Origin of the sequence: Rhodospira trueperi (assembly GCF_900101965.1) — a bacterium.
In the GTDB taxonomy this organism is placed as follows: Bacteria; Pseudomonadota; Alphaproteobacteria; order Rhodospirillales; family Rhodospirillaceae; genus Rhodospira; species Rhodospira trueperi.
The window spans coordinates 169,028-267,682 of sequence record NZ_FNAP01000005.1 but is presented as its reverse complement, the minus strand read 5'-3'; the positions used below and the strand labels follow the sequence as shown (position 1 = coordinate 267,682).

The 98,655-nt window shown below is 66.8% G+C and carries 101 protein-coding genes, 1 tRNA gene and 1 riboswitch (1 of these 103 running past the window's edge); of the genes, 48 read left to right on the top strand and 54 right to left on the bottom strand.

Annotated elements, in window-relative coordinates; translation table 11 throughout:
- The 7 genes from BLS85_RS09015 to BLS85_RS08985 all read left to right on the top strand — a co-directional run.
- Positions 1 to 331: transposase (locus BLS85_RS09015; protein WP_143027142.1), on the top strand; the 331-nt coding region annotated here is incomplete at its 5' end.
- 299 nt (positions 332 to 630) lie between these two features.
- Positions 631 to 849 (top strand): translation initiation factor IF-1, encoded by a 219-nt coding sequence (infA, locus tag BLS85_RS09010; RefSeq protein ID WP_092785396.1) that lies wholly within the window; start codon positions 631 to 633, stop codon positions 847 to 849.
- 11 nt (positions 850 to 860) lie between these two features.
- Complete coding sequence (locus BLS85_RS09005; protein WP_092785394.1) at positions 861 to 1,460, top strand: Maf family protein; 600 nt, start codon at positions 861 to 863, stop codon at positions 1,458 to 1,460.
- The gene (locus BLS85_RS09000; protein WP_092785392.1) at positions 1,457 to 2,812 is read left to right on the top strand and encodes a ribonuclease E/G; all 1,356 of its coding nucleotides are present in this window, start codon (positions 1,457 to 1,459) and stop codon (positions 2,810 to 2,812) included. Before BLS85_RS09005 ends, BLS85_RS09000 begins: the two co-directional genes overlap by 4 nt.
- Before the next feature lie 29 nt (positions 2,813 to 2,841).
- Positions 2,842 to 3,093 carry a DNA gyrase inhibitor YacG gene (locus BLS85_RS08995; protein WP_092785390.1) on the top strand — a complete coding sequence of 84 codons (252 nt, stop codon included), beginning with the start codon at positions 2,842 to 2,844 and terminating at the stop codon, positions 3,091 to 3,093.
- Positions 3,090 to 3,551: a hypothetical protein gene (locus BLS85_RS08990; RefSeq protein ID WP_176793532.1), complete on the top strand. Its 462-nt coding sequence runs from the start codon at positions 3,090 to 3,092 to the stop codon at positions 3,549 to 3,551. The genes BLS85_RS08995 and BLS85_RS08990 overlap by 4 nt, the downstream gene beginning before the upstream one ends.
- Before the next feature lie 7 nt (positions 3,552 to 3,558).
- Positions 3,559 to 4,749: a DnaJ domain-containing protein gene (locus BLS85_RS08985; protein WP_092785388.1), complete on the top strand. Its 1,191-nt coding sequence runs from the start codon at positions 3,559 to 3,561 to the stop codon at positions 4,747 to 4,749.
- A 9-nt stretch (positions 4,750 to 4,758) separates the two neighbouring features.
- Here BLS85_RS08985 and BLS85_RS08980 read toward each other — a convergent pair whose 3' ends face one another.
- On the bottom strand, positions 4,759 to 5,169 hold the full coding sequence (locus tag BLS85_RS08980; RefSeq protein ID WP_092785386.1) for a carboxymuconolactone decarboxylase family protein: 411 nt from the start codon (positions 5,167 to 5,169) through the stop codon (positions 4,759 to 4,761).
- Positions 5,170 to 5,335: 166 nt separating this feature from the next.
- On the opposite strand from BLS85_RS08980, the gene BLS85_RS08975 reads away from it, so the two are divergent.
- Positions 5,336 to 6,697, top strand: coding sequence for a TrpB-like pyridoxal phosphate-dependent enzyme (locus tag BLS85_RS08975; RefSeq protein ID WP_092785384.1), 1,362 nt, complete (start codon positions 5,336 to 5,338; stop codon positions 6,695 to 6,697).
- A 248-nt stretch (positions 6,698 to 6,945) separates the two neighbouring features.
- Positions 6,946 to 8,250, top strand: a complete 1,305-nt coding sequence (locus BLS85_RS08970; protein ID WP_092785382.1) for an NAD(P)/FAD-dependent oxidoreductase — start codon at positions 6,946 to 6,948, stop codon at positions 8,248 to 8,250.
- Between the two features lie 10 nt (positions 8,251 to 8,260).
- Here the strand turns inward: BLS85_RS08970 and BLS85_RS08965 are convergent, their stop codons facing one another.
- Positions 8,261 to 9,607, bottom strand: a complete 1,347-nt coding sequence (locus tag BLS85_RS08965; RefSeq protein ID WP_092785380.1) for a pyridoxal-phosphate dependent enzyme — start codon at positions 9,605 to 9,607, stop codon at positions 8,261 to 8,263.
- 19 nt (positions 9,608 to 9,626) lie between these two features.
- On the bottom strand, positions 9,627 to 10,817 hold the full coding sequence (argE, locus tag BLS85_RS08960) for an acetylornithine deacetylase (protein ID WP_092785378.1): 1,191 nt from the start codon (positions 10,815 to 10,817) through the stop codon (positions 9,627 to 9,629).
- 185 nt (positions 10,818 to 11,002) lie between these two features.
- Here argE and BLS85_RS08955 point away from each other — a divergent pair, with 185 nt between their 5' ends.
- Both BLS85_RS08955 and gmk read left to right on the top strand, forming a co-directional pair.
- A complete protein-coding gene (locus BLS85_RS08955) occupies positions 11,003 to 11,926 on the top strand; it encodes a YicC/YloC family endoribonuclease (RefSeq protein WP_245699154.1) in 924 nt (307 codons plus the stop codon).
- Positions 11,927 to 11,931: 5 nt separating this feature from the next.
- Positions 11,932 to 12,609 carry a guanylate kinase gene (gene gmk, locus BLS85_RS08950; protein ID WP_092785376.1) on the top strand — a complete coding sequence of 226 codons (678 nt, stop codon included), beginning with the start codon at positions 11,932 to 11,934 and terminating at the stop codon, positions 12,607 to 12,609.
- Between the two features lie 8 nt (positions 12,610 to 12,617).
- On the opposite strand, the gene rsmA is transcribed toward gmk, so the two are convergent.
- The 8 genes from rsmA to purU form a co-directional block, all read right to left on the bottom strand.
- Positions 12,618 to 13,451, bottom strand: coding sequence for a 16S rRNA (adenine(1518)-N(6)/adenine(1519)-N(6))-dimethyltransferase RsmA (gene rsmA / locus BLS85_RS08945; protein ID WP_092785374.1), 834 nt, complete (start codon positions 13,449 to 13,451; stop codon positions 12,618 to 12,620).
- Positions 13,448 to 14,491 (bottom strand): 4-hydroxythreonine-4-phosphate dehydrogenase PdxA, encoded by a 1,044-nt coding sequence (pdxA, locus tag BLS85_RS08940; RefSeq protein ID WP_092785372.1) that lies wholly within the window; start codon positions 14,489 to 14,491, stop codon positions 13,448 to 13,450. Before pdxA ends, rsmA begins: the two co-directional genes overlap by 4 nt.
- Positions 14,492 to 14,503: 12 nt before the next feature.
- A complete protein-coding gene (locus BLS85_RS08935) occupies positions 14,504 to 15,775 on the bottom strand; it encodes a peptidylprolyl isomerase (protein WP_176793530.1) in 1,272 nt (423 codons plus the stop codon).
- Positions 15,776 to 15,846: 71 nt separating this feature from the next.
- On the bottom strand, positions 15,847 to 18,441 hold the full coding sequence (lptD, locus tag BLS85_RS08930) for an LPS assembly protein LptD (RefSeq protein WP_092785368.1): 2,595 nt from the start codon (positions 18,439 to 18,441) through the stop codon (positions 15,847 to 15,849).
- A 159-nt stretch (positions 18,442 to 18,600) separates the two neighbouring features.
- The gene (locus BLS85_RS08925) at positions 18,601 to 18,933 is read right to left on the bottom strand and encodes a hypothetical protein (RefSeq protein ID WP_092785366.1); all 333 of its coding nucleotides are present in this window, start codon (positions 18,931 to 18,933) and stop codon (positions 18,601 to 18,603) included.
- A gap of 315 nt (positions 18,934 to 19,248) precedes the next feature.
- Positions 19,249 to 20,613 (bottom strand): ammonium transporter, encoded by a 1,365-nt coding sequence (locus BLS85_RS08920; protein ID WP_342729414.1) that lies wholly within the window; start codon positions 20,611 to 20,613, stop codon positions 19,249 to 19,251.
- 9 nt (positions 20,614 to 20,622) lie between these two features.
- Positions 20,623 to 20,961, bottom strand: a complete 339-nt coding sequence (locus BLS85_RS08915) for a P-II family nitrogen regulator (protein ID WP_092785364.1) — start codon at positions 20,959 to 20,961, stop codon at positions 20,623 to 20,625.
- Positions 20,962 to 21,264: 303 nt separating this feature from the next.
- Positions 21,265 to 22,134 carry a formyltetrahydrofolate deformylase gene (gene purU / locus BLS85_RS08910; RefSeq protein WP_092785362.1) on the bottom strand — a complete coding sequence of 290 codons (870 nt, stop codon included), beginning with the start codon at positions 22,132 to 22,134 and terminating at the stop codon, positions 21,265 to 21,267.
- A gap of 146 nt (positions 22,135 to 22,280) precedes the next feature.
- Between purU and folD the strand changes: the two genes are divergently transcribed.
- Positions 22,281 to 23,171: a bifunctional methylenetetrahydrofolate dehydrogenase/methenyltetrahydrofolate cyclohydrolase FolD gene (gene folD, locus BLS85_RS08905; RefSeq protein WP_092785360.1), complete on the top strand. Its 891-nt coding sequence runs from the start codon at positions 22,281 to 22,283 to the stop codon at positions 23,169 to 23,171.
- Between the two features lie 81 nt (positions 23,172 to 23,252).
- Here folD and BLS85_RS08900 read toward each other — a convergent pair whose 3' ends face one another.
- Genes BLS85_RS08900 through pgsA form a run of 4 tightly spaced genes read right to left on the bottom strand, consistent with a single transcriptional unit; the run spans position 23,253 to position 25,791 of the window.
- On the bottom strand, positions 23,253 to 23,729 hold the full coding sequence (locus tag BLS85_RS08900; RefSeq protein WP_092785358.1) for a molybdenum cofactor biosynthesis protein MoaE: 477 nt from the start codon (positions 23,727 to 23,729) through the stop codon (positions 23,253 to 23,255).
- Between the two features lie 3 nt (positions 23,730 to 23,732).
- Complete coding sequence (gene moaD / locus BLS85_RS08895; protein WP_092785356.1) at positions 23,733 to 23,984, bottom strand: molybdopterin converting factor subunit 1; 252 nt, start codon at positions 23,982 to 23,984, stop codon at positions 23,733 to 23,735.
- Positions 23,981 to 25,228 (bottom strand): molybdopterin molybdotransferase MoeA, encoded by a 1,248-nt coding sequence (locus tag BLS85_RS08890; protein ID WP_245699153.1) that lies wholly within the window; start codon positions 25,226 to 25,228, stop codon positions 23,981 to 23,983. Before BLS85_RS08890 ends, moaD begins: the two co-directional genes overlap by 4 nt.
- Positions 25,225 to 25,791, bottom strand: coding sequence for a CDP-diacylglycerol--glycerol-3-phosphate 3-phosphatidyltransferase (pgsA, locus tag BLS85_RS08885; protein ID WP_092785354.1), 567 nt, complete (start codon positions 25,789 to 25,791; stop codon positions 25,225 to 25,227). The genes BLS85_RS08890 and pgsA overlap by 4 nt, the downstream gene beginning before the upstream one ends.
- Before the next feature lie 223 nt (positions 25,792 to 26,014).
- Here pgsA and BLS85_RS19620 point away from each other — a divergent pair, with 223 nt between their 5' ends.
- The 13 genes from BLS85_RS19620 to BLS85_RS08825 all read left to right on the top strand — a co-directional run bounded on the left by BLS85_RS19620 (position 26,015) and on the right by BLS85_RS08825 (position 41,826).
- A complete protein-coding gene (locus BLS85_RS19620) occupies positions 26,015 to 26,137 on the top strand; it encodes a hypothetical protein (RefSeq protein ID WP_281242523.1) in 123 nt (40 codons plus the stop codon).
- Between the two features lie 512 nt (positions 26,138 to 26,649).
- Positions 26,650 to 27,807: a glycosyltransferase family 2 protein gene (locus BLS85_RS08880; protein ID WP_092785352.1), complete on the top strand. Its 1,158-nt coding sequence runs from the start codon at positions 26,650 to 26,652 to the stop codon at positions 27,805 to 27,807.
- A gap of 842 nt (positions 27,808 to 28,649) precedes the next feature.
- The gene (locus BLS85_RS08875; protein ID WP_281242522.1) at positions 28,650 to 29,678 is read left to right on the top strand and encodes a sugar transferase; all 1,029 of its coding nucleotides are present in this window, start codon (positions 28,650 to 28,652) and stop codon (positions 29,676 to 29,678) included.
- On the top strand, positions 29,675 to 30,676 hold the full coding sequence (locus BLS85_RS08870) for a polysaccharide biosynthesis/export family protein (RefSeq protein WP_092785348.1): 1,002 nt from the start codon (positions 29,675 to 29,677) through the stop codon (positions 30,674 to 30,676). Before BLS85_RS08875 ends, BLS85_RS08870 begins: the two co-directional genes overlap by 4 nt.
- 68 nt (positions 30,677 to 30,744) lie before the next feature.
- The gene (locus tag BLS85_RS08865) at positions 30,745 to 32,181 is read left to right on the top strand and encodes a GumC domain-containing protein (RefSeq protein ID WP_143027141.1); all 1,437 of its coding nucleotides are present in this window, start codon (positions 30,745 to 30,747) and stop codon (positions 32,179 to 32,181) included.
- Positions 32,182 to 32,195: 14 nt separating this feature from the next.
- Entirely contained in the window at positions 32,196 to 33,242 is a 1,047-nt protein-coding gene (locus BLS85_RS08860) for a GNAT family N-acetyltransferase (RefSeq protein WP_176793528.1), read from the top strand.
- A 139-nt stretch (positions 33,243 to 33,381) separates the two neighbouring features.
- Positions 33,382 to 34,773 carry an O-antigen ligase family protein gene (locus tag BLS85_RS08855; protein WP_092785342.1) on the top strand — a complete coding sequence of 464 codons (1,392 nt, stop codon included), beginning with the start codon at positions 33,382 to 33,384 and terminating at the stop codon, positions 34,771 to 34,773.
- The gene (locus BLS85_RS08850; RefSeq protein WP_281242521.1) at positions 34,688 to 35,878 is read left to right on the top strand and encodes a glycosyltransferase; all 1,191 of its coding nucleotides are present in this window, start codon (positions 34,688 to 34,690) and stop codon (positions 35,876 to 35,878) included. The genes BLS85_RS08855 and BLS85_RS08850 overlap by 86 nt, the downstream gene beginning before the upstream one ends.
- Positions 35,875 to 37,107, top strand: coding sequence for a glycosyltransferase (locus BLS85_RS08845; protein WP_092785338.1), 1,233 nt, complete (start codon positions 35,875 to 35,877; stop codon positions 37,105 to 37,107). The genes BLS85_RS08850 and BLS85_RS08845 overlap by 4 nt, the downstream gene beginning before the upstream one ends.
- Positions 37,107 to 37,775 carry a GNAT family N-acetyltransferase gene (locus tag BLS85_RS18690; RefSeq protein WP_143027140.1) on the top strand — a complete coding sequence of 223 codons (669 nt, stop codon included), beginning with the start codon at positions 37,107 to 37,109 and terminating at the stop codon, positions 37,773 to 37,775. The genes BLS85_RS08845 and BLS85_RS18690 overlap by 1 nt, the downstream gene beginning before the upstream one ends.
- 73 nt (positions 37,776 to 37,848) lie before the next feature.
- Positions 37,849 to 39,849, top strand: a complete 2,001-nt coding sequence (locus tag BLS85_RS08835) for a hypothetical protein (RefSeq protein WP_092785334.1) — start codon at positions 37,849 to 37,851, stop codon at positions 39,847 to 39,849.
- A gap of 1 nt (position 39,850) precedes the next feature.
- Positions 39,851 to 41,188, top strand: coding sequence for a lipid II flippase MurJ (locus tag BLS85_RS08830; RefSeq protein ID WP_176793524.1), 1,338 nt, complete (start codon positions 39,851 to 39,853; stop codon positions 41,186 to 41,188).
- Positions 41,179 to 41,826: a cellulose synthase operon protein YhjQ/BcsQ gene (locus tag BLS85_RS08825; RefSeq protein WP_092785330.1), complete on the top strand. Its 648-nt coding sequence runs from the start codon at positions 41,179 to 41,181 to the stop codon at positions 41,824 to 41,826. The genes BLS85_RS08830 and BLS85_RS08825 overlap by 10 nt, the downstream gene beginning before the upstream one ends.
- A 192-nt stretch (positions 41,827 to 42,018) precedes the next feature.
- On the opposite strand, the gene BLS85_RS08820 is transcribed toward BLS85_RS08825, so the two are convergent.
- Positions 42,019 to 42,092, bottom strand: a tRNA-Gln gene (locus BLS85_RS08820).
- Positions 42,093 to 42,234: 142 nt separating this feature from the next.
- Here BLS85_RS08820 and BLS85_RS08815 point away from each other — a divergent pair.
- On the top strand, positions 42,235 to 42,852 hold the full coding sequence (locus BLS85_RS08815; RefSeq protein ID WP_092785328.1) for a LysE family translocator: 618 nt from the start codon (positions 42,235 to 42,237) through the stop codon (positions 42,850 to 42,852).
- Between the two features lie 10 nt (positions 42,853 to 42,862).
- On the opposite strand, the gene BLS85_RS08810 is transcribed toward BLS85_RS08815, so the two are convergent.
- The gene (locus BLS85_RS08810) at positions 42,863 to 43,156 is read right to left on the bottom strand and encodes a 4a-hydroxytetrahydrobiopterin dehydratase (protein WP_092785326.1); all 294 of its coding nucleotides are present in this window, start codon (positions 43,154 to 43,156) and stop codon (positions 42,863 to 42,865) included.
- Between the two features lie 76 nt (positions 43,157 to 43,232).
- Here BLS85_RS08810 and BLS85_RS08805 point away from each other — a divergent pair, with 76 nt between their 5' ends.
- Positions 43,233 to 43,649, top strand: a complete 417-nt coding sequence (locus BLS85_RS08805) for a metallopeptidase family protein (protein ID WP_092785324.1) — start codon at positions 43,233 to 43,235, stop codon at positions 43,647 to 43,649.
- Complete coding sequence (locus BLS85_RS08800; protein ID WP_218128353.1) at positions 43,646 to 44,341, top strand: cyclase family protein; 696 nt, start codon at positions 43,646 to 43,648, stop codon at positions 44,339 to 44,341. The genes BLS85_RS08805 and BLS85_RS08800 overlap by 4 nt, the downstream gene beginning before the upstream one ends.
- Before the next feature lie 26 nt (positions 44,342 to 44,367).
- On the opposite strand, the gene BLS85_RS08795 is transcribed toward BLS85_RS08800, so the two are convergent.
- A complete protein-coding gene (locus BLS85_RS08795; protein ID WP_092785320.1) occupies positions 44,368 to 45,600 on the bottom strand; it encodes a multidrug effflux MFS transporter in 1,233 nt (410 codons plus the stop codon).
- A 233-nt stretch (positions 45,601 to 45,833) separates the two neighbouring features.
- Here BLS85_RS08795 and BLS85_RS08790 point away from each other — a divergent pair, with 233 nt between their 5' ends.
- Both BLS85_RS08790 and BLS85_RS08785 read left to right on the top strand, forming a co-directional pair.
- Complete coding sequence (locus BLS85_RS08790) at positions 45,834 to 46,502, top strand: glutathione S-transferase family protein (protein WP_092785318.1); 669 nt, start codon at positions 45,834 to 45,836, stop codon at positions 46,500 to 46,502.
- A gap of 3 nt (positions 46,503 to 46,505) precedes the next feature.
- Positions 46,506 to 47,327 (top strand): uracil-DNA glycosylase, encoded by an 822-nt coding sequence (locus BLS85_RS08785; protein ID WP_092785316.1) that lies wholly within the window; start codon positions 46,506 to 46,508, stop codon positions 47,325 to 47,327.
- Between the two features lie 9 nt (positions 47,328 to 47,336).
- On the opposite strand, the gene BLS85_RS08780 is transcribed toward BLS85_RS08785, so the two are convergent.
- Together BLS85_RS08780 and BLS85_RS08775 are read right to left on the bottom strand one after the other, a co-directional pair.
- Entirely contained in the window at positions 47,337 to 49,391 is a 2,055-nt protein-coding gene (locus BLS85_RS08780) for a sensor histidine kinase (protein WP_218128351.1), read from the bottom strand.
- A 227-nt stretch (positions 49,392 to 49,618) separates the two neighbouring features.
- Entirely contained in the window at positions 49,619 to 50,815 is a 1,197-nt protein-coding gene (locus BLS85_RS08775; protein ID WP_092785312.1) for a PQQ-dependent sugar dehydrogenase, read from the bottom strand.
- Between the two features lie 531 nt (positions 50,816 to 51,346).
- Between BLS85_RS08775 and BLS85_RS08770 the strand changes: the two genes are divergently transcribed.
- The 3 genes from BLS85_RS08770 to BLS85_RS08760 are packed head-to-tail and all read left to right on the top strand — an operon-like array spanning position 51,347 to position 52,730.
- On the top strand, positions 51,347 to 52,042 hold the full coding sequence (locus BLS85_RS08770) for a pyrimidine 5'-nucleotidase (RefSeq protein ID WP_092785310.1): 696 nt from the start codon (positions 51,347 to 51,349) through the stop codon (positions 52,040 to 52,042).
- Positions 52,043 to 52,075: 33 nt separating this feature from the next.
- Positions 52,076 to 52,357 (top strand): type II toxin-antitoxin system RelE/ParE family toxin, encoded by a 282-nt coding sequence (locus BLS85_RS08765; protein ID WP_092785308.1) that lies wholly within the window; start codon positions 52,076 to 52,078, stop codon positions 52,355 to 52,357.
- A 19-nt stretch (positions 52,358 to 52,376) separates the two neighbouring features.
- Positions 52,377 to 52,730, top strand: coding sequence for a HigA family addiction module antitoxin (locus BLS85_RS08760; protein ID WP_092785306.1), 354 nt, complete (start codon positions 52,377 to 52,379; stop codon positions 52,728 to 52,730).
- Between the two features lie 26 nt (positions 52,731 to 52,756).
- Here BLS85_RS08760 and BLS85_RS08755 read toward each other — a convergent pair whose 3' ends face one another.
- The 7 genes from BLS85_RS08755 to BLS85_RS08725 form a co-directional block, all read right to left on the bottom strand.
- Complete coding sequence (locus tag BLS85_RS08755) at positions 52,757 to 54,466, bottom strand: L,D-transpeptidase family protein (RefSeq protein WP_143027139.1); 1,710 nt, start codon at positions 54,464 to 54,466, stop codon at positions 52,757 to 52,759.
- Positions 54,467 to 54,566: 100 nt separating this feature from the next.
- On the bottom strand, positions 54,567 to 55,463 hold the full coding sequence (mepA, locus tag BLS85_RS08750; protein ID WP_092785302.1) for a penicillin-insensitive murein endopeptidase: 897 nt from the start codon (positions 55,461 to 55,463) through the stop codon (positions 54,567 to 54,569).
- 33 nt (positions 55,464 to 55,496) lie between these two features.
- Positions 55,497 to 56,087, bottom strand: coding sequence for a hypothetical protein (locus BLS85_RS08745; RefSeq protein ID WP_092785300.1), 591 nt, complete (start codon positions 56,085 to 56,087; stop codon positions 55,497 to 55,499).
- A 129-nt stretch (positions 56,088 to 56,216) separates the two neighbouring features.
- Positions 56,217 to 57,266 carry an ABC transporter ATP-binding protein gene (locus BLS85_RS08740; protein ID WP_245699152.1) on the bottom strand — a complete coding sequence of 350 codons (1,050 nt, stop codon included), beginning with the start codon at positions 57,264 to 57,266 and terminating at the stop codon, positions 56,217 to 56,219.
- Positions 57,263 to 58,261, bottom strand: coding sequence for an ABC transporter ATP-binding protein (locus BLS85_RS08735; RefSeq protein WP_092785298.1), 999 nt, complete (start codon positions 58,259 to 58,261; stop codon positions 57,263 to 57,265). Before BLS85_RS08735 ends, BLS85_RS08740 begins: the two co-directional genes overlap by 4 nt.
- A 169-nt stretch (positions 58,262 to 58,430) precedes the next feature.
- Entirely contained in the window at positions 58,431 to 59,381 is a 951-nt protein-coding gene (locus BLS85_RS08730; RefSeq protein ID WP_092785296.1) for an ABC transporter permease, read from the bottom strand.
- Complete coding sequence (locus tag BLS85_RS08725) at positions 59,378 to 60,364, bottom strand: ABC transporter permease (protein ID WP_092785294.1); 987 nt, start codon at positions 60,362 to 60,364, stop codon at positions 59,378 to 59,380. Before BLS85_RS08725 ends, BLS85_RS08730 begins: the two co-directional genes overlap by 4 nt.
- A 161-nt stretch (positions 60,365 to 60,525) precedes the next feature.
- Between BLS85_RS08725 and BLS85_RS08720 the strand changes: the two genes are divergently transcribed.
- Entirely contained in the window at positions 60,526 to 60,783 is a 258-nt protein-coding gene (locus BLS85_RS08720; protein ID WP_092785292.1) for an AbrB/MazE/SpoVT family DNA-binding domain-containing protein, read from the top strand.
- A gap of 65 nt (positions 60,784 to 60,848) precedes the next feature.
- Positions 60,849 to 60,925: riboswitch (SAM riboswitch) on the top strand.
- Positions 60,926 to 60,994: 69 nt separating this feature from the next.
- Positions 60,995 to 62,200: an O-succinylhomoserine sulfhydrylase gene (gene metZ, locus BLS85_RS08715; RefSeq protein WP_092785290.1), complete on the top strand. Its 1,206-nt coding sequence runs from the start codon at positions 60,995 to 60,997 to the stop codon at positions 62,198 to 62,200.
- A 104-nt stretch (positions 62,201 to 62,304) separates the two neighbouring features.
- On the opposite strand, the gene BLS85_RS08710 is transcribed toward metZ, so the two are convergent.
- From BLS85_RS08710 to BLS85_RS08695, 4 genes are all read right to left on the bottom strand, one after another.
- A complete protein-coding gene (locus BLS85_RS08710) occupies positions 62,305 to 62,754 on the bottom strand; it encodes a GFA family protein (RefSeq protein ID WP_092785288.1) in 450 nt (149 codons plus the stop codon).
- Positions 62,755 to 62,873: 119 nt separating this feature from the next.
- A complete protein-coding gene (locus BLS85_RS08705; protein ID WP_245699151.1) occupies positions 62,874 to 63,167 on the bottom strand; it encodes an FmdB family zinc ribbon protein in 294 nt (97 codons plus the stop codon).
- Positions 63,168 to 63,233: 66 nt separating this feature from the next.
- The gene (locus tag BLS85_RS08700; RefSeq protein ID WP_245699150.1) at positions 63,234 to 64,829 is read right to left on the bottom strand and encodes a DHA2 family efflux MFS transporter permease subunit; all 1,596 of its coding nucleotides are present in this window, start codon (positions 64,827 to 64,829) and stop codon (positions 63,234 to 63,236) included.
- On the bottom strand, positions 64,826 to 65,842 hold the full coding sequence (locus tag BLS85_RS08695) for an HlyD family secretion protein (protein ID WP_218128349.1): 1,017 nt from the start codon (positions 65,840 to 65,842) through the stop codon (positions 64,826 to 64,828). Before BLS85_RS08695 ends, BLS85_RS08700 begins: the two co-directional genes overlap by 4 nt.
- Positions 65,843 to 66,052: 210 nt before the next feature.
- Between BLS85_RS08695 and BLS85_RS08690 the strand changes: the two genes are divergently transcribed.
- Positions 66,053 to 66,685, top strand: a complete 633-nt coding sequence (locus BLS85_RS08690; protein ID WP_092785284.1) for a TetR/AcrR family transcriptional regulator — start codon at positions 66,053 to 66,055, stop codon at positions 66,683 to 66,685.
- 203 nt (positions 66,686 to 66,888) lie between these two features.
- Positions 66,889 to 67,092, top strand: coding sequence for a helix-turn-helix domain-containing protein (locus tag BLS85_RS08685; RefSeq protein WP_143027138.1), 204 nt, complete (start codon positions 66,889 to 66,891; stop codon positions 67,090 to 67,092).
- A gap of 3 nt (positions 67,093 to 67,095) precedes the next feature.
- Here the strand turns inward: BLS85_RS08685 and BLS85_RS08680 are convergent, their stop codons facing one another.
- From BLS85_RS08680 to sdhC, 4 genes are all read right to left on the bottom strand, one after another.
- Positions 67,096 to 67,890: a succinate dehydrogenase iron-sulfur subunit gene (locus BLS85_RS08680; RefSeq protein WP_092785280.1), complete on the bottom strand. Its 795-nt coding sequence runs from the start codon at positions 67,888 to 67,890 to the stop codon at positions 67,096 to 67,098.
- 126 nt (positions 67,891 to 68,016) lie between these two features.
- Positions 68,017 to 69,804, bottom strand: coding sequence for a succinate dehydrogenase flavoprotein subunit (gene sdhA, locus BLS85_RS08675; protein WP_092785278.1), 1,788 nt, complete (start codon positions 69,802 to 69,804; stop codon positions 68,017 to 68,019).
- Positions 69,805 to 69,812: 8 nt separating this feature from the next.
- Positions 69,813 to 70,214, bottom strand: coding sequence for a succinate dehydrogenase, hydrophobic membrane anchor protein (gene sdhD, locus BLS85_RS08670; protein ID WP_092785276.1), 402 nt, complete (start codon positions 70,212 to 70,214; stop codon positions 69,813 to 69,815).
- A 27-nt stretch (positions 70,215 to 70,241) separates the two neighbouring features.
- The gene (gene sdhC, locus BLS85_RS08665; protein WP_092785273.1) at positions 70,242 to 70,643 is read right to left on the bottom strand and encodes a succinate dehydrogenase, cytochrome b556 subunit; all 402 of its coding nucleotides are present in this window, start codon (positions 70,641 to 70,643) and stop codon (positions 70,242 to 70,244) included.
- Between the two features lie 410 nt (positions 70,644 to 71,053).
- On the opposite strand from sdhC, the gene BLS85_RS08660 reads away from it, so the two are divergent.
- The 7 genes from BLS85_RS08660 (at position 71,054) to BLS85_RS08630 (ending at position 75,251) form a co-directional block, all read left to right on the top strand.
- The gene (locus BLS85_RS08660) at positions 71,054 to 72,643 is read left to right on the top strand and encodes an ABC transporter substrate-binding protein (RefSeq protein WP_092785270.1); all 1,590 of its coding nucleotides are present in this window, start codon (positions 71,054 to 71,056) and stop codon (positions 72,641 to 72,643) included.
- Positions 72,644 to 72,782: 139 nt separating this feature from the next.
- The gene (locus BLS85_RS08655) at positions 72,783 to 73,022 is read left to right on the top strand and encodes a ribbon-helix-helix domain-containing protein (RefSeq protein ID WP_092785267.1); all 240 of its coding nucleotides are present in this window, start codon (positions 72,783 to 72,785) and stop codon (positions 73,020 to 73,022) included.
- Positions 73,019 to 73,366 carry a type II toxin-antitoxin system RelE/ParE family toxin gene (locus BLS85_RS08650; RefSeq protein ID WP_092785265.1) on the top strand — a complete coding sequence of 116 codons (348 nt, stop codon included), beginning with the start codon at positions 73,019 to 73,021 and terminating at the stop codon, positions 73,364 to 73,366. Before BLS85_RS08655 ends, BLS85_RS08650 begins: the two co-directional genes overlap by 4 nt.
- A 98-nt stretch (positions 73,367 to 73,464) precedes the next feature.
- Entirely contained in the window at positions 73,465 to 73,716 is a 252-nt protein-coding gene (locus BLS85_RS08645) for a Trm112 family protein (protein ID WP_092785263.1), read from the top strand.
- A complete protein-coding gene (locus tag BLS85_RS08640; protein WP_092785260.1) occupies positions 73,713 to 74,084 on the top strand; it encodes a gamma-butyrobetaine hydroxylase family protein in 372 nt (123 codons plus the stop codon). Before BLS85_RS08645 ends, BLS85_RS08640 begins: the two co-directional genes overlap by 4 nt.
- Before the next feature lie 115 nt (positions 74,085 to 74,199).
- Positions 74,200 to 74,748 carry a NifU family protein gene (locus BLS85_RS08635; RefSeq protein WP_092785257.1) on the top strand — a complete coding sequence of 183 codons (549 nt, stop codon included), beginning with the start codon at positions 74,200 to 74,202 and terminating at the stop codon, positions 74,746 to 74,748.
- 206 nt (positions 74,749 to 74,954) lie between these two features.
- Positions 74,955 to 75,251, top strand: a complete 297-nt coding sequence (locus BLS85_RS08630) for a hypothetical protein (RefSeq protein WP_092785254.1) — start codon at positions 74,955 to 74,957, stop codon at positions 75,249 to 75,251.
- Here the strand turns inward: BLS85_RS08630 and mobA are convergent.
- The 11 genes from mobA to BLS85_RS08575 form a co-directional block, all read right to left on the bottom strand.
- Positions 75,199 to 75,834 carry a molybdenum cofactor guanylyltransferase MobA gene (gene mobA, locus BLS85_RS08625; RefSeq protein WP_092785250.1) on the bottom strand — a complete coding sequence of 212 codons (636 nt, stop codon included), beginning with the start codon at positions 75,832 to 75,834 and terminating at the stop codon, positions 75,199 to 75,201. The genes BLS85_RS08630 and mobA overlap by 53 nt on opposite strands.
- Complete coding sequence (locus BLS85_RS08620; protein WP_092785247.1) at positions 75,831 to 76,634, bottom strand: HesA/MoeB/ThiF family protein; 804 nt, start codon at positions 76,632 to 76,634, stop codon at positions 75,831 to 75,833. The genes mobA and BLS85_RS08620 overlap by 4 nt, the downstream gene beginning before the upstream one ends.
- A gap of 27 nt (positions 76,635 to 76,661) precedes the next feature.
- Positions 76,662 to 78,212 carry a c-type cytochrome biogenesis protein CcmI gene (gene ccmI, locus BLS85_RS08615; RefSeq protein ID WP_092785244.1) on the bottom strand — a complete coding sequence of 517 codons (1,551 nt, stop codon included), beginning with the start codon at positions 78,210 to 78,212 and terminating at the stop codon, positions 76,662 to 76,664.
- On the bottom strand, positions 78,209 to 78,796 hold the full coding sequence (locus BLS85_RS08610) for a cytochrome c-type biogenesis protein (RefSeq protein WP_092785241.1): 588 nt from the start codon (positions 78,794 to 78,796) through the stop codon (positions 78,209 to 78,211). The genes ccmI and BLS85_RS08610 overlap by 4 nt, the downstream gene beginning before the upstream one ends.
- Positions 78,793 to 79,332 (bottom strand): DsbE family thiol:disulfide interchange protein, encoded by a 540-nt coding sequence (locus BLS85_RS08605; protein WP_245699149.1) that lies wholly within the window; start codon positions 79,330 to 79,332, stop codon positions 78,793 to 78,795. Before BLS85_RS08605 ends, BLS85_RS08610 begins: the two co-directional genes overlap by 4 nt.
- Positions 79,333 to 79,384: 52 nt before the next feature.
- Positions 79,385 to 81,409 carry a heme lyase CcmF/NrfE family subunit gene (locus tag BLS85_RS08600; protein ID WP_092785238.1) on the bottom strand — a complete coding sequence of 675 codons (2,025 nt, stop codon included), beginning with the start codon at positions 81,407 to 81,409 and terminating at the stop codon, positions 79,385 to 79,387.
- 25 nt (positions 81,410 to 81,434) lie between these two features.
- Positions 81,435 to 81,923 (bottom strand): cytochrome c maturation protein CcmE, encoded by a 489-nt coding sequence (ccmE, locus tag BLS85_RS08595; RefSeq protein ID WP_092785235.1) that lies wholly within the window; start codon positions 81,921 to 81,923, stop codon positions 81,435 to 81,437.
- Positions 81,920 to 82,231 carry a heme exporter protein CcmD gene (gene ccmD / locus BLS85_RS08590; protein WP_092785232.1) on the bottom strand — a complete coding sequence of 104 codons (312 nt, stop codon included), beginning with the start codon at positions 82,229 to 82,231 and terminating at the stop codon, positions 81,920 to 81,922. The genes ccmE and ccmD overlap by 4 nt, the downstream gene beginning before the upstream one ends.
- Positions 82,232 to 82,279: 48 nt before the next feature.
- Positions 82,280 to 83,005, bottom strand: coding sequence for a heme ABC transporter permease (locus BLS85_RS08585; RefSeq protein ID WP_092785229.1), 726 nt, complete (start codon positions 83,003 to 83,005; stop codon positions 82,280 to 82,282).
- 93 nt (positions 83,006 to 83,098) lie between these two features.
- A complete protein-coding gene (locus BLS85_RS08580; RefSeq protein WP_245699148.1) occupies positions 83,099 to 83,749 on the bottom strand; it encodes an SCO family protein in 651 nt (216 codons plus the stop codon).
- A gap of 15 nt (positions 83,750 to 83,764) precedes the next feature.
- Positions 83,765 to 84,193, bottom strand: a complete 429-nt coding sequence (locus tag BLS85_RS08575) for a MaoC family dehydratase (RefSeq protein WP_092785226.1) — start codon at positions 84,191 to 84,193, stop codon at positions 83,765 to 83,767.
- 270 nt (positions 84,194 to 84,463) lie between these two features.
- On the opposite strand from BLS85_RS08575, the gene BLS85_RS08570 reads away from it, so the two are divergent.
- Complete coding sequence (locus tag BLS85_RS08570; RefSeq protein WP_092785223.1) at positions 84,464 to 86,626, top strand: hypothetical protein; 2,163 nt, start codon at positions 84,464 to 84,466, stop codon at positions 86,624 to 86,626.
- Positions 86,627 to 86,647: 21 nt separating this feature from the next.
- Here the strand turns inward: BLS85_RS08570 and holA are convergent, their stop codons facing one another.
- Positions 86,648 to 87,685 carry a DNA polymerase III subunit delta gene (gene holA / locus BLS85_RS08565; RefSeq protein WP_092785220.1) on the bottom strand — a complete coding sequence of 346 codons (1,038 nt, stop codon included), beginning with the start codon at positions 87,683 to 87,685 and terminating at the stop codon, positions 86,648 to 86,650.
- A 222-nt stretch (positions 87,686 to 87,907) separates the two neighbouring features.
- On the opposite strand from holA, the gene BLS85_RS08560 reads away from it, so the two are divergent.
- Together BLS85_RS08560 and BLS85_RS08555 are read left to right on the top strand one after the other, a co-directional pair.
- Complete coding sequence (locus BLS85_RS08560; RefSeq protein WP_092785218.1) at positions 87,908 to 89,329, top strand: circularly permuted type 2 ATP-grasp protein; 1,422 nt, start codon at positions 87,908 to 87,910, stop codon at positions 89,327 to 89,329.
- Between the two features lie 5 nt (positions 89,330 to 89,334).
- On the top strand, positions 89,335 to 90,273 hold the full coding sequence (locus BLS85_RS08555; protein WP_092785215.1) for an alpha-E domain-containing protein: 939 nt from the start codon (positions 89,335 to 89,337) through the stop codon (positions 90,271 to 90,273).
- 7 nt (positions 90,274 to 90,280) lie between these two features.
- Here the strand turns inward: BLS85_RS08555 and BLS85_RS08550 are convergent, their stop codons facing one another.
- From BLS85_RS08550 to BLS85_RS08520, 7 genes are all read right to left on the bottom strand, one after another.
- Positions 90,281 to 90,910, bottom strand: coding sequence for a ParA family protein (locus BLS85_RS08550; protein ID WP_092785212.1), 630 nt, complete (start codon positions 90,908 to 90,910; stop codon positions 90,281 to 90,283).
- A 115-nt stretch (positions 90,911 to 91,025) separates the two neighbouring features.
- The gene (locus BLS85_RS08545) at positions 91,026 to 91,601 is read right to left on the bottom strand and encodes a pyridoxamine 5'-phosphate oxidase family protein (protein WP_092785209.1); all 576 of its coding nucleotides are present in this window, start codon (positions 91,599 to 91,601) and stop codon (positions 91,026 to 91,028) included.
- A gap of 8 nt (positions 91,602 to 91,609) precedes the next feature.
- Positions 91,610 to 92,047 carry a hypothetical protein gene (locus tag BLS85_RS08540; protein ID WP_092785206.1) on the bottom strand — a complete coding sequence of 146 codons (438 nt, stop codon included), beginning with the start codon at positions 92,045 to 92,047 and terminating at the stop codon, positions 91,610 to 91,612.
- A gap of 62 nt (positions 92,048 to 92,109) precedes the next feature.
- Positions 92,110 to 94,197, bottom strand: a complete 2,088-nt coding sequence (locus BLS85_RS08535; protein WP_245699147.1) for a protein kinase family protein — start codon at positions 94,195 to 94,197, stop codon at positions 92,110 to 92,112.
- A gap of 215 nt (positions 94,198 to 94,412) precedes the next feature.
- Positions 94,413 to 95,702, bottom strand: coding sequence for an adenylosuccinate synthase (locus tag BLS85_RS08530; protein WP_092785204.1), 1,290 nt, complete (start codon positions 95,700 to 95,702; stop codon positions 94,413 to 94,415).
- Positions 95,703 to 95,746: 44 nt separating this feature from the next.
- On the bottom strand, positions 95,747 to 96,703 hold the full coding sequence (locus BLS85_RS08525) for an exopolyphosphatase (protein ID WP_245699146.1): 957 nt from the start codon (positions 96,701 to 96,703) through the stop codon (positions 95,747 to 95,749).
- Positions 96,704 to 96,807: 104 nt separating this feature from the next.
- Positions 96,808 to 97,884, bottom strand: coding sequence for an MBL fold metallo-hydrolase (locus BLS85_RS08520; RefSeq protein ID WP_342729381.1), 1,077 nt, complete (start codon positions 97,882 to 97,884; stop codon positions 96,808 to 96,810).
- A gap of 85 nt (positions 97,885 to 97,969) precedes the next feature.
- On the opposite strand from BLS85_RS08520, the gene BLS85_RS08515 reads away from it, so the two are divergent.
- Positions 97,970 to 98,655: the 5' portion of an ROK family protein gene (locus tag BLS85_RS08515; protein WP_092785202.1), read on the top strand. 277 nt of this gene lie beyond the right edge of the window; 686 of the gene's 963 nt are visible here — the first part of the coding sequence; the start codon lies at positions 97,970 to 97,972; its stop codon lies beyond the right edge, outside the window.

Sequence of the window (98,655 nt, the reverse complement as noted above, 5' to 3'; positions counted from 1 at the left end):
TGATGGCGGCATTCTTGTCATGGCCACCTTGTTCGGGTTGTATCCGTTTCTGGTGAAACTCTTTGCCGATGGCGGCTACCAGGGTGAACAGTTCCAAACCGGTCTCAAGAAGGCCGTCTCCGCTGTCAACGTGGAGATCGTCAAACGCTCGGACCGGGCCAAGGGGTTCGTCGTCCTTCCGAAACGCTGGGTTGTCGAGCGCACATTCGCCTGGCTCGGACGATGCCGCCGGCTGGCGAAGGATTGGGAGTGTCGTAACGCCAAAGGCCTCGCCTTCCTCCGGCTCGCATCAATCCGGCTCATGATGCGTCGGCTTTGTAAAATATCGTAAAGTCTCCGGACAGACTCTAAGCCATCGGGAGCACGCCAACCCGCCCGGCACGATCACTTCATGAAACCAAAAGAAACCACCATCGACGCTACACCGGCAACATCGGACGTCGCAACGACGCACACGAATACCCGCCGAAGGATGGCGCCCGTCGTTCTTGTGGGGCAGGTGTGGGCACGATGTCCGGTTATGCCCGTGCCGCACGTGCCGATCCGGCCGACGCTTGGCCGGGCCTCTTGACCGATCCGCGAATCGGGTTCATGTCATGGCCGCCCCAATCAACGGATCAAGGACACGGCATGGCCAAGGAAGACGCCATCGAGTTCAACGGCACCGTCACCGAACTGCTGCCCAACGCGATGTTCCGCGTCAAGCTCGACAATGACCACGAGGTTCTCGCCCACACCAGCGGCAAGATGCGCAAGAACCGCATCCGCGTGCTGGCCGGTGACCGGGTCAACGTCGAGATGACTCCCTACGACCTGACCAAGGGTCGCATCACGTTCCGCTACAAGTAGGCGGCCCGTTCATGGGCGCCGCGCCCGAACACGACGACCCGCCCCTGGTGCTGGCCTCGGCCTCGCCGCGCCGCCTGGATCTGCTGGCGCAGATCGGCGTGACGCCGGCCCGGGTCGACCCCGCCGATCTCGACGAAACCCCGCTGCCCCGCGAACTGCCGCGCGACCACGCCCGCCGTCTGGCGCGCGCCAAGGCGGAGGCCGTGGCGGCGCGCCATCCGGGTGCCTTCGTGCTGGCGGCGGATACGGTGGTCGCGCGCGGCCGGCGCATCCTGCCCAAGCCGGAGGACGCCGCGACCGCTCGGCGCTGCCTGGATCTGCTGTCGGGCGAAGCGCATCACGTCTGGGGTGGCGTCGCTCTGATCGCGCCGGACGGCCGCGTCGCCGAGCGGCTGGTGGACACCCGCGTCATCTTCAAGCATCTGGATGCCGGCGAACGGGCCGGATATCTCGATTGCGGGGAGTGGCACGGCAAGGCCGGCGGCTATGCCATCCAGGGCCGCGCCGCCGGGTTCGCGCGCGCGCTGTCGGGATCGTATTCCAACGTCGTCGGCCTGCCCCTGTACGAGACCCGGGCGCTGTTGCGCGGCCTGGGCTACCCGGCGCCGTGACGGCGACGACCGCCCTGGTGGTCTCCGTCGGACCCGGCGAGACCCGCGCGGCGCGCCTGGATCACGGCCGCCTGACCGCCATCACCCACCACCGGGTCTGGGCCGCCGACCCCGGCGCCGTTTTGCTCGGCCGCATGGGACCGCGCGCGGGCGGCGGGGCGATGGTCGATCTGGGGCTGTGGGGCGAGGGATTCCTGGATGGCCGCGAGGTGAAGGGAGACGCGCCGACGGAGGGCGCTCCCCTCCTGCTCCAGGTGCGTCAGACGACCCGAACGGAGCCCCATGGCGGCGCCAAGGCAGCGCGGCTGACGCGGGCCGTGGCGCTGACCTCGCCCCGGCTGGCCCTGGGGGGGCGCCGCCCCGGGGTGGCGGTGTCGTCGCGCATCACCGACGCCGCAGAGAGATCGCGGCTGCTCGGCCTGCTCAAGAGCATGGCCGCCAAGGGTGACTCCCTGGTGGCCCGGACGGCGGCGGCCGGGGCGACGGCGGATGTCCTGGCGGCGGACCTGGAACGCCTGCGCACGCACTGGACGGAGATGACCGCGCGCGCCGACGCCGCGACCGCGCCGGCCCTGGTGTGGCCGGCGCCGGTGGATTGGGGGGGGCTGCTCGGCCCAGCGGATCCGGTGCCGGAGACGGTGATCCTGGACGACGCGGTGGCCCGTCCCGCCCTGGACCGGGACCTCGCGCAGTGGCTCGACCCGCCGCCACCGGTCCGGATGCACCCCGACCCCGACGACCTGTTCGAGGCGACCGGCGTCGCCGACGCGCTGGACGCCGCGCTGTCGCCGGTCGTGCCGCTGCCCTCCGGCGGGCGCTTGGTGATCGAGCCGACGGCGGCCCTGATCGCCGTGGATGTGGACGCCGGGTCCGGATCGGCCCGCGCGGCCAACCCCGAAGCCCTGGCCGCCCTGCCCCGCGAACTTCGCCTGCGCGGTCTGTCGGGCTCCATCCTGGTGGACCTGATCCCGGACGGCCCGCGTCTGCCCGGTCCCGCGCGCCGCGCGCTTGAGGACGCGCTGGCCGCCGATCCGGCGTCGACCCGTCTGGCTGGGGTGTCGCGTCTCGGCCTGCTGGAGATCACCCGCGAACGGCGCGCGCCCGCGCTGGCGGAGCGTCTGACCGGCCCGGCGGCCCAGGCGCTGGCGGCCCTGCGCATGGTCCGGCGCGAGGCACGGGCGGCCCCCACGAACGCGCTGGCCGTCACCGTGGCGCCTTCGGCGGCGGCCTTGATGCGCGGCCCGCTGGCGGAGAGCGTCGCCACCCTGACGCACCGGCACGGCCTGTGCTTGACCGTGCGAGACGATGTGACGCTGGCGGTTGACGCTCCGCCCCGCGTCGCTCCACCCTGACCGAGACCAAGGACCGCACGGCAGCCCCCATGACCGACCCCGACGAGACCCCCAGAACCGAAACGCCCGTGCCCGCCCGTCTGTCCGCCGCGCGCTGTCCGGTCTGCGGCAAGGAGACGGCGGCCCGCTACCGGCCCTTCTGCTCGCGCCGCTGCGCCGACGTCGATCTGTCGCGCTGGTTTGGCGGTGGGTACGTGGTCGCGGGGCACGAGCAGGTCGACCCCGAGGAGATCGCCGACGCCATCGCCGCCGGCGAAGCCACGGACCCGGAGCGCCCATGACCGCGCCGCCAATGCCGAACGCACAAGCGGACCCCGACTCGCGCCGCGCGGCGCTGGCCGTGCAGGCCAATCCCGCCGAGCGCCTGGATTACCGCATCACGCTGTCGCGGCCGGTGCGCGTTGTCGGCGCGGGGGCGTTGAGCGCCACGGTGGATTATGTCCCGGATCGCGTCGTTCTTGTGCCGGCCAGCCTGACGCGCTATCTGACCGGTCTGGAGGGGTTGCCCTGGCCGGGACCGGAGGCCCTGGGCGCGGCCATCCTGGACGACATCAACAACGAGGCGGTGCCGCGCTGGCTGCGGGTGACGGTCTCGACCCGATCCGGACCGGCGGACAGCGACGAGGCAGTGGCGCTCTGGCACGCCGTGGTCCTGGAGGACCGGCAACCGCACTGGCATCCGCCCGCCGGCTCCGCCATCGCCGCGCCGGCCGGCCCCGCGCCGGCGCCCTGGGGATAGTCCAGCCATGTCACACGTGGTCCGCGATCCCAAGGGCTACTACATCATGCTCGGGATCCCGCCGACGGCCGATCTGGCCAGCATCAAGCGGGCCTATCGGGCGCGGTCCAAGCTGCTGCACCCCGACCGCAACCCGTCGCCGCATGCCTCCGCCGAGTTCCACGCCCTGAACGAGGCCTACCGGGTCCTCGCCGACCCTGCCGCCCGTCACGCCTATGACACCGGACGGACGGGGCACGAGACCACGCGGCCGGCGCCCCGACCGGCGCCCGGCGCCGACGGCGCGGCCCTGACGCCCCGCACCTGCCGCGTCTGCGGGCGCGCCACGGCCGATCTGCGCTATCTGGTGCTGCACCGGGTGCGCGGCGCCGGGCTGCGGGTGCGGCGCCAGCCGATCACCGGCGTCTTCTGCCGTGCCCACGGCGACCGCATGGCGGTGGCGGCCAGTCTGTATTGCTGGGCGCTGGGCTGGTGGGCCCTGCCCTGGGGGCCCGTCGCCACACTGGCCGCGCTGTGGCGGAACCTTGGCGGCGGCGAGGCCCCGCCGCGCGAGAACTTCGAGCTGCTGGCCTTCCAGGCCCGGGCCTTCCTGGCCCGGGGCAACCTGCCCATGGCCCGGACGCTGACCGAGCAGGCGCGCCCGTTCGCCCGCACCGACGCCGAGCGCCACCATATCACCCAGTTGCTGGAGGTCCTGGCCGACCAGCCGGCCAAACGCGCGCGAGGACGTGGATTCCGGTTCGGTTCGGCCCAGATCGCTCAACTGGCGCCGCTCCTGCTGATCGCCGCCGTGGCGCTGTACATCGCCGGCCCGAGCAAGGTGATCGGCCAGCTTCTGTCCGCCGTGCCCGAGACGACGACGGGTGCGCCGCCCCCGCCCGCGCCGGAGCCCTCCCGGAAGGAGCCCGTTTCCGGCCCCTTTATCGGGCGCACGACCCCGGCCGATCCGGCACCGACACCGCCACCGCCGCCCGAGGCCGCGCCCATGGAAGGCCTTTACGTGATCGGCCCGGACAGCGTGGAGGTACGCCGCCTGCCCGCGCCGGACGCAGGCGTCGCCGGAACGCTGTCCCGGGGCACCGTGGTCATGGTCACCGAGGTCAGCCGCGACGGCGCCTGGAGCCGGGTTCTCTCCGCGCGCGGGATCAGCGGGTTCGTTCCGTCGGCGGCCCTGACCACGGACGATATGCTGCGCTAACCGAGGCGGCTACGGGGCCGCGTCCGCGTCGAACGCCGCGTCCACCGGAATGTGCAGGCCGTTCAGCAGGGCGTTCAAGCGTGACGCGGTGCCGATGACGCGCAGCAAGTCGGCGTGCTCGGCCTCCGTCATGCCCTTGGCCCGCGCGGCGGCGGTGTGCGAGTGCGTACAGTAGTCGCAGCCATTGGCGATGGAGACGGCGACGTACACCATCTCCTTGGTTTTCGGGTCGAGGGCGGAGGGCGTGGCCATCACCGCCTTAATGTCGGCCCATACGGACTCCAGCAGCGCCGGGTCGAACGCCAGATAACGCCAGACGTTGTTGATGAAATCCGTGCCCCGCGTGGCGCGGATGTCGTCGAACACGGCCTTCACGCGCGGGTCCTGTTCGGGGTCTTGAGGGGGGCGGACGGTGGCCATGGTGGCGGTCTCCTGAAAACAACGGACGGGACCGAACCGTAGCGCGGGGCTGTTCGGGCCGCCAGGGTCTCTCGACCCTTTGCATCTCCGGCGTGGACGGGTAAAACGGGCCGCCGGATCGGACTTTGCGATCCGTTGATTTTGCGCCCAGGGGGAGCCCGCCGCGATGAGCGACACGACCAAGTATTTCCTGACCGAAGACCGCATGCCCAAGGCTTGGTACAACCTCGCCGCCGACCTGCCCGGGCCGGTGGCGCCGCCGGTGCATCCGGGCACCGGCCAGCCGATGGGGCCGGAAGACCTTGCACCGCTGTTCCCCATGGGGGTGCTGGAGCAGGAGGTCAGTCAGGAACGCTGGATCGACATCCCCGAACCGGTGCGCGAGGTCTACCGCCTGTGGCGGCCGTCGCCGTTGATCCGCGCACGGCGGCTGGAAAAGGCGCTGGGGACCCCGGCGAAGATCTTCTTCAAGTACGAGGGCGTCAGCCCCGCCGGCAGCCACAAGCCCAACACGGCGGTGGCCCAGGCGTTCTATAACCAGCAGGAAGGCATCACCAAGCTGTCGACCGAGACCGGCGCCGGCCAGTGGGGCAGCTCGCTCGCCTTTGCCGGGGACATCTTCGGTCTGGAGGTCGAGGTCTACATGGTCCGCATCTCCTACAACCAGAAGCCCTACCGCCGGGCGTTGATGGAAACCTACGGCGCCACCTGCATCCCCAGCCCGTCGCCTAACACCGCCGCCGGCCGCGCCATCCTGGAGAAGGACCCTGACTCCAACGGCTCGCTGGGCATTGCCATCTCCGAGGCTGTCGAGATCGCCGCCAGCCGCGACGATACCAAGTACGCGCTCGGCAGCGTGCTCAATCACGTCTGCCTGCACCAGACGGTGATCGGCGAGGAGGCCATGCTGCAGATGGAGATGGCCGATTCCGAGCCGGACATCGTTATCGGCTGTTGCGGTGGTGGCTCCAACTTCGCCGGGCTGGCCTTCCCTTATATGCGCGAGAAACTGAAGGGCAAGGCGATCCGCTTCATCGGCGTCGAGCCGACCTCGTGCCCGACGCTGACCAAGGGACCGATGGCCTACGACTTCGGTGACACGGGCAAGCTCACCCCGCTGATGAAGATGTACACCCTGGGCTCCGGTTTTATGCCCCCGGGCACGCACGCCGGCGGCCTGCGCTATCACGGCATGGCGCCGATGGTCAGTTCCGCCCTGGAGTACGGCCTGATGGAGGCGCGGTCCTACCAGCAGACCGAATGCTTCACCGCCGCCGTCCAGTTCGCCCGCAACGAAGGCATCGTGCCGGCGCCCGAGTCCTCTCACGCCATCAAGGCGGTGATGGACGAGGCGTTGCGCTGCAAGGCCGAGGGCAAGGCGGAGACCATCCTGTTCAACCTGTCCGGCCACGGCCATTTCGACATGCAGGCCTACACCGACTACTTCGCCGGCAAGATGACCGACGTGCCGTTCGACGACGCGGCGTTGCAGGCCTCGCTGGCCGACCTGCCGAAGGTGGCGGTGTAGGCTCGGCCTCTGAGGGAGAATCGGTAGGTTGGGGTGAGGGCCAACGGCCCGACCCCCAACATCGCCTTCGGATGGGGGCGCTCCGCTCACCCCAACCGAAGGGCTGCGACCCTCCGCAAAGGCGGGCTTGGTGTCCTGGTGGCTCTCATCTCTGGGGGCTCGGAGGTGTCACGCGAAGTTCGTTTGATCCGCTCCGGTTCGGTCAGCGTTGGCCCTCTCCTTCTCCCCGTTGCCGAGACCAATGTCTCATGCGCTTGGTCACGCCGTTCCGCCGCGAAGCCGACACCCGATCCGGATCCTACTACGCTGACGGGGCGGCTTCGCGACCGCGTCGCCCCGCTCTGACCGGGGATGCCGCCACCGATGTCTGCGTGATCGGCGCCGGCATGACTGGCCTGACGGCTGCCCTGACCCTCGCCGAGCGCGGATACGCGGTTCGGGTTCTGGACGAACGGGAGGTGGGGTTCGGCGCCTCCGGACGCAATGGTGGGCAGCTCATCGCCGGCTTCGCGGCTGGGATGGACGCCGTCCGGGGCCAACTGTCCGGCGCCGAGGTCCAGGCCTACTGGGACATGGGAACGGAGGCCGTGAGCCTGACCAGCGGGCTGATCGAGCGGCACGGCATCGCCTGCGACTATGCTCCGGGGCACATCGACGCGGCGCTGAAACGGCGCCATGTGACGGAACTGGAGGCGACCGCGGAGGAGTGGGATCGTCTGGGCTATCGGGGGCTGGAACTTTGGGACGCGCCGACCATGCGGTCGCGGGTGGCGAGTGACTGCTATGTCGGGGGCCTGTACGATCCGTTCGGCGGTCATCTTCATCCGCTGAACTACACGCTAGGGCTAGCGGCGGCGGCGGAGCAAGCCGGCGCGGTGATCCATGAGCACACCCCCCTGGAGGCGTTCGAGGAACGGCCGGACGGCGTGGAGATCCGAACGCCGCAGGGCCGCGTGCGGACGCGGTGGCTGATCCTGGGCGGCAATGCCTACCTGTGGCGCGCGGTCCCCGCCATCGGCCGGCGCATCATGCCGGTGGGGACCTACATCATCGGCACCGCGCCTTTGGGTGAGTCGCGGGCGCGCGCCCTGATCCCGGGCAACGAGGCGGTCTCGGATCTCAATTTCGTGCTCAACTACTTCCGCCTGTCCGCCGATCACCGCCTCCTATTCGGCGGACGCGTCAGCTATTCGCGCGTTCAACCGCGCAGCGTCGCCGGGGCCATGCGACGGACGATGCTGCGGGTGTTTCCGGACCTGAACGATGTCGCGATCGACTACGCGTGGGGCGGGTACGCGGCCATCACGGCGAACCGGCTGCCGCACTTCGGCCGGCTGGGGACGAGGACGCTGTTTGCGCAGGGGTTCTCCGGCCATGGCGTCGGACTGGCCGGGCTGGCCGGGCGACTGATGGCGGAGGTCGTGGCCGGGCAGGAGGAACGCTTCGACCTGTTCGCCCGCATCCGCCACCTGCCGTTTCCCGGGGGCCACCTGTTGCGGACGCCGATGCTGGTGCTGGCCATGGCGGTACAGAGGATGCGCGACTGGCTGTGAGAGTCGGGCCTCATCCGATAACCAAGGCGACGCTGTCCTCGTAGTCGTCCTCAAGGGGGCGGCGATCCGGGATGCCCCGCAGGGCCTCCAGCGTGACCGAGAGCGCCAGCGACATGGACTCATCGTCCGCCAAGTCCTCGTCCGTGTCTTCCATCGCGTCGACGGAGACCATGGCCCCCCGGGTGCGGATCACGCCGTCGAGGCATCCCAGCCAGTCGGGCGGCGCCGCCCGCCACGGTGTCACGCCGGGGTCGGGCACCTCCGGCGGCAGGCCGAGAAACGCCTCGACGTTCTGGGCCGCCTCGCGCAGGGCGGGCACATAGACCTCGGGGCGGGGATCATCGACCGACCCCATTTCATCGTCCAGCCGGCGCATGGCCGCCGTCAGCGGGCTGGCGGACTCGCTGTCCATCACGACCAGACGGGGCAACCGCGTCAGGCCGCCGACCAGATAAGCCTCGGACAGTCCGGTGATGATGGCGGTCGGCAACGCGCCGCCGTGCGCGGGGACCATGACGAGGCCGATCTTTTCGTTGCGGGCGTCGGCCGCCTCGGCGATGTCGTACGCCAGCGTGGCCAGGCCGTCGCGGGCCGGCAGCGCATGGGCGCCGTAGGCGGTGAAGGGCAGCGAGCCCCCGCGCACCACCTGATGAAACCGGGCGCGGCAGGCCGCTCCGGACTCGCCGTCGGCCGGGATGATCTCGATGCGCGCGGCGGTCAGGAACGCCAGAAGTTCGCGGGGACACGGCTCCGGGACCACCACCTGAAGCGGCCTGTCCGCGAGCTGTGCGAGGACCACGGCGGTCCGGATCATGTCCGGCTCGCCGGCGGTGACCAGCGGGGCCTTGCGCGCCGCGGCGCTTGTCAGGGCGCGATGCCCAGCAGCCTCCAACACTGCCAGATGAATCAGGATCGACAGCAGGCCCCGCGTCGGCCAGGGCAGGACGGGACCGGTGGCCTCCAGACGGCGCACGGGCAGGGTCAGGTCCGCGCTGTCGACGGGAACATCGGCCATGTCCGCCATCAGGACGGGTTCGCCCAGGAGATCGGCCGCCGCCCGCGTCATCGCCGTCACCACGGGCACGTATTGATCATCGGTCAGGCCAAGGCGCCGGGCGACATGATAGGACGTCATCAGGGTCCGGTAGCGCAGGAACGGATTGCTGTCGGTGCTGTCGGGAAAGCCCAGGCGCGGACCGTCCAGGAACCGATGCAGGACATGATCGACATTGTCGTCGGCCATGGCGCCGGGACAGCGCAGGCCGAGCGAGCGTTCCGAATCGATGGGCGTTCCGCATCCCGCGCAGGCGATTTCGGCCACCACGCCGGTGGGGCCGTAGTCGGTGGGCAGGCTCATATCCGGTCGGTCTCCAAGGTCATTGGGTCAGGTGCTCGATCAGCCGGCGCATGAAGGCCGTTCCGGCCCGGACCTGATCCAGCGTGATGAACTCGTTGGGTTGATGGGCCTGGGCCATGGACCCGGGGCCGCACATGATGGTCGGGAAGCCGGCCTGCTGGAACTGGCCGGCCTCGGCGGCGAAGGCGACGGCGCCCAGGCCGTTGTCGCCGGTCAGCGTCCGCACCAGGCGCTCTGCCTCCGAGCCGGGCTCATGGCGGAAAGCGGGCACGGAGGCCAGAACGGTGGTGGTTACTCGGGCTTCCTCGGCGATCCGTTGCATGTCAGCCTCGATCCGCGCGGCTTCGGCCAGGAAGGCCGCTCGCAGCAAGGCGGGATCGTCGTCCGGCATGGCGCGGACGGTCCAGATGAAGGAACAGGTCTTGGCGATGATGTTGTGCGCCGTTCCGCCCTCAATGACATCGCACGTGATCGTGCTCCAGGGCGGATCAAAGGGCAGGCCGGCCACCGGCATGGCGGCGCGCTCGCCCGCTCGTTCGGACAGCCAGTGAACCAGTGCGGCCGCATTCATGACGGCGCTGGCGCCCAGGTGGGGCTGGCTGGAATGAACCTCGCGCCCGGTGATCGTGGTGCGGACGACGTCGATTCCCTTGGTCATGCCGACGATGCGCATTTCGGTGGGCTCGCCGACGATGACCGCGCTGGGCGGCGGAACATCCGCGCGGATATGGTCGATCAGCGCGGGTGCGCCGAAGCATCCCACCTCTTCGTCGTAGGACAGCGCCAGATGGATCGGTCGACGCAGCGCTGCGCCCAGCATCTCCGGCACCAGGGCCAGGGCGATGGCCGGAAAGCTCTTCATGTCGGCCGTGCCCCGGCCGAACAGGCGGTCGTCGCGTTCGGTGAGCGTGAAGGGATCGCTGTCCCAGTCCTGTCCGTCCACGGGCACGACATCCGTATGCCCGCTAAGCACCACGCCGCCGGGCACGTTCGGGCCGATGGTGGCGAACAGGTTGGCCTTGGTGCCGTCGGTGCTGGGAATCACGGTCGCCGGGACGCCGTGGGCGGCCAGGTGATCGCGCACGAAGTGGATCAGGCCCAGGTTGGACCCGCGCGACGTGGTGTCGAAGCCGACCAGATGGCCGATCATCTCGACGCAGGATTGGATGTCAGCGGAAGCGGTGCTTGGTGGCACAGGACCCTCGGTCATGCGGAGACTCTCCGAGAAAGGGACAACGCGCTGCAAACCTGGGACCTGGGCGGAGCGGGCGCAAGCCGTGTTTCGGATCGGATCGATCTCCGCCAAAGCTCTCAGGGCACGGTTGCTCCCCTCGGGGCCGGCTGGCTATAACACGCATCGGCCGTGCCGGCCGTGTCGGAAGCGAGGAGTCGCGCGTGAGCATCGCCAGCATGACCGGGTTCGCCCGGGCACAGGGATATATCGAGGGGCCGCTGGGGGGAACGTGGACGTGGGAACTGCGCGCCGTCAACGGGCGTGGGCTCGACCTGCGAGTCCGTCTGCCTCAAGGGTGCGACTCGCTGGACGGACCAGCGCGGGCGATGGCCGGCCGGGTGCTGACGCGCGGAAACGTGACGCTGGGGCTGGCGCTGGAGGCCTCGCGCGAGGCATCGGCGCCGACGGTCAATCGCGAATACCTCGACATGCTGGCCAGCATGGCCAGCGACATGACCGCGCACTGGCCCGGCCTCGCCCCGGCCAGGATCGATGGCCTGTTGGCATTGCGCGGTGTTCTCGAAACCGGGGATCGGGCGCCCGTCGGGCCGGACGCAGAGGCCCTGCGCGCCGAGCGGGACGCCGTTCTGTTGCGCGGCCTGGAGGAGGCGCTGGCGGGGTTGGTGGCGGCGCGGGCGGCGGAGGGCGCACGGCTCGATCCGGTGCTGCGCTCGCTTCTGACGCGCATCGATGACCTGCGGGGGCAGGCGGCGTCGCTGGCGTCGGCGCAGCCGGAGGCGCTGCGCGCGCGCCTGCGCGGTCAGGTCGAAGCGTTGCTGGAGGCATGGCCGAGCCAGCCCGGCGCGGCCTTCGAAGAGCGGTTGGTGCAGGAGGCCGCCGTTCTGGCCACCAAAGCCGACGTGCGCGAGGAACTGGACCGTCTGGCCGTCCACGTCCGGGCGGCTCACGATCTTCTGGACGGCGCCGGGGCGGCGGGCCGCCGACTGGACTTCCTGTGCCAGGAATTCAACCGCGAGGCCAACACCCTGTGTTCCAAGGCGGCCGATACCGACATGACCGCCATCGGCCTGGAGTTGAAGGCGACCATCGACCAGTTGCGCGAGCAGGTCCAGAACATCGAGTAGCCCCCATGACCGACGCCGTCACCCTTCATGCCCTGAATGTCGATCACACCGGCCGGCCGATCCATCGGCGCGGCGTGATGCTGGTCCTGTCCTCGCCGTCGGGCGCCGGCAAGTCCACCATCTGCCGGGCGCTGTTGGCCGAGGACCCGGCCTTGCGGTTGTCGGTGTCCGTGACCACGCGCCCACCCCGCGCCGGTGAGGTGGACGGGCGCGACTACCATTTCGTCTCCCTTGAGCGCTATCGGAAGATGGTGGAGGGCGACGAACTCTTGGAACATGCCCGCGTTTTCGACAACTTTTACGGAACGCCCCGCCAACAGGTCGAAGACGAACTGAGCGCCGGACGGGACGTGCTATTCGACATCGACTGGCAGGGCACGCAGCAACTGACGGACAAGGTGCCGCAGGATCTGGTGCGGGTGTTCATCCTGCCGCCCTCGACGGAGGAACTGGAGCGCCGGTTGCGCACCCGCGCCCAGGACCCGGACGACGTGGTGCAACGGCGCATGGCCAAGGCCGCCGACGAAATGAGCCACTGGGCCGAGTACGACTACATCGTCGTCAACACCGACTTGGACGTGGCCATTGCCAGGGTCCGTTCCATCCTGACCGCCGAGCGGCTACGGCGCCGACGGCAACTCGGCATGGTCGATTTCGTCAACGCCATGCGGGGGGAGGAGTAACCCGCCCCTCACCCGCTCACATGCCGAGCCACCCTCAGGATCGCCTCGACCGGCAACTGCTCGGCGCGGTGGGTCGGATCGATGCCGCAGGCAGCGCAGATCGTCTCGGGATCGCCCAGCGCCTTCAGGGGGGCGCGCACCATCTTTCGGCGCTGACCGAACAGGGTGGCGGTGACGCGCTCGACGGCGCCGATGGGTACGTCCAGCAACGGCTCGGGTCGGGGTGTGAGGCGCACGACGGCCGAGTTCACCTTCGGCGGCGGCGTGAAGGCGCGCGGGTTGACGTCAAACAGCGGTTTGACCTCGCACAGCCATTGGGTGATGACCGACAGGCGGCTGTATCCCCGCAGACCGGGGCGCGCCCACAGCCGATCCGCCACTTCCTTTTGGAACATCAGCACCAGGACATCGAACGCCTGAATGGTGTGCAGCCACTGGATCAGCAGGCCGGTGGAGACGTTGTAGGGCAGGTTGGCCACCACCCGGCGTGGCCGCTCGCCCAGGCTGGCCATGTCCTGCTTCAAGGCGTCGCCCTCAATGACGGACAACTGGCCGGGAAAGGCGGCGCCCAACTCTTCCAGCGCGGCGACGCAGCGGCTGTCCTTCTCGATGGCGATGACATGCGCGCCCTGTTCCAGCAGCGCCCGTGTCAGCCCGCCCGGGCCGGGGCCGACTTCGATCACCGTGCCTGTGGTGAGGTCGCCGGCGGCGCGGGCGATGCGCCGGGTCAGGTTCAGGTCGAACAGGAAGTGCTGCCCTAACGCCTTGCGGGCGTCGAGGCCGTGGCGGGCGATCACCTCGCGTAGCGGCGGCAGGTCCGGGAGGGACGTGGGTTCGGTCATGGCGGGGCGGTGGCGGCGCGGCGGGCGGCCATCTCGGCGGCCATGCGCAGGGCGGCGATCAGGCTGGTCGGGTCGGCCCTGCCCTGCCCGGCGATGTCGAACGCGGTGCCGTGGTCGGGCGACGTGCGCACGAAGGGCAGGCCCAGCGTGACGTTCACGCCGCCGGCGAAGTCGATGGTCTTCAGCGGGATCAGCGCCTGATCGTGGTACATGCACAAAACGGCGTCGTATCGGGCGCGGGCGCCGGCATGAAACAGCGTGTCCGCCGGGGCCGGGTCCGACACGGTGACGCCCTCGGCCCGGAGGACATCGACCGCCGGCTGAATGACGCGGCCTTCCTCGTCCCCCATGCGCCCGTGCTCCCCGGCGTGCGGGTTTAGGGCGGCCACCGCGAGACGCGGCGCCGCGATCCCGAAATCCCGGGCCAGCGCCCGCGCCGTGATCCGGCCGGCGGTAGCGATGGCCTCGGTGGTCAGCGCGGACGGCACCCGGGCCAGCGGAATGTGGATGGTGACCGGGACAACCCGCAGGGCATCGCAGGCCAGCATCATGACCGCCGGTAAGCCCTCTCCCGCCAGATCGGCCAGAAACTCGGTATGCCCCGGAAAGGGAAAGCCGGCGCCTTGCAGCACGCCCTTGTTGATCGGGTTGGTCACGACGGCGGCGCAATCCCCGCCCGTGACGAGTGCCACGGCCTCGGCGATGGCGTCGCGCACGGCTCCGGCGTTGACGGGGTCGGGATGTCCCGGGCGGACCCGCGAGGGCAGCGGTCGGTGCAGAACCGGCAGGGCGTCCGCAAATCGGTCGGGGGCCTGGGAGGATCGTTCAACGCGCGCGATAGGAACGGTCCAGCCCAGGTCGGCCGCCAACGCCTCGACCCGGTCGGCATCATCCAGCAATACGAACGGCGGCACCGCAGGCTCCAGCCGTCGACGCCACGCGGCGAGCGCGATCTCGGCGCCGATGCCGGCCGGTTCTCCCATGGTCAGGGCGAGGGGCGGAGCGCCGCCGGTCGGCGCGGGGGCGAAAGGCCGAGACATCAGGTGGGCGGCTCAAATACGGATATCGATCAGCGCCTGTTGGCGCAGAGTGCGTAGATGCCCGTTGGCAAGGGCTTCAAGGCGTTCCTGTCGGAGTTGCTCACGGATGTCCTCACGCGTCGGCATGCCGCCCGGCACTTCGCGTTTGCATACCATGAGGATCAACTCTCCGTTCGGCGTGCGCAGCGGTTCCGACACCTGATTTTCGCCAAGCCCGAGGAGGACATCGCGCATCGGTCCCCGCAGGCTCGACACTGGCACCGATCCGACGGCGCCAGAGTTGGGAACGTCCATTTCCTCGGCCAACGCGTTCAGGTCCTCACACGTCTGCACGTTCTGACGCACCACGGTCTTGACCTCCTCCCGCGTTGCGCTGGAAAGAGCCTTCGGCCCGGATGAAGGCAGGGCAAGCTGGCTGATGCTCAGGCGGGCCTTGTCGGGATCGGGCTCGGCCGTCAACCGGCGATCCACCAATTGGAGGATATGGAAGCCTCCCACGGTGCGGATCGGTTCGGAAATGGCGCCTTCCGGCATGGCCTGAAGGGCCTGCTCCAGGGTGGTCTCCAACTCCCCCTGACGCACCCATCCAAGCCGTCCGCCCTTGGCTGCCGATGGGCTTTGCGAGAACTGCCGGGCCAGGGGTGCGAAGGATGCGCCGGCCCGCAGTTCGGCGAGGAGGCGTTGTGCGTTTTCCAGGACCCGCCCCTCTTCGGACGGATTGTCCACGGGCAGGTAAATTTCGTTGACGAGGTGTTCGGGCTTGCCGCGTGCCGCCTGAAGGCGGTTCACGACGATGTCGACCTGTTCCTCGGTGATGTTCACCTCACCGGCAAACAGAACGCGGATACTCTTGATCCAGGCGACTTCGGCGCGGATCTGGCGCATGGTTGTCTCGCGGTCCACGCCGGTGGCTTGGATGAAATCTTCGAACCCACCCGGCGGGATGCGATTCTGCTGCTCGACCTGACGCACGGCCCGCGCCAGTTCCTCATCCGTCACGCCCAGTTCAAGCCGTTCGGCCTCCTGGAGTTTCAGGGTCTCATCGATCAGGGCACGCAGCACCTGATCACGGATGCGGCCGCGCATCTCGGGCGTGTTCGGCATGCCTGAGGAGGCCACCAGGAGATCGGTGCGGGCCTCAATGTCATAGACCGAGATGATGTCATCGTTCACCACGGCCGCGATACGCAGCACCATGTCGGCGGAAGGTTGGGCGCGCGCGCCATCAACCGATCCCGGGCCGACAAAAAACAGCGCCGCAGCCATGGCGGCAAGAAGAGGCACGCGGATTTTCCGGATTGGACCGGTCGTGGTAAACGCTTCAAGCAAACGCATCGGGGCGTTTCTCCTCGGTGCTAGTATCTGATCTCGCCCAGGGTCTTGAGGAGCACTTGTAGGACGAGACTGGTCTCATCGTCGTCGCTGCCTACCCCGTTGTACGATTCGGTGTATGCCAGCCCGACCGTAAGGCACTCGTCATTATACGACACTCCGCTTGATGTACTCACCATGCGGGTGGTCGCAATGTTATAGCGACCGCCGACATAGGCGTTCCAATACCGGCTGAAAGCCGTGCTTGCACGCAGGGTCAGTTCCTCGCGGTCGTCCAGGCCCTGGCCGGTTCCCGCTTCCGCATTCCCGACCGCGAGGTAGGTACCGGTCAGGCGTAAAATCGGTGGGCCCAGACTGAACCCGAGCATGGACCTGTTGGGCATCAGGTCCTTCGTGTCCAGACGGTAATTGTAGTAAAGGTCGATGTACGGGTTCGGCCGAAAGTTGATGTTGCCCACGATGTCCGACAGCCCCTCGCCATAACCGGCGCTGGAGGGGAAGAAGTCCGATCCGTAGGGTCGCCAAGCCTGCCCCACGCTGGCGCTGATCTTGCCTCCGTCGGGTTCGATATAGGTCCACTGCACGCCGTAGTTCACGGAAACGCCGTCGTCCACCCGATCACGACCCGCCGTGCGGTCGCCTGTCAGCAGGTTCGCGTGGTTCAACTGCGGGTCTTGACTGTCCTCATTGGGGATATGACGGCTGTTCAGGTGCGGCGGCGACAACGCCACGGTGACGAACGGCTCCAGAACCTGTCTATGGCTGGTCGCGACGCGGACCATCGGATAGCGCGCCCGGACCCGGGCCGAGGGATAGGCCCGGGACAGGGTTCCGTCAAAGCCGGACCCGGGAACGCCGGCGACGGTATTGGCGCCCTCAATCAGGTAAACGTCTGCATTGACGCGGGCATCCAGGTCATAAGCGAGGCCCCAGTCCAGGGTCCCGGGGCGTGTCCAACCCAGGGAACCGGACATGCGAGCACTTCTTGCGCCGGTCTCACGGTCGATGTGCTGAACGCCGCCGTTCAGAACGGCATGACCGCCCAAAAACACGGGCTCGCTGATGTAGTCGTAGGTGGCAAGCGGCAGCACGACCGGATTGGCGCGGTCGCTGAAGCCAACCGCAGTTCTATCATATGCAAACGCCTCCACGGACGCATAGCTTCGGTCCGAGAAGGCCTCCACCCAACCGTGGTTGGTCAGCCAATTGGGCTCGGAGTATCCGTACTTGTCCAGGTAGCCGTCATGGCTGGCGATCTCGCTGTCGAACCCCGCCCGCCAGACATCGTTGATATGCCAGCGCCCGCGGCTCTCCAGGTGGCCGGAGAGACCTTCCCGGCTGTCGTCGGTCAGGCTGCCGCGCACCGCCAACTCACCCTCGGCAAAGCGAAGCCGGTATTCGGGGTCGAGCAGCCACGCTTCCTCGGACATGCCGCGGACGCGGATGGTGGCATCCTGTTGATCGTCGATGACCATGTAGTACGGGATCTCAACCCAGTACCCCATGGTCGCGGTCTGATTCTGGTCTCCGGAGCCATTCATGCCCCATGTCGGCATGAGCACACCGCTGCGGCGATACACCGTGGGATCGGGTTGGGTCAGATAGGGGGTGTAAGCGACAGGAATGCCGAACAGTTCCAACGTGGCGTCACGGTAGATGAGATCCCGGGCCACCTCGTCATGCGTGACGTGGGCGGCCCGGATCTGCCAGGTCGGGCGTTGGCGCTCTCGGGTGCCGGCCCGGTTGCCGCTCAGGGTCGGCCAGGGCGATCCCTCCGCAGTCGGGCAGGTATCACACGCCGTGTAGACGCCTCTCCAGAAATCCTTACGTTCGCCGGCGGTTCGTGTCGCATGGACGGCCGCGATGCGCGAGCGATCCGCCAGCAGAACCGACATGTCGCGCACGAAGCCGTCCTTGAAATCAGCCGACAATTCGATATAGTTCGCGAAGTAAACGGTGCCGTCCGTTTCGACGACCCGCACGTTTCCATTCGCGGTCAGTATGTCGGTTTTTTCGTTGTAAGACACCGTATCAGCCATGACGACACGGCCATCACTGGTCAACTCCACGTTGCCGCGCGCCCGGTACAGATTGATGTCGCGATCGTAGCGCAGCTCATCAGCGCGGATCAGGGTCGGCTCGGGCTGATCCGCCGTGGTGGCCTCAGGGGGTGACGATGGCGTGGTCGACGGTGCGGACACGGGCGCAGGCCCGCTCAACGGAGACCCGGTTCCCGCAGGGACGGACGGTGGCGCGGCGGAGCGTGCGTTCAGGGCTGGCAGGGAGTCCGGGACCGGTCGCAGGCGGGGCGTTGGCACGGCGATGGGTGTCACCGGCTGCAGACGGGGTGTGTTGGGCAGGGTTCCGGTCACGCCGGGGGCCTCAGGGACCGGGTTGAGGCGGATGTCGGGAGCGTTGCCCGACGGCGGCGCCAGTCCACCCAAGATCCCGCCACTGGTGGGGCCTATCGCCGGTGCGCTGTCTCTGCCGAGATCGAAATCGCGAAAGCCGTCTCCGGTGCCCGCCAGATCCCGGGCACTGAGAACGTCGGCCGAACCGGGCGTCGGAGGGACGACCAGCAGGGTCGCCATCAGGGCCAACGCCAGCCGTCCCGGCAACTGGGGTCCGTCTCCTCCTCGCACCACGCCGACCACGCTCCCTGAGTCGTCACCTTGATGGCCGGGAGTATAGGCGCGAACCCCCCGCCCGGCCCAAGACTTTTCGCGGGGACATGGCGGGTCGGCCGGTGCGGATCGACAAGGGGCGCGATTGGCGGGCTATCCGGCCGGCCACACCAGAGACATCGGGGCCCACCGCCCCATGGCCGGAGGCATGCAGGGCTCCGTGGACCGGACCATGGTGGCCTGAAAAGACCGGTACCGGTCCACCAGATCCATCAGCGCGAGGTTCGTCTGGTCGCGGTAGAGTTCATCGCAGGCAACCCGGATGGTCTTCTGCAGCTTCCGTTTTGTTGCCATCCCGTCTGGAAGGCTCAGAATTGTGCCGAGGATGCGCTGATGAACATCGGGTTCCAGTCGGTAGCGATCTCTGCTCTCGAACAAAATCCACAACAACGCCGCGTGACCGGTGTCCTTGGTTGTTGGCCGCATTGACAAAACCTTGTTGAACAAGTGAAATGTTGAATCTTATGCGTATGCTCGATTACGTTTCAATATAGCACCAGAGACTGACGTCAGGAAGGCACTCGCAGGTATGTGCTTCCAAAGAGTGCCCTTATGACTTTTGGCGTGGTGCAATGTCGCGCACGCAACGCCTGTTCAAAAAAGACCCCGGGGCACACGGCCCCGGGGCAAGCGGAGGAAGGAACGCGCGCCTGGAGAGGGTCGCAACCCGCTCCAGGTGCGGGTGTGGCGGCCCGGCCGGCCCGGGTCGAGGGCAAGCCGGACCACCGGTCTCGGGTGCGCTTAGATGGACTGGGACCCGCGGCCGAACTCGGGATAGGCCTCCATGCCCAGTTCCGCCTTGTCCAGGCCGATGGCCTCTTCCTCTTCGGACACCCGGATGCCCATTGTCATCTTCAGGATGAACCAGATCACCATGCTGACGGCGAAGACGAAGATACCGATCGAGACGATGCCCAGGATCTGAGAGCCGAAGTTGGTGCCGTCGTTGGTCAGCGGAACCGCCAGCGTGCCCCAGATGCCGCACACCAAGTGGACCGGAATGGCGCCGACCACGTCGTCGACTTTCAGCTTGTCCAGCAGCGGCACCGCCATGACCACCAGCACGCCGCCGATGCCACCGATCATGACCGCCATCATGGGCGACGGCGTCAGGGGTTCGGCGGTGATGGAGACGAGACCGCCCAGGGCGCCGTTCAGAGCCATGGTCAGGTCAACCTTGCCGTAGATAGCCTGGGTGACGATCAGGGCGATGACCACGCCGGCGGCGGCGGCCAGGTTGGTGTTCATGTAGATGGTGGCGATGGCGATGGCGTCGGCGGCGCTGCCCAGGGCGAGCTGAGAGCCCCCGTTGAAGCCGAACCAGCCCAGCCACAGGATGAAGGTGCCCAGGGTGGCCAGCGGCAGGTTGGCGCCCGGCATCGGGTGCACCTTGCCGTCGGGGCCGAACTTGCCGGCGCGCGCGCCCAGCAGAATGGCACCGGCCAGCGCGGCCCAGCCGCCCACGGAGTGCACCAGCGTCGACCCGGCGAAGTCGCTGAAGCCAGCCTCGGCCAGCCAGCCGCCGCCCCACTGCCACGCACCCTGAATCGGATAGATGAAGCCGGTCAAGCAGACGATGAAGATCAGGAACGGCCACAGCTTGATGCGCTCGGCCAGGGTGCCGGAGACGATCGAGGCGGCGGTGGCCACGAACACCATCTGGAAGAACCAGTCGGAGGCCGCCGCGTACCCGGAGGCATCGCCCGTGAAAGCGCCGTCGGTGATGGGATCGCTGGCGCTCCAGGGGCCGGGAATCCCGAAGTAACCGCCGTCAACGCCGTTGTACATCAGGTTGTAGCCGACCACCCAGTACATCAAGCCGCTGATCGAATACAGCGCGATGTTCTTGGTCATCTGCATGGTGGTGTTCTTGGAGCGCACCAGGCCGCCTTCCAGCATGGCGAAGCCGGCGGCCATCCACATCACCAGAAAGCCGTGAACAAGAAACGAGAACGAGTTGAAAATGAACGAGGTTTCGGGGGCCACCGGCAAGGCGGCCGCGACCGCCTCGGTCGCGTCCTGGGCCATTGCCGGAGCAGCGACCGCCATGGCGGCCGCGCCGGCGACGGCCGCGAGCGCGAGCTGCGTCGTGTTGCGAGTCATCATGCGGTCCTCCTACAGGGCGTCAGCGTCGGTTTCACCGGTGCGGATGCGCACCGACTTCTCCACGTCCAGGACGAAGATCTTGCCGTCACCGATCTTGTCGGTGCGGGCGGCACTCTGGATGGCCTCAATCGCGCGTTCGACCATGTCGGACGCAACGACGATCTCGATCTTCACCTTGGGAAGGAAGTTCACTTGGTATTCGGCACCCCGATAGATCTCGGTCTGGCCCTTCTGTCGTCCGAAGCCCTTGACCTCGGAGACCGTCAGCCCCTGGATCTCCAACGCGCCGAGAGCCTCACGGACCTCGTCGAGCTTGAAGGGCTTGATGATCGCCATGATCAATTTCATAGCCTGTACCCCCAATCAAACGTCTGGTGTCGCGCCGCCCGGGTCCCCGCCCGTCACGGGATCGGGGCGGTTTGGCGTCGTGGGCTATGCTGTTCAAGTGCCGTGCCAACTCGCGTTGACCGGAGAAATATCCATGAGACTCAATAGAATACAGGACCTCACCGGAAACGGCTCCGGGGAGACCCGTTCCACAATCGGCAATCCATGATAAAAATGTGGGCGACACTGGACCGGACTGCACAATGATTGGGCAGAATGGGCGACGCCGCGCGAAACCGGGCGCTCCGCCCGCTGGGACCGGCGTTACTTGAACACCACCGTCTTGTGGTCATTCATGAACACCCGGCGCTCGCAGTGCCAGCGCACGGCCCGGGCCAGCACGACGGTCTCCACGTCGCGGCCCATGCGCACCAGTTCCTCGCCGGTGTGAGTGTGGTCCACCCGCACCACTTCCTGCTCGACGATCGGCCCCTCGTCCAGGTTCGCGGTCACATAATGCGCGGTCGCCCCGATCAGCTTCACGCCCCGGGCGTGAGCCTGCTGGTAAGGCCGGGCGCCCTTGAAGCTGGGCAGGAAGGAGTGGTGAATATTGATGCAGCGCCCGCTCAGGGCGGCGCTCATCTCCGGCGACAGCACCTGCATGTATCGGGCGAGCACGACCAGATCGATCTCGTGCTTGTCCATCAGATCGAGGATGTGCCGTTCCTGCTCGGGCTTGGTGTCCGGCGTGACCGGCAGGTGGTGATACGGAATCCCGTGCCACTCGGCGAAGCCGCGCAACTCGGTGTGGTTGGAGACGATGGCCGGGATGCGGATCTGCAGCTGCCCTGATTGCCAGCGATGCAGCAGGTCGTTCATGCAGTGGCCGAAGCGGGACACCGCGATCAGCACGCGGGGCGGGTCGGTGGCGTCGTGCAGGCCCCAGTCCATGCCGAAGTTGGTGGCCACCGTCTGGAAGTGCATCCGCAGGGTCTCCAGATCGGGCATGTTGGGATGCCCGGCGCGGAACACCACCCGCATGAAGAACCGGCCCGTCAGCGGGTCACCGTAACTGTGGGATTCGGTGATGAACGCCTGATGGCCGGCGAGGAAGCCCATGACCGCCGCCTGGACGCCCAGACCGTCGGGACATTGAATGGTCAGGATAAAGGGGGTATTCGGGTCGGCGTTCATGGCGGTGGATCCCGGTCGTGTCGGCGGCGGAAAGGGCACAAAGCGGAGGGCCGGACATCGGATCGGGAAACGCCTTCCCTCGCGCCGCGTCACGGCGTATGGTCCGGCCGCCCGCCGTTCTCCCGACCCTTGCTTCCGGAGCCACCATGCCTGCCCACATCATTGATGGCAAAGCCTTTTCCGCCGGTCTGCGCGCGCGCCTCGCTGATGAGGTCAAGGGGCTGGCCGGGCGTGGTCTGGTGCCGGGGTTGGCGGTCATCCTGGTGGGAGAGGACCCGGCCAGTCAGGTCTATGTCCGCAGCAAGGAGCGCATGGCCCGCGAGGCCGGCATGGCCTCCACCACCTATCGCTTGCCGGCCGAGACCACCCAGGCGGAGCTTGATGCCCTGATCGGCCGCCTGAACGCGGACGAGGCCGTGCATGGCATTCTGGTGCAGTTGCCGCTGCCGGCCGGGCTGGACCCGCACCGGGTGGTCGAGGCCATCGACCCCGCCAAGGACGTGGACGGGTTGCATCCGGTGAGCGTCGGCAATCTGGCGTCGGGCGCGCCGGCCCTGGTGCCCTGCACGCCCAAGGGCTGCATGATGCTGCTGCGGGATGTGCTGGGGGACCTGACCGGCGCCCGGGCGCTGGTGGTGGGCCGCTCCAACCTGATGGGCAAGCCGATGGGGCAGTTGCTGCTGGCCGCCAACTGCACGGTGACCGTGGCCCATTCGCGCACCCGCGATCTGGCCGAGGAATGCCGCCGCGCCGACATCCTGGTCGCCGCCGCCGGCCGGCCGCTGATGGTCAAGGGCGATTGGATCAAGCCGGGGGCCACGGTCATCGACGTCGGCATCAACCGCCTGCCGCCGGAGCCGGGCCAGGAGAAGGGCCGGCTGGTCGGCGACGTGGACTTCGACGCGGCGAAAGAGGTAGCGGGCGCCATCACCCCGGTGCCGGGCGGCGTGGGGCCGATGACCATCGCCTGCCTGCTCGACAACACGGTGGAGGCCGCGTGTCGGATGGCGGGGGTGGAGCGGGGTCGGGACGCGTAGGGTGGATTCGGCCCGCGTAGCGGGCCAATCCGCCGGAAAATAAACGCTCATGGCGGGTTGCGCCAAAAGCGCGAACCCGCCCTACGAACACCCGTCTCGGTCCCACCGCTTGGCCGCGTCATCATCGCTGGCGCGGGCCGCGACCCAGTGATCGCCGTCCGGAGTTTCCTCACGCTTCCAGAACGGTGCCCTGGTCTTCAGCCAGTCGATGAGGAAGGCGCAACTGTCCAGAGCCGCCCCCCGGTGCGCCGCCGCCGTGCACACCAGCACGATGGGCTCGCCCGGCTCCATGCGGCCGACGCGGTGAATCACCAGCACATCGGCCAGCTCCCAGCGGCGCCGCGCCTCGGCCTCGATCCGCTCCAATTGGCGTTCGGTCATGCCGGGGTAGTGCTCCAGGGTCAAGGCACGCACCGGCGGAGCCCCTTCCGGCCGCTCCCCCAGGGAGTCGCGCACCAGCCCGGCGAAGGTCGCCACGCCGCCGATGCGCCCGGTGCCGCGCGAAAAAGCCCCGACCTCCGCGCCGATGTCGAACGGCTCCGTCTGCACCCGAATCACGGCCTAACCCCCGGTCACCGGGGGGAAGAAGGCGACCTCCGCCGCACCGTCCAGCGGTGCGTTCACGTCGGCGAAGTCCTGATCCACGGCGCAGCGCACGATGGCGGGATCGCTGAACGCCCGGGCGTGGCGGTCGCTGCGGCTGGTGAGCCAAGCCATCAGGTCGCCGACGGTGCGGACCTCCGGCGGTGGGTCCACCGTCTCCTCGCCGGTGCCGACGCGGTCGCGCAGCCAAGCGAAATACAGCACCTTCATGTCAGCACCTCGGCCAGGGGGATGTACGACACGGGATCGCCGGGAGCGATGGCCGGGCTGTTCGCCGGGATGTCCAGCAGGCCGCCGGCCGCGCTCATGGAGGCGATCATGGCGCTGTCCTGGGAGCGATACAACCGTGCGCGGGGTCCGTCCGGGGTGTTTTCCACCCAACCGCGCGGGAATTCGCGCCGCGCGCCCGTGGCCGGCAGCGAAAACCCGGCCGCCACCGGGTACCGGGCCGGGGCGACCACGGTCTGCCCACCCAGGCGCTGGATCATGGAGCGCGCCACCAGCAGGAAGGTGACCAGGGCCGAGATCGGGTTTCCGGGCAACCCGATGAAGGACGCGGCCCGCACGCGGCCCAGCGCCACCGGCTTGCCCGGCTTGATGGCCAGCCGCCAGAAATGCAGCGCGCCGACATCGCTCACCGCGTCGCGCACATGGTCCTCCCCGCCCACCGAGACCCCGCCGGAGGTCAATAGGACGTCGTGGTCATCGGCGGCGCCGTCGAGGGCATCGCGGATGGCCGCGCGGTCGTCGGGCAGGTGACCCAGGTCGCTGACCGCCGCGCCCAGCGTCTCGGCCAGGGCCATCAGGCCGTAGCGGTTGGCGTCATACAGCCCGCCGGGCGGCAGCGGTCGGCCCGGCTCCACCACCTCGTCACCGGTCGAGAAAACCCCCACCCGCACGGGCGAGAACACCGGCGGGTGGGTCTGGCCGGCGGCGGCGGCCAGCGCGATGTCTGGCGCCCGCAGCCGGCGCCCAGCGGTGAGCACCGTCGTGCCGGCGCGGAAATCGCTGGCGGCGGCGCGCACGTGGCGGCCCGGGGATACGCCGGCGGGCAGGGTGGCGCGTCCGTCGGCCGTCTCCGTGACGTCCTCCTGCATGATGACCGTGTCGGCGCCCTCCGGCATCACCCCGCCTGTGAAGATGCGCGCCACCGTGCCCGGGGCCAGCGGATGGGCCAGCGGATGGCCGGCCGCCACCCGCCCGGACAGCGGCAGGATCACAGGCGCTGACTCGGACAGGTCGGCATGGCGGACGGCGTAACCGTCCATGGCCGAGGCATCGTGGCCCGGGTGGTCCACGGCGGCGACGATGTCGGCGGCCAGCACCCGTCCGACCGCCGCGCGCAGCGGAACCCGCTCCGGCACCACCACCGGCGACAGGCGACGGGCAAGGTCGTCCAGCGCGTCGTCGAGCGGCATCAGGCCCCCGGGCACGGCGAAGCAGTCCGAGGTCACGACGGCGCCTCCCGCATGTGGGCCAGGGCCTGCATGACATAGGTATACCCGGTGCGGGCGGTCAGCCCTCCCGCGATCCACAGCAGCGCTTCCCCGGGTCCTTGCAGCGACAGGCCGATGACGGACCCGGCGTCCCCCACCAGCAGCAGCGGCAGCGCGGCGAGTTGGGCGGTTGTCTTCCACTTGGCCAGCCGGGTCACTGGCATCACTACATTTCTGCCCGCCAGCGCCTCGCGCAGGCCGGAGACGAGAATCTCGCGCGACAGGATGACGACGGCGGGGATCAGGGCGAGGTCGCTCAGGCGGCCCACCCCAGCCAGCATCAGGAGAACCGCAGCAACCAGCAGCTTGTCGGCGATGGGGTCGAGCGCCCGGCCGATCTCCGAAACCACGTCCAGGCGCCGTGCCAGCCAGCCGTCGAGGTAGTCGGTCACCGCCGCCAGCACGAACAGTCCGGCGGCGGCCCAGCGCGCCGCGTCGCCGGGCATATAGATCAGCAGCATGACGACCGGGATCAGCGCGATGCGGCCGAGGGTGAGAGCGTTGGGAAGGGAGCGGAGCATGGACGGGTCCGATGAGGGTCGAGATCGCGGCCCACTCTAGCCTGTCAAACGTGCATTGCGGAAGGTGGCGTACCCACCCTGGGTCCGAAAAGGCCTTCGGCGGACGAAATCAGGCCGCCGCACCGCCCGGGAAGGCCCCATCACCATTCGCCAGCCTCGTTCGCGACTCCAGCGTCAGTACAGCGACGGGCGCCCGGTCTGGTTCGAGATGGCGCCGCCCAACATGGCGGACGTCACCGCGGAGCTGCCCATCGTCGATCATTTGCGGCACCGCGCCCACATCGGCCGCGACTGCGTGGGCACGGCGCGCGGCATCAACTCTGGACCCCACCACCGCCGCCCTTGAAGCACACCGCCTGGAGTCCGTCCTGGGCGCCCGCGACCGGGATCGACGACCTCTTTCCCTGGGGCTGGGCGCGGCGTCAGAGCGTTTCGGCCCTGACGCCGCAGTCAACGCCTGATCCCGCAGACCACGACGAACGCTTGTCGTCCAAACCTCCCGGCGCCGCACTTTACCGCGTGGAGCCGTCGGCCAGCAGCTCTCATTTTGGCTGGACGATCAAGGACCGAACAGCGCCGCTCGGACTCCGCCCCCCTTTCGGGGGGAGGTTGGGAGGGGGGCGAGTTTATGAACGCGCCGCTTTCTCCTTTCGCATCAACCCCACCCCAGCCCTCCCCTATCCAGGGGAGGGAGTCCGATCCGCGCGTGGCGCTCCTGTCAGACACCCAGCGAAAGCCGGCTGAACGGTGACAGCTCCAAAATGAGAACTTCTGACCGTCGGCCGGCGCTCTTGAAGGGCGCCCGTGCTGCTGATATACGCGCGAGCAAACATCCACCTCGCACGCGCAGGAAAGAGCATGAGTGGTAGCTTGACGGTCCTGGTATTGGCCAGCATCGCAACCCTGGTCTATCACTATCTCGGCTATCCTGCGGTCCTGTGGATCCTGGCCAAGGTCGCCCCGCGCCCGACCAAGACCGGGTCAGGCCAGCCCAGGGTGAGCATGCTTGTCGCGGCCTACAACGAGGCTGCGGTGATCGAAGACAAGCTCAACAACGCGCTGGATCTGGACTACCCGCACCTGGACATCATCGTTGTCTCGGACGGATCGACCGATGGGACCGAAGCCATTGCTCGGCGCTTTGAGGATCGCGGCGTAGTCGTGGTCGAAGTCAGCCCGCGTCAAGGCAAGGGCAACGCTCTGAACCGCGGAGCCGAGCAGGCCCGGGGCGAAATTCTGCTCGTGTCCGACGCAAATGCCATGGTGGCGCGCGATGCCCTGACGCACTTGGTCCGCCATTTCGACGATCCCAGTGTTGGCTGCGTCAGCGGACATGTCGCCCCGGAGCCAGCCAGGGACGGTTCCGATATCTCAGGGTCGGAGGGGCTGTACTGGCGCTATGAAGCATTCCTGAAAAGGGCCGAAAGCCGCATTGCCTCCACCACCGGCGTTGTGGGGTCGCTGCTGGCCCTGCGGCGCGAACTGTTCGCACCAATACCGGCTGGTCTGATCAATGACGACAGCTTCCTGATGCTACACATCATGCGCCAGGGCTTCCGCGTCCTTTATGAGCCGACGGCGCACTGCTGGCGCCGCTCGTCCCGAACAATGCAGGATGAACTAAGGCGTCGCAAGCGGATCACCAGCGGTCGCTACCAGCACATGATGCGGTTCAGCGAGTGGCCTTGGAACAGCCCGTTCACAGTCTTTTTTCTTTTCTCACACAAGTATCTGCGGTTGCTGCTGCCGTTCTTCATGATCGCGGCGTTGCTTGGAAACCTGACGGTCCTGTTCTTTTCGCCGGTCAGCTGGTTGATGCTACTAACACTGACCGGGCAGGCGGCGTTCTATGCTCTGGCGGCGGTCGGCGCGATCCTAAGCCGCACCCCGAATCGCCGCTGGCGGCCAGCAACGCTCGCCTACTACATCACCGTCGGCAATCTGGGGCTGGCTTACGGCTTCCTGCAGCACGTGCGCGGGCGGCACACCGTGCTGTGGCAGAAGGCCGCGCGCTGAGCCGACTGCGTTTGTCAAGATCGAGCCAATCCCGAGCGATCCGGAACGGATCGCGACGACGATTTGATTTCATGTCACAAGTCCAGAGCACGATGGGTGAGTCAAAACGGACGCAATCGGCCCGATTTGCCCAAAGTCCGTTTCCGAGTGATCGGGTTTGGCGGTCTTCCGCCTAACTTTGGCCCGGGCGCCATCATCATCGGCCCCAGGAACGACCTGGCTCCGTTACCGGTCGTTTTTCGCAGCTCAGGCGGCCCGGTTTCGCCGCTCGGCGGGCCCGAGGCACCGGCGGCGTAGATCCAGCCCCCCGACCACAGCCAGGAACACCCCTGCGCATGGACGGATGAACCGACCTCTTGCAGACCGACGCCTATGCTGGCTATCACCGCCATCACGATCCCGCGCGCGCAGCGCGCCGGGCTGTCCGGCCGGTCCGACCTGGGACAAGGCCATGGACACCATGCTGACCCGCTGAGAGGCGTTCTCCCGATGGCACGCCGGAGTCGCCCGCCCGCGGTTCCGGTGTCAGGCACCAATCTCCGAAAGCCACACCGAAAACGTGCTTCGATCCTTCACCGGCTCCCGATTTCGATCTCCACGACGACAATCAAGGCCAACGGCATATATCTAACGCCATAAGAGCCCAGGAAAATTATGGACGAAAGCTATAGAATCATACAACAGATGTCCGGTTGATTGTGGCATCTCACGCTGCTAAACATACTTCTTGAAACTGTGCACCACTTCCAACTCTCTATTACATTTGCGTTTCTGGAACGGCAGCGTCCTGCGGCCAAATGGACCGTTGCTTCACTTCCACGCTTTGCCGAAAGGTCAGAAAAGTGCACTCGCTTGAAAACGTGACCACAACCGCCATTCCGCCTTGGTTGTATCAGGGAGGCGGCCGGACGAATTTCTCCAACCTACTGGAACGCATCGTTGCCTGCGGACTACTGATACTTGCCTCGCCAATTATGCTTATGGTCGCGATCACTCTTTACTTCGCCCAAGGATCCCCCGTGATCTACAGCGGCCGCCGGATCGGCCAGTTCGGTCAGGACTTCCTGATCCGGAAGTTCCGGACGCTTGAGAACGGCGCCGAACAGAGGGTGCGCGGCCAGGTTCTGCAGGCCCGCAGTAACGATGTCACGCCGCTTGGTCGGTACCTGCGGGCGACTCGCATCGACGAGCTACCGCAGCTCTGGAACGTGGCCATGGGCGAAATGAGTCTTTTTGGGCCGCGCCCCATCCGCCATGCCTTCTTTCACGAGCACCGCGACATTCTGCCCTGCATCGTCGAGAGACCGCCTTACAAGCCGGGCCTGATCGGTCCCGTCCAGCTATACATGCCGCACGGCGCCTCGCAGCGGATCCGATACCGGTTCTTCCGGCACCTTTACTTGAGGCCGAATGTCGAGCCGCCGAATTCGTTCAGGCTTGCCGCGCTGTGTGGGGGCGCGATGGCACGCCTGGGAGTGAGCCTTCTGATGCACCACTCAGCCCCAGGCGCCTGGCTAACCCACGACCGCCGGCAGAGTTATCGGTGTAAAACCGAAGGTCGCGTCACCTTGACGCGGCATGGTGCGGATGGTGAAAAAACAGTCATCGGCAACGTCCTTGACATTGATGACCATGCCTGTACGCTAACGTCCGTTGACGTTGCCCTTTCTGCGGGTGACGTTGTTGTCTTTGAGGTACGGCGCAAACGGCGTGGTCTTTGGCAAATCCGTTCGGCGCGGTGCAGGGTGGTTCGTGTGAACCCACTTAATCGCCCCGGGACCAAGCACGAAGTTCTCGTTTTCTTCGAACCGGCTTCTGATGTCGGGCAGTACGTCCTTGAGCGGTACATTCTTGGAAAAACGCTGCTATGACGCTTGCTGTACGCCAGATCACCGTCGGCATTGGACTCATATTTATTCTCGGAGGATGCGCCGAGACATTTCCGAAAACTCTGGGGGAGTCTCTTCAAGCGGAGACTCCCGCAAGTCTTTTGGGGAGCGAGACTCTTTACAATCTGCGGCCCTACGACGTTGTCACCGCCGCTTACTTTTTCCTGAACCAAGAAGGAACGTTTAACCTTCGGAGTGGCGACGAGGTCGAGGTTCGGTTCGCGACCGCGCCTGACTTGAACGTGACCCAGACCGTCCGCACGGATGGCAAGGTGTCCCTGCCGTATCTCGGCGACGTAAAGATCGGGGGAATGACCGCCAGTCAGGCCCGTGGCGTCGTGACCGGGGGCTACGCCAACATCTTTCCGCCGAACGACGTGTTCTTCGGAATCGTGCGGTCCCACACCCGGAGTGACGAACTGCGCGCCGTCATTAGCTCGAACGACGAAGGTCAGCGATGGCTCGCCAGGGTCGGACCGGACGGTAGGAGTTCCCTACCGGGAATCGGCACGTTCACTGCGGCTGGCCGGCCGGTCGACGAGGTGGAAGCGGAGGTCAACGACCGCTATGCGGAGGCGGGATGGGGCGACGTGAGGGTCACCCTTGGCCTGCTGGAAACCCAACCGGTCAACGTCTATGTTCTCGGCGCGGTGGCTCAACCTGGCGCTTATCCCATCACCACCACAGTCTCGCTGCAGCAAGCCGTGGCGCAGGCCGGTGGGTACAGGGATGATGCGGATCTGGAATCCATCTACCTGCTGCGGAAGGACGATGGCACTTATGAACTCCGCAAGTTCGAGACGGAAATGCTGTTCCTCGCCGGCGGCACGTCGATCCTGGAGTTGAAGTCCGACGACGTGGTGTATGTGCCGCGCTCCGGCCTGTCGATAACCGCGGAAAAGATGCGCGAACTCGCCGACATCCTCTTGCTGAACGGCTTCACCGGCGGCGCCAGCCTGAGCTATCCGCTTCGCCGGTAACCGCAGACTGAACCCGTGAAAGGCGAACGGGACCTATGCAATACTCCGAAATCCTAAGAACCGCTCTCATGGTTTTCTTTTACAAAAGAACCATGATTGTCAGTATGGTTTTGTTCAGCCTCGTGATCCTGGCGGTGCTGATGGCGGCGTCGCCACGCCTTTTCGTCGGCCATTTCCGAGTGCTGGTTCAGGCGCCGGACGTGGATACCTCGCGCATTCTGCCCGACACCGGCGTGTTCATGAACCAACCCTTCATGAACGCTGAATTCCTGGCCAATGAGATGGAAGTTTTGGTCAGCGATACGGTGCTGGACAATGTATTGACCGAACTGGAAGCCCGCCATCCTGATTTTTCCACCAACTTTGTCGATTACATGCCGGCCTGGGTGCGCGCATTCAAGGACCAAGCGGCTGCGATCACGGGCCAAATTAAGGACTTCATAACAGGTATATTCCCGTTTCCTGTTGGGACTCCGAAGGAAATCGACGAGCTAAATGTCTGGCGTGCCAAGATGCAGGGGCTACGGGGCTTAATTGTTGCCGCCCCACTGGAGGGAACTCACATCATTGAGGTCAAGGTTAGCTTTTTTGATCGGTCCAAACTTGTTGAAATCCAGCGCCTGCTGGTGGATGCTTATTTGAATGACCGGGCGAGGATCTTTGGGTCCGAAAACGCGGTGTCGGTCTACGCCGCCGACGCTGCAGCCCAACGCGCCACCTACGACGCCCTGATGGACGAGATCACCCGCTTCCGCCGCGCGCGGGACTTGGCCGACGTTGATACCCTGCGGTCTGAGTTCACCGCTGGCATCGAAGCCCACAGCGAAGCGATCCGGAACCTGGAGGGGGAACTGGAGGAGGCCAAGTTGCAGATGCGGAGCGCAACGACTGGCCCCAACATCCTGGCTATCGGTCAGGAAATCTCGCAGGCCAACCCCATCACGGCCATGCTGTCCGACGAGATTGTCGCCAAGGAAGCCGAGATCGCCCAGTTGCCGCCGGGCTCGCCGCGTCGGCGGAGCCTGGAAACCGTGCTTCAGTCGCTCTACGAGCGCTATCAGGATGCCAAGGTCGGGTATTTCACCGGGCGAATGGAGGCCCTGACAGAACGGATTGCCCTGCATCGCGAAGCAGCACAATCCCTGAAACAAGGGCTGATCGAGATGACCACCGATCAGCAGACCCTGGACACGATGGAACAGGACGCCGACCTAGTTCGCGAGTCCTATTTGGCGTTCTCTCGGAAGGCCCAGGAAATCCGTGTTCAAAACATCCTGCGTGAGCACTCCACGAACACCATCTCGGTGATCCGCGAACCGTTCACGGACGACGACCCGGTCTGGCCGCAACTCATCATCCTGTTGCCCCTGTTTGTCATCGTCTCCGGGTTCCTGGGGACCCTGTTGGCCTATGTCTCCTATTCCTTCGAGGACATTGTCCTTCAGCCCAGTGAACTGAAGCTCGTGGATGTCCCATGCCTTGGCTGCGTACCGAAATACTCGTGAGGGAGGAGGGGTCCATGGATGGACCCGATTGGCAGTTGGCTGGGCGGCCGGGCGTGGGCTTGACCGACGAGGCCGAGGCCGCCTTGGCTCGCGGTGTCGACAACGATCCCTTCATGTCGCTGCCTTGGCTGCGCCTTGACCGTGGTGATCGATTGGGCTGCCTGCGCAATGGCAAGACCTGGGTGCCGTTTGCCTCCCTGGCTCCCGGGTGGATGGTCCTGGGCGGTTACATCAATTCGGAGGTCAGTACGGTCGGCGTGGGACCGGGCTCCGAGCTTGCTGCGGCGATCGCGACGTTGCCGGCGGCCCTGACGAGGTTCGGCTTCCATGCCTTGTCCGTGGAACTGCCGAATTCAGAAGTGACCGCCCTAGGGTTGCGAGAGCGCTTCGGCGGTGAGGGCTGGACCGTCCAGACCATCCCGGGTCGGCGCAGCCCGGTGGTCGGGTTCCCGCCGTGCTCCGAGCGCGGACGCTTCGAGGACCATTTCCGGGCGCACCATGTTTCAGAGTTTCGCAAGCTGGCGGCTTCAGAGCGCAAGCTTGCCGCCCTCGGCGATGTCGAGCAGGTGCGTCACGCCGGGCCGTTTCCGGAGGCGCTGGTTGACGAATTGGCCGACGTGGAAAGCCGGAGCTGGAAACGGGACGTGGGATTGTTCAACAGCGCACGCCGCGAGCAAGCCATGGCCGCCATCCGCGCGGCGCAGGTGCATCTGGTCCTGACACGGATCGACGGCCGGCCGGTGGCGTGGGATCTGGACATCGTCAAGGGACGGCGATGCTTCAGTTACAACAAGTGCTTCGACGAGGCCGTGCGCAAGACCGGGGTCGGGAAGCTGCTCCACTTCCGAAACCTGGAAGTGGCCTGGAACGCCGGTTTCGCTGCAGTGAACCTGCTGGGAGACGCTGACGACGTCAAGCGCTACTTGGCGACCGGAAGTGTCGACCGGGAGCGCCTGATCGCCTTCGCTCCGACCCTGGCTGGGCGTGCCCACCGCGCTGCCTTCGGCGCCTACCAACATGTGAAAGCGTGGCGGGACCGCCGCGCCGGGAGGGACGCGTGACCGCACCCAACGCAGTCTACCGGTTGCCGTGGCTCATGACCCGTTTGGCGGTGACTGTGACTGCAGCGCCTGTTCTGCGTATGGGCACACTTGACGCTGATGCGCCCTCTGGCGAGGCAACGGTCGAAAGGCGGACCCCGTGAGTGCGTCGTTTGGACAGACGAGCCTTGTCCTCCTGACCGCCCTGCTGTTCTCGGTCACGGCGTTCGTGTCGGGATATGTGGACCCGACAGTGCCTTTGCTGCTGTTCGGCCTGCCGGCCGGGTTGATCGCCTTGTTGATCTGCCTTCGCTACCCGGATCATACACTCTTGCTCCTGGTGGCCCTCATTCCGCTGGATTTTTTCGCCCAGTTGCCGAATGCCGGACCAACGTTGTCGCTGTTCAAACTGCTATTTCCGATTGTCGCGACTGCCTACGTTATTCAGTTGGCATCCGGGAAGCTCACCCTACTGCCGCTCTCGACCGAAGAAAAATTTTTGGCTTTGTTTGTTGTATTCGCAATTATTATGGTGCCGTTTTCCGTGAACGTCCTAGGAAGCCTAGGAACGATTCGAAGACTGGTCAGCGTCGCACTTCTGTATTTTTTTATTACCCGATACGCGGAACTTTGGCCGCGGTTTAAGCTGCGTCTCGAATTGGCCGTCATCCTTCCGTCCGTCCTGTCGGTTATCCTTGGACTGTTTGGGTCGTCCACTGGCAGCAACATGTTCTCTTCGTTCACCGATGACAGCCTGACCCGGATCACGGGCGCCACCACGCAGTCGCCCAACGACTATGCGTTGATCCTGTTCCTGCCGGCCTTTCTGAGCGCGGCGCGGGTGATTCAGCCGTCTCAGCCGTTGGTTCGCCTGTTCTGGCTGGCCTGCACAGCCATCCTGCTGGGTGGGATTGTGATGACGTTCTCGCGCTCGGCGTTTCTCGCGCTGGCGGTGGGGATGGCCGCTCCCGTGCTCCTGCTGTGGCGTCACATCACGCCATTCCACGTCATTGGGCTTGTGGCCAGCCTCGTCTTTTTACCATTCGTGCTGCCGGCCGAGTACGTAGAAAGATTGGCATCTCTGGGCAACCTGTTTGGGGACGGGCAAAGAGCAACAGAACTTTCATTGCTTCGTCGCGCCAATTACATTGACGTTGGAATGCGAATATTTGAGAAATACCCTCTCCTTGGATCGGGACCGGGCACCTTCGCGTGGTTGCATGCCAAACCGGAGTTTCAATCGTTGCCCTTTCTTTACGGCGTCGAACGGATGCCGCACAACCTTTACTTACAGGTTCTGACCGAGAACGGCTTGGTCGGCACGGTTCTTTTTTTGACCGCCCTTGCCATGATCCTAGCGAAGTGTGCGCGGCCGGTTCTCCGACCAGCACCGCTCGTTGAGGTCGCCTTCTATGCTGCGGTTTTGGCGGCGCTCATTTCGACACTGGCTATGGGGCTTTTCGTGCATGTCCTCCTTAATAAGTCATTCTGGCTGGTTCTCGCTTTTGCCCGGATTTCGGCGCGCGATTACCGGAGCCCCGAAACCGGGTAGCGCCGCCACGGAGCCGGCGCTCCCGGTCGTTCTGCACGTTATCCAACACCTCAACCCGGGCGGCGAGGAGCGACTGCTGGCAATGCTGATCCGGACCCTGAAGGCGCGCTCCGAAGAGCGTTACCAGCATGTTCTGGTGACGCTGATGGGCGGCGAGCTGTTGACGCCGATCCAGGCCGCCGGGGTTGACGTGGTCAGCTTGGCCAACCGGTCGAAGCTGGGTCGCGTGATCGCCCTGGCGGGTCTGGTTCGCCGGCTCCGGCCGGCCCTGATCCACGCAAGACTGAGTTCCGCCGGACTGTGGTCGCGCCTTGCGACCGCCTTGGCCGGTTACCGGGGTCCGTTCCTGCAGGCGCACGGTGGCGAGACGTACCGCGGGCACGGGCTGAAACGGCGCCTGATGGAGCGGTTCCGCGCCGGCGCGATCAGCCGACATGTCTGTGTCTCTCGTTCGGTGGCCGATCACCTGCTGGCACACGGGCATCGCCGCGACGACCTGGTCATCATCCCCAACGGGATCACCATGGCCGGCATTGAGGGGCGCGATGCTCGCCCCATGGCCGACCCGCCGCGCTTCGTGTGTGTCGGCCGGTTGTCGGAGGAAAAGGGACAGGATGTTCTCGTTGCCGCGATGGCGCATCTCCGCGACTCCGGGATCGCGGTCCGCCTCGATCTGGTGGGGGATGGCCCGCTGCGGCCCCAGGTGGAGGCCCTGATCTCGGACCATGGGCTCGGCGGGCAGATCGGCCTGCTGGGGATGCGCAACGATGTCGGGCGTCTGCTTGCGACCTACGACGGATTTATCCTTCCATCCCTAACCGAGGGCCTTTCCCTGGCCCTGCTGGAAGGGATGGCGGCCGGCCTCCCCGTGGTGGCCACGGCGGTCGGCGAAACGCCCCTCGTGGTCGGTGACGATGGCTGGCTGGTCCCGCCAAGAGACCCGGCGGCCCTGGCGGACGCCTTGGCGGCGGTGGTCGGCGCGCCGGACGCGGCGCTGGCGAAAGCGGCCGACGGGCAGGCTCGGGTCCGCCAGACGTTTACCATGGATGCCATGGCAGACCGCTATCTCAACCTGATCGACGGCACCCTGGAGGCTGCGACATGAAAATCGCCATGCTGATCGCGTCGTTGGGGGGCGGCGGAGCGGAACGGATCGTGCTTTCCCTGTCCGGTGGCCTCCAGGCTCTCGGCCATGACGTGACGGTCATCGCCTGCGACCAGGAGACCGTCATCGCCCCACCGGAAGGCGTGGCGGTGGAATACCTGTCGAGGGTTTCGGTGGCTGGCGCTACCTGGAAAAAGATTCTGGCCGGGCCTGTGGTCGCGGTTCGCTTGTGGCGGTTGGTGCGGCGGCACCGATACGACGTGGTGGTCGCCCATATGGAGCGCGCCAACGTCTACGTGGCCCTGGTTCCCATGTCTGCGGTCAAGGTCATGACGGTCCACAACTACCTGAGCGCCAGTCTGCCGAACAAGACGGCCGTGAAGCGTCTGGCCGCCACCCTGCTGTACCGCCACTTGGCACCGCGAACGGTTGGCCATGTGGTTTGTGTCTCCCAGGTCTCGGCCGACGACGTGGCCCAACGTTGCCCGCCGTTGCGCGACCGCTTGGCGGTGATCCCCAACTCGGTTGACGTGTCGAGCCTCGAAAATGCGTCCCGGGAACCCATACCGGAGGGTGCGGCGCATGCCTTCGTCGCCGGGAAGACGATCATCACCGTTGGCCGGTTGGTGCGGCAAAAGGGGCATTGGCACCTGATCCGGGCCTTTGCGGAGTCGGGCGTTCGAGAGGATGGGCGGCTGATCATCCTCGGCGACGGGCCCATGCGGGCCGAACTTGAACGCTACGCGGCCGATCTTGGCGTCGCTGATCAGGTGATGTTCGTGGGCTTCCAGGGCAATCCGTTTAGCTGGATCAGGCGGGCCGATCTGTTCGTGCTGCCGTCCCTGTACGAGGGCATGCCGATGGTCCTGCTTGAGGCGCTGGCTTGCGGGACACCGATCATATCCGCGGACTGTAAGTCCGGACCGCGTGAGATCCTGGCCCCGGGCAGCCGACTTGACTCCGTTGCCGAAGATATCGAGGTTGGCGAAAGTGCCGTCATGGTACCGCCTGTAGGCGAAACTTGGTCATCCCCCGACGGTCCGCCCCTTGCCGCCGAGCGCATGATGACGGCAGCCATCGACCGGATCCTAGAGGACGGAGCCCTAGCCGAACGCTTGATTTCGGCGGCCAGACGTCGGGCGGACTACTTCGACGGCGCCACCGGCGCGGGGCGGTGGGACGATTTTCTGTGCGCCGCCCTGGCGACATCCAAACGGAGAGGCCAGTAATGTCTAGGTTCCGTAAGAAAAGTCTGAGTGATTTTTTTGGGCGTGCCCTGGCCCAGTTCCGACACAAAGTGATTGGCAGCGAGGTTCTCGCTGAAGTCAGAGTGGACCTCTACTCAAAGACGTCACAGGGGCGATATGCTGGCGTAACCATAGAACAAATTACGGACTCGAACCTGAATCGCGTCACTTCTACCTATCCGGGAAAAACGACCTTTTGTCGCGAACGACTAAAACGTGATGGACTAGACGGGTGGCTGCTTTTGAACAATGATGAAGTCATCGGCTATATATGGATCGCTAGGAAGAGTTTTTTTGAAAACTATATGAACATGGAGGTCGAACTCAAAGACGACGAGATATATGGGTTCGATTTTCTTGTTTCGAAAGACCGGCGCAGCGGCTTCCTAGCCAACCATGCCGCCTGGGCTGTCATGCGCCACTACTACGAGGCCGGTTATAAAACGCTCTTTTCCTACATCAATGTCGAAAACAAGAAAGCAGTGGCCTTCCATTCCTATTTGGGCTCGCGCGACACGCTCGAAGGAGTCAAGATCATTCGGCTTTTTCGCAAGCCGGTCCTGACACGGAAGATCACGCGCAACACACCGGTCATCGCCCGTCCGCGACAGCGAAAACACCCGAACCAGACGGCCACTCAGGTGCCTTGACGTCAATGGGGACGCAAAGGGCCTCCGTTTAGCAGTCCGGGCCTGGATTGACCTTCTGACGGGAGGAGTCGACATGAAGCACTGTTCGATATTGTTCGCGCGCTTTTTGCGCGAGGGAAAGGCGCTCATGTCGCTTTTGGCGTTCTTCGCCGCACTCATCTCAGCGCCCTTCCCATCGGCTGGCGCCGAAACGACACTTGCCGGCCTGCGCGGTGGCAAGGTGCTTATCCTTGTCGAACCGGGCACCGTGGCCGATCTCACGGTGACCCTTGCTCCGGTTTACGGCTGGGCCGAGGCGGTGACCCTTTTTGGGCCGGACGCGCGCGTCCTCCAGAGGCTGGATACGTCACGAACCCTCAGCACGACGGAAACCATCAGGCTCAGTTCGCCGGGCCTTCATGTCCTGCACTTGAAGCGCAGCTACATGGCCGAGGTCAACGTGTCGGGCGCCAAGACCGCGTTTCAGCCACTCCTTTACCAGACGTCCCTGCGCCTGCCACACACCACGCGGACCTATTTCACCGTACCCAGCGGCACCGACGCCTTCACCGCCGCCTTCAACAACCGCGTTGGGTTGCGCGCGAGCGACGGCGTGGCCGAAATCCAGGGTCCGGACGGCTTTCGAGCGCGCATGGCCAGAGATGGCTGGTCGCACAGCGACCTGACGAACGGCGTCACGGTTGACCCGGAGATCGCGACCTATTTCACCCCCGACGAAGAACCTGACGAGTTCGTGCCAAGTACGCAGCGGGTGTCCGACCCGGCGCCGGGGGTTTGGTCGGTCGATTTGCTGGGAAACGATGTGGCGTTCTGGCTGGAAGGCGTGCCGAACCGCTTGGCGATCCGTCCCACCGACCTTTTCACCCTCGAAGACCCGGCACCGGTTGCGGTTCGGGCAACCATCGGAATGACGGCCCTACGCCCGCCCATTTTGGGCTCGGTGGGGCATTTGGGCCCGCCGGGCAACGCGCGAGAAAGACAAATCCTGGATCACGGCGTCAGCGCCGACAAGATATTCCTGCATCAGCGCGGCGATCCAGAGACGGATCGTTTCTCGCACCCAGAGAGGTTGGCTCCGCGCGCTGATGTGTTTTCCCTCGTTGTCATGCGGAGTGTGAGCGATACGCTGATGGGGTGGCCGTTGGCGGCTGCCTTTGAGGCGGCCGGGAAATGGGCCGGCACCGAGTTGGCGGCGGTGCACCGCGAAACGGGACGGCCTATGGACACCTTGGCCTTACAGGTTTTGAATGAGCCAAACCTAGGGTGGAATGGCGCACGTTACCGTGACCTAGACGACTATCTGGTCGCCCTGGACGCGTTCATCGATGGACTTGAGGCCACTGATATTGGCGAATCGGTGCCGCTTGCGGCGCCGGCGCTGGGATCCGTTAGTTCGGAAACTCTGATCGACTGGCCCTGGATTGAGGCCGTTCTCGATCACCAAGATGCCGCCATTGATGTGATCGTCTGGAACATGTACGAGATCTTCGAGTTGGAGGACACCAACCTTTACGCTGAGGGGCTCCACCGCACACGCGAGCTGATCCGAACGCACGACACGGACGGCCAGGAAGAGGAAATCATTATCGGAGCGACCAACCGCGTCGGTGGATTGTCCGACGCCGGGTTGTTCGACGGCCGCATCGCGGGGGTGTGGTGGTCCTCGGTGATCGCCAACGTGGCAAACACCGGCCTGGCGAAGGCGCTGTATTACTTCCAGACTCTTGACACCGGGCCGCTGCGGGATAAGGGACTGTTCCGGAGCGACTGGAGCGCCAAACCTCAGGCCATGGTGATGCAGGCCATGGGCACGGCCATGCGCGGTGCCACGCTGCGAGCGGTGCACACCGACCATCCGATGGTCGAGGGGGTATTCGCCGTGAACGGAGCGCAACGCACGCTGTTTCTCATCAACAAAGGCTGGTTGCCCGTGTCGGTGTCGCTGGACGGGATTGACCTAGCGGATGTGGCAGTATTGGACCCCGTGTTGAACTTGGCTGATCGAACCGACGCGCCCCTGTCCGGCCCCCCCTGGGTTCTGCCGCCGCAGAGCATCTACCAAGGGGCGCGTTGAGGTGTTCGCGCTGATCCGGAAGGGGCTCGTCATCGGCGGGCTGAAGGTGATCGAATCTTTGTCCGGCCTCGCCACCACCCTGCTGATCGCCATTCTGCTGGGGGCCGACGCCGGCACCGACGCCCTGTTCGCCGCCATGCTCCTCCCGGTTGGCGTGTGGCAGATCATGGTCTTTATCGTCGCTCAGGTGACCGTGCCCTATCTGGTGTCGGGTGATGAGAGCGAAGCCGCCCATCGCACGAGTTACCTGCGTTTCATGAGTTTCTGGTTGCTGCTGCTCGGCGGCTTGCTGGCCGGGCTGGCCGGGCTGACCCCCCACCTCCTGGTGGCGGTTTGCGCACCCGGCCTGTCCGCGACGACAGCCGAGGCCGCCGCCGGCCTGCTGGCGCAATTGGCGCCGATCTTCCCGTTGACTCTGTTCACCGGCCTGCTGACGGGTGTACTGTACGCTCGCCATAGGTTCTACGGCTTTGAGTTCGCCCAACTTCTATGGAAATTGGCGCCGTTGGGGGCCCTCGCGATCCCGGAATGGAGAACCGTCACAGCCATTGCCTGGGCGATGGTCATCGGTGCGGTCGCGCGGCTGCTGTTTGTCATTCTGCTCAATGACCGCGCCGTGTTCCCGTGTCTGCTCCGCCCAAGGCCATTCTACCCCGGCGGAATTCCGGCCCATCTCCGGCAACTCGTTCGGACACAGGGTGTGATGCACTCGCTGGAATGGGGCCAGCAGGTGCTGTTGAATGCCTTGGCATCGACGCTGCCGACCGGCGGCTTGACGCTGTTCAATGTTGCCGACCGGATGGCGCGTAGCGCGCCAGCCCTCCTCATACGAGGCATTGGAACCATCTTGCTACCCACTCTGTCGCGCCGGGTCCGCGACGACGGCGACGACGGCCGGGGTTTTCTGGTGAAGGCGCTGCCCGTCTTTGCGTCCCTGGGATTGCTGGTCGGCGTAGCCGTCTTCCTTTTGGCCCCTGTGCTCGCCGATCTCCTGGCCCTGGCCGGGCGGGTCACGGCGGAACAGACCGAGACCCTCACTCACTTGGGGCGGGCTTTCGCCGTCGGCCTGCCGTTTACGCTTCTGCTCATGGTGCTCCAATCGGGCTTTTTCCTGACCGGGCGGGATATGCCGCTGGCTGCGTCCAGCATTGCCCAGCTCGCCATCCTGGTCCTGGGGTACTTCGTCCTCGAAGACTTCAGCGCACCGGGACTGGCCTGGGTCTTCACCATTGCCGTTGGAATCAGGCTCGCGGTGCTGTTTGCCTTTTTCATACGGCAGTCCTCAGGCCGGAGGGCGCATCCGTCCGACCCAATTGAAGGGCAACCAACATGGCCGTAACGGAAGTCGTTGGAACTCTAACAAAAACCTATATCGATCAGGGCCACGGGGTGGTGGGGGTGGTTGCCTCACAACCACGTGAGGGAACAACAACGGTCACCCTCGCTCTGGCCCGGGCCTTCGTCGACTATCGCCCTGCGTCGCGGGTGCTCTTGGTCGACGCCAACCCCAGCAACCGTGATCTCACCCAGTCCGTGATGCGGGGCGAACGCCTGGGCCGAAAAGCGGCGAAAATGGCCGCGACCGAGAGGAACCTCGGAGAGCCGACCTACCTTCCTCTTCCGGATTCACCGCAGCAGTTCCTGCTCAGTTTCGGGCAGGGGGTCGGCGAATCCGGGGACCTTGGATTGTCCGGCGATGCCGTCAACCGGATCGACCACGTGCTGAAAGCCGCCCGTCACGAGTTCGACTTGGTGCTGGTCGATTTGCCGCCGGTGTTGCAGCATCGCGATGCTGTTCAGACTCTGGCGCCGCTGCTGGATACTCTTGTGATGGTCGTGCGGGCAGCCCAGACCCGCCGCCCGGTGATCGAGCAGGGCGCGGAAACCCTGAAGAGCCTGCCACGACCGCTGGCCGGGGTGATCCTCAACGACAGACCCTACCCGATTCCGAAATGGATCTATCGGCGCTTCTTCTGACGCCGTGTACCGCCCTGGGCTTGCCGAAGGCGGGGTGAGAGAGTCCTTGGCCGCCGTCTTCGGAAGACGAGTGCCACAGTTTCGTTTTCGTGGGTTTCGTGATCCCCTCGCCTGCTTGGATGGCGGATGTGGGGATCGAGGGATGTCCTTGGCGACGTGGGCCGGGACGCTGATTGACTGGCGCTGATTGACTGGCTGGGGCGCCAGGATTCGAACCTGGGATCGCGGGACCAAAACCCGCTGCCTTACCGCTTGGCTACGCCCCATCCGGTCATACCGCTGGCCAGCGACGTCCGAAGGCTGGCAAACTTGTCGAACGTCCGCTGCCGCGTCAAGGGCCAACCGTCGTACCGCCACGGAACGCCCGCGCAAGGCCCTGCAAGACATGCCGTCGTCAGGAACCGCGCCATGCTCTCCACGCTGTTGTCCGTCGCGCTGCTCTGGGGCCTTGCCGTCGTCACGCCCGGGCCCAACTTCGTGGTCGTGACCCACGCGGCGCTGACGGCCTCGCGTCGCGCGGCGGCCTGGAGCGTGTTGGGCATCGTGATCGGCACCGCGATCTGGGGCGGCGTCGGCGTGCTCGGCCTGGGCGTGATGTTCACCGCAGTGCCCTGGACCTATCTGGTCCTCAAGACCGTCGGAGGGGCGTACCTCATCTGGCTCGGCCTGCGCCTGCTGTGGGCGGCGCGCCCCCCGGCCGGCTCTGCGCCCAAGACGGCATCGGCCCCCGGACCGGCCCACCGCGCCGTCGCGCGCGGCTTCCTGACGGTGGTCACCAACCCCAAGAGCGCCCTCTTCGTGGCCAGCCTGATGGCCGCCGTCCTGCCCCCGGACCCGGGAATCGGGCTTGGGCTGGCCATCGTCGCCCTCATGGTCGGCCTGTCCGCCCTGTGGTATGGCGCGGTCGCCTGGACGCTGGGACACGACGGCCCCCGCCGCGCCTACCGGCGCGCCCAACGCGCAATCGAGACGCTGGCGGGCACCCTGTTCGTCTTGTTCGGGGTGCGCCTGCTGGCGGCACGCTGAGCCCCGCGCGTCACGACCCGGCGATGGCGTCCATGGCCTTGGCGAGCGCGATGTCCTTCTCGGTCACGCCGCCAGCGTCATGGGTCGACAGGGTGACCGCGACGGTCTTGTAGACGTTGGACCATTCGGGATGGTGGTCGGCCTTTTCGGCCACCAGGGCCGCCCGGGCCATGAACCCGAACGCCTCGTTGAAGTCGGCGAAGGTGAAGGTCCTGTGGATGGCGTCGCGGCCCTCCACGGGTGCCCAGCCGGACAGCCCGGCCAGGGCCTCGGCGCGCGCGGTGTTGTTCAGGGGTGCGGACATGTCTGCCTCCTTATGCTAGATCCGGGACGTTGGAGGTCTCCGGCACCCGATCAACCCCCTGCCGACACCCGGACCCATGAGCGACGCCCCCCGGTTCACCACGCCCCCCACCCTGACCGACCTGGAGGATCTGGCGCGCGAGGCGCTGGACAGCCTGCCCGCGCCGCTGCGCCAGGCAGTCGAGGGCGTTCCGATCCATATCGAGGACTTCCCGGACGAGGAAACCTGCGCCGAGATGGACCTGGAGAGCCCTTACGACCTGCTCGGGCTGTACCAGGGCGTCTCCCTGCCGGAGAAGAGCCTCGCCCAGGTGGTGCAGGACCATGACCGGGTGTTTCTGTACCGCTCCCCGATCCTCGATTACTGGTGCGAGACCAGCGAGGATCTCACCCACGTCATCCGCCATGTGCTGATCCACGAAATCGGGCATCATTTCGGCTTCTCGGACGAGGACATGGAAGCCATCGAGGCGACGGCGGACGAAGATACGTGAGGGCCAGCATGGGCGAGATCATCGACCTGACCCAGACCTTCGAGGACGGCATGCCGGGGTTCCGCATGAAAGCGCCGGACGGGACCGTGCGCGCTTTCACGGCGTCCGTCCGGCCGTTCCTGACCCACGCGGAATCGGCACCGAACTACGGCGGCAAGGCCTCGTTCGAGATCACGGAGGTCCGCTTCCAGACCTCCATCGGCACCTATCTGGACGCGCCCCGCCACCGCTATCCGGACGCCACCGACATCGCCGGCCTGCCGCTGTCCTCCCTGATCCTCGACGGGATCGTGATCGACGGCCGGGGGGCGACCCCCGATCGGCCGCTGAGCGTGGCGGACCTGCCGCCGGCCCCGGACCTGAAAAACAGGGCGGTCCTGATCCAGTTCGGCTGGGACCGCCACTGGGGCAAGGAGACCTACTTCTCCTATCCCTATGTGGACCGGGCCGCGCTGGCCTACCTGAAGGATGCGGGCACCCGCCTGTTCGGCGTCGATGCCCTGAACGCCGACAACCCGGCGGACCTCGAACGGCCCGCGCACACTTGGTTCCTCGGCGCCGGCATCCACATCGTGGAGAACCTGCGCGGGCTAGAGGCGCTGCGCGGCCGCCGATTCCGGTTCTACGCCATCCCCCTCAAGGTGCGCGACGCCGCGGCCTTCCCGGTTCGGGCGTTCGCCGAAGTCTCCTGACCGCCGGCCGGCGCGGGGTGTTCCGGTCAGGCGGCACGCGCGGGCGCGCGGCGCACAAGCGCAACAGACATCCCCAGCGCACAGACCCCCATCAGCGCCATGATGGTGGTCAGCGTACGGGTCGAGCCGTCGTGGAGCGCCCCGACCAGATAGCCCGCTGTCGCTCCGATGGTCATCTGGATGAACCCCAGCAGCGAACTGGCCGCGCCGGCGACATGCGGAAACGGACTCATGGCCCCGGCTGTTCCCAGCGGGATGATCCAGGCCGTGCCGAAGAAAAAGACGCTGATGAAGGGAACCAGCGCCGCCACCGACTGCACCCCGGCCCACGCCAGCACCGCCGCCGCGCCCCCGGCCACCATCGTCAGCACGCAACCGCCCATGATCAGGCGGTCCAAGCCGATCCGTCCGCTCAACCGTCCGCCGCTGAAGGCGCCCAGGATGTAACCGACGATCACCGCCATGAAGGCGAACCCGAACAGCGCCGGGGCCAAGCCCAGCACGTCGATGAGCACGAACGACGAGCCGCTGATGAACGAGAACAGGCCAGCGAACCCGAAGGCGACGACAAGGGTATATCCCAGAAACACCCGGCTGCGCAGCAACATGGCGAAGGTCACCAGAACGCGTCCGGGCTGCGTCGCGCCGGGGTCCTTGTGCCGGCTGGTCTCGCCCAGCAGTCGCCACGCCGCCGCCAAGACCCCGACCCCGAACAGCGCCAGCAGCACGAAGTTCGCCCGCCACCCGAACAGGGTGAACAGGCCGCCGCCGATGATCGGCGCGATGGCCGGGGCCAGGGCCATCGCCGAGGCCATGGCCGACAGCATGCGCGCCGACTCCTTGCGGTCGTAAATGTCGCGCACCACCGCGCGGCCGATCACCGGGCCGCAGCAGGCGCCCAGCGCCTGGAAAAACCGGGCCGCGATCAGACCGTCGATGCTCTCGGCCATCAGGCAGGCGAGCGAGGCCAGCACGTACACCGACACCCCGCCGATCAGTACCGGCCGACGCCCGAAGCGGTCGGCCAGGGGACCGTAGATCAGCATGCCGATGGCGAACCCGGCCATGAACATGGACAGGGTGAGCTGCGCACGGCTTACCGTGGTGCCGAAGGCCTCCACCATCGCCGGCAGCGACGGCAGATACAGGTCCGTGGAGACCGGCCCGAACGCCACCACTGCCGTCAACAGCACGGCAACGGAGCGGGAGCGGGGATCGGGAAATCCTGTGGTGCGGCCACCTCCGACGGGGTCGTTCATGGAACGGAAGCCCTGGTCTCGACTCATTCTGTCACCGTCCGAGACTTCCTCTGCCCGCCGCCCTGTCGATCCCGCTCGCTCCGCTTGACACCGTCGGATCACGAGCCGCAAACAGATGCTGGCACAGCGACATCAGATTCACCACCGGCGTTTCACGAAGCGCCGAACGGCGCGACCGCGTCCCCGCGACTTTCCCATGGCCTCGTGGGGCCTGTCTCCTTACACTCGGGCGCATGCGCACACTATATCATCATTGGCTGTATCCGGGGGCGCGGCTGGCCCGTCTGGTCCTGGGCGAGAAGGGGCTGGAGGCCGATCTCCGCGTCGTGACGCCGTGGATCCGCGACGACTCGTTCCTGGCTCTGAACCCGGCCGGCGAGGTGCCGGTCCTGGTGGAGGAGGACGGCGCCACCCTCGCCGGAACGCTCGCCGTGGCCGAATACCTGGACGAGGCGTATCCGGACCCGCCGCTGCTGGGCGCCGACCCGGTGGCGCGGGCCGAAGTGCGCCGACTGGTGGCTTGGTTCGACGGGCGCTTCGGTCAGGAGGTGACCGATCCACTTGCGGGGCAGAAACTGGCGCTGCGCCTGCTCGGCAATGGGACGCCGGACTCGCGGTCGCTGCGGGCGGGCCGCGCGAACATCCATATGCATCTCCAGTACATCGCCTGGCTGACGGAGGCCACCCGTTGGCTCGCCGGCAATCGTCTCACGCTCGCCGACCTGATCGCCGGCGCCCATCTCTCGCTGGTGGACTACGCTGGCGACGTGCCGTGGGACGAACACCCGGCGGCCAAGGAATGGTACATGCTGTTGAAGTGCCGCCCGTGCTTCCGGTCGCTGTTGGCCGATTCGGAACCCGGTCTGCGCCCGGTGCCGCACTACGCGGATCTGGATTTCTAGGCCATGACCGTGTTCGCCGAGGCCCTCGACGACATCGCCCTGTTGCGCTGGTACGATGGCGTTGGCGCGGACGAGTGCGTCGGGGAGACGCCCGTTGACCGCTTCGCCGCCGACGCCGCCCGTCAGGCGCGCCGGGCAGAACAGGCCCGACCCCGAGCGGCTCCCTCGCCCACGGCACGCGCCGCGCCGTCGCCACCGGCTCCCACAGCCGCGCCCCCTTCCGCCGCCACTGAGGGCGCGGCGGCGGCGGCCGCGCGGGCGCATTCGCTCGACCAACTGCGTCAGGTCCTGGAAGGGTTCGACGGCTGCCCCTTGAAGGTCACGGCGACCAACACCGTTTTCGGCGAGGGTGCCGCCGACGCTGCCTTGATGGTCGTCGGCGAGGCGCCGGGCGCCGACGAGGACCGACAGGGACGGCCGTTCTGCGGCGTGTCCGGACGGCTGCTCGACGACATGCTGGCCTCCATCGGCTTCGACCGTTCGACCGCCTACATCACCAACGTGGTTCCGTGGCGCCCCCCCGGCAACCGCAAGCCGACCCCGGCCGAGGTGGCCGTCTGCGTGCCGTTCATCGAACGCCATGTGGCGTTGATCGCCCCCAAGGTGCTGCTGTTGGTGGGTGGGCTGGCGGCCTCGACCCTGCTCGGCGCCACGGAGGGCATCACCCGGCTGCGCGGCCAATGGCGCGCCCATCAACCGGCCGGCGGCCAACACGAGATCGCCGCCATGCCGACCTTCCATCCCGCCTACCTTCTGAGGACCCCGGAAGCCAAGCGGCTGGCGTGGCGCGACCTGCTCGCGATCAAGGCACGGTTGGAAGCGTGATCCCGCCCGTCAATGCGTGTCGCCATCGTCCTGACGCGGCAGCGCGACGCGGAAGCAACTCCCCTCGCCCGGCGTGCTGTCAAAGGACAGTTCACCACCGTGGCACTCCGCGATGCGCTTGGCCAGCGCCAGACCGACGCCGGTCCCGGGATACTCATGAACGGTGTGCAGACGCCGAAAAATCTCGAAGATCCGCTGGGCATGTTCGGGCGCGATGCCAATACCGTTGTCGCGCACCTCAATGACATGATGCTCCGGCGTCTCGCGCGCCGAGACAGAGACCTCCGGCCTCCGCCCCGGGGTCCGGAACTTAACCGCGTTGCCGATCAGGTTTTGCATCAGCGAGACAAGCTGGACGAAGTCGCCCCGCACCATGGGCATTGGGCCGACGCTGACGTGCACCCCGGCGGCGGCGATCTGTTCGGCCAGATTGCTCCGAGCGGCAACCATCACGTCCGCCATGTCCACCTTGGTAAACGGCCGCTGCCGATTGGAAACCCGGGAGTAGTCGAGAAGGTCGAGAACCAGGGCCTGCATGCGCTTGGCGCCGTCCTCGATGAACGCCAGGAACGTGCGGCCGTCACCGTCGAGCCGGTCTCCGTAACGCTGCCCGAGAAGCTGCGAATAGGCCACCATGTTGCGGATCGGTTCCTGCAAATCGTGCGAGGCGATGTAGGCGAACCGTTCCAGTTCCGTGTTCGACCGCGTCAGGGCGTTCACGCTATCGCGCAACTGATCCTGGGCGGTCTTGACGTTTGTGATGTCCTGGGCGGTCCCGATCACCCGCACGATGTGTCCGTGATCGTCGTGGATCGCCTTGCCGAGCGTCCGCACCCAAATCATGGTCTCGTCCGGACGGATGACGCGAAACGTGCAGTCGAAGCCGATTCCGGCATCGCGAGACTGCAGCGCCAGCGCCCATGTCGCCTCCCAGTCCTCGGGATGCACCCGCTCCTGGAACACCTCCACCGGGACATGGGGTACGTCCACGGGAAACCCGAACAGACGCGCCTGCCAGCCGCGCAGTTGCACCTGTCCGCTCTTGGCGTCCCAGTCCCAGATGCCCAAACCGGCGGACTCGATCGCCAGATCCAGTTGCCGATTGCTCTCCTCAAGGGCCTCGCGCGCGGCGTACTCATCGCTGACATCCCGGAACACCATCACGACGCCCAGCAACTCACCGTCGGTATCCCGGATCGGCGCCGCGCTGTCGGCGATCTGACGATGCACGCCATCTCGCGAGATCAGCGTTGTATGGTTGGCGAGACCGACGGTGCGTCCCGCCGCCAACACCTTGGCGACGGGGGACTCAACGCGCGCACCGGTATGGCTGTTGACCAGCGTCATGATCTCGACAAGCGCCCGCCCGGAGGCGTCCGCCGGGCGCCAGCCTGTCAACATCGCGGCCTGAGGGTTCATCCTTGTGACCCGACCCGCCGTGTCGGTGGCCACGACCGCCTCACCGATGGATTCCTGCAGCACGTCGAGTTCGTGCTCGCGGTGGGCGATCTCCCGATAGCCGCGCAGAACCATCGCTCCGGCGGTGGCAATGACACCGACCATGACCGACTCGACCAGGCACGGCTGCGCGCTCCAGAACTCGACCATCCCAGCCCACAAGGGCGCGTCGCGCAGCCAGGCCAGCACCAGCCCGATCACCGGCATCATGAAGACCTGATAACAGGCCAGGATCAGGACCATGAAGCCGGCCCCATAGGCCAACAGCGAGCGCGGGCGTTCCAGAAGATGCCCGTGAACTAGCCTGATGGTCACCAAGATGGGCAGGACGTACACCAGATTGGCCAGAAAGGCCGTCAGGAGCGGGACCTTGTGCGGCCCGACCGATGCCAGCAGAAGGCCCAGCGCCAGCGCCAGCCACCAGCGCCGCAGCACCGCGAAGCCCAGATAGCCGAAGGCATACCGCACGTCGAAATAGACTTCGGTGTGGGGAATGTTGACGTTAATGTAGCTGGCGACGGTTCCCAAAACGGCGAGGATCACGAACAAAGCGGCATCGTTGCGCCACGACGGATCCCAATCGAAGCGTTCAACGCGGGGGGCCACTCCCAGGCGCGCCCCCTCCCGGCCCGTTCCGGCCGGCTCTTCAGCAGCATCCCCCATCGGACCCAACCCTGCCCGTCGCGATACCCTGCTTCGTCCGATCCTGCACGAAACCTGTGTCCACGCGGATCAAGCGACCTCCTGATCGCCAACACCGCTCTATTTTTTGGAGTATACGGAGCCGAACGCCGTTGGGCCAGACAATGATGTCCAACAGCCCGGACACACCTTCAGCGCGCGGGCATCAGGCGCGCGAGCCGGCCGTCCGCCGCGTCGGTCAGGATGTACAGGGCACCGTCCGGGCCGACCTCCAGCGCACGGATCCGCCCCAGGCTATGCTCCAGCAAGCGTTCCTCGCGGACCACCCGGTCGCCGTCCATTTCCAGCCGGGCGATGAGTTGAAATTTCAGCGCACCCACGAAGATATCCCCGCGCCAATTCGGAAAGGCATCGCCGTCATAGATCGCCATCCCGGACGGGGCGATGGAGGGATCCCAGTAATGCACGGGCTGTTCCATGCCCGGCTTGTGCGTGCCTTCGCCCATCGGCGTGCCGTTGTAGTTCATGCCGTAGGTGATGACCGGCCAGCCGTAGTTGACCCCCGCCCGGACGATGTTCAGTTCATCACCCCCGCGCGGGCCGTGTTCGTGGAACCAGACGGCGCCGGTCTCGGGATGAACGTCCATGCCCTGGCCGTTGCGTGTGCCGTAGGCGAAAACCTCGGGCCGGGCATCGTCCCGCCCCACGAACGGATTGTCGGCGGGGATCGTCCCGTCCGGGCGCAGCCGCAGCACCTTGCCGGCCAGATCCGTCAGGTCCTGGGCGCGCGGACGGTCGCCGCGCTCGCCCGTCGTGATGTAGAGCATGCCGTCGCCACCGATGGCCAGCCGTGACCCGAAATGGCGCCCGCCCCGTCCCGGCGGCAGGGCATCCACGATCACCGTGACGTCACGCAGGGCATGGGCCTCGCGGTCGAACACCGCGCGCACCACCCGGGTATGCGCCCGCCCCCAACCGTCCGGATGCGACAGCGAGAGATAGATCCAACCGGTCTGGTCGAAATCCGGGTGAACCAGAACATCCAGCAGGCCGCCCTGACCGGACGCCCAGACCTCCGGCACCCCGTTGATCGGGCGATCGTCGAGGTCACCGTCCCGCCACAGCCGCAGGGCCCCGCCCCGTTCCGTCACCAGGGCCGCGCCGTCCGGCAGGAAAGCCATGGCCCAGGGGTAGGACAGACGGTCGGTCAGCACCTCCAGCCGGAAGTCATGCTCTTGAGACTGGATCACACCTTGCGCGTCGGCCCGCACCGCCAACCCGAGCTGCGAGGCAGCAATCAGCGCGGCCAAACTGATGCCCCGCACCAAACCGGCACCGGTCCATCGGCGCGCGAGACCGCGGGCCTTCCGGCGATTCAGAGACGTCATAACAGCCCCCTTCCCTAAAACCGAGAGACTCCTCACGGTCTGATGTGGCAACGCCAGGCCCGCGCGCAAGCCGCTGGAAAGCCCGCGCTTTCGGCACCGACCCTTCCAAGGAACCAAGCAGGCCTCCGCCTTTCGCGCCGCCAATGTCAACAACGGATGACACTCCGATGCCCACCTGTTTTTTGCGTCGCAAAACGGTAACGTTGGCCGCATAACGTGATCGGTGCGGAAGGCCGCTTGGTCGGAGCGTCTGGAGATGCAATGACGCGGTGTTCTTACCGACATGGCCCCGATACTGGTCGGATCGGGTCGCGGCCGCGGTGGATGGCGGCCCCTGCTGATCGCTCGACATGTCGAGCGGTGTTCTCCCTATCCCTTACCTGGATTCACTTGTGTGGGACGTTCGGCCATGGTCGGACGTCCTTTTTTTCTGGCGCCGCCACCCGAGCGGCGGGTTGACCTGTCCGGCGTGGCGTTCGCATAGTGCCGGCCGCTCCGCCCGCGTTTCCGAAGTCTCCAGGGCCGTTCCGCATGACCCCCACACCCGTTCCGACCTGCGGCCTGCGCCACGTCGAACACTGGGTCTTCGACCTGGACAACACGCTCTATCCGGCCAGCGCCCAGGTGTTCGCCCAAATGGACGCACGCATGAAGCGCTTCATCGCCGATTTCCTGGACCTGCCGGAGGACGAGGCGTTCGTTGTTCAGAAGCAGTACTATCACCGGTACGGCACGTCGATGCGCGGCCTGATGGTCGAGCACGGCATGGATCCGCACCTCTTCATGGACTACGTGCACGACATCGACCACACCGTGATCCCGTCGGCGCCACGTCTGGCCGCCGCGCTGGCCGGGCTGGAGGGCCGCAAGGTGGTGTTCACCAACGGATCGCTCAAACACGCGGAGCAGGTGTTGGAGCGCGTCGGCATCGCCGATCACGTTGAGGCCGTGTTCGACATCGAGGCCGGACTGTTCGTGCCCAAGCCGCACCCCGAGACCTATGACGCCATGTTGAGGCGGTTCGGGCTAGACGCCCGCGCCGCCGCCATGGTCGAGGACAGCCTGAAGAACCTGCTCCCGGCCCATGCCCTGGGCATGACCACGGTGCTGGTGCGCGACCCGACGCACTGGAGCTTCGACCCCGACGCCGACTGGCACCACTGCCAGCACATCACCGATGACCTCACCGCTTGGCTGGAGGCGGTGGTGGCGGGGCGGCGCGTTTGACTCGACGTACCGTTTGGCGGTACGCTCGCAGATGTGATCCGGACTTTTGCAGATAAACGCTCGGCGGCGTTGTTCGCCGGCCGATCCGTGAGAACTCTGCCTGCCGATGTGCAGACGCGGGCACGGCTGAAATTGATGCTCGTCGATGCGGCCGCAGCCCTTGATGACCTTTGCAGGCCGCCCGGCAACCGACTGGAGGTTCTGAAGGGTGATCGCAAGGGCCAGCACAGCATTCGCGTTAACAATCAATGGCGTATCTGCTTCGTGTGGCGGAATGGCGAAGCCTGGGATGTCGAACTCGTGGACTACCACTGACTAAGGAGGAGGACCGCAGATGACCATTCGCCGTGAAGACCTGGATCGCGGCCGGGTTGACCTCTCTGACGTGGCATCGAACGACCGTTTGCCGCCCGTGCATCCCGGCGACGTGCTGCGATCCGAGTTCCTGGAGCCGTTGGGCCTGAGCGCCTATGAACTGGCGAAGGCGCTGAGGATCCCCCGGTCCCGGGCCAACGACATTGTCCGGGGGCGGCGCGGCATCTCGACGGACACCGCCCTTCGGCTGGCCCGGTATTTTGGCACCACGGCCGTGTTCTGGATCAACCTGCAGACGCGCCATGACCTTGAAGTCGCCGACCGCACCGTCCGCCCCCAAATCGAACAGGACGTCCGCCCCCGCGTCGCTTGACCCCGCGTCGCTTGACGAAGCCGGCCTCACATCGACCGCGCCATCATCGCCATGTCCCGGGCGTCATGGCCGTACACGTCGCGGCGGAACTGCACGGTCCCGGCCTCGTCCACCCAGGCGGTGAAATACACCAGAGCCACCGGCACCGACTGCCCGGGATGCACAGACCGCGTCTGGCCGCTCGCCATCCGTCCCTTGAACGTCTCCGGGTTCCATGCTTCGGGCTCGTTCATCACGAACGTGGCGAGATCAATAGGATCGCGCACCCGCACACACCCGGAACTGAACGTCCGCTCCGACCGCGCGAACAACCCCCGGCTGGGCGTGCTGTGCAGATAGACATCGTGGTCATTGGGAAACATGAACTTGATGGCCCCGAGCGCGTTGCTCGCGCCCGGCCTCTGACGTAGCCGCAAGCCCCGGATATCCAGATCCTCCGAATGCCAGTCGATGGTCGCCGGATCCAGTTCCTCCGACTCCCGGGTCCAGCCGTCGAACACCTGGAAACTGTTGCGGGTCAGGTACTCTGGATCGTCGCGCAGCTTGGGCAGCAGGTCCTCGCTGGCGATGCTGGTGGGCACGGTCCAGGTCGGGTTCAGAACCAGGGTGTTGATGGCGCTGCGCAGACGCGGCGTCGGCCGGTCCTCCATGCCGACGATGACGTCGGTGCGGAAGATGGTTACGCCGTCCTCCCGCCCCTCCAGGACGGCCCCGGCAATATTGACCTCGACCGACCGGCCGCCCGGCGGCGGCGGCATCTGACTCAGCCGACGCAGATTGAGCGCCATCTGACGCACGCGGTCCTCGGCCGACACGGCCAGGGCGGCCCGCGTGCGCGGCCCCAGGATTCCGTCCACCGTCAATCCGTGGCGCGCCTGGAATCGTTCAATGGCCGCCGCCAGATCGGGATCGATGCGCTCGGGATCGGCCGGCACCGGCCCCCCGGACAGGTCCCCCGTGGCCCGCAGCCGCGCCCGCACCACCAGAATGTCGCCATGCCGATCACCCGGCTCCAGCTTCGGGCCATCGGCCTCGATCAGCGGCCACCCGCCCGCGTCGGCGAGCGCGTGATAGCGCAACAGACCACGGCGCAGGCGGGCGTGCCGGTCATCCTCGCTGACCAGTCTGAACAGGCGGCCGGGCCGGGTGGCCGAAGGATCATCGGCGGCGATGGCCTCCAGCGCGCCCAGCACGCCCTCGGCGATGGGAGGCGCCCAGACCGGCCGCAGCGGCAAGGCGGAATGAACGTAGTCGGCCAGGGCCGCCGTCAAGCTTGCGTCGCGGCGCGCCCGCGTGACCGCGTCCAGCGGCCCCTCCCCTGACTCCGCCGCGACGGGCACCGCCACGCTGCCCAGACCATCGGCCCAGGCCGTCTCCAGCACCGCCTGCACCTGCCGGCCCCGCTCATCAAGTCCTATAGGCGTGGTCCAGGCCGGCCGGAACTGGCGCCGCTCATAGAAGGCGCGCGCGAACGCCGTCTGCGGCGCGAGAACGGCCGGCTCCGCCTCAATCACCTGACGCAGGGCCGCCGCCGCCTCGGCATCCGCCCGGCTCACGGTGGTGGCCGCGTCGCTGCTGCCCGTTGCCGGCAATGGCCCGCCCGGCGCGATGGTCTGGCATGCAGAGACAACCAGAACCACGCCCAGCAGCCCCGCGCACACCATCAAGGCCCGTATCGCCGCCCGGATCCCGTTCACCGCCGCGGCCCGTTGCCGCCCGTTTCGTGTTGCCGTCATGCCGCGCTCGCCCCCAGACCAGACACCCCGACACCCCTCGGCCGGACCTACCCCGCGCCCAGGATCCCATAGGGGATAGATATAGCGTCGGGCCCTGAAACTATCGAGCGGACAGAACGGCTTCGCACGCGGTCGGCAGCGACTGCGGCGGACGTGCAACAGGGGTGGCTTCGGTGTCACGCGGCGCCTGGGCCTGTGCCGCGAGACGCGCGGCGATTTGCTCGAACCACCAGGCGAACCCCTCGGACTCGCATCCCGATCCCGGTGGCGGCGGGTCCTGCGGAACACAGGTCGGGCTGTCTGACGGGCAGTGCAGACGGATGTGAACGTGGCCGTCATGGCCATACCAGGGCCGCACCTTGCGCAGCCAGCGCGCGTTGCCGTCCTCACCCGGCGGAAAGTCCGCGCACAGCGTCGCCTTGATAGCCGGATTGACGAACAGGCGGGCGACCCGCGAATCGCGGGCGGCGACCTGGATCAGGGCCGCGTGCGCCGCCGTCCACAACGACGGGTCGGCGGTCTCGGCCCCGGGGCGGACCATCGACACCTCGGTGGGATCGCGCCGTTCCGCCTCGGGGAACGGCCGACCGGAGGGCCACAGACGCAACCAGATGTCCACGTCCAGCCCGGCCTCGTGGCTGGCGTGCCCGTAGCTCATGGGGCCGCCGCGCGGCTGCGACAGGTCGCCCACCATCAGCGTGCCCCAGCCTTGCGACGCCGCCCGCACCCCCAGGTCGCGCACCACGGCGATCAACTCCGGATGGCCGAAATAGCGCAGCCGCTGGGGCCGAAGCACCGCATACCCGGGACCGTCGAGCGGCAGCGCCACCGCCCCGGCGATACAGCCCTCGGTGTAGCCGCCGATGACCCGGACCGGCCCCGGCGCCGGGGTGGTCTGGCGGGACCAGGGGCTCTCCGCCCCCTCCGCTGACGACACCGCCATGGCCACGACGACCAACGAGACACCCAGAACCCGTCGGATTGAAAAAACCGCCATCGCTCGCCCTCCGCCTCGGTTTCGTGAAGGCAGTCAGGCCCCTTCCATGTAGCGACGCAGCTTCGTCCGAGCATCCAGGCCACCGGTTGTCAGGTTGACCGTGAAGCCCGGCGTAATGGCCTTGCCGTCCTCAGTAACCTGGACCGCAACCAGAAAACTGCAGTTCCTCACGATATTCCACTGCAAGCCACCGCCCCCCATCGGGTATTGATCACACGGCGCCATGGTGTCGACATGCTGGAGTGTTGGAAGGACCTTGGCGATCCTTTGGGGGCCGGTGATACCGATATTTCGCAGCACGTGCATTTGCAGGGCGGCGTAGCCTCCCGCGCCGCGCTCGGCCAAGATCGACTCATGAACGCTTCGGCGCGCCTGATCCTCGGCCTCCGTGGCGGCGGGAAGGCCCGCCCGCCCGCCGGAGCGCAACGTTGTCCCGAAGAACTGGAAGTCGGCCGGGCTCAGGGCTTGCTTCAACAGCAAGACCCAGTATCCCTTGGCCAAGCGCCCGGTGTGATACCCGAGACTGCGCTCCGTCATGCGCTCGGCGCCCGGCTTGATCCATTGCAGGGTGGTGACATTACCCCGAAAGCCGCGGATCTGGCCGACGGCGAGTGGCGTGCTCATCAACACAATCTCCCTGTCGAACGAGATGGTTTCGGCCGGTGCCGGGCATTCTGGCCGCCCCATTTGGCCCAAGCGCCCGACGTTCGCGAATCGTGTAGCACGACCGCGATTCACGGGCGAGACCGGGATCTACCGCCCCCACTCCGGCAGCCGTCCCTCCTCCACCGCATGGCAGGCGACGGCGCCGTCCGCGTCACGGCGCAGCGCCGGGCGGTCCCGCGCGCACCGCTCCGCCGCCAGCGGACACCGCGTATGAAACGCGCACCCGGTCGGCGGGTCGAGCGGACTCGGCACCTCGCCAGCCATGGGCTTGCGATCCCGGTCGGGCGCCTTCAGGTCGGGCACGGTCTCGATCAAGAGCCGCGTGTAGGGGTGGCGCGGCCGGGCAAACAGCGACTCGGCCGGTGCCACTTCGCACAACCGCCCCAGATACATGACCCCGATGGTGTCGGCGATGAAGCGCACCACGGCCAGATCGTGCGTGATGACCAGATAGGTCAGCCCCAGCTCCCGCTGCAAATCCCGCAGCAGGTTGAGGATCTGCGCCTGCACCGAAACATCCAGGGCACTCGTGGGCTCGTCGCAGACCAGGAAGTGCGGGCTGGAGGCCAGCGCCCGGGCGATGGAAATGCGCTGGCGCTGGCCGCCGGAGAACTCGTGCGGATAGCGACCGGCGTCGGTCGCGCGCAGCCCGACATGCTCCAGCAGGTCGGCCACCCTCCCGGCGATGGCTCCCGTGTCGTCCATCAGACCGTGGGCGCGGATCGGCTCGGCGATGATGCGCCCGACCCGCCAGCGCGGATTGAGGCTGGCGAACGGGTCCTGGAAGATCATCTGCATGCGGCGGCGGAACGGGGCCAGCGCGCGACGGTCGGTCAAGCGGCCCAGGTCGGTGCCCTCAAAGACCAGATCCCCCGCCGTGGGTTGGTACAGCGTGACCAGCATGCGCGCCACGGTGGACTTGCCGCACCCCGACTCGCCCACCAGGGCCGTGGTGCGACCGCGCGGAATGTCCAGGTCCACGCCGTCCACCGCCTTCAGGACGCGCCGTTGCTTGCCCTCCAGAACACGCGACAGCAGGGGCGGCGACACATCGAAGTGTTTGGTCAGGCCGCGTAGGCGAACCAGCACCGGCTGGCCGTCGTGATCCAGCATGGGCGCGCCGGGACCGTCTCTCATGACGCGGCCCTTTCCGTGACGCGCGCGCCCTCCGGCGCCCACAGCCAGCAGGCGGCGGCCGACGGCGGATGCTCGAACAGCGGCGGACGCTCGGCCTCGCAGCGATCAAAGGCGTGCGGACAGCGCGGGTGGAAGGCGCACCCCGCCGGCATCGCGGTCAGGGAGGGCATGGAGCCCTCGATCTGCGCCAGCCGGGGTGGGCGTTCATGGGTGGTCGGGATGCAGGCCATCAGGCCCTCGGTATAGGGATGCAGCGGCCGGTTGACCACATCATCCACCGGACCGACCTCGGCCAGCCGGCCGCCGTACAGCACGGCGACGCGGTCGGCGGTCTCGGCGATCACGCCCATGTCGTGGGTGATGAGCATGACCGCCGTGCCATGCTCGCGGCACAGGCGCTTCAGCAGGGCGGTAATCTGCGCCTGGATGGAGACATCGAGCGCCGTCGTCGGCTCGTCGGCGATAATCAGGCGCGGATTGGCGCACAGGGCCAGGGCGATCACCACCCGTTGGCGCATGCCGCCGGAGAACTGGTGCGGGTAGGCGTCCAGCCGGTCGGCCGGGCTGGGAATGCCCACTTCTCCCAGAAGCTGGACCGCACGGTCTCGGGCCTCGGCCTCGCTCATGTCCAGGTGGGTGCGGATGGTCTCGGTGAGCTGGCGGCCGATGGTGTACAGCGGGTTGAGGCTGGTCAGAGGGTCCTGGAACACGGCGCCGATCTTGCGGCCGCGCACCTTGCGCAATTGTTCCTGCGACAGCCGGTCGATGCGCTCGCCCTCCAGATGGATGTCGCCGGCGGCGATGCGCCCGGGCGGTTCCAGAAGGCCGATGACGGCGGCCCCGGTCTGCGACTTGCCGGCGCCGGATTCGCCGACCACGCCCAGGATCTCGCCCGGGTGGATGTCGAACGACACCCCGTCCACGGCGGTCAGCACACCCCGCCGGGTGGGGAACTCGACCCGCAGGTCGCGCACGGAGAGAAGGGGATCGGTCATGCCTGCATTCCCCTCACCGCAACTCGGGTTTGGGAGGAAAGGCGTCGGGCGGATTCGCCGCGAAGCGGCAATCCGCCGCGATCCGGCCTTGGCGGGTTGCGCCTGCGGCGCGAACCCGCCCTACGGTCATTGCCCTGCGGGCCTCGCAACGACGCACCATGATTCAGCCTCACCGCAATTTCGGGTTCAGGGCGTCGCGCAGCCAGTCGCCCAACAGGTTGACCGACAGCACCAGCAGCACCAGTGCCACCCCGGGAAAGATCGTGATCCACCATTCCCCCGAAAACAGGAAGTCGTTACCGATCCGGATCAAGGTGCCCAGTGACGGCTCGGTCGGCGGCAGGCCCACGCCCAGGAAGGACAGCGTCGCCTCGGTGATGACCGCGATGGCCAGATGGATGGTGGCGATCACCAGCACCGGCCCCGTCACGTTGGGCAGCACATGGCGCACGGCGATGACCACCGGATGGACCCCCATGATGTGCGCCGCCATGACGTACTCGCGGTTCTTCTCCACCATGGTCGAGCCGCGCACCGTGCGGGCGTACTGCACCCAGCCGGACACACCGATGGCGAAGACAATGACCCAAATGGCCATGTCGTGATGGACCTCGCGGGGCAGAACCCCGCGCGCCACGCCGTCCACCAGCAGGGCGATGAGGATGGCGGGGAACGAGATCTGCACGTCCGCGACGCGCATCAACAGGGCATCGACCCAGCCGCCGGCATACCCCGCCAGCAGCCCCAGCCCGACGCCCAGGATCATGGAGAACACCACCGACGCGGCACCGACGAACAGCGAAATGCGCATGCCGTAGAGGATCGCCGACAGCATGTCCCGGCCCTGGTCGTCGGTGCCGAGCAGGAACTCGGGCGAGCCACCCTCCATCCAGGCCGGCGGGGTGAAGGCGGCCATCAGGTCCACCGTGGCCGGGGCGAACGGGTCGGTGGGCGCGATGAGGGGCGCCGCGACGGACGCCAGGATCAGCCCCAACGCCACCACGGCGGCGACGATGGTCACCGGCGAGCGCAGGAAGGAATAGGTCAGGTCGCTATCCCAGGCCCGCCACAGGGCGTCGCCGACACGGGTGGACAGGGTCTCGGTACGGCCGGTCGTCATAGCCCCTGCCCTCCGCCGCCGCTCATGCGCAGGCGCGGATCCACGGCGAAATACAGCAGATCCACGATCAGGTTGATGAGCACGAACAGGAAGGCCACCAGCACCAGATAGGCGGCCATCACCGGAATATCGACGAACTCAATGGCCTGGATGAACAGCAGGCCCATGCCCGGCCACTGGAACACGGTCTCGGTGATGATGGCGAAGGCGATGACGCTGCCCAGTTGCAGGCCGGTGATGGTGATCACCGGCACCAGCGTGTTCTTCAGCGCGTGGCCGAAGTTCACCGCCCGCGCCGACAGCCCGCGCGCGCGGGCGAACTTGATGTAGTCGGTGCGCAGCACCTCCAGCATTTCCGCGCGCACCAGACGCATGATCAGCGTCATCTGGAACAGGCCCAGAGTGATCGCCGGCATGATCAGGGCCGTCAGGCCGTCGCGGGTCAGGAACCCGGTGCTCCACCAGCCGATGTCCACCGTGGTGCCGCGCCCGAAGCTGGGCAGCCAGCCCAACCACACCGAGAACACCAGAATCAGCAGGATGCCGATCAGAAACGTGGGCAGAGACACGCCGATAAGGGAGACCGTCAGGAACACCTTGGACAGCCATGATCGTCGGTTCAGGGCCGTATAGATGCCCATCGGCACCCCCACCAGCAGCGCGAACACCCCGGCGGCGAAAGACAGTTCCAGGGTGGCCGGGGCGCGCTCGACCAGGAGATCCTCCACCGGGCGGCCGTGACGGTAGCTGATACCGAAATCGACCTGGGCGGCGTTGACCACGAACCGGAAGAACTGCACCGGGAACGGGTCGTTCAGGCCCAGGTCCTCGCGCAGCCGCTCGCGGTCTTCGAGGCTGGTGTCCTGCCCGACCAGATTGTTGACCGGGTCGCCCACATAGGTGAACAGGGCAAAGCCGACCAGGGCCACGGCCAGCATGACCAGGACCGATTGAATGAGACGGCGCACGATGAAGGTGAGCATGGGCGCTCCGGCAGCGGCGGTCGGACGAGTCGTTGGACTGTCATAACACGGGAGCGGGGGGTGGTGTCATCCAGGGAGATGGGGGTTTGCGCCGAGTGCGGCCAAGGCCATTGCGGAGTGCCGCGCAAGCGCTACACTGCCGTAAAATTTAGGAGGCGTCCATGCACACGGTCAGGCTGCGTCAGGTCGGAGGATCGGTCATGCTGACCATCCCACCCGCGTTCCTGGATGCACTCCGCCTGTCGGCCGGCGCCGAGGTCGGGCTCGCCGTCGATGCTGGCCGTCTCGTCATCGAACTCCATGCTCGTCCACGCTACTTGCTCGACGAACTGCTGGCACAATGCGATCCGGCGGCGGAGGTGAGCGACGAAGACCGCGCATGGCAGGACGCCGAACCGACCGGCACCGAGATCCTGTGATGGCACGGCTGGCGACCATTCTGGACTAACCATCCCCCTTGACCGTTCCGCCCCCGGCGGCTAAACGAACCATATGTGGTGATTTGGCGACCAGCTTGCGGCCACGGTAAACAAACGGCTAAGCGGTTGGTGCCCCTCGAAAAGGCCCCGGCCCCGTGCCGGGGCCTTTCGTGTTTCGGGACCCGCCGCCAGAAGAAGAAGGCCCCTGTCCATGACCGACCCCGACTCCCGCGATCCCGCCTTCTGGCACCCCCGCACCGCCATGGTGCGCGGCGGGCTGGCGCGCAGCCCCAACATGGAGACGGCGGAGGCGCTGTACCTGTCCTCCGGCTTCGTCTATCCGGACGCCGACGCGGCGCGGCGGGCCTTCGACGGCACCGACACGCGCTACGTCTATTCGCGCTTCCGCAACCCGACCAACGCCACGTTCGAGCAACGGCTGGCGATGCTGGAGGGCGCCCGATTCTGCCGCGCCACCGCCAGCGGCATGGCGGCGGTCACGGCGGCGCTGCTGTGTCAGGTCAAGGCGGGAGACCGGGTGGTGGCGGCGCGGGAGCTGTTCGTCTCCTGCCATTGGGTGCTGACCGAACTGCTGCCGCGCTTCGGCGTTTCGGTGGACCTTGTCCCCGGTGCCGATGTGGACGCCTGGGCCGCCGCGCTGACCTCCCCAGCCGCCTGCGTGTTCCTGGAAAGCCCGTCCAACCCGGCGCTGGAGATCGTGGACATCGCCACCGTCTGCGATCTGGCCCACCGGACCGGCGCCCGCGTGGTGGTGGACAACGCCTTCGCCACGCCAGTTCTGCAAAAGCCGTTGGACCTGGGCGCCGACGTGGTGATTCACTCAGCGACCAAGTTCATCGACGGACAGGGGCGCTGCCTGGGCGGCGCCATTCTGAGCAACGACGAGAGCTTCGACGAAGAGTGCCTGCTGCCGTTCCTGCGCAACACCGGCCCAGCGCTCAGCCCCTTCAACGCCTGGGTCATGGCCAAGGGACTGGAGACCCTGGACCTGCGCGTGCGCGCCCACTGCGACACCGCGCTGACGCTGGCGCGCGCGCTGGACGGCCGGCCCGGCGTGCGGGCCGTGCGCTATCCCGGCCTGGAGGGTCACCCCGGGCACGCCCTGGCCATGCGGCAGATGAACGGCGCCGGCGGCGCCATCGTCGCCCTTGACCTGGAGGGCGGGCAGCCGGCGGCATTCCGGTTCCTGGACCGACTGCGGCTGATCGACATCTCCAACAATCTCGGCGATGCCAAGTCGCTGGCCTGCCATCCCGCAACCACCACCCACCAGCGCCTCGACGCGGCCGAGCAGACGGCCCAGGGCATCACGCCCGGTCTGGTGCGGCTGTCAGTGGGATTGGAGGACGCACGCGACCTGCTGGCCGACGTCGAGGCGGCGTTGGACGGACCCTAGAGCGCATTGCGTGCGTTCTGAATCCCGCAACGCGCTCTATTGAATGGATCTTGAAGCAAATCGTCGTCGCGATCCGGTCCGGATCGCTCGGGATTTGCTGTAGCCTACCCGGCGTCGTCTGGGTCCGATCCGGCACCGTACATGGCAAAGACCTCGGCGCCGGTCATGGTCTTGGTGTCGTTGGCGAAGGTATAGCCGGGCGGCTTTTCGTCGATGAAGATCTGGCCGCTCATGGTGAACCCGTCCTGATCGTCGAACGTGCCCAGGCTCAGGATCGTCTCGCCGGTCGGGATCAGGAAGTAGAACAGGTTCGTGCCGCACCGCGAGCAGAAGCAGCGCTCGGCCCATTCGGAGGAGCGGTAACGGCTGATGTGCTCCTCGCCGGTCCAGGTAACGGGGCCGTGGACGTGAACGACGAGAAACGGCCCACTGCTCCAGCGTCGGCACATGGAGCAGTGACAGGCGGAGAAGCGCGCGACCTCCTCGGCCAGCGAGAAACGGACGGACCCGCACAGGCACCCGCCTGTCCAGGCGGACACGGTCTCAGCGCTCATCGAAGCCGGCTCCATGATAGACACAGGATCGGTAGCGTAAATCAGGTCCGCTGTCCCGTCCATCGCGCCGCTGGCCGGGCCCACGGCCCGGCGAGCACCGCACCGCGCGGCGCGAGAGCCTACAGCTTACCCTTCAGTTCGGACTTGGCGTAGTGGCTGAAGTGCCCTTCCCTGGCGGCGCTGGACCGTGCGCGCCGCGTCGCCGCCTTCACCCGGCCGCCGATCGCCGGGGCGGACAGCAGGCGCTCCACCTCGCTCGCCCCGCAGGCGGGACACACTGGCGCCTCGGCGTCGCCGCCGCTCACCAGGGTTTCGAATGTCTCGCCGCACAGGGCGCATTGATAGGAAAAGATCGGCATGGAGACCTCGTGCTGGCGCGGGAAGACGGCCACCGGGACCGCCGAGTGCCCCATCGTAACGCGCCCCGAACCCGGAAAGAAGAACACTGTGCGGCGCCGCCGGTCCTCGGGCGCTCGTCCCTAATGCCCGCCGCCGCCATCGCCACCCGACGGCTTGGCCTGCAACAGGATGAGCGGCGCGAAGATCACGAACGCCACCGAGAGCATGAAGAAGATGTCGTTCCAGGCCATGATGTTGGCCTGCTGGGCGACGGTCCTCGCGGTGGCGGCATAGGACGCCAGATCGGTGTTCCCGAGTTGGGGCCAAAACTGGGCCATCCGGTCCTGCACCCCCTGGATGAAGGCCTCGGTCTCCGGCCGGCCAGCCGGCATCGACTCCGCGAGGCGCCAGTAGTGCAGGTCGTACCGGGCGTCCCACTGCGTGTTGATCGTGGACAGGGCGACAGCCCCGCCCATGTTCCGGAACACGTTGAACAGGCCGCTGCCGATGCTGACCAGTTCATGGTCCATGGTGCCGAGTGCCGTGGACGTGATCGGGACAATGCACATCATCAGGCCGACGCCACGCACGATCTGCGGCGCCAGCAACTGGTCGAATCCGACCTCAACGGTCATCTGGGCGTTGAGCCACAGACCGGTTGCGACCAGGAAAAAGCCAAGGAACAGCGGCATGCGCGGATCGAGCGCGTGCGAGATGCGCCCGGCGATGGGTGCGGTGCAGAACATGGCCGCCCCGGTCACGAACATCACGTGCCCGATTTGCATCGAGTTGTAGCCGCGCACCTGCGAAAGGATCTGCGGGAGGATGAAGGTCTGCCCGTACAGGCACATGCCGACGATGAAAACCAGCACGCAGCCGAGCGCGAAGTTGCGATTGGCGAAGACGCGCAGGTCGATCACCGGATGCTCGGCGACCCGTTCCCGCCAGATCAGCAGCACCCCGGAAACGGCCGAGACGATGGCGAACGTCAGGATGGTGTCGTTGGCGAACCAGTCCTCCCGGGGCCCCTCGTCCAGCACGTATTCAAGCGAGCCCAGAAAGCCGGCGACCAGGGCGATGCCGATCAGGTCGATATGGCCCAGCAGCTTCAGATTGGGCCGGTCCATGTCGGCCAGGGTCGGCACGGCGATGGTCACGAACAGGCCGGGCACGACGTTCGCCAGGAACAGCCAGTGCCAGGAGAAGTTTTCCGTGATCCAGCCGCCGATGGTCGGGCCGGCGGCCGGCGCCACCGTAGCGGTCAGGCCGACGATGACGGTGCCGAGCATCCGCCGCCGCAGCGGCAACAGCTTGTAGATGGCGGCGAACACGGTGGGGATCATGCCGCCGCCGATGAACCCCTGGGCGGCCCGGAACACGATCAGCGACGTGATATCCCAGGAAAAGGCGCAGGCGACGCTGGTCACGGTGAACCCGGCGGCGGATGCGGCGAACAGCCAGCGTGAGGAGAAGACCTGCGCCAACCAGCCGGACAGCGGGATCATCACCACCTCGGCCACCAGATAGGCGGTCTGCACCCAGGTGACTTCCTCCAGCGAGGCGGACACGCCGGCCTGGATCTCGGGCAGGGAGCTGGCGACGATCTGGATGTCCAGGATCGCCATGAACATGCCCAGCACCATGACGAAAAAGCCGACGAGACCGCCGCGCGGCCTGAAATCCGTGCCCGGCCCGCCCGGCGGTGTCGGCTCCCCGGCGTTGGCAGCGTCCGTCACGGGCGCTGCTCCTTCGTGTCCACCGACACGATGACCGATGTGCCGGGCCTCAGCCGGGCCGCGTCCGCCTGATCGCCGACGAACCGGATCTTCACCGGGATGCGCTGCACGATCTTGGTGAAGTTCCCGGTGGCGTTCTGCGGCGGCAGGATGGCGAACTCCTGCCCCGCCGCCGGCGCGAGACTCTCGATCGTGCCGTGCAGGACGGCCCCGCCCAGCATGTCGGCCTCGATCTCGCAAGCCATGCCGGTTTCGAAGAACGTGACCTGCGTTTCCTTGAAGTTGGCGACGATGTAGGCGTCGTCGGGCACGACGCTGACCGCATGCACGCCCGGCCGGACGTATTCCCCGACGTCGATCTGGCGGTTGCCGACGCGGCCGGCGGCCGGGCTGCGCACCACGGTGCGGGCCAGGTTGACCTCGGCCGCGCGCAGTTGCGCCGCCGCCCGGTCGCGGTCGCTTTCCAGGCGGGTGCGCCGCGCATCGATGACGTCGAGTTGCTTGCGCGCCCGGGCGAGCACCGCCACGCCGCTGTTGACCGCGGCCTCGGCGTTGCTCAGCGACTCGCGGGACTGCTGGACCGCCCGGACCGTTCCGGCCCCTTCGCGGGCGAGCCGCGAGTCCCGGTCGTATTCTTGCCGGGCGAAGTCCAGCGTGGCCTTCGCCGCCTCAAGATCGGCTTCGGCCACCGCGACCGTGCGGTCCTGCAAGGCCCGCTCCTCGGCCGTCTCGGCCAGCAGGGCCTCGGCGCTCGCCACCGCCGCCCGGGCGGCGTCGACAGCGGCCTGATAGTCGGACGCGTCGATCACGAACAGCAGATCGCCCGCCGCCACCGGCTGGTGATCCTCCACCGCAACGCGGACGACCTCGCCCGACACCTGCGGCGAGATCGTCACGATGTCCGCCTTGACGTAGGCGTCGTCGGTTTCCTCGACAAACCGGTAGACCGTCCACCAGCGCCACCCCAACCACAACGCTCCCGCCAGAACGGCGATGCCGAAGACGGACAGCACAATCCTCCGGATTGGCGGCTTGCGGCGTCCCGGCCCGTCTTCGGAATCCGTCTCCCGTTGTCCATCCTCCGGGGCGTCGTCCGCGGAGCGGGCCGCTCGGGGATCGTCGGTGTTCATCCTCAGCCCCCTGAATTAAACTGAACCGTTTAGTTTGATTTGTATGGTGGGGATGGTAAGGTACCCTGTCAAGACGACGGAGGTCATACAGGGATGAAAGCCCCGACCGGCGCCGGAAAACGCAAGGCGGAACAGGTGATGGCCAGCGCGCGGGCGCTGTTCCTGGAACGCGGGTTCAGCGGCACGTCGGTCGACGACATCGCCGGCCGGGCGGGAGTCTCGAAGCCGACGGTCTACAGCCATTTCGGCGACAAGCGCGGGCTGTTCATCGCCTTCATCCGCGAGGAGGTGGAGGCGCTCGCCGGAACCATCGTCACCGTTGGAAACGCGGACGACGCGCCGCGCGCCGGCCTCGAACGGTTCGGCCGCGCCTACCTCGACATTGTCCTGAGTCCGAACGCGCAGGCGCTGTTCCGCGTGGTGCTCGCCGAGTCCGCCAAGTTCCCGGAGATTGGGGCGGCCTTCCACGCCACGACCATCGGCCGCAGCGCCCGGCTGCTGTCCGAGCGGTTCCCCGAGTGGGTCGCCCAGGGCGCCCTGGACATCGATGACTTCGACCTCGCGAGCATACGCTTTCTGGCGCTGTGCCGCGCCGACCTGCACTACAAGGTCCTCTTCGGCGTGGTGCCGGACATCCCCGACGCCCAGCGCGCGGCGCATGTCACCAAGGGCGTCGATGCGTTCCTGAGGATTTACGGGGGGCCGGCCGGCGGGCGATCGGAATAGGAGATCTGTCCCGGGCTCGCCCGGCGGCGGTGCCGAAATCCGTCCCCCGCGCCGAGCCTTGTTAAAGCGAAGGGCCGAATGCTTTAATAAGCGCTGACGTTATGAAAGGGTGCTTTCATAAGGGGACGTCTTGGAGCGGAACGAACGGCTCGGCCGATACGAAAAGACGACGGTCGGCGAACTCGGCGATCCGGGTGCATCAATTGCTACAGACGAAACCCCTGATCCGAATTCCCGACGCCGCAGCGCACCTGAACCTGTCGCAGCCGACCGTCTCGAAGGCTTTGGATACCCTGGGCAGCCTAGACATCGTTCATGAAGTCTCGGGGCGAAAGCGGGACCGGGTGTTCGTCTACGAACGGTATCTCGACATCCTCAATGAAGGAACCGAGCCGATCCCGCGCTGAGCCTCACACCGCCCGCTCGAACATGGCGACCTTCAGATCGGCGATGGCCTTGCCGGGGTTCAGCCCCTTCGGGCAGGTGGCGGTGCAGTTCATAATGGTGTGGCAGCGGTACATGCGGAACGGGTCGTCCAGCATGTCCAGGCGCTCGCCGGTGGCCTCGTCACGGCTGTCGAACACCCAGCGCGCCGCCTGCAACAGGATGGCGGGTCCCAGATAACGCTCGGCGTTCCACCAGTAGCTGGGACACGCGGTCGAGCAGCAGAAGCACAGCACGCATTCCCACAGGCCGTCCAGCTTGGCCCGTTCCTCCGGGCTTTGCAGGCGTTCGCCGCTGGTCGGCGCCGGGGTGTCGGTCTTCATCCACGGCTGGATCATCTCGTACTGCGCATAGACGTGCGTCAGGTCCGGCACCAGATCCTTGACCACGGGCATGTGAGGCAGCGGGTAGATGTCCACCGAGCCCTTGACCTCGCTGATTGGCTTCAGGCAGGCGAGCGTGTTGTCGGAGTCGATGTTCATGGCGCAGGAGCCGCAGATGCCCTCGCGGCAGGAGCGGCGGAAGGTCAGCGTCGGATCGATCTCGTTCTTGATCTTGATCAGCGCGTCCAGAACCATCGGCCCGCAGTCGTCCAGGTCGATGTGGAAGGTGTCCAGGGTGGGGTTGGCGCCCGACTCCGGGTCCCACCGGTAGATGCGGAAGGCCTTGACGTTGGCCGCCCCCTTGGACGCCCCCTGGGGGCCCGGCCACGTCTTGCCGGGCTTGATGCGGGAGTTGGGGGGAAGCGCGAACTCCACCATGACGTCGATCCTCGGTTAATGCGTCATCAAGACCGAATTCTTAAGGCGGGGACCGAAGGGCACCCGCCGACACTGTCGCGAGTGGCGGCTGCCCTAAGGCCAACCGACACGAGCGATCCGCGTGGCTTAGTACACACGCTTCTGCGGCGCGATGTACGCCACATCCTTGGTCAGCGTGTAGGTATGCACCGGACGGTAGCCCAGCCGCACCTTGCCCGCTTCATCCACCCAGGCCAGCGAGTGCTTCATCCAGGTGTCGTCGTTCCGCTCCGGATAATCCTCGCGGGCATGGGCGCCCCGGCTTTCCTCGCGCGCCCGCGCGCTGTGGATGGTCGCCTTGGCGTTGGCGATCAGGTTTTCCAGTTCCAACGCCTCAACCAGATCAGTGTTGAAGACCATGGAGCGGTCGGCCAGCTTGATGTCGGCCACCGTCTCGGCGATGGCATCGACGGACTGACAGCCGTGTGACAACGACTCGGCGGTCCGGAAGACGGCGGCGTCGGCCTGCATGGCCTTTTGCAGATCCAGGCGGATGTCGGCGGTTGACCGGGAGCCCTTGGCGGTACGCAGGCGCTCCAGCATGGCGATCGACGCCTCGTCGGCGTCGTCCGCCAACGGCGCATGCGGCGTGTCCGGCGTAATCAGGCGGGCGCAGCGCTTGGCGGCGGCGCGGCCGAACACCACCAGGTCGAGCAGCGAGTTGGTGCCCAGCCGGTTGGCGCCGTGGACAGAGACGGACGCGCACTCGCCCACGGCCATCAGGCCCGGCACCACGGCGTCCGGGTCGTCGGCCGTTGGGTTGATGACCTCGCCCATGTAGTTCGTCGGGATACCACCCATGTTGTAATGCACCGTGGGCAGCACCGGGATCGGATCCCGGGTTGCATCCACACCACTGAAAATCCGCGCCGTCTCGGTAATGCCGGGCAACCGGGAGTGCAGCACATCGCCGCCCAGATGCTCCAGGTGCAGGAAGATGTGGTCGTTGGCCTTGCCGACACCCCGGCCCTCGCGGATCTCCATGGTCATGGCGCGGCTGACCACGTCACGGCTGGCGAGGTCCTTGGCGTTGGGGGCGTAGCGCTCCATGAAGCGTTCACCCTCGGAGTTGGTCAGGTATCCGCCCTCGCCGCGTGCGCCCTCGGTGATCAGGCAGCCAGCGCCATAGATGCCGGTGGGATGGAACTGCACGAACTCCATGTCCTGGAGCGGCAGGCCGGCGCGCGCCACCATGGCGTTGCCGTCGCCGGTGCAGGTGTGGGCCGACGTGCACGAGAAGTACGCCCGGCCGTAGCCGCCGGTGGCCAGGATCACGGTGTGCGCGCGGAAGCGGTGCAGCGTGCCGTCGTCCAGGTTCCAGGCGATCACGCCCCGACAGGTGCCGCCCTCGTCCATAATCAGGTCGAGGGTGAAGAACTCGATGAAGAACTGTGCCTTGTACTTCAGCGACTGCTGATAGAGCGTGTGCAGAATGGCGTGACCGGTGCGGTCGGCGGCGGCGCAGGCGCGTTGCACCGGGGCCTCGCCGAAGTTGCGCATGTGACCACCGAACGGGCGCTGATAGATCAGGCCGTCCTTGGTGCGCGAGAACGGCACGCCGAAATGTTCCAGCTCGTACACGGCCGGAATGGCCTCGCGACACATGTACTCGATGGCGTCCTGGTCGCCCAGCCAGTCCGACCCCTTGACGGTGTCGTACATGTGCCAGTCCCAGCGGTCCTCCGCCATATTGCCGAGCGCCGCGCCGACGCCGCCCTGAGCGGCCACGGTATGGGAGCGGGTGGGAAACACCTTGGTCAGGCAGGCGGTCTTCAGGCCCTCGGCCACGGCGCCGAAGGTGGCGCGCAGGCCGGCGCCGCCGGCGCCCACAACGACGACGTCATAGTCGTGGTCGATGATCTCCGGGGATGCCATGGGCCTTCTCAACCTCCAAGGGCCAGGGTGAGCACGCTGATCGCGCAGAACAGGCCGCCGGCGGCGGCCGCCATTTTCGCCAGCATGATGGTGATGTGCTTGGCGGCGGGGGCGTGGACGTAGTCCTCCAGCACCACGATCATGCCCAGGGCACCGTGATGGAAGGACGTGAAGATGAACAGCATCATCAGGGTGGCGTTGATCGGCTGGGCGATCCAGGCGCGGAACGCCGCGTGATCGGAGTCGATGTTGCCGATGACGCCCGCGAAGACGAACCACAGGGCCAGGGGCACCAGGGCGACGGCGGTGATACGCTGCGCCGACCAGTGCCCGACGGCGTCCGCCTTGGCCGCGCCCAGGCCGCGGGCGCGGCCCAGGGCCGACTGCATGGACCGTGAATTGTTGCTCATGAGTCTGAGTCCTCTCGTCCCGTCGTCCTAGAGCGCCACAATGAGCCCGATCACCCAGGCCAGCACGGTCAGGCCGAGCACGCTGCCCATCATCATGTAGGCGGTGCGCCGCACGCCCTCGTTGGAGACCTGACACCCCGTGTCCCAGACCAGGTGCCGCACCCCGTTGGCGAGGTGGTAGAACAGCACCACCGTCCAACCGAACAGCATCAGAATGCCCAGCGGCGAGGAAAAGATCGCCTGCGCGGTGGCGAAGGCCTCCGGCCCGTAGGCCGCAGCCCCCAGCCAATAGATCAGGAACAGCGTGCCCAGGAACGCCAGCGCCACACCGGTCAGGCGGTGGGCGATGGACAGCAGCGGCGCGATCTTGGTGTGCAGCTTGTAGACCTGAAGGTGGGGAGACAACGGCCGGTCATGGGACGGCGACATGGTTCGGGCCTCGTGATCTGGGCGCGCCCGGGTGGTCGAATCCCGACGACGACGCGAAACACGGACGGACACGGCCCCTCGCGGCCGCGCCGGCTGTTCCGGGCGGCCCGCCTTGCCGTGACGGCGGCGGTCGTCTCGAAAAGGGGGCACGGGCGGCGACGGCGAGATCCTTACCACCCCGAACGAACCGGGGCGGGAGGTTTCGCGGCGCCACGGGCGGTCACCGGAACGTCATGATGTTTAGCCCCCCCGATTGAGCGGAGTCAACGTGCGCCGCACAAAATCTGTCGCGGTGCAGTGGGGAATCGGGGGGTGGCGTTCGTTCCCACGGCATTGGATACTTCGACCCGTCCGGCGCTGTTCGCGCCCCGAAACAGGCCCCCGACAATCTTATGGCAGGAGCTTCCAAAATGCCCACACCCCGTTCCCCATCCGCCGTGCTCGCCGCCGGTGCGCTGGCCGCCGCCCTTGGCGCCGCCGCCGCTCCCGCCCAGGCCGAGACCTTCCGCTGGGCCTTCCAAGGCGATTTCCAGGCGCTGGAGCCCTATGTCCTGAACGAGACCCACACGCTCGGCACCCTCAGCAACGTGTTCGAGGGCCTGGTCCGCCGCGACCAGAACCTTGGCGTCGAGCCCGCGCTGGCCGAATCCTGGGAGCTCGTCGATCCCACCACGTGGCGCTTTCACCTGCGCCAGGGTGTGACCTTCCACAACGGCAATCCGTTCACCGCCGATGATGTCGTCTTCTCGTTGGAGCGCGCGGCCAAGCCGGGCTCCGACATGTCCAGCCGCGTCGCGGCGGTCGAGGAGGTGCGCAAGATCGACGACTTCACCGTCGAGATCGTCACCAACGCGCCCTATCCGATCCTGACCTCGGACATGACCGACCTGTTCATCATGGACAAGGAGTGGGCCGAGGAACATGACGCGGTCGAGCCGGCGAACATCAAGGACGGCGAGGAGAACTACGCCACCCGCCACGCCAACGGGACGGGTCCGTTCATGGTGACCGAACGCCAGCCCGACGTGCGCACCGTCTTCGTGCCCAATCCGAACTGGTGGGATACGGCCACCCACAACATCACCGAGGCGATCTTCACCCCCGTGACCAGCGACGCCACCCGGGTGGCCGCCCTGCTGTCGGGCGAGATGGACCTCGTCTACCCTGTGCCGTTGCAGGACGCGCCGCGCGTCGAGGCCGCCCCGGGCGTCGAGATGCTGACCGGTCCGGAGCTCCGCACCATTTTCCTGGGCATGGACCAGTGGCGCGACACCATGTTCGAGGGCAGTGTGACCGACGCCAACCCGCTGCAGGACGCGCGCGTGCGCGAGGCCTTCTACCGCGCCATCGACATCGAGGCCATCAAGCAGAAGATCATGCGCGGCAACAGCTATCCGGCCGCGCTGCTGATCGGTCCGCAGGTCGCCGGCTTCGATCCGGCGCTGAACGAGCGACCCGCGTACGATCCAGAGCGGTCGAGAGAACTGCTGGCCGAGGCCGGCTACCCGGACGGCTTCGAGATCGGCATGGACTGCCCCAACAACCGCTACGTCAACGACGAGGCCATCTGTCAGGCGGTCGTCGGCATGCTGGCCAAGGTCGGCGTTCAGGTGAACCTGCTGGCGCAACCGAAGAGCAAGTACTTCGCCAAGGCGCTGGCCTACCAGACCAGCTTCTATCTGCTGGGCTGGACGCCCTCCAGCCTGGACGCGCACAACCCGCTACGCGACCTGATGACCTGCCGCGAAGAGGGCCAGGGTAAGTTCAACCTGGGCGGCTACTGCAACCCGCGCGTCGATGAACTCGCCGACGCCATCCAGAGCGAAATCGACCCCGAAAAGCGTCAGGCGATGATCTCCGAGGCCTACGCCATCGTGAAGGACGACTGGGGCTACATCCCACTGCACCAGCAGCCGCTGTCCTGGGGCAAGCGGGAGTCCATCGACCTGCACCAACGCGCCGACAACCAGTTTGAACTGAAGTACGTGACGGTGGAATAGGGCCGGCGTCCGGCGGGACGGGGCGGGACGGGGCGGGGCGACGTTCTTGTCCCGTTCCGCCACGCCAACGACTCGCCCCGCCCATCACCGATCCCCATATCGCCAGAGGTGAGACGTTGGCATGGGAGGGACACACGCCATGAGCAGACTGACGGTTTCCCTTTCCGATGATCTGACGGCTTTTGTCGGCGAGCAGACGACAGAACAGGGGTACAAGAGCGGCGGCGACTACGTTCATGACCTGATCCGCAAAGAACGCGACAGGCAAAGCTTGCGGGGCCTGTTGCTGGCCGGCGCGGCGTCCGAACCAGATGCCCCGGCCGATGCGGCGTGGTTCCAGGCGTTGCGTGATCGCATTCGAAAGAGCGCGGATTCGTGACCCGAAAGGCCGTCGTTCCGCGCGCCTTGGCGCGTGCCGACATCGAGGCGGCCGCAGAATTCTATCGGGAAGACAGTGGTGCCGCGCTGGCCCTTGCCTTTGTTGATGCCGTTGAGCCCGCTCTCAACCATGTCGGCCAGTTCCCGGCCAGTGGGTCGCCTCGGATTGGCGTGGACTTGGACCTTCCGGACCTCAGGTGCTGGCCCGTCAAACGATTTCCTTACTTGGTGTTCTACATCGAACACCCGGATCATGTGGATGTCTGGCGCGGTCTCCATGAGAGATCGGACGTGCCGGCATGGCTTCGACCTTCGGAAGGCGCCCAGGACATGGGAATGCGCTGATCCGGACACGTCGAGCCGTTGGCGTCCGACGGGATGGTGGCCTATATTGGACGATACGGCCCCGCCGGGCCGAAGCAGGAGCACGCAAAGGACCCCCCATGAGCGAGACCGACACCGAAACCGCCGCCGACCGCGCCACCGACGACACCCCCATCGACCCCAAGCTTCTGGAAATCCTGGTCTGCCCGCTGGGCAAGGGGCCGCTGGAGTACGACCGAGAGAACCGCGAGCTGATCAGCCGGCAGGCCGGCCTTGCCTTTCCGATCCGCGACGGCGTGCCGATCATGCTGATCGACGAGGCCCGCACGCTGGACGACCCCGCCCCCGGCTCGGGCTTTCCGGCGGCATGAGCGAGGCCCCCTCGCCGCGCGTGCCCGTGGACATCGCCGTCAGTCGGGCCGACAAGACCCTGACCCTGAGCTACGCCGACGGCACCGTTCATGTGCTGCCGGCGGAGTTCCTGCGCGTCCACAGCCCCTCTGCCGAGGTCCAGGGCCACAGCCCCGACCAGCGCCAGATCGTCGCCGGCCGGCGCCACGTCGGCATCATGGACCTGGAGCCCATCGGCCATTACGCCGTCCGCATCGTCTTCGACGATCTGCACGACAGCGGGCTGTATCGGTGGGACTACCTGTGGGACCTGGGGCAGAACCGCGCGGCCTATTGGGAGGGCTACCTCGCCGACCTGAACCGGGCCGGCAAGAGCCGCGATCCCTGACCGCACCGCTCCCCGCCGACGCAATACCAGACTATTTTAGTCTTGATTTATCGGAGGCATCCGCTTAACTCACCGGATGAGCCCTTGCCGCCGACAGGATCACGGAGCCGCCGCCATGTTCATCCAGACCGAGCCCACCCCCAATCCCGCCAGCCTGAAGTTCCTGCCGGGTCGGGATGTTCTGGGCGACGGCACGGCACAGTTCGGCGACGCCGCCTCGGCGGCCCGTTCGCCACTGGCGGCACGGCTGTTCCGGATCGAGGGCGTGACGGCCGTGTTCCTGGGGTCGGACTTCATTTCCGTCAGCAAGACGGACGGCGCCGACTGGCAGGTCCTGAAGCCGATGGTGCTGGGCGCCATCATGGACCACTACACCGCCGGCGAGCCCATCCTGGCAACGGAGAGCGTCGGCGAGGCGGAGGCCGTGGCGGACTCGCCCATCGCCAGCCAGATCAAGGAACTGCTGGATACCCGCGTGCGCCCGGCGGTGGCCCAGGACGGCGGCGACATCATCTTCCACGACTTCCGCGACGGCGTGGTCTATCTGCACATGCGCGGCGCCTGCCACGGCTGCCCGAGTTCCACGGCGACCCTGAAGCACGGCATCGAGAACCTGCTGCGCTACTACGTGCCGGAGGTCGAGGCCGTCGAGGCCGTGATGTAGGACCGGCCCGCTGGCCCCTGGCGGAATCGCGACCATCGGCGCGCTTGTGGCCATGGCCGCAAGCATCGGCGGGGCGCGACTGGCCACCCGGCGCGGCCGGGCCGGCACCATGCAGGTCTACATGACGGCATCGGCCTTGATGGCCCTGGCGTTCGGCTGGCTGGCTGACCGGCCTGCCCTACCCGCTTCTGGCGCTCGCCGCCATCGTGTACGCTGGCCTGATCCAGCTCGACTCGGCGGCGCTGACCGCGGGCGCGGTGGAGACCGCGCCGGCCGGCCGGCGCGGGGCCACGCTGGCGGTGCATTCGCTGCTGGGTTTCGGCGCGGCGTTCGTGGCACCGGTCGCCTTCGGCCTGACACTGGATCTGGCCGGCGGTCGCGAGACCCCGGCGGCCTGGGGCGTGGCCTTCGCCATGGTCGGCGCCGTCGGACTGCTCGGCGTGCCCGCGCTCATGCTGGCGCGGTCAAAGCGTGGGCGCGGGCCAAATCGTCCGGCGCGTTGAGGTTCATGAAGGGGTCAACCGGATCCGTGGGCCACGCGACGACCGCCGCGCGGTGCCGCGCGGCCCAGCGCCGCGCCGCGCGCAGGGAATCGTGCTCCATCGCCACGCGCAGCGCCGGGGCCAGCGCAACCGGCCACAGGCCGACGACGGGATGATCCCGCCCGCCCGACGTGGCCACGGCCATGTCCGCCCCCTCCGCCACCCGCGCCTGCCACAGCCTGGCGAGCAGGTCGGGCGGCGCGAACGGCGCGTCCCCCGGCACACTCACCAGCCACGACACGTCGGGATGCGCGGCCGCCGTCCACTCCAGCACCGCCAGCAGCCCCGCCAGCGGACCGGCAGGACCGCCGTCGGCCTCGAACAGCGGATCGGCCACGACGGGCAGGCCGAACCCGTTGAACCGCGCCGGGTCCCCGTTGGCGTTCAACAGCACCGGCCCGGGCCAAGGCGCGAGCCGGTCCAGCAGGTGCGCCAGCACCGGCCTCCCGTCGCCCAGGAGCAGAAGGGGCTTGTCGGCACCGCCCATGCGCCGCGCCGCGCCGCCGGCCAGAATGCCGAGAGCCACCCGCTGCGGCACGGTCATTCGGGTGGGGTCTTTCGATGCCCGGACAGGTCGGAAATGGCGGGCGCGCGGCCACAAAGAGGGCAGTCCGGGTCCGGCTTGAACCTCACCGAGCGAACGTCACCCGCCAGCGCGTCGAACAGCAGCAGCCGCCCGGCCATGCCCTCGCCGATGCCCAGGATTTCCTTGACGGTCTCGGTGGCCTGAAGGCTGCCCATAACCCCCGCGATGGCCCCCAGGATGCCCGCCTCGCCACAGGATGGGACCGCATCCGGCGCCGACGGTGCCGCAAACACACAGCGCAGGCAGGGACCACCCGCGTGGGTCTTGTAGACCGAGAGCTGTCCGTCGAAGCGCAGCACGGCCGCCGACACCAGCGTCTTTCCGGCGAAGTGACAGGCGTCGTTGAGCAGGAAGCGCGTGTCGAAATTGTCGGAGCCGTCGCAGACGAGATCGTAGTCGGCCAACAGTCCCGCGACGGTGTCGGCGGTCAGGCGGGTCCTGTGGGGGATCAGACGGACGTCCGGATTGAGCCTCTCCACCGCCCGCCGCGCGCTCTCGACCTTGGGCGTACCAAGGTCCGGTCCGCCGTGCAGCACCTGGCGTTGCAGGTTGGACAGGTCCACCGTGTCGTCGTCCACCACGCCGATGGTGCCGACCCCGGCGGCGGCGAGATACTGGATCAGCGGCGAACCCAGCCCGCCGGCGCCGACCACCAGAACGCGCGCGGCGAGCAGACGCGCCTGACCCGTGCCGCCCACCTCGGGCAGCACGATATGCCGTGCGTAACGTTGGATCTGCTCGTCGGTGAAGTCGGTCATGGCCGAACTCCGGAGATCGGCGCCCCCCTACTCCGCCGGCAGGGCGTCGAGCTGTCTCTGGATGGCGGCGCGGGCCGGCTGGTCCTCGGGAATCTGCACGAGCAGCCGCTCCCAGAGGTCGCGGGCGCGCGCCACGTTACCGTCCTGAGCCGCCCCCAACCCGATGAAGTACAGGGCTTTAGCGTTTTCCGGATCCTGCTCCAGGACGGCCTCGTAAAGCTCATAGACGCGCGCGGGCGGCTCCACCTCACCGGCGGCGCCCATGGCGCCCAGCATGATGTCGGCGGCATGGATGAGCACCGCCGGATCCTCCGGCGCCTGTTCGGCCGCGCGTTCGGCGGCCGCCACGGCCCCGTCCCACTCGCCCAGCACGCCGCGCGAGTCCGCCAGACGCAGCCAGCCCTCGACATCGTCCGGATTTTCCTCCAGCCGAGCCGCCAGACCTTCCACCATCCCGCGAATCATGGCCTGTTCGTCTTCGTTGAAGCCCTCGCCCGGTTCCCGGGCGGCATCGGCCTCCGCCCGCATACGCGCGCCCGGGTCACCGGCCTCACCCTCATCGTCGGTGGTTCCCGGCGGCGCCAGCAACTCCACGGCACCGGATTCCAGTTCCAGCGGATGCGCGGGCGCAACGCTCTCCAGCGGAATCCCCGCTTTCTGCGAGACCACGGCCAGGCCCTGCGACACCGTGGACATCCAGGGCGCGTCGGACGGCAGATCGGCCGCCAGATCGATCCAGATGGCCAGCGCCCGCTTCGGGTTCCCATCCTGAGCGGCCCCCATGCCCAGATAGAACCGCGCCCGCCACTCACCGGAGTCGGCGCGCAGGGCGTCCAGGAACTGCTGGCGAGCACGCTCGGTCACCCGGCCCTGAGCATTGATGACCATGGACTCGCCGAGTTCCCCCAGCGCAATGGCCCGTTCATCCTCCGGCAATCCCAGGTCCCGAGCCTTTTCCAGGGCCTCGACCGCCTGATCGTGCAGTTCGGCCTGCCGATAGGTCCGGCCCAGCGCCAGCCAGGCCTCCGCGCTCTCCGGCGCCCGCTCCACGGCCGCGCGGCGGTCCTCGATCTCACCGCGCACCTCGCCCGGCAGGCCGGCCATCTGCTCCTGCTCCGCCTGGGCAACGCGTTGGGCGTGCGGCTGCCCCGGCAGCCAGGGGGAGCCGATCACCAGATACAACGCCAGAGCGCCCATGGGGATGACCGCGAACACGGCGGCGAGGGTCGCGATTCCCCAGGGACCCTGTTCGATGGCCCGGGGGATCAGACCGAACAGACCAACGTTGGCGGCGTCGCGATCCTTGCCGCGCCCCCCCTTTTTGGCGCCACCCTTCCGATCACCGGCCGCCGCCAGCATGCGCCGCTGCACCTCGACCCGGGCGGCGGCGGCCTGATCCTCGGTCAGCAGCCCGCGCGCAAGGTCGCGGTCGATCTCCGACAACTGGTCCCGATAGACGGTCAGATCGTACTCGCCGCGCTCCGCTCCCTCCTGATCGCTGGAACGCATCAAGGAGAACATCAGAATGGCCATGACCACGGCCGAGATGATGGCGACGTTGATCCAAAGCAGAATCATGACCGCCCTCCCCGGCGCGCCTTCGGCTTGGTGTGATCCGCCCGGGCCTTTCCGGTGGTCTCAGCCCCCTCGCCCCGTTCCGCCAGAAGCGTCCGCAACTGCGCCTTTTCCTCGTCGGTCAGGGGCGGAGGCGCCGCCGGCGCCGCGGCCTTGCGGCGATAGCTGAACACCACGGCGAGGACCGCCCCGATCAGGATCAGGGCCGGCCCGAACCACAGCACATACGTGGTCGGTTTGAAGGGCGGGCGCAGCAGAACATAGTCACCGTACCGATCCACGAGGTATTGCTTGACTTCCTCGTTGCTGTCGCCCTCCAGCAGGCGGTCGCGCACCAGAAGGCGCATGTCCCGGGCCATGTCGGCGTTGGATTCGTCGATGCTCTCGTTCTGGCAGACGACACACCGCAGGTCCTTGCTGACCTCGCGCGCGCGCTCTTCGAGGGCCGGATCCTCCAACATCTCGTCAGGCTCGACGGCGCCCGCAGACCCCGCGCCGACCGCCACCGCCAGCGCGACCGCCGCACCGGCAACCACGCGCGCGATGGCCCCTGTCCCTGTCCTTGCCTGTTTGTTCCCGGGTCTCATGGCGTGCTGAGGTCCTCGATCAGCGGGCGCAGGGTTTCCGCCCACACCTGTGCGGTGATGGGGCCGATATGCTTGTATTGAATCACACCGTCGGCATCGATCACGAAAGTCTCGGGCGCGCCGGTGATCCCGAACTCGATGGCGATGCGGTTGGTGGTGTCATAGCCGACACGGTCATAGGGATCGCCATGACGCCCCAGCCAGCGCAGGGTGTCCTCCGGCTGATCCTTGAACGCGATGCCATGCAGTGGCGCCAGCCCCTCCGCCCGGATGCGCTTCAGCATGGCATGTTCCTGGAGACAGGCCACGCACCAGGACCCGAAGAAGTTCAGCAGCGTGACCTGCCCCTTCAATTCGTCGGGGCCGGTCAACGCGCCCTCCCGCCCGGGCAGGCCGGCCAGGGTGAACGCGGGCACCGGCCGGTCCAGCAACACCGACGGCAGCTTGCGGGGGTCCTTCTGCAAACCGACGATGAAGAACCCCAGAAGCACCGCGACCAGCGCGAGGGGAAGGAAATAGACGATCCTGCGCATCATCAATCCCCCGCCTCGGAGTGCCGGACACGCGGCTTCGTGTTCAGGCGTTGCATCATCGCGCCGCCCCCCGTGCCGAAGCTCCACCCACCGGAGCGGCGGTACGGGCGCGCGCCCGGGTGGGCGCGCCGATGCGGTGGCGCCGGTCGGTCAGGGACACCAGTCCGCCCAGCCCCATCAGAAGCGCGCCGTACCACAGGAAGGGCACGAACGGCTCGTGATAGAATCGGGTCACAAAGGCGCCCGGCCCGTCATCGGGCGACGGGTCGCCGATGACGGCGTAGTGATCCGTGATGCCATCGGTGTGGATCGCGGCCTCGCTGGTGGGCATCGGCGGATCGGTATAGGTGCGCTTCTGAGGTTCCATGACCGCCAGCACCGCGCCGTCATCCCGACGCAGAATGAAGCGGCCCTGCACGGCATCATAGTTTGGCCCCTCCACGCGTTCAGCGCCCCTGAACTCGTAAGCGACCCCGCCGATCTCCACCACCTCGCCCGGCGACATGACCTGGATGGACTCGCCCTTCCAGGCCGTGTTGCCGACCACGCCCATGACCAGAATCGCCATCCCGGCGTGCGCCAGGGTCATGCCATAGGCGGCGCGCGGCAGGCCGGCGGCGCGCTTCAGGCTGGTCACGGGGTCGACGCGAAACAGATGAACGCGCTCGGCCCACTCCACAAGCGTACCGATGAGCAGCCAAGCGCCCAGCCCCATGCCGAAGGCCGCGCCGACGTCGGTCAAAGCACCGCCGGCCGCCACGTAGGTTCCGGCGAACACCACGGCGGCGGCCACCAGAGCCAGCCACAGACGCCGCGCCGCGCCATAGGCATCGCCGCGCTTCCAAGCCAGCATGGGACCGAGAGCCATCACCAGAACCATGGGCACCATCAACGGCACGAACACGGCATTGAAGAACGGCGGCCCCACCGAGACCTTGCCCAGGTTCAAAGCGTCGGCGAACAGCGGATACAGCGTGCCCAGCAGCACCGTGGCCGATGCCGTGCTGAGCAGCACGTTGTTGAGCAGAAGCGAGCCCTCGCGCGAGATCGGGGCGAACACGCCCCCCGCCTTCAGTTGCGGCGCCCGCCACGCGTACAGCGACAGCGACCCCACCACCGTTACCGCCAACAGCAGCAGGATGAACACGCCGCGCGTGGGATCGGTGGCGAAGGCGTGCACGCTCGTCAGCACACCAGAGCGCACCAGGAATGTCCCCAGCAGCGACAGCGAGAAGGTGACGATGGCCAGCAGGATGGTCCAGCTTTTCAGAGTGTCGCGCTTCTCCACCACGATGGCCGAGTGCAGCAGCGCGGTCCCCGACAGCCAGGGAATGAACGAGGCGTTCTCGACCGGATCCCAGTACCACCAGCCGCCCCAGCCGAGTTCGTAGTAGGCCCACCAGCTTCCCAGGGCGATGCCCAGGGTCAGGAAGATCCAGGCCAGCAGGGTCCACGGCCGCACCCAGCGCGCCCAGGCGGCGTCCACCCGGCCCTCGATCAGGGCGGCGACAGCGAAGGAAAAGGCCATCGAAAAGCCGACGTAGCCCAGGTAGAGCATGGGCGGATGGAAGGCCAGTCCCGGGTCCTGCAACAGCGGGTTCAAACCGCGCCCGTTCAGAGGCGCGGGATCGATGCGCTCGAACGGATTGGACGTAAACAGAATGAACAGCAGAAACCCGACCGTAATCATGGCCTGGACCGACAGCGCCCGCGCCCGCAGCGTCGGAGGCAGGTTGCGCCCGAACACCGCCACCGCGAGGCTGAACACGGCCAGGATCATAATCCACAACAGCAGGGAACCCTCGTGGTTCCCCCACACACCGCTGATCTTGTAGAGCAGCGGCTTGTCGGTGTGAGAGTTCTGGAACACGTTGCTGACAGAGAAGTCAGACACGATAAAGCTGTGGGTCAACGCCGCAAACGCCACGCCGATGGTCAGGAACTGCGCCACCGCCGCCGGGCGCGACAGCTCCATCAGCGCCAGATTGTTCCGCTGCGCGCCGATCAAGGGCACGATGGCCTGCACCAGGGCAACACACAGGCCCAGCGCCAGCGCGTAATGGCCGATTTCGGGGATCATCGCCGGACTCCTCGCGCTCCGGGGCTCAGTGGGACGTCTGTTCAGCGCCGCCGGTCGACCGCACAGCGGCCTCGGCGCCTTCCAGCCCTTCTTCCCAGTAGCCGCTCTCCTTCAGGGAGTCGGCCACCTCCGGCGGCATGTAGTTCTCGTCATGCTTGGCCAGCACGCTGGCCGCCGTGAACAGACCGTCCGGACCAAGCTGACCCTCGGTCACCACGCCCTGCCCTTCCCGGAACAGATCGGGCAGAATACCGGTGAAGGTCACCGGGATGGTGTGAACCAAATCCGTGACAACAAAGCGGACGGTTTCCCCGTCCTTCTCGACGCTGCCTTCCTCGACCAGTCCGCCCAGCCGGAAACGCTGGCCGGGCGCCACCTCGCGCTCGGTCAGGTCGGTCGGACTGTAGAAATACAGCAGGTTGTCGCCGATGGCCGTCAGGACAAGAGCGGTCGCTCCGCCCAACGCGAGCATGCCCAGGCCCACAAAATACAGTCTGCGCTTCTTACGTGTCACGCGCGACCTCCGTCATCGGGGAGTGTGATTGCGTTGAAAGCGTCCCCGTCTTCGGTCCCGTCGCGTTGTCCGTCCCTCGTGTCCATCGTCGAGTCTCCGTCCCGTTCCCCCTGGTCCGGAGTCTCCGTCCCGCGCCGGCGTCGGCTGGCGCCGGCCGCCTGCAACTGACTCAGTGTCCGCTCGTCGCGGCGCAGACCTGCCCGGACAGACACATACAGTCCGACCATAACCACGGCCGCGATGCCATAGGACGGCCAGACGAAGCCCGCATAGCCGTCCATGTTCAGATAGGTGATCAGGCTGTCCACAACAGTCCCCGCCGCATCCCACGTTCCGTTGCCCACCACATTGTCGGCCTACCCTTGAACCTCGGCCAAGCGTAGCGACCGGACCTTCGCCGCCGCGATCTCGCGGCGGATGCCCAGCAACAGGGTGGTGACATAATACGCCTTGAAGGCGATGGCCATGGCGAACAGCGGAATCAGCATGGACCCGTCGATGGCGATACCGCTTTCGCCGACCGGGTTGACGCTGGCCGGCTGATGCAGGGTGTTCCACCAATCCACCGAGAACTTGATGATGGGAATGTTCACCCAGCCCACCAGCGCCAGCACCGCCGCCGCCTTGGCGCCGCGCTGGCGGTCATCGAAGGCGCCCGCCAGCGCCATGTAGCCCAGGTACAGGAACAGCAGGACCAGCATGGAGGTCAGGCGCGCGTCCCACACCCACCACGTGCCCCACATGGGCTTGCCCCACAGGGCACCCGAAACAAGGCAGATGAAGGTGAACACCGCGCCCACCGGCGCCGAGCAGCGCGCCGCCAGATCGGCCACCGGATGACGCCAGATCAGCGCGACACCGCTGGCGATGGCCATGCAGGTGTAAACGAACAGACCCATCCAGGCCGACGGCACATGCACATACATGATGCGCACGGTCTCGCTCTGCTGATAGTCGGGCGGCGAGAACACCAGGGCATAGGACAGGCCGACCGCGAACGCCAGCACCATCACCCCGGTGCTCCAGGGCAGGACGGCATTGGCGATGCGAAGAAAACGGGTGGGGTTGGCGTAGCGGTGCATGATCCCTTCCGGCCCAGGCGCGGGCATGTCGATTTCGTGACGGGACCTTAGCCCCTGCAGCGCTGGATTTCCAGTCGAACCGGCACGCTGTGGTCAGGATCCGCCCTCGCCCACGATTTCGCGCAGGCGCGCCGCCATATCGGCGGCCGGCTCGCCGTGGCGGAAGAACGCGGCCAGCGTCCCGTCCGGCGCCATCAGGTAGGTGATCGCGCTGTGGTCCAGCAGATAGGGCGCGGCGCTGTCGGGCTGTTCGACCTTGGCGAAGTACACCTTGTAGGCCCGGGCCGCCGCCGTGACCTGCTCCACGGTGCCGGTCAGACCCATCAGCTTGGGATGAAAAAAACCGGCATACTCGGCCACGTCTGCCGGACGGTCACGCTCCGGATCCACGGTGACGAACAGCGGCTGGATCCGCTCGACAATGGCCGGATCGAGCGCGTTCAAGGCGTCGGCCATGGTCTGAAGGCTGGTCGGACAGACGTCCGGGCAATACGTATAGCCGAAGTAGACCAGGAGATACTGGCCGGGGAACGAGGAGTCGGTGACGGTCTCGCCCGCTCCGTTGACCAGGGTGAACGGCCCGCCGATGGGCGTGTCGGCGTCGATCTCGACCGACAGCCCGCCGGCGTGGGTCTCCGCCGGCTCCTCGCCCACCAGGAACTCCAGGCGCGGCAGCAGACCCACCGCGAGCACCACCAGGACGATACCGACTCCGCCCAGGATCGAGATCAGGTTTCGGGACACCGCTCTATCTCTCCATCACCCGCGCGACGGCACCATCAACGTCGCCTCGCCGTCCACGACAACCTTATCCCGCACCGTCGCCGTCGTCTTGAGCACTGCGAACTTTTTGTCCGGCATCAGTTCGGTCACCTCGACGCGGGCGCGCACGGTATCGCCGATCCGCACCGGCGCCTTGAAGCGTAGCGACTGGCTGACATAGATGCAGCCCGGCCCCGGGAACTTGGTGCCGAACAGGGCGGAGATGATCGCGGCACTGAGCATACCGTGGGCGATGCGGCCCTTGAACATGGTGCCGGCGGCGTACTCCTCGTCCATGTGCGCCGGGTTCGTGTCGCCAGAAACCCCGGCGAACATCAGGATATCGGCCTCGCTGATGGTCTTGCCCAAGCTCGCGGACTGGCCGACCGCCAGATCCTCGAAATAGGTGTGGACGATGCCTTCCATGGTCCGTGCCTCCGGCTCCGGTGTGGGATCGCCGCTCACGGTAGAGTGACACGGAGGGTCACGCAAGGCGTCCGCCGTCGGACGTCATCCGCTCGTTGCGACTGACTCTCCACACTCTTTGTAGTATTCGGGACCGGTTCGGTATGTCTGGTGCCCGCACCGTGATCCCCTCGGTTCGTCGGGCGCGGGCCGGATCGGAGTCCCTGTCCCGATCCCGCGTGATCCTCGTTCACCGCTGTCCGCACATCTCCACCAACGGGAGCCGTCGCCATGCCCGCCCTGCCGCGTGCCGCCATCTGCTCGACCCAGAGCATCTCCTGCGTCCAGATTCACCCGGCCGACGGGTCGGAGCCCCAGGTGGCGGTCCCGTTTCAGACAGGGACGATCCGCCAGGTCCTGGTCCTGAGCGGAACCGAGGTGCTCGTGTTCGCGCCCAACGCCGGTCTGGCCGTATATGACCTGACCGAGCGTCGCGTGACCCGCCGTACGCGGTTCCTGGCGCCGTGGGGCACCTCCCTGGTCCGCATGGACGCCGGCCGCGCCGTGACGTTCGGCCTCGACTGCATTTCGGTCTGGCGGCTGGACACGCTGGAGCAGGAGGTGGCGTTCTCCAGCTTCCGCCGGCGGGACGGCGATCTGTGGGGCCCGGTGACCGAGGCCGACGGGCCGGTCGACCCGGACACCGCGCCGCCGGAGGGCCTGCCGCTGAACCTCGGGACCCTTGCGGGCACGGGGCGGGAGCTGGTCGGTGTCTTCTCCGGGCACGCGCGGCTGGGCCAGCCGGACCAGGGGATCTGGCGGATCGCCACCGATCCCTGGCGCGCCACCTTTCATGCCATCAAGGACCCGTCCTTCCGGGACCGGAACAGGAACCAGCGCCGCCTGCGCTGGCTCAGCCCTGATGGCCGTTTCGCGCTCCGCTCCGACTACGCCACGCTTCCCGTCGCCGGAACTCCGAAGGGCGCTCCGGGCGGCCGACTGGGCGGGACGCTCCGCGCCTTCGGACGGCGGGGCGTGTCCAAGCCGTCCGACGACCACGGCCCGCCGCGTGTCGGCCTGACATTGGAGTTGTGGCGGATCGACGGCGGCTCGCCGGTGGCGGAGCGCTCGCTAGTCGTCCGCATGCTCTCGGAGGCGGATCTGGGTTGGGTGCGACAAACCCCGGCCTTTGAGGGTTTGTTGCCCCGTCTCCACACCCTGGGTCGCGAGTTCCAGAAACAGCCGCTCGTACTTCCGAGCGACCCCGAGGCCCTCTCGGCGCTGGAGGAAACGCTGGCCCCCTTGCGCGCCCTGCATGGTTTTCTGGACGACGTTCTGTGGGCGCCATCGGGCGACGCGTTCTGGGTGAAGTTCGCGTCGTCGGACGTGCGGGGTGTGCGTCTGGACGGGCATGTCACGCCCCTGTTCCGCTTCGAACACTGGCCCCACGACGGCACCCGGACCCAAACGTCGTGGCACGACAAGCTTTCCCTCTCGTGGCGGAATGACAACACGCTGGCGCTCGGGCATCCGTCGTTCGGCTGGACCCTCTTGCACGTGGACGGGATCGAATGGGCGCCGCCCGAGGACGGCGGAGCGCCAGACTCGCGCGCCACCGTGCTCGTGCCCGATACCCCCGACACCGTCCTGCCCCCCTGCGACGACCGGCTGAACTCCGAGGCCGTGGAACGCGTGACGAAGACACCGATCGCCGCCTTGCCCGCCTTCACCGCGCCGGCCGTGATCGAAACCCTCGATGCGCTGACCCACCGGATCGAGACCGACGTCGACAGTCTGTTGTGGGGCAACGATCTGGCACTCACGACACACCTCAATTTCGACGTGGGCGGCGCGGTGTGGGACGAAGAGAGGTTCTTCCGGGGCCTGATCGAGGCCAACCTCGTCGATGCGGCACCGGCCCTGCGGCGCCTGCTGCTGGCCTGGGTCCGACATCCCGAGGCGAACCGGCTTCAAGAAGCCTACGCCGACGATCTCACCGGCGGCTTCGGACGGGCGCTGCAGACCCTGATGTGCCTCGATCCCGACTCCCTGGACGTGTTCCGGCTGTACCTGAAGTGGCGCGACACCGAGCACGAATGCTCGGCGCATCAGGTGGCGTTCCCGGCCTACCTGGAGCGGTTCGGATGGCGGGACGAGGCGACGATCCGCGCCGGCACCGCGCTGATGGTCGATCTGATGGCGGGCGGCCACCGGGGCCCGTCCGGTCCCTGGTTCGAGCCCGGATACTGGGAACGGGTGAGCGCGATGATGAGCCCAGAGCGGTTCGCGGCGCTCGTCGCGGAGGACATGGCGACGATGGTGGACAAGGAAATCACACCGGAGGAGGAAGCCGACGGCGTGGTGGACGAGTTCACCGAACAGGTCCTGGACGCCCTGCGGGAGTGCCTTTCCCCCGACGATCCTTTCCAGGCGGCCGTGGCCCAGCTGCTTTAGGAACGGCGGATCACCGCCGACCTACCGCCGCCCCGCCCGCGCGCCCGAACGCGCCCCTTGGGCCAGCCGCAGCAGGGCGCGGGCGCACACCACGTCCGGCGACGGGCCGAAGCCCTTGCAGTCCGCCTCGGCCTCCAGCAGCACGTCCAGCGCCTGCCCCAGCCGCGCGCCGCGCCAGCGGTCCACCTGGGCCACCACGCGGGAGCGGATCTTGAACATCACCGGCGGCTTCAGGGCCGAGACCGCCTGATCGGGCGACTTGCCCTCGGCCACCGCGCCAGCCGCGACATGCAGCCGCAGGAAGTGGCGGGACACCCCACGCAGGACCTGAACCGGGCCGGTCCCGGAGCGCAACAGCCGGTCCAGCACCCGTTGCGCCGTGGCGTCGTCGCCGTCGGCCACCGCAAGGGCGAGGTCATCCATGCCCAAGGCCGCCGTGTCGCCGATGCAGGCGACGACCTCGGCCAGGGAGATTTCCCCACCCTCGCCCTTGTACGTCACCAGCTTGTCGAGTTCCGCCCGTGTCAGCAGCCGGTCGCCCCCCAGATGGCCCAGCAGCCAGTCCATGGCGTCGCGCCCGACGCTCATGCCGTGGGGCTGCAGGGTCTGGCGCACCACCTGCTCCAGCGCCAGTCCGTCATCGACATAGCAGGGCAACGCGGCAGCCGCCTGGGCGCCCTCGAACACCTTGCGCAGGGCGGAGCGCGGCCCGAGTTCGCCGGCCAGCACCAGAACCAGCGCGTCCCCGGCGCCGCTGAGCACCGACTCCACGGCGCCGGCCACGGCGTCGCCGGCGTCCATCAGACGCACCACCCGGCGCCCCCCCATCAGGGACTGCGCCGCCGCCTCGTCCGCCAGCCGGGCCGGATCGTCCTTCAGCGCGCCGGCCGCCATCTCGGTGACCCGAAACGGATCGTTGACGTCGCCCGCGACCGCGACGGTCAGCGCGTCCAGGCGCTCGCGCGCCAACCCCCGGTCGGGGCCGTAGACCAGCACGGCCCGCATCGACGGATCGGGCGAGGCGACAAAGGCGGCAGCTTTATTGGCTTGAATCTTCATGGGCGGGCCGGAGCACGGGTGAACAGACACTGCGGAATGATGGGGGCCGAGCCGGAAAGGTCCAGAAAAACCTGACCGCCGCGGCCCTGCCCAAAATTTCGCCGACGCTTTTCCGTTGACGGTTCGTTCATCACTGGGGCAGCTTTTCGAAACAGGCACGCCGCCTCGCGCGACAGAAACCCGCGCGACGCCGAAACCGGCCCGGGACCAAGGGGACTTGTAATGGGGGAAACCGCCCCACCGTTCGATGAAATGAGTGACACGGGCGCGACGGTTCGCGCGCCTTACCAGACCTATCGCGCATGGCTCGACACCGCCGCCCCCGACCTGCTGTCGCGCCGCCATGCCCAGGCCGACATGCTGTTCCGGCGCATCGGGATTACCTTCGCGGTGTACGGCGAAGCCGCCGGGGCCGAACGACTGATCCCGTTCGACGTCATCCCCCGCATCCTCAGCCGCGACGAATGGAAGATGCTGTCGCGAGGCGTCTGCCAGCGCATCCAGGCCCTGAACCGGTTTCTGCATGACGTCTATCACGACCAGGAGATTCTGAAGGCCGGCATCGTGCCCGGCGATCTCGTGCTCGGCAACGAGTTCTACCGCGAGGAAATGAAGGGCTTCACGCCGCCCGGCGGGGTCTATGTCCACATCGGCGGCATCGACGTCGTGCGCACCGGCGAGAACGATTTCCACGTCCTGGAGGACAATCTGCGCACCCCGTCCGGCGTGTCCTACATGCTGGAGGACCGGGACATCATGATGCGCCTGTTCCCGGACCTGTTCGATGCCTACTCGGTGGCGCCGGTCAACCACTATCCGCAGGCGCTGCTGGCCAACCTGTGCCACGTCGCGCCGGCCGGCCGCGACTCCCCGACCGTGGTGCTGCTGACGCCGGGCCAATTCAACAGCGCCTATTTCGAGCACGCCTTCCTGGCCGAGGAAATGGGCGTCGAACTGGTGCAGGGGCATGACCTGTTCGTCGAGGACGACGTCGTCTTCATGCGCACCATCGAGGGGCCGCGCAGGGTGGACGTGATCTACCGGCGCATCGATGACGACTTCCTCGACCCCAAGGCCTTCCGGGCCGACAGCATGCTCGGCGTGCCGGGGTTGTTCGAGGCCTACCGCAAAGGCCGGGTGACCCTCGCCAACGCCATCGGCACCGGCGTGGCCGACGACAAGGCCATCTATCACCACGTCCCCGATATGATCCGCTTCTATCTGGGCGAGGAACCCGTGTTGGCCAACGTCCCCACCTGGTTCCTGAAGCATGACGACGACCGGGCCTACGTGCTGGAGCACCTGTCGGAATTGGTGGTCAAGGAGGTTCACGGCTCCGGCGGCTATGGCATGCTGATCGGCCCCAAGGCCAGCACGCAGGAGATCAGCGCCTACCGCGAGCGCATCATCGCCGATCCGGCCAACTTCATCGCCCAACCGACGCTGGCGCTGTCCACCTGTCCGACGTTCGTTGACCAGGGCATCGCGCCGCGCCATGTGGACCTGCGCCCGTTCGTTCTGACGGGCCAGACCACCACCGTCGTTCCGGGGGGGCTGACCCGCGTGGCGCTCCGGGAGGGCTCGCTGGTGGTGAACTCTTCCCAGGGCGGCGGCACCAAGGACACCTGGGTGCTGGAGCGCTGACCGCCATGCTGAGTCGCACCGCCGATAACCTCTACTGGATGGCCCGTTACATGGAGCGGGCCGAGAACATGGCCCGCATCCTCGACGTCAGCCACCGCATGTCGCAGTTGCCCGGCGGCCAGGACCAGACACGCGAATGGCTGCCCGCGCTGATCATTTCCGGCCAGGACGACGCCTACGCGGCCCGCCATGACGAGGTCAACGCCGGACACGTCATCGCCTACATGGCGCTGGGCGGCGACAATCCGTCCTCCATCCGCGCCACCCTGCTCGCCGCGCGGGAAAACGGCCGCGCCGAACGCAACATGTTGCCGACCGAGGTGTTCGAGTGCCTGAACACGACGTGGCTAGAGATGCAGGACATCCAATATTCGCGGCTGGTGGAACGGGGATTTCGCGAATTCTTCGACTGGGTCAAGGAGCGCTGCCAACTGTTCACCGGCATCGTCGCCGGCACCATGCTGACCACGGACGCCTACTACTTCACTCGCCTGGGCAGCATGCTGGAGCGCGCCGACAACACCGCGCGACTGCTCGACGTGAAGTATCATGTGCTGGTGCCCGACGACGGCGAGGCCGACGAGGCCGTGGACTACTATCAGTGGGGCGCGGTGCTGCGGGCGATGAGCGCGTTCAAGGCTTACCGCACCATTTTCCGCGACACCATCAAGCCGCGTCAGGTGGTGGAACTGCTGGTGCTGCGGCGCGAGTTCCCGCGCTCGCTGCACGCCTGCTACGCCGAGGCGGCGCCGATCCTGGAGACGCTGCGCACCAATTCGGAATGCACCCGGCTGGCCGGCGAGATGCACGCCCGCCTGCGCTATGGCCGGCCCCAGGACATCACCCGGCGTGGCCTGCACCGCTACCTGACGGACGTCATCACCCGCAACGATCAGCTTTCGAATGAAATCGCGCGGACATTCCTGTTCGAGACAACGCGGTAAGGACCGCTTAATCCACGCACCGTTCCAGGAAGTCGAGCAGCGGCCCCCACTCGTCGCGATGAGACTGAACCCGCGCGCCGGCCGTATCGAACAGCGTCAACCCTTCCGCGGCGGCATTGGCGTATTGCTGCGTATCACGCAGACGCGCCACGACCGGAAACTCAAGGTCGGCCAGGAACGCGTCGAGCCGATCCGCCGCGCGGGTCCGCGCCCGCACGCGATTGGCCAGGAACGCCACATCGCGGCGGTTCTTGCGCACCGGCTTGAGTTTCAGAAGCTGACCCAGGAAACGGCGCGTCCCGTCCTCGTCGAAGGCGGAGGGCAGCACCGGCACGATGATCGTATCGGCCTGTGCGACCACATCCTTGACCGTCTGTTTGGTCATGGCCGCCGGGCAGTCCACCACCAACCGGTCCAGCTTCTTCGGCAGCTTGCCGTCCTCGACGTCCAGGTCCACCGCCAAAATCGCCGACAGACCCTGGGGGCGACGGCCCAACCAGGCGCGCGCGCTCTGCTGACGGTCCAGATCAGCGAGACCCGTGCGAAATCCGCGCCCGGCGAAGTGCGCGGCGATATGGGTGGCCACGGTGGTCTTTCCGCACCCACCCTTGCTGTTGGCGACGGCAACGATGAACATGGCATGAGCCTAGTGGAGATCGGCACGAATTGGAAACACAGCGTCAGCCGCACGGCCCCTTCGGAATGGCGGGGGGCGAACCGCGTTGTGTGAGACCAAACGCCCGCAATGCGCCCTAATGGGACGATTCGATGTTCGTGTCATCGAACAGACCGGTTGGAAATCCATCCATGCTGCGGACGTTCTTCTCGCGCTGGTAGACCAAAAGACCCTCTTCGCCCTTCGCCTCGGCCCACCGGTCCAACGCATCGCGCGACCCGCGATGATCATACAAGGGCACGCCGAAGCCGCAGGAGGTCTGCACCAGATCAACGTCCAGCACGACGATCTGGCGCGGTCCAATCGGTTCCCGGCCGTCGAAGTGCCGGGCCAGCATCGCCGCATAGTCCGCTCCGCCGCGCCGCAGGACCCGGCCGCGACCGTACAGGCGCAGGATCATGGGGGCACCCTCGAACGCACAGAACATCACGGTCAACCGTCCGTCCGCGCACAGGTGGGCGGCGGTTTCGTTGCCGCTGCCGGTGCGGTCGAGATACGTGACGGTGCGGTCGTCGACGATCCGGAAACAGTCGGTGCCGCGCGGCGAAACATTCACGCGGCCCGTGGCAGCGGCCGACGCCACGAAGAACATCTGCTGTCGTTCGACGAAGGCCCGGTGTGTCCCTGTCAGGGTCTCGTATTGGCGTGCCATGGCGGTCCTCAGTCCACGTCGTGGCCCACTTCCGGACCCCAGTCTTCCGTCAGTTTCTTCTGCTGCGCCTTCAGCCGGGCGATGCGGCGATCAGACGTCATCTGCATGAAGGTCCCGATGATCTGCGGTGTGGTCATGTAGATCAACCAGCCGAGCGCCGCCGCGCCGTAAATCATCATCAGCGCGAAAACGTCGCTGATCATGGCCGTGGCATGCTCCAACGACCCGTCCTCGAACCACAGTTCGAACAGACCGGGACACCCCGCCGCGAAATTCAGGCCGCCCACGCACAGCCAGCCGGCGCGGCTGGCCGACCGGTCCACCACCAGCGCCACGGCGGTCGGCAACATGGTCACCACCAGATACAGGACCGTCGGCAAGAACAGAAACAGTCCGACCGCGAACAGAAGCACACCGCCGATCTTGGCGGAGAACCCAACTCCCATACCTTGTGCTCCCTCTGCTACGACGGTTTCACCCTTGTGTTCGTCCCAGCCGGCGACCGTCTTCAGAGCAGATAGCCCATCAGAACAATCACAGTGGTCACGATGCCCACCCCCACCGAACCGGTGGCCGCGACACGCTGGCCATTGCGTTCCGCATTCTTGTCCGCGCCGACCTTTCCGGCCTGCATGGCGTGGATCTGCTGCTGCGTCATGGCCCATTCGGCCCGAGCGCGCTGAAACTCGTCGAAGTCGGCCTTCCGCTCGTCGGCGTCATCGACGAAGTTGTAAAGCTCGGGAAGGCTTCCCTTACGCACGAGTCGGGGCACTTCCTGCTCCAGTGACCGGCGCCGCTCGCGGCTTTGATAGCTGTTGATGACAGGCCCGATCAGGCCGCCGACCCAACCGCACAGCCCATGCACCGCCTCAGGCCCCAGGCGCCATTGCAGAACCGCCAGCAAACTGAGCATCCCAAGCGTGGACCGTTTCGGGGCATCCTCGTTCAACGCCAACAACTGCGGCCCGATATCCTTCGGAAACCGAGCGGCAATGAACGCCGTCATATGCCGGTCAAGGGGATTGCCCTTGGAGTCCATGCGGGCGGCGAGCTTGTCAAGGACCGGGAGGACGTCCCGGATCTCCAGCACGAATTCTCTGGACACCAACGGACTAAGACAGTACTGGTTGTCGTTCATTTCATAAAGGCATCGCTCCAATCCAAAACCTTTTCTCATTCCGTCCTGTAGGTGCTCCCTCAATTCCTTGTATGTGCTTGTCAGTTGCACGAATTCTGGGGAAAACTTCTCGCGGACACCTAGCCACATCTTGGGAATGTCGCGCATAATCAAATCCGTCACGAGCCGGGTATCCTTGCCACGGATCATCTGCGCGGACAGAACACCGCCAATGCCGTCCAGGTGCGCCCGCAACTCCCGATATCGGATGGGCGCGTCCCGATCCAAAACGATCAGGACGTTGGCCAACGCAACGTCCTTCACTGCGGACGTGTTTCCTTCCCCGAAGGCCGTGGCGTTCCGGATCCCCATCGCCACCTGATCGGCCAACTGGTTGTCCTCCAGCCCGCGCCGCAGCCAGATTTCGAGCTTGCCCTCCAGCACCACCGGGATGGCCCTGTCCCAGTTGTTGGCCATCGCATGCGCCAGATGGCGCGGCGCCAAATACTCCTGGTTCATGAACACGAACGCCCGCTGCGCCCGTTTGAAGGGCCGGGCCTGAACCGGCGACATCCGCCGCCCGTTGAACCACAGGTCGGCCTGTTCGAAGTCCCAGCGCTGGCCCACATCATCCGCCAGCAGGCCGCGCAAAACCTCGATCATGTTCAGGGGAAGGCGCAGATCGCTGGCTAGCGTCGGATACGAGCCATGGTGCAGCTTTCGCGTGACGATCTCCAACTCGCCGAGCCCCGCCGTCGGGTCCCGCCCGACGAGAAGCATGACCATGGTGACCCCGAGAGCATAAAAATCGTCATCGTACCCGCCAACGCCCCGTCCTTCCGGATTGCACATCGCGGATTCGATCGGCTCGCACACGACGGGTTGATCCATCGCCGCCGGCCCGGTGGTGCAATCGCCCAAGACGATCCGGCTCTGGCTGGCGTCGGTCCAGTACATATTGGTGGGACGAATGGCGCGATGCGTCACACCGTGATTGTGCATCTCACCAAGAGCGACGCAAAGAGGACGCAGGATATTCTTGACGAAGTGCTGATCGGTGATGGGCCTGATGGTCTCGGTCAGGCTGGTCATCACCCGCCCGCCCAGCGGCTGCTCGTAGATCAGCGCCACGCGCACGGCATCCAGAGGCGGCCACTCGACCACGCCCCATTCCACCAGTCCCATTAATCCCGGTGTGCGGACACCACGCAGGTGCTTCATCACCTGAACACGGGCCGGCATTTTGCCCGTGACCACCAGTGCGAACAGCGCCCGTCCCTTCTGGCGTTTGTCCTCCGCGGCATAAGCCGTCGCGTTCGGAGTATCCAGAGACGGCAACGGGGTTTCGTAAAAGATATCGAAGCGATCCTTCAGCGCGACCGTCGGGCCGGTTCCCGTGGCCGCCATGCCGGCCAGGGCAGCCCCCTCTTTCACACTGTCCTTTTCCGCCGCCATCCGCCCGCCCTTCTCAAGGAGCACGCTAGCCGCCGTCGGCGCCTACGAGCCGCGAGCCAGCACCCGCCCCATGGACGAGCGAAAACCCGCTCGCCCGCATGCCGTCGGGGCATGCGCGCCACCGCTCCACGGACGCACGACCGTCGGGCCGCGCGGTGTCGGAACAATTCTTCAGCCAATATCATTACGAACTGACTAACGGGCGTCCCGATCATCGGTCGTCACGGCAAAACCGGGCATCAGTCGGCGAAGGGATCGTGCACCAGAATGGTTTCCTCGCGATCCGGGCCGGTCGAGAGGATGGCCACGGGGGTCTCGATCAGTTCCTCGATTCGCCGGACGTATTTGACGGCGCTGGCCGGCAGATCGGCCCACGACCGGGCGCCCTTGGTGCTGTCCCGCCACCCGTCGAGGGTTTCGTAGATCGGCCGCACCCGCGCCTGGGCGGCCATCCCGGATGGAAAATGGTCGATGTGCCGACCATCCAGCTCATACCCGACACACACCTTCAATTCGTCCATGTCGTCCAGCACGTCCAGCTTGGTCAGCACGATGCCGTCCACACCGCCGACCTTCAGGGCCTGACGAACCATGACCGCATCGAACCAGCCACAGCGACGCCGCCGACCGGTCACGGTGCCGAACTCGTTGCCGCGCTGCCCCAGGCGCTCGCCGACCGCGTCTTGGAGTTCCGTCGGAAAAGGGCCGCTGCCGACTCGTGTGGTATAGGCCTTGGTGATGCCCAGCACGTAGGCCACCGCGCCCGGCCCCATGCCGGAGCCAGCCGCCGCCTGCCCCGAAACGGTGTTGGAGGATGTCACATAGGGATACGTGCCATGCTCCACATCCAGCATCGCGCCCTGGGCCCCCTCGAACAGGATGCGTTTCCCGGTGCGCCGCGCCTCGTCCAGAATCTGCCAGACCGGCGCCACGTACGGCCCGAAGCGCTCGGCCACCTCGCGAAGCTGATCCAGCAGCGCCGTTCCGTCGAGAGGGTCGGCGCCCAAGCCCTTGCGCAGGGCGTTGTGGTGGGTCAACAGGCGGTCCAGCTTGAACTGCAGCGTCTCCGGCTCGGCCAGATCGCACACCCGAACCGCCCGGCGCGCGACCTTGTCCTCATAGGCCGGGCCGATGCCGCGCCCCGTGGTGCCGATGCGACCGCCGCCGGCGGCCTCTTCCCGGGCCCGGTCGAGTTCTCCATGGATGGGCAGGATCAGACAGGCATTGTCCGCGATCTTCAGCACATCGGGGGAAACAGATATGCCCTGGGCCGACAGCCGGTCGATCTCGCTGAACAGCGCCCAGGGGTCGATCACCACACCGTTGCCGATGACCGACAGTTTGCCGCGCACCACACCGGACGGCAGCAGGCTCAGTTTGTAGACCTCACCGTCGACCACCAGAGTATGCCCGGCGTTGTGCCCGCCCTGAAAGCGGACCACCACGTCGGCCCGTTCCGACAGCCAGTCCACCACCTTGCCCTTGCCCTCGTCACCCCACTGGGCGCCGACCACGGCGACGTTGGTCATTGATGACTCCGCATATTGAAAAAGGAACTGCGCGACGCCGCCCCTCAGCCGGCGGCGACGATGCGGTCGGCCAGAACGGCCACGACCTCGTCCGCGTCGGAGGCCGGAACCTGACAGGTGCCGGCGGTGGCGTGTCCCCCGCCCCCGTATTCCAGCATCAGATGCCCGACATCGGTGCGGGAGGAGCGGTTGATGATCGACCGGCCGACGGCAATCTCGATCAGCCCCTCTCGCGAACCCGGCAACAGGTAAAGGGAGATGTTCGCCTCCGGGAACAGCGCATAGATCATAAATCGGTTGCAGGCATACAGAAAGGCCTCGGAGCGGAAATCCACGATCACCAGATTGTCCCGCACCTGTGCGTGCCGACGCGCCTGATGCTCGGCCTTTTCCTTGTGGGCGAGGTAGAGGTGAACCCGCTCCTCGACATCGGGGATATGCAAAATCTCGTCGATGGAGTGGCGCCGGCAGTAGTGCGTCAGGTCCCGCATCAACTGTTCATTGGAGATGGCGAACTCCGCGAAGCGATGCAGTCCGGTTCGCGGATCGACGACGAAGTTCAGCATCGTCCAGCGGTCCGGCGCCAGAATGTCCATCTCGTCGTAATCGGCACTGTCGGCCTTATCGACCGCCTCGATCATCTCCGGGTTTATGTCCGGAAATCCCCCGCGCCCACCATAATACTCATAGATGACACGCGCCGCCGACGGGGCCTTGCCGTCGATCACCAGATTGTCACGCGCACCGACCCGAGTCACCTCGGAGACATGGTGATCGAACGCCAGATGAACGCCCTCGACATACGGCAGGTTGGAGGTGATGTCCCGATCCGTCACCGGCACCCGGCCGGCCTGCATGTCGTTCGGACGCGCAAAATCCACCTCGTCGATCAGCCCGCGCTCACGCAGCAACACGGCCGAGACGATGCCGTCGAAATCGGCCCGTGTGACCAGTCGAAACAGAGCCTCCCCAGCCATCTCGTCCATGTCTTCGCCCCACATCGCGACCGTCTCCACTGACACGCCGTTCCCGGCCCATCGCCTTGACCATACCCCCGCCGAAGCAACCGGCCAAGACACGCCGATACGTCCATGGCCGGACATCGTCAGCAGGCCCGGAAGCGCTCCACGCCATCCGCCCCGACCGCGCGAGACAGCCGGTCCTGAGACGCCAGATGGTGAAGATGCGCCAGCGTTTCCCCCAGGGCAAAAAACAACTGATGATCGTCCAACTCCCGCCGGAACAGATGGGGCAGCAGGTCCATGGCGCTGCGCGGTCCCTCCCGGCACAGGTCCACCGTCTCATCCAGACGGCTGTCGTGATGATGCAGCAGCACGCCCAGGCGCGCGTGCAGTCCCCGGAACGGCAGGCCGTGCGAGGGCAACACCAGCACATCATCGTCGATGCTGGCGCGCCAGTGATGCAGGCTGGAGAGAAACAGCGACAGGGGATCGGCGTCCGGCTCCGTCGGCCAGACGCTGACGTTCGGACTGATGCGCGGCAGCACCTGGTCCCCAGAGATCAGCAACCGGCGATGCGGACACCACAACCCGACATGATCCGGGGAGTGCCCGTGCCCTGTCACCACACGCCAGTCCGCCTCGCCAATGCGCACATCCGTGCCGTTCATGAGTCGCCGCACCGAAAGGGGATGCGGCACGACACGGCTCCGGTAGGGATTTCCGCGCCGCTCCACCAGATCCAGCAGGTCGTCTCCGCAGCCGGCCCGGGCATACAGCCCCCGCGAGATGGCGGCGAACTCCGGATCGGACATGGCGGCCAGTTGGCGCCCGAACGCCCATTCCGTCAGCGAGGCCCACAGTGTCACCCCCAGGCGCTCCGTCAGCCAGCCCGACAGCCCCATGTGATCCGGATGGAAATGCGTGCAGATCAGTCGCCGCGCCGGACGACCCCGCAGCGGTCCCGCCAGCAGCTGATCCCACAACGCCCGGGTCTCGTCGGTGGCAATTCCGGTGTCCACAAGCGTCCAGCCGTCGCCGTCCTCAAGGACCCAGAGGTTGATATGGTCCAGCGCGAACGGCAACGGCATGCGCAGCCACAGCACACCCGGCGCAACCGGCAGAGCGGTTCCTGGCGCCGGCGGCTCGCTGTATGGAAAGTGAAGACCGCCGGCCCCGACGGAGCGCGGCTCTGGCGAATCGCCTGGACCATGCGTCATCATGCTCCGGGTGGTAGCCTGCTTTCCGCCGCGACGCAAGCGGCTCCGCACCGCCGGCGTACCTTTCCAACACCGGGATCAGAGCCTCATGACGGCATCCGCGACCGACCCCACCCAGCCATGCGTCCGCCTGGGCATCGACCTGGGCGGCACCAAGATCGAGGGCCTCGTCCTGGACGGAGCCGGCACTGAGCGGGCGCGGCGTCGCATCCCCACGCCGCGCGGGAACTATGCGGCGACCGTGTCGGCCGTCGCCGATCTGGTCGCCACCCTGGAACACGAGGCCGGCGCCACCGCCCCACGGGTCGGGATCGGGATTCCCGGAACGATCTCGCCGGCGAGCGGTCTGGTCAAGAACGCCAACTCAACCTGGCTGATCGGCAACCCCCTTCATCAGGACCTGGAACAGGTCCTGGGCCGGCCGGTGCGCATAGCCAACGATGCCGACTGTTTTGCGCTGTCCGAAGCCACGGACGGCGCCGGCGCGGGCGCCCAAATCGTGTTCGGCATCATTCTTGGAACCGGTGTCGGAGGCGGGATCGTGGTTGATGGACGGGTGGTCTCCGGGCCCAATGCCATCGGCGGCGAATGGGGGCACAATCCCCTGCCCTGGCCCGACGACGACGAGCGCCCGGGTCCGCCCTGCTATTGTGGTCTGTCGGGCTGCATCGAGACGTTCCTGAGCGGCCCTGGCCTGTCCGCCGATCACGCCCGCGCCGGTGGCGATCTCCTCGACGCCACGGAGATCGCCGAGCGGGCGCAGGCCGGCGATCC

What these genes read in the sequence shown, in the direction of transcription:
- infA (WP_092785396.1), top strand. Translation starts at nt 631, where the DNA reads ATGGCCAAGGAAGACGCCATCGAGTTCAACGGCACCGTCACCGAACTG.
- BLS85_RS09005 (WP_092785394.1), top strand. Translation starts at nt 861, where the DNA reads ATGGGCGCCGCGCCCGAACACGACGACCCGCCCCTGGTGCTGGCCTCG.
- BLS85_RS08995 (WP_092785390.1), top strand. Translation starts at nt 2,842, where the DNA reads ATGACCGACCCCGACGAGACCCCCAGAACCGAAACGCCCGTGCCCGCC.
- BLS85_RS08990 (WP_176793532.1), top strand. Translation starts at nt 3,090, where the DNA reads ATGACCGCGCCGCCAATGCCGAACGCACAAGCGGACCCCGACTCGCGC.
- BLS85_RS08985 (WP_092785388.1), top strand. Translation starts at nt 3,559, where the DNA reads ATGTCACACGTGGTCCGCGATCCCAAGGGCTACTACATCATGCTCGGG.
- BLS85_RS08980 (WP_092785386.1), bottom strand. Translation starts at nt 5,169, where the DNA reads ATGGCCACCGTCCGCCCCCCTCAAGACCCCGAACAGGACCCGCGCGTG.
- BLS85_RS08975 (WP_092785384.1), top strand. Translation starts at nt 5,336, where the DNA reads ATGAGCGACACGACCAAGTATTTCCTGACCGAAGACCGCATGCCCAAG.
- BLS85_RS08970 (WP_092785382.1), top strand. Translation starts at nt 6,946, where the DNA reads ATGCGCTTGGTCACGCCGTTCCGCCGCGAAGCCGACACCCGATCCGGA.
- BLS85_RS08965 (WP_092785380.1), bottom strand. Translation starts at nt 9,607, where the DNA reads ATGAGCCTGCCCACCGACTACGGCCCCACCGGCGTGGTGGCCGAAATC.
- argE (WP_092785378.1), bottom strand. Translation starts at nt 10,817, where the DNA reads ATGACCGAGGGTCCTGTGCCACCAAGCACCGCTTCCGCTGACATCCAA.
- gmk (WP_092785376.1), top strand. Translation starts at nt 11,932, where the DNA reads ATGACCGACGCCGTCACCCTTCATGCCCTGAATGTCGATCACACCGGC.
- rsmA (WP_092785374.1), bottom strand. Translation starts at nt 13,451, where the DNA reads ATGACCGAACCCACGTCCCTCCCGGACCTGCCGCCGCTACGCGAGGTG.
- pdxA (WP_092785372.1), bottom strand. Translation starts at nt 14,491, where the DNA reads ATGTCTCGGCCTTTCGCCCCCGCGCCGACCGGCGGCGCTCCGCCCCTC.
- BLS85_RS08925 (WP_092785366.1), bottom strand. Translation starts at nt 18,933, where the DNA reads ATGCGGCCAACAACCAAGGACACCGGTCACGCGGCGTTGTTGTGGATT.
- BLS85_RS08920 (WP_342729414.1), bottom strand. Translation starts at nt 20,613, where the DNA reads ATGATGACTCGCAACACGACGCAGCTCGCGCTCGCGGCCGTCGCCGGC.
- BLS85_RS08915 (WP_092785364.1), bottom strand. Translation starts at nt 20,961, where the DNA reads ATGAAATTGATCATGGCGATCATCAAGCCCTTCAAGCTCGACGAGGTC.
- purU (WP_092785362.1), bottom strand. Translation starts at nt 22,134, where the DNA reads ATGAACGCCGACCCGAATACCCCCTTTATCCTGACCATTCAATGTCCC.
- folD (WP_092785360.1), top strand. Translation starts at nt 22,281, where the DNA reads ATGCCTGCCCACATCATTGATGGCAAAGCCTTTTCCGCCGGTCTGCGC.
- moaD (WP_092785356.1), bottom strand. Translation starts at nt 23,984, where the DNA reads ATGAAGGTGCTGTATTTCGCTTGGCTGCGCGACCGCGTCGGCACCGGC.
- pgsA (WP_092785354.1), bottom strand. Translation starts at nt 25,791, where the DNA reads ATGCTCCGCTCCCTTCCCAACGCTCTCACCCTCGGCCGCATCGCGCTG.
- BLS85_RS19620 (WP_281242523.1), top strand. Translation starts at nt 26,015, where the DNA reads ATGGCGGACGTCACCGCGGAGCTGCCCATCGTCGATCATTTGCGGCAC.
- BLS85_RS08880 (WP_092785352.1), top strand. Translation starts at nt 26,650, where the DNA reads ATGAGTGGTAGCTTGACGGTCCTGGTATTGGCCAGCATCGCAACCCTG.
- BLS85_RS08870 (WP_092785348.1), top strand. Translation starts at nt 29,675, where the DNA reads ATGACGCTTGCTGTACGCCAGATCACCGTCGGCATTGGACTCATATTT.
- BLS85_RS08865 (WP_143027141.1), top strand. Translation starts at nt 30,745, where the DNA reads ATGGTTTTCTTTTACAAAAGAACCATGATTGTCAGTATGGTTTTGTTC.
- BLS85_RS08860 (WP_176793528.1), top strand. Translation starts at nt 32,196, where the DNA reads ATGGATGGACCCGATTGGCAGTTGGCTGGGCGGCCGGGCGTGGGCTTG.
- BLS85_RS08850 (WP_281242521.1), top strand. Translation starts at nt 34,688, where the DNA reads ATGTCCTCCTTAATAAGTCATTCTGGCTGGTTCTCGCTTTTGCCCGGA.
- BLS85_RS08845 (WP_092785338.1), top strand. Translation starts at nt 35,875, where the DNA reads ATGAAAATCGCCATGCTGATCGCGTCGTTGGGGGGCGGCGGAGCGGAA.
- BLS85_RS18690 (WP_143027140.1), top strand. Translation starts at nt 37,107, where the DNA reads ATGTCTAGGTTCCGTAAGAAAAGTCTGAGTGATTTTTTTGGGCGTGCC.
- BLS85_RS08835 (WP_092785334.1), top strand. Translation starts at nt 37,849, where the DNA reads ATGAAGCACTGTTCGATATTGTTCGCGCGCTTTTTGCGCGAGGGAAAG.
- BLS85_RS08825 (WP_092785330.1), top strand. Translation starts at nt 41,179, where the DNA reads ATGGCCGTAACGGAAGTCGTTGGAACTCTAACAAAAACCTATATCGAT.
- BLS85_RS08815 (WP_092785328.1), top strand. Translation starts at nt 42,235, where the DNA reads ATGCTCTCCACGCTGTTGTCCGTCGCGCTGCTCTGGGGCCTTGCCGTC.
- BLS85_RS08810 (WP_092785326.1), bottom strand. Translation starts at nt 43,156, where the DNA reads ATGTCCGCACCCCTGAACAACACCGCGCGCGCCGAGGCCCTGGCCGGG.
- BLS85_RS08805 (WP_092785324.1), top strand. Translation starts at nt 43,233, where the DNA reads ATGAGCGACGCCCCCCGGTTCACCACGCCCCCCACCCTGACCGACCTG.
- BLS85_RS08795 (WP_092785320.1), bottom strand. Translation starts at nt 45,600, where the DNA reads ATGAACGACCCCGTCGGAGGTGGCCGCACCACAGGATTTCCCGATCCC.
- BLS85_RS08790 (WP_092785318.1), top strand. Translation starts at nt 45,834, where the DNA reads ATGCGCACACTATATCATCATTGGCTGTATCCGGGGGCGCGGCTGGCC.
- BLS85_RS08785 (WP_092785316.1), top strand. Translation starts at nt 46,506, where the DNA reads ATGACCGTGTTCGCCGAGGCCCTCGACGACATCGCCCTGTTGCGCTGG.
- BLS85_RS08775 (WP_092785312.1), bottom strand. Translation starts at nt 50,815, where the DNA reads ATGACGTCTCTGAATCGCCGGAAGGCCCGCGGTCTCGCGCGCCGATGG.
- BLS85_RS08770 (WP_092785310.1), top strand. Translation starts at nt 51,347, where the DNA reads ATGACCCCCACACCCGTTCCGACCTGCGGCCTGCGCCACGTCGAACAC.
- BLS85_RS08760 (WP_092785306.1), top strand. Translation starts at nt 52,377, where the DNA reads ATGACCATTCGCCGTGAAGACCTGGATCGCGGCCGGGTTGACCTCTCT.
- BLS85_RS08755 (WP_143027139.1), bottom strand. Translation starts at nt 54,466, where the DNA reads ATGACGGCAACACGAAACGGGCGGCAACGGGCCGCGGCGGTGAACGGG.
- mepA (WP_092785302.1), bottom strand. Translation starts at nt 55,463, where the DNA reads ATGGCGGTTTTTTCAATCCGACGGGTTCTGGGTGTCTCGTTGGTCGTC.
- BLS85_RS08745 (WP_092785300.1), bottom strand. Translation starts at nt 56,087, where the DNA reads ATGAGCACGCCACTCGCCGTCGGCCAGATCCGCGGCTTTCGGGGTAAT.
- BLS85_RS08740 (WP_245699152.1), bottom strand. Translation starts at nt 57,266, where the DNA reads ATGAGAGACGGTCCCGGCGCGCCCATGCTGGATCACGACGGCCAGCCG.
- BLS85_RS08735 (WP_092785298.1), bottom strand. Translation starts at nt 58,261, where the DNA reads ATGACCGATCCCCTTCTCTCCGTGCGCGACCTGCGGGTCGAGTTCCCC.
- BLS85_RS08730 (WP_092785296.1), bottom strand. Translation starts at nt 59,381, where the DNA reads ATGACGACCGGCCGTACCGAGACCCTGTCCACCCGTGTCGGCGACGCC.
- BLS85_RS08725 (WP_092785294.1), bottom strand. Translation starts at nt 60,364, where the DNA reads ATGCTCACCTTCATCGTGCGCCGTCTCATTCAATCGGTCCTGGTCATG.
- BLS85_RS08720 (WP_092785292.1), top strand. Translation starts at nt 60,526, where the DNA reads ATGCACACGGTCAGGCTGCGTCAGGTCGGAGGATCGGTCATGCTGACC.
- metZ (WP_092785290.1), top strand. Translation starts at nt 60,995, where the DNA reads ATGACCGACCCCGACTCCCGCGATCCCGCCTTCTGGCACCCCCGCACC.
- BLS85_RS08710 (WP_092785288.1), bottom strand. Translation starts at nt 62,754, where the DNA reads ATGAGCGCTGAGACCGTGTCCGCCTGGACAGGCGGGTGCCTGTGCGGG.
- BLS85_RS08705 (WP_245699151.1), bottom strand. Translation starts at nt 63,167, where the DNA reads ATGGGGCACTCGGCGGTCCCGGTGGCCGTCTTCCCGCGCCAGCACGAG.
- BLS85_RS08690 (WP_092785284.1), top strand. Translation starts at nt 66,053, where the DNA reads ATGAAAGCCCCGACCGGCGCCGGAAAACGCAAGGCGGAACAGGTGATG.
- BLS85_RS08680 (WP_092785280.1), bottom strand. Translation starts at nt 67,890, where the DNA reads ATGGTGGAGTTCGCGCTTCCCCCCAACTCCCGCATCAAGCCCGGCAAG.
- sdhA (WP_092785278.1), bottom strand. Translation starts at nt 69,804, where the DNA reads ATGGCATCCCCGGAGATCATCGACCACGACTATGACGTCGTCGTTGTG.
- sdhD (WP_092785276.1), bottom strand. Translation starts at nt 70,214, where the DNA reads ATGAGCAACAATTCACGGTCCATGCAGTCGGCCCTGGGCCGCGCCCGC.
- sdhC (WP_092785273.1), bottom strand. Translation starts at nt 70,643, where the DNA reads ATGTCGCCGTCCCATGACCGGCCGTTGTCTCCCCACCTTCAGGTCTAC.
- BLS85_RS08660 (WP_092785270.1), top strand. Translation starts at nt 71,054, where the DNA reads ATGCCCACACCCCGTTCCCCATCCGCCGTGCTCGCCGCCGGTGCGCTG.
- BLS85_RS08655 (WP_092785267.1), top strand. Translation starts at nt 72,783, where the DNA reads ATGAGCAGACTGACGGTTTCCCTTTCCGATGATCTGACGGCTTTTGTC.
- BLS85_RS08645 (WP_092785263.1), top strand. Translation starts at nt 73,465, where the DNA reads ATGAGCGAGACCGACACCGAAACCGCCGCCGACCGCGCCACCGACGAC.
- BLS85_RS08640 (WP_092785260.1), top strand. Translation starts at nt 73,713, where the DNA reads ATGAGCGAGGCCCCCTCGCCGCGCGTGCCCGTGGACATCGCCGTCAGT.
- BLS85_RS08635 (WP_092785257.1), top strand. Translation starts at nt 74,200, where the DNA reads ATGTTCATCCAGACCGAGCCCACCCCCAATCCCGCCAGCCTGAAGTTC.
- mobA (WP_092785250.1), bottom strand. Translation starts at nt 75,834, where the DNA reads ATGACCGTGCCGCAGCGGGTGGCTCTCGGCATTCTGGCCGGCGGCGCG.
- BLS85_RS08620 (WP_092785247.1), bottom strand. Translation starts at nt 76,634, where the DNA reads ATGACCGACTTCACCGACGAGCAGATCCAACGTTACGCACGGCATATC.
- ccmI (WP_092785244.1), bottom strand. Translation starts at nt 78,212, where the DNA reads ATGATTCTGCTTTGGATCAACGTCGCCATCATCTCGGCCGTGGTCATG.
- BLS85_RS08610 (WP_092785241.1), bottom strand. Translation starts at nt 78,796, where the DNA reads ATGAGACCCGGGAACAAACAGGCAAGGACAGGGACAGGGGCCATCGCG.
- BLS85_RS08605 (WP_245699149.1), bottom strand. Translation starts at nt 79,332, where the DNA reads ATGATGCGCAGGATCGTCTATTTCCTTCCCCTCGCGCTGGTCGCGGTG.
- BLS85_RS08600 (WP_092785238.1), bottom strand. Translation starts at nt 81,409, where the DNA reads ATGATCCCCGAAATCGGCCATTACGCGCTGGCGCTGGGCCTGTGTGTT.
- BLS85_RS08585 (WP_092785229.1), bottom strand. Translation starts at nt 83,005, where the DNA reads ATGCACCGCTACGCCAACCCCACCCGTTTTCTTCGCATCGCCAATGCC.
- BLS85_RS08575 (WP_092785226.1), bottom strand. Translation starts at nt 84,193, where the DNA reads ATGGAAGGCATCGTCCACACCTATTTCGAGGATCTGGCGGTCGGCCAG.
- BLS85_RS08570 (WP_092785223.1), top strand. Translation starts at nt 84,464, where the DNA reads ATGCCCGCCCTGCCGCGTGCCGCCATCTGCTCGACCCAGAGCATCTCC.
- holA (WP_092785220.1), bottom strand. Translation starts at nt 87,685, where the DNA reads ATGAAGATTCAAGCCAATAAAGCTGCCGCCTTTGTCGCCTCGCCCGAT.
- BLS85_RS08560 (WP_092785218.1), top strand. Translation starts at nt 87,908, where the DNA reads ATGGGGGAAACCGCCCCACCGTTCGATGAAATGAGTGACACGGGCGCG.
- BLS85_RS08555 (WP_092785215.1), top strand. Translation starts at nt 89,335, where the DNA reads ATGCTGAGTCGCACCGCCGATAACCTCTACTGGATGGCCCGTTACATG.
- BLS85_RS08550 (WP_092785212.1), bottom strand. Translation starts at nt 90,910, where the DNA reads ATGTTCATCGTTGCCGTCGCCAACAGCAAGGGTGGGTGCGGAAAGACC.
- BLS85_RS08545 (WP_092785209.1), bottom strand. Translation starts at nt 91,601, where the DNA reads ATGGCACGCCAATACGAGACCCTGACAGGGACACACCGGGCCTTCGTC.
- BLS85_RS08540 (WP_092785206.1), bottom strand. Translation starts at nt 92,047, where the DNA reads ATGGGAGTTGGGTTCTCCGCCAAGATCGGCGGTGTGCTTCTGTTCGCG.
- BLS85_RS08530 (WP_092785204.1), bottom strand. Translation starts at nt 95,702, where the DNA reads ATGACCAACGTCGCCGTGGTCGGCGCCCAGTGGGGTGACGAGGGCAAG.
- BLS85_RS08525 (WP_245699146.1), bottom strand. Translation starts at nt 96,703, where the DNA reads ATGTGGGGCGAAGACATGGACGAGATGGCTGGGGAGGCTCTGTTTCGA.
- BLS85_RS08520 (WP_342729381.1), bottom strand. Translation starts at nt 97,884, where the DNA reads ATGATGACGCATGGTCCAGGCGATTCGCCAGAGCCGCGCTCCGTCGGG.